We start from the raw sequence: 113108 nt of genomic DNA on the forward strand, positions 1-113108 counted from the left end.
CAGCAGCATCCCGGCGACGCCGGACCAGCTCGCCGGCCGGTAGCCGATCGCGGTGGCCCCGGCCACTGTGACCGCCATCTGGAGGACGACGGCGATCAGCGCGGCGACGGCCGGGCCGACGAGGAACGGTGTCGTGGTGCCGTGGGCGAGCCGGAGGCGGTCGAGGTATCCGCTGGTGAGGTCGCCCAGCACCAGCGTGCCGGCGGCGCCCGCGCCGGTGGCGACGCCGGTGAGCAGGATCAGCGGCAGCAGGAACGCGATGAAGCTCGTCCCGTCCAGGTAGGTGCTGCCGACGGAGTCGAGCTGCCCGGCGTAGACGAGCAGGAAGAACAGGGACTGGGCGACCGGGGCGACCAGCAGCGCGGGCGTCCGGAGCACGGCGCGCGTGGAGCGTCTGATCGCCGCGAGGACGACGGGGGCCGGTGAGCGGCGGGGCGGGGTGACTGCGAGCGGGAGCACGGATCCGGGCCTTTCGGGGTGCGGTGGGGTCACGCCTCAGCGGGCGGCGAGGGCGACGAAGACGTCGTCGAGGGAGGGCTCGGCGAGGTGCAGCCGGGTGATGTCGGCGGCGGCGTCGCCGGCCTCGGTCAGGGCCTTCGCCAGGGCACGCGGGTCGTCGGGCACGCTGAGGCGTACCCGGTCCGGCCGGTCGGGATCGGCGCGGAATCCGGCCTCGGACGCGGCGGCGAACGCGGTGGCGGCGGCGGCGCCGGAGAGGTCGAGCGTGAGCGTACGGGCGCCGACGCGTTGCTTGAGCACCGCCGGTGGGCCCTGGGCGACCACCCGGCCGTCCCGGAGCACCGCGATCTCGGTGGCGAGCACGTCCGCCTCGTGCAGGTCCTGGGTCGAGAGGAGCAGCGACGTGCCGGCCTGGTTGAGGCGGGTCAGCTCGGTCCAGAAGTCGATGCGCGCGAGCGGGTCCAGGCCGGTGGTCGGCTCGTCCAGGATCACCACGGCGGGCTCGGCGACGAGCGCCACGGCCAGGTCGAGCTTGCGGCGGGTGCCGCCGGAGAGCTTGGCCACCCGGGTCGAGCGGTGCTCGCCCAGGCCGAACAGGCCGATGAGTTCCCGGGTGCGGCGCGCCCGCTCACGGCGGCCGAGCCCGAGCGCCACGCCGTGGAAGTCGAGCACCTCCGTCGGTGAGGCCAGCGGGTCCAGGGCGTTCGACTGCGGCGCGAGGCCGATCAGGCGCCGGGCGTCCCGGGCCTGCGTGACGGTGTCGAACCCGCCGACGCGTACCGAACCGGACGTCGGAGTGCGCAGCGTCGCGACGATCTCCAGCAGCGTGGACTTGCCGGCGCCGTTGTGGCCGAGCACGACGAAGCGGCTGCCGGGCGCGACGGTGAGGTCGAGCGCGCGCAGGGCGTCCCGGGTCCCGTAGGTCTTGGTCAGGGCGGAGGCGAGCACGAGCGGGGTCATGCCGCCACCCTACCGACCGGTCGGTAGGGGAGCCAAATCCGGTTGTCGACCCACCCGCCCGCCGCTAGCGTCACGGCATGTTCGCCACCGAGCGCGTCCGTCTGCGCCCGCCCACCCCCGACGACGCGCCGGACCTGTTCCGCCTGAACGCCGATCCGGAACTGCACCTGGTCACCGACGACGGGCCGTTCCTGCCGCACCACGTCGGCCACGTCCGGGCCCGGCTGGAGAAACGCGCCGCCGAGCAGCCGGCGCTCGACGCCGCGGTGTCGCTGCTGGCCGAGACCGTCGCCGACGGCACGTTCCTCGGCACCGGCGTGCTGTGGGGCATCAACACCTTCAACGGGTACGCCCACCTCGGCATCACCCTGCTCCCCGAGGCGCGCGGTCAGGGCTACGGCACCGAGGTGATCCGGCTGCTCTGCCGGTACGGCTTCCGCAACCGCAACCTGCGGCGCCTGGAGATCGAGACGCTCGCCGGCAACACGGCCATGCGGCGTACCGCCGAGAGATGCGGGTTCGTCCACGAGGGCACCCAGCGGGACCGCGAGTACGACGGCGACGGCTACACCGACCTGGTGCTCTACGGCCTGCTGCGGCGCGACTGGACGCCGTAGCCGCAGTGGTGCCGCCCCGGCGCTGGCCGAGGCGGCACGGTCCTGCGCTCAGCCGGTGCGGTAGAACCGTTGCGCACCCGGGTGCAACGGGATCGGGCGGGTCGCCGCGGCGCTGGACCGGTTGAAGTTCGCCGCCTCCGGGTGCACCTGGATCAGCTCCCCCTGCCAGGTGAACAGCACCCGGGTCAGGTCGTACGCGAGTTGCTCCGGCATGTCCGCCGCCACCAGGATCACGTTCGCCACCGTGATGGTCGGCGTCGGCGCGGGGGTGCCGTAGACCTCCTTCGGCAGCGTCGCGGTCGTGTAGACCGCGCCGAAGCGGGCGCTCAGCGGCTCGATCAGTTCGTCGATCGGCAGCAGCCGGAACGTGCCGGGCGCGGAGGACAGCAGGTCCTTGACGCCAGGTGTGGGCAGACCGCCGGAGAAGAACATGGCGTCCAGGCCCTTGGCCCGCATCTGCTTCACCGTTTCCGGCAGCGACAGGTTGAGCCGTTGGATGTCCCGGTTCGGGTCGATGCCGGCGGCGGTGAGCAGGCGCCCCGCGATGATGTCGGTGCCGGACTTCGGCGAACCGGTGGAGATGCGCTTGCCGCGCAGGTCGGCGAAGCTGCGGATCTTGCCGTCGGCGCGGACGATCACGTGCGTGTAGTTGCTGTAGACCCGCGCCAGCGCGCGCACCGCCTGCGGCTGCTTGTCGAACGCCCCACGCCCGTCCACCGCGTCCGCCGCCGTGTCGGCCAGGCTGAACGCGATCTCCATGTCCCCGCTCGCCACCCGGGTGATGTTCTCCACCGAGGCGCCGGTCGGCTCCGCCCGCGCCTCGTACCCGGGCAGGTGACGGGTGATCAGGTCGGCGTACCCGCCGCCGAGCTGGTAGTAGACGCCTGTGGTGTTGCCGGTGGCCAGGAAGATCCGCCCACCGTGCCACGCCTCCGGGGCCGGGTCCTCGGCCGCGCAGCCGGCCACCAGCACCGCCGTCATCAGCGCGGCGGTCAGCCGCACCGCGCGGCCGGTCACCGGCGGACCGCCGGTTCCAGCGCCTCCGCCACCCGCTGCACCAGCGTCGCCGTCTCGTAACCGATCTGGCCCAGGTCGCAGCCGGGCGCGGCGAGCACGCCGAGCAGCGCCCGTTCACCCACCGCCATCACCAGCATCACCCCGCCGTCCATGTCGACGATCTGCTGGCGCACCCGGCCGGCGGACATCAGCCGGGCCGCGCCAACGGTCAGGCTCGCCAGCCCGCTGATCACCGCCGAGAGCTGGTCGACCTGGTCCGGGGCGAGGTCCGGCGAAGACGCCAGCCGCAGCCCGTCCTCGGAGACCGCGAGCGCGTGCGAGACGTCCGGCACCTGCTCGGCGAAGTTCGCCAGCAGCCAGTCCAGGCCGGCGGAGGACGGTGAGGTCATGGTCTTCTCCCGGTGGGTGTGGTGTTCGGGGCACGGCGGGTCGCGCTGGCCACCCCCTCGGCGAGGGCGGACAGCCGGGCACGTACCACTTCGGGGTCGAGCAGGTCGACGGCCGGCGGCGGTGCGGTGGCGTCCGGCATCGGCTCGGGCAGGTGGCCGCCCACCTGCCGCCGGGGCAGCCCGGCGGCGGTGGTCGGGACGGGCGTCGGCGGCCCGCTCACCGGCCGGATCCGGGCCGTGCTCGGCGCCAGCAACGCGCCTCCCGGCGTGCGGACGGCGGCGACGCCGCGCACCGGGCCGACGGGTGTGGCGCTGGTGACGAGGCTGCGGCTGCCGGCCGCCGACCGCGCCGCGGGCCCGGACTTGAACCATGCCGCGGCGCGCGGTCGCCGCTCGACCATCGGCCGCGACGCCACCGACTCGACCCGGGTCAGCGCCGACTCCGGTACGTCGACCTGCGCCACCGTTCCGGTGCCGGGGTTGTGCAACTGCACCCGGATGCCGTGCCGGGCAGCCAGGTGGGCCACCACGTGCAGGCCCATGCTGCCCGCCGCGGCGCTGGAGAGCGTGGCCGGCGCGGCCAGCCGCTCGTTGATCTCGGCCAGCCGGCCCTCGCTGACACCGATGCCCTGGTCGTGGACGCGCAGCACCAGCCCGTCAACGGTGCGCCGGCCGTCGACGAGTACCCGGGCTGCGGGCGGCGAGTAGACGGTGGCGTTCTCCAGCAGCTCGGCCAGGAGGTGCACCAGGTTGCCGGCCGCCGCGCCGTGCACCGCGGCGGTCGGCACGTCGATCTCCACCCGCGGGTAGTCCTCGATCTCGGAGGCCGCCGCCCGTACCACGTCCTCCAGCAGCAACGCGCCCTCGTGCCCCCGGCCGGGCTCACCACCGGCGAGCACCAGCAGGTTCTCCCCGTTGCGACGCAACCGGGCGGCGAGGTGGTCCAGCGCGAACAGCCGGGCCAGCGCGTCCGGGTCGGTCTCCTCGCGCTCGAAGTCGTCGAGCAGCCGCAGCTGCCGGGTGATGAGCGTCCGGATGCGCCGGGCCAGCGCCTCCGCCATCCGGGTCACGTCCAGCCGCAACTCGGCCTGCTGGCCGGCCAGCCGCAACGCGGCCCGGTTCACCGTGTCGAACGCCTCGGCGACCTGCGCCACCTCGTCCCGGCCCCGCCTGATCCCGTCGGTCATCCGGGTTGCCGCACCCTCCGCCGGGGTGCCCTCGCCCGCCGCGATCGCGGTGATCCGTTCCGGCAGCTCCCGGTTCGCCATGGTGAGCGCGGCCACCCGCAGCCGGCGCAACCGGCGGCTGGTACGGACCGCCAGCAACACGGCGGTGACCAGCGATCCGAGCGCGACGGTGCTCGTCGCACCGGCGGTCAGCACCGCGCGCAGCCGGGCCGCCGCGGCCAGGTCCGCCGCGTCCCGGTCCAGCCCGTCGGACAGGTCCCGGCCGAGCAGGTTGTACCGGCGGATCGCGCCGCTCTGCGCCACGTACCAGGCGTCGCCGTCGATCTCCACCGTGCCCGGCGCGCCGTCGAGGTCGAGGACGGCGTCCCGCATCCGGCGGGCCGTGGTCACGTCGGCGCCATCGACCAAGCGGTACCAGGCGGTTCTCGACGAGTCGGAGGCGATCCGCAGGAACTCGGCCTGCCGCTGCTCCCGGGCACCCCGCAGCCGGCCCAGCCGGGCCAGTTCGCCACTTTGCAGTCCACCGCGGACGAACACCGCCCGCAGCAGGTCGCGCTCCAGCGAGGACAGATGCTCCTGGGCGGCCACCGCTGCCACCTCACGGGCCTGGTTGGCCAGGTCGGCGTCGCGGAGCTGGCTCGGCAGCGCGTCCGCGACCGCGAGCAGGGACTCCACGAGCGACACGTACGCCGGGTCGGCGTCCTCGCCGGCTACCGCCTGCTCCCGGGTGGGGGCGAGCTTGTCCAGGCGCCGGCTGGCGTCGTTGAGCACGGGTGCCAGGTCGGGGGCGGCCCGGCGCGCGTCACCCTGCGCCGCGCGGTAGCGCTCCACAGCCGTGTCCACCCGGCGACGCTGCGCGTCCACGAGCGGGCGGCCCGACGTACCACCGCGCTGGCGCAACGCGGCCGTCTCGCCCAGTTCGCGTTCCAGCTCGTGCACCAGACGTACGGTCGCGGTGGCGGTGCCGGCGAGCACTCGGGCCCGGTCGGCGTCGGTGGACGCGTCGAGCGCGGCGTCGGTCTGCGCCGCGCCCAGCACGACCAGGCCGGCGGTGGCCACCAGGATCGGGGTCAGCAGTTGGACGCGGACCGAGCGGAGGCGTCCGGTGCGGTCCGCGGAGCGGTGATGCCGGCGTACGCGAGCCGGGTGGGGCAGCGGCACGGGGGTCTCCGGGTCGGGTCGGTGGGCCGGGCCCGGACGCGCGTCCGGGCCCGGCCCGTTCGGGTCAGCTCGCGCCGAGGTCGCTCAGCGCCCGCTCCGCGCCGCGGTGCAGCGGCACCGGGTCGGTCTTGCGGGCGTTGCCCAGCTCGATGCCCTTCGCCGCCGGGTTCGCCTGGGCCAGAGCGTCCTTCTTCTCGAAGACCGTCCGGGTGATCGCGCAGGCCACGTCGGCGTCCAGGTTGTCCCGCACCAGCAGCACGTTCGGCACCACGATGGTGGGCACGTCGGCCGGGGTCCGGTAGATGTCCTTGCCGATGGTGCCCGCCTGGTAGGCCGGGTTCAGCTCCGCCATCTTCGGCAGCAGCGGGCTGATGTCGACGAACTTCACCTTGTCGCCGGACGTGGTGAACAGGTCGGTCACCCCGCCGGTCGGCACGCCGCCGGACCAGAAGAAGCCGTCGATGCTGCCGTCCTTCATGCCGTCGACGGTCTTGGTGAGGTCCAGCCGCTGCGCCTGGATGTCCTTGGCCGGGTCCAGCCCGGCGGCGGTGAGCAGCCGGTTGGCGATGACCTCGGTGCCGGACTTGGGCGAGCCGGTGGAGATCTTCTTGCCCTTCATGTCGGCCACCGACGTGATACCCGCGTCGGCGCGGACCACCACCTGCGTGTAGTTGTCGTAGATCCGGGCCAGTGCCTTGACCGGCTGCGGTGCGGTGAAGCTCCCCTTGCCCTGCACCGCGTTGACGGCGGTGTCGAACAGCGAGAACGCCACGTCGTACTGGCCGGCGACGAGCTGCTCGACGTTCTGCACCGAGGCGCCGGTCTCGGCGGCCGTCCCGGTGAGCTTGCCGTCGGTGGTCTTGCTCAGCTCACCGGCGAGCGCGTTGCCGACCACGTAGTAGACGCCGGTGGCGTTGCCGGTGGCGATGCCGACCCGGGTGTCCTTGATGACCTTGCAGCTGACCTCGCGGGCCGCGTCGTCCTTCGCCGCGCCGTCCTGACGGCCCCCGCAGCCGGCGGCACCGGCGGCGACCAGGACAAGTGCCCCGACGCCCGCCACTATCCTCGCGTCGATCCGTCCCACTCTCTCTCCTCCCCAAGGTCCACGGATTCTTCGACCGCCGGGCGGCCGGGGTGTCCGGCGGCGCCACGTCGGACGTACACGCCCGCGACCGCGAGCGCGGCGAGTGCCGCGCCGATCGCCATGGGCAGCGGTTCCAGCCAGAGCAGCACCAGTCCGGCGATCGCGCCGACGATCCGCTCCGGCACGCCGGCCGGGCCCACACCCGGGAGCCAGCCGCCGGCCGCGACCGCCAGCACGGCCACGCCCAACGCCGACACCAGGCCGGCCGTCACGATCCGCCCGGCGCCGCCGATGCCGAGCAGGCCGAGGCCGGTCGGCGTGATCACGAAGGCCAGCGGGATCAGGTACGCCGGCAGCGCGTACCGCAGGGTCTGCCACATGGTCGGCACCAACCGGCCGCCGGTGACCGCGGCGGCGGCGACAGCTGCGAGCGCGGTCGGCGGCGAGACCTCGGACAGCACCGCGAAGTAGAAGACGAACATGGCCGCGGCGGGCGCCTCGACGCCCAGGTTCAGCAGCGCCGGACCGATGATCACCCAGCCGATGACGAAGGAGGCGGTGACCGGCACCGCGAGGCCGAGCAGGCTGAGCGCGACCGCGGCGAGCACGGCGGTCAGCGCCAGCACCACCGCCGGCTCCGAGCTGACGGCCTGCGCGCCGTCGATCAGCAGCGCGGCGGCCTGCGGCCCGAGGCCGGTCTTCGTGGTGGTGGCGGTGATGATGCCGGCCGCGGCGCAGACGGCGGTCACCGCGAGCACCCCACGTACGCCGTCGCGCAGCGCCTCGATCAGCCGGGCCGGGGTGAGCCGGTGCCGCCGGTCCAGGAAGGACAGGACCGCGGCGAGCGCGGTGGCGATGACCACCGCCCGCATCGCGGACGCGCCGAGCGCCAGCACCAGGATGATCACGAGAAGCGAGAGGAAGTGGTAGCCGAAGCGGGCCAGCAGGCGCCAGGCCGAGCCGGTGTCGATGACCACCGGCCGGACCCCGGAGCGCCGGGCGTCGATCTCGACGGAGAGCAGGATGCCCAGGTAGTAGAGGATCGTCGGCACCGTCGCCCAGCCGAGCACCTGGAGGTAGGACACGCCCAGGTACTCGGCGATGATGAACGCGGCGGCGCCGAGCGTCGGCGGGGACAGGATCGCTCCCACACCGGCGGCGGCGAGCATGCCGCCCGCGCGTTCGGCCGGGTAGCCGGCGCGCCGCAGGATCGGCCAGGTCACCGCGCCGATGCTGACGGTGGTGGCGGCGCCGGAGCCGGAGACCGTGCCGAGCAGGAAGCCCGAGGCGACGGCGGTGCGGCCGGCGGCCGTACGGGAACGGCGGAACGCGGCGGCGGACAGCTCCACGAAGAACCGGCCCGCCCCGGAGAGGTTGAGCACCGCGCCGTAGATGGTGAACAGCACGATGTAGGAGGCGGCCACGTCGAGCGGGGTGCCGTAGAAGCCGCTGTCGGAGTTGTAGAACGCGTCGACGAGCTGCCCGAAGTCGAGCCCCGCGTGCGCCACCGGCCAGGCCTGCGGCAGCAGGCCGCCGTAGTAGCCGTACCCGAGGAACAGCACGCACACCGCGGGCAGGATCCATCCGGTGGTGCGCCGGCACGCCTCGAGCAGCAGGAGCAGCAGCCCGGTGCCGAACGCCACGTCCAGCGGATCCAGCAGCCCCTGCCGGTCGAGGAAGGCGTCGTACCCGCCGCCACCGGCGCCGATCGTGACCGGCAGTACCGGGTAGAGGCAGACGACGAGCGCCGTGACGGCCAGCAGCCAGTCCACCGGCGTCGGTCCGTGCCGGTCGTCAGTGTCGGCTGCGGTCCGCCGCAGCCGCACCCCCGAGGGGTACGCGAGGAACACCATCGGCAGGACGCCGGCCAGGAAGAAGATGAGGTAGTACTTGCTGCCCTGGGCCAGCGGGAAGAACACCTGCCAGAGCGTCAGCAGACCGACCGCGACGGTGACGCCGGTGAAGAGGAGGCCGACCGGTCCGGCGAGCACCCGGCCCGGCTTCTCGTCCTCGAACCGGGCGGCGAGTTCGCGGGTGTCCGGGTGCGATCCGTCCGGGGCGTGCTCCGGGCTCTCGTCCGCGGTGTCGCGGTCCGCGTCGCCGCGGGTGTGGTGGTGTCCGGCGTGGCTGTGGTGGTGCGTCTCGCCCGGCCCGTCGTCGGCCCATTCGGGGCCGCCGACGTTGCCCTCGTCCGGCGGCAGTGACACCACCTCGGCGTCCACGTCGGACCCCGGTCGTCCGCCGGACGGCGGCCGGGGTTTCGGGGGAGTGGCGTCGGAGGGGCGAACGGGCGGCACGATCGGGCACGATACGCGAATAGCGCGCACGGTGGGAACATTGCCGATCATGATTGCAATGAGTGACGGAATGGAGCGTCGCTCACTCGTGGCACGTATTTCTTGAAACAGTTTCGCGATGCCGGGAGGGGGTCTCTCGCGGCCTACTTCCCGCATGGTTTACAACGATGAAGAATGGGCGTGTCCCGGGATGCTTGCCGTCACGCAACGTGTCCACTGAGGTGGGTGTGTCGTCCGCGTTGACGCGCGCGGACAACGTCTGTCGCAGCGGGGCGCGCCGGTTCGCGCGCGCTCGCGCCCGGCGTACCCGCCCGGACGGGAAATGCGCGGAGTGCGTCTTCTCCGCTCCGCGTTTCCGCGAGCGCCGTCCTTTCTGCCGAGGTGGCGGCATCGGAAGACAGATCACGCGCCCCGTCGGTGCCCCCCGACCGCGCCGCCCCGTACGCCGCGCCCCATTGGCGCGCCGGCCGGCGGACGGACGGTGACCGACCCTTCGTGGGTGGAACGCCATGGGTGCTTCCGGCCCCGTTTCACACCCGTGACGTTCCACTCGTCGTGACCGTCGTCGAGATGGCGGCGACGGGTGGTCGCGGCGGAGCGACGGCTCGCCGAGATCTCGGGCGGGGTGCGGTGGGGCGCCGGTGAGAGGGTGCCTCCCGCCGCCTTTGCTCTGCATCCATCGGCGCACACGGTGACGGAGCGTGTCCGCCGCGCGGGTGGCTGCAGAGCAAAGGCGGCGAGGGAGTGAAAGCGCCGACGGGGAAGAGGGCGGCGGAGAGCGGGCAGGCGGCGGCCGGGTGGCCGGGTGGCCGGTTTGCGGGTGCGGTGGTTACCGCTGCCCTCGTCAGGGCATGTCGTGCGGGACGACATGACGACGAGGAGGTGCCATGGCCGCCCGCGACGACGCCCACGACGTCCACGACGACGCCCGCGACGCGCGCGACGTCCCCGCTGCGCGCGACGACGCCCGCGCCGGGCAGGACCGGTCCGGCGGGCGCGAGCACGTGGGGCCGGTGGGGCCGGACGACGGACCGGACAGCCCGGCCGACCTGTCGGCGACGGGCTGGATGGCGACCCTCAAGCGGACCGTCCGGGAGTTCCAGGACGACAGCCTCACCGACTGGGCCGCCGCGCTCACCTACTACGGCGTGCTCTCCATCTTCCCGGGCGTCCTGGTGCTGATCTCGCTGCTCGGCCTGCTCGGCGACCGGGCCACCGAGGGGGTACGGGACACCGTCGGGCAGGCGGTGCCGGAGGAGAACATCCGCCGCGTCATCGAGACCGCGATCGACCAGGCCGGCCAGTCCGGCGGCCTGGCGAGCATCGCGGCGATCGTCGGTCTGGCGGCGGCGTTCTGGTCGGCCTCCGGCTACATCGCCGCGTTCATGCGCGCCTCGAACAGCATCTACGACGTGCCGGAGGGACGGCCGATCTGGAAGACGCTGCCGGTACGCCTCGGCGTGACCGCGGTGATCGGCGTGATGCTGCTGATCAGCGCCGTGATCGTGGTGTTCACCGGCGGGCTGGCCGAGCAGGCCGGAAACGCGATCGGGCTCGGCGGGACCGCCGTGACGGTCTGGAACATCGCCAAGTGGCCGGTGCTGCTGGTGCTGGTGAGCCTGATGTTCGCGATCCTCTACTGGGCCTCGCCGAACGCCCGGCACGGCGGCTTCCGCTGGGTCAGCCCCGGTGGCGTGCTCGCGGTGGTGCTCTGGCTGGTGGTGTCCGGGCTGTTCGCGCTCTACGTCAGCAACTTCGGCTCGTACAACAAGACGTACGGCGCGGTGGCCGGCGTGATCATCTTCCTGGTGTGGCTCTGGCTGAGCAATGTGGCGATCCTGCTCGGCGCGGAGTTCGACGCCGAGTTGGAGCGCAGCCGCGCCATCGCGGCCGGGCACCCGGTCGACGAGGAGCCCTACGTCGAGCTGCGCGACGACCGCAAGCTGCGCAAGAAGGGCCGCGCGCCCTCCCGGTGACCCGACATCGCGCCGCCCCGCCCGGAAGTGACCCGGGCGGGGCGGCGCGTTTTCATGATCCGGATCTTGCTTTTGTTCGTATGGACAAAAGTTTGCATCGGACGTGCCGAAGCTATGGACATGCGGCCCGGAAGGCTCCTACTGTGTCGGACACAACACCCATCCGATGCGGAGGTGACTGCCGGTGCGGACGGCCGACCCCCTGCACGTACGGCTCCTGCGGCTGCTCCGGGACGAGGGCGCGGTGTCCCGCGCCGAACTCGGCGACCGGCTCCAGATGCCCCGCCCGCGCCTGCTCGCCGAGCTGGAACGCCTCGTCTCCCTCGGATACGTGGCGGAGGCCGGGCTGGCCGCCTCCCGGGGCGGGCGGCGCTCCACCCTCGTCGAGCTGAGCCCGCACCTGCGGTTCGCCGCCGTCGACCTGGGCGCCAGCTCGATCGACGTGGAGGTGGTGAACGGCCGGCTGGAGACGGTGGCCGCCTACACCGAGGCCGCCGACATCCGCTCCGGGCCGAAGGTGACCCTCCAGCGGGTGAACGAGCTGCTGCACAAGGCCAAGGTGGACGGCGCGTACGAGCGGCTCGACGCGGTCGGCATCGGCGTACCGGGCCCGGTGAGCTTCCGCGACGGCGTGCCGGTCTCCCCGCCGATCATGCCCGGGTGGGACCGGTTCCCGGTCCGCGAGCTGCTCACCCGCGAACACGGCTGCCCGGCGGTGGTCGACAACGATGTCAACATCATGGCGATCGGGGAACGGCACGGCGGCGTGGCCCACTCGGTCGACGACTTCCTGTTCATCAAGATCGGTACCGGCATCGGCTGCGGCATCTACCTGCACGGCGAGGTCTACCGGGGCACCGACGGCTGCGCCGGGGACATCGGCCACATCCAGGTCGACCCGAACGGTCCGATGTGTTCCTGCGGCAACCTCGGCTGCCTGGAAGCGGTGTTCAGCGGCGCCGCGCTGGCCCGCGAGGCGACTGTGGCGGCCCGCACCGAGGTGGCCCCGGCGCTGGCCGAGCGGCTGGCCGCCCGGGGCGTGGTGACCGCGCTGGACGTGGCGCAGGGGGCGATCGAGGGGGACGTCACCTGCATCCAGCTCATCCGCGACGGCGGCCGGCGGGTCGGCAGTGTCCTGGCCGGGCTGGTCAGCTTCACCAACCCGTCGATGATCGTCATCGGCGGCGGGCTCGCCCAGCTCGGCCACATCCTGCTCGCCGAGATCCGCAGCGTGGTCTACCGCCGCTCGCTGCCGCTGGCCACCGGCAACCTGCCCGTCGTCCTGTCCGAGCTGGGCCCGCGCGCCGGCGTCGCCGGCGCGGCGGTGCTGGCCAGCGACCTCGCGTTCGGAGAAGCAGCGTGAGCGCGAGGAGTGAGCCGGTCCTGCGAGCCCCGCAGTCGCGAACGAAAGGCGGTGCAGCATGAGCGACACCGGCACGCCACTGGTCGAGGCGCCCGCCGACGCCGTCGCGGGCGAGGTGGTCCTGCGCCTCACCGACGTGGTCAAGACGTTCCCGGGGGTACGCGCGCTCGACGGCGTCCAGCTGGAGGTACGGGCCGGTGAGGTGCACTGCCTGCTGGGACAGAACGGCGCCGGCAAGTCCACCCTGATCAAGGTGCTGGCCGGGGTGCACCGGCCGGACTCCGGCGAGGTCCTGTGGCGGGGCGAGCCGGCGTCGTTCGCCAACCCGCAGGCCGCCATGCGCGCCGGCATCGCCACCATCTACCAGGAACTCGACCTGGTCGACGACCTGTCGGTGGCGGAGAACGCGTTCCTCGGCCACGAGCCGCGCCGGTTCGGCTTCGTCCGGCGGGGGCACATGGCCCGGCGTACCCGGCAGATCCTGGCCCGGCTCGGCCACCCGGAGATCCCGCCCGGCCGCCTGGTGCGGCACCTGCCCGCCGCGGGCAAGCAGATCGTCAGCATGGCCCGGGCGCTGTCCCACGAGGCCCGGCTGATCATCATGGACGAACCGAGCGCGGTGCTGGCCCACGACGAGGTGGCGAACCTGTTCCGGATCATCCGGGAACTCACCGCGCAGGGCATCGCGGTCATCTACATCTCGCACCGGCTGGAGGAGATCCGCGAGATCGGCGACCGGGTCACCGTACTCAAGGACGGCCGGACCACGGCGGCGAGCCTGCCGGCCCGCGAGACGCCGACCCGCGATCTGGTCGCCCGGATGACCGGGCGGACCATCGAGTACGTCTTCCCGCAGCGTCCGGCCGACCACGGGGGCGGTGCGGAACTGCTGCGGGTGGACGGGCTGACCCGGCACGGCGAGTTCGCCGACGTCTCGCTCGGGGTCCGGGCCGGCGAGATCGTCGGCATCGCCGGGCTGGTCGGTTCCGGCCGTTCGGAGCTGCTGGAGACCATCTTCGGCGCGCGCCGGGCGCAGGCCGGGACGGTCCGGGTCGACGGCCGCGTGTTGCGTCCGGGCAGCGTGGGCGCCGCGGTACGGGCCGGGATGGGCATGGCGCCGGAGGAGCGCAAGAGTCAGGCGCTGCTGCTCGGCGAACCGATCTACCGCAACGTCACGCTCGCCACGTTCAGCAGGTACGCCCGCCTCGGGTTCACCGACGCCGGACGGGAACGCGCCGAGGCCGACCGGATCGCGGCGTCGCTGGAGTTGCGGCCCCGGGACGTACGCCGGCCGGTGCGCACGCTCTCCGGCGGCAACCAGCAGAAGGTGGTGGTCGGGCGGTGGCTGCTCGGGGACACCCGGCTGCTGTTGCTCGACGAGCCGACCCGGGGCGTGGACGTGGGCGCCCGGGCCGAGCTGTACCAGGTGATCCGTGACCTGGCCGCCCGCGGCGTCGGGGTGCTGCTGGTCTCCAGCGAGGTGCCCGAGGTGCTGGGCCTGGCCGACCGGGTGCTGGTGATGCGGGAGGGCCGGGTGGTCCGCGAGGCCCCGGCCGGCGAACTGGACGAGAACACCGTGCTCGACCTCGTCATGGCGGGGTCCCTCATGGAAGGCGCACCGGCATGAGCGAAGCCACTGACACCTCGCTGCCCGCGCAGTCGCCGCCGGTGGAACGGGCGGAGACCGCCAAGGTCGACGCGCCGGCGCGGCTCTCCTGGTGGCGCGGCGACGGCGGGGAGGGCGTCAAGCGCAACCTCGGCCTGCTCGCCACGCTCGTCGTCCTGGTGGTCATCGGCATCCTGACCCGCCCCGACCTCTACGGTGACGCGAACTGGGTGTGGGGCAACACGCTCACCATCCTCAAGCTCGCCTCGGTGGTCGGCGTGGTCACCGTCGGTATGACCTTCGTGATCATCGGCGGCGGCATCGACCTGTCGGTCGGCGCGATCGTGGCGCTGGCGGGGGTCTGGTGCACCACAGTGGCCACGCAGAGCTACGGCGCGGGCGGCATGATCTTCACCGCGCTCACCGTCGGGCTCGCCGTCGGCGTGGTGAACGGGCTGCTCGTCTCGTACGGACGGCTGGTGCCGTTCATCGCCACGCTCGCCATGCTCGTCGCCGCCCGGGGGCTGGCGGCGGAGATCTCCGACAAGCAGACCCAGGTGTCCGGCAACACGTTCATCAACGGCATCGCCAGCACGAACGTGCTCGGCATCCCGCTGCTCGTGTACATCCTGGTGGCGGTGGTGGCGGCCGGCTGGGTGCTGTTGAACCGCACCACGTTCGGCCGCCGTACGGTGGCGGTCGGCGGCAACCCCGAGGCGGCCCGGCTCGCCGGCATCAACGTCCGCCGGCACACGGTGCTCCTCTACGCGCTCTCCGGCCTGTGCTGCGGCATCGCCGCGGTCATGCTGACCGCGCAGGCCACCTCCGCGCAGGCGGCGATGGCCAACCTCTACGAGCTGGACGCGATCGCCGCCGCGATCATCGGCGGCACGCTGCTCAGCGGCGGGCGGGGCACGATCATCGGTTCCCTGCTCGGGGTGATCATCTTCTCCACGATCACCAACCTGTTCGCCATCAACAACCTGTCCGCCGAGGCCCAGAACATGGTCAAGGGCGGCATCATCGTCGCCGCCGTCCTGGTCCAGCAGGTGCAGTTCGGCAGCCTGACCCAGTTCCTCGCCCGCAACCGGGCCACCACCACCTGATCCCATTCGCACACCCCCGGCCGCCGTCGCACCGACAGTGGTCCGGCCCGCCACACCCGAAACCACCCCACCACCTCATCCCAGGAGGCGTCATGAGAACACCGCGCCATGACCTGTCCCGCCGCCGGCTGCTCTTCGGCGGGGCCGCCGTCTCCGCCGGGGTGCTGCTCGCCGGCTGCACCAGCAACGAGCAGAGCCCGACCGAGGCGCAGACCAAGGCGGCCGGTTCCGGCGCCAACACCGAGCCGGGAAAGAAGGTGACCATCGGCTTCTCCGCCCCGGCTGCCGACCACGGCTGGATCGCTGCCATCACCAACAACGCCAAGGCGCAGGCCGGGGCGTACCAGGACGTGGAGCTGAAGTCGGTCGAGGCCGGCGCGGACGCGGCGGCCCAGCGGGCGGCGCTGTCCACGCTGATCTCGCAGAAGCCCGACGTGATCGTGCTGCTGCCGCACGACGGCAAGGAACTCAACGCGTTCGGCCTGGAGGCGATGAAGGCCGGCATCCCGGTGGTGAACCTGGACCGCGCCTTCCCGGACGCGCGCGCCTACCGGTGCCAGATCAAGGGCGACAACTACGGCATGGGGGTGGCCGCCGCCACCTACATCGCCGAGCAGCTCAAGGCCAAGGGCGTGAGCAACCCGGTGATCGGCGAGATCCCCGGCATCGAGTCGCTGGAGCTGACCCAGGAACGCTCGAAGGGGTTCGCCGACACGCTCGCCTCGTACGGGTTCAAGGTCGCCAACCGGCGGCCGGCGGAGTTCACCGTCGACTCCGGCCAGCAGGCCGCGACCGGCCTGTTCCAGGCACTGCCGAAGATCGACGCGGTCTGGAACCACGACGACGACCAGGGCATCGGCGTGCTCGCGGCGGTCAACCAGGCCAACCGCAAGGAATTCATCATGGTCGGCGGCGCCGGCTCCAAGAAGGCCATGGAGGACATCGCCGCCGACAACACGGTCCTCAAGGCCACAGTCACCTACAGCCCGTCGATGGCCTCCTCGGCCATCTCCCTGGCCCGCCTGATCGGCCAGGGCAAGGGCATGTCCGACCTGGTCGAACTCCAGGTACCGAAGGAGATCGTCCTCGCCTCCGAGACAATCACCAAGGAGAACGCGAGCGACTACCTGAAGCTCGGGTTCTGACACACGGGGGGAGACCCACCTTGTCCAGTCACGACAGCATCCTGCGGGTCGGCATGGTCGGCTACGCGTTCATGGGCGCCGCGCACTCCCAGGCGTGGCGCACCGTGAACCGGGTGTTCGACCTGCCGGCGCGGGTGCGGATGACGCTCGTCTGCGGCCGCGACGAACCGAAGGTGGCCGAGGCCGCCGACCGGCTCGGCTGGGACGGCTACACCACCGACTGGCGGCGGCTCGTCGAGTCCGACGAGATCGACGTGGTCGACATCTGCACGCCGGGGGACAGCCACCGCGAGATAGCCCTCGCCGCGCTCGCCGCGGGCAAGCACGTGCTGTGCGAGAAGCCGCTGGCGAACAGCGTCGCCGAGGCCCGGGAGATGACCGAGGCCGCGGCCCGGGCCCGGGCGTCCGGGGTACGCGCGATGTGCGGCTTCAACTACCGGCGGGTGCCCGCTGTCGCCCTGATGCGGCAGCTGGTGGCCGAGGGGCGGATCGGCGAGATCCGGCACGTGCGGGCGACCTACCTCCAGGACTGGATCGTCGACCCGCAGTTCCCGCTGGTGTGGCGGTTGCAGAAGGACAGGGCGGGCTCCGGCGCGCTCGGTGACATCGGCGCGCACATCATCGACCTGACCCAGTACGTCGCCGGTCAGCTCATCACCGGGGTCAGCGCGCTGACGGAGACGTTCGTGCGCCAGCGGCCACTGGTCGCCGGGTCGAGCGGCCTGGCCGCGCAGGCCGACGGCAACGGCAGCGCCATGGGGGAGGTGACGGTGGACGACGCGGCGGTGTTCGTGGCCCGGCTCGACGGGGGAGCGCTGGCCACGTACGAGGCGACCCGCTTCGCCACCGGCCGCAAGAACGCCCTGCGGGTCGAGATCAACGGCTCGCGCGGCAGTGTCGTGTTCGACTTGGAACGCCTCAACGAGCTGGAGTTCCTGGACGCCACCCGGCCCGCCGCCGAACAGGGCTTCAGCCGGATCCTGGTGACCGAGCCGGACCACCCGTACCTGGGTGCGTGGTGGCCGCCCGGCCACATCATCGGCTACGAGCACTCCTTCACCCACCAGGCGCGCGACTTCGTGGAGGCGGTCGCCACCGGCGCCGACCCGGCCCCGTCGTTCGCCGACGCGTTGCAGGTCCAGCTCGTGCTCGACGCGGTGACCCGCTCGGCCGAGCGGGCCGCCTGGACGGAGGTGGAGCCAGCGCTGGCCGAAGCTTCCGCCTGACCCGAGGCGGGCCAGGCCCGCCCGACACTCACCGGCGCCGGCCGGCGAGGGCCCGCCCGCGGTTGCGCCCCGCGGCGGGGACGAGGCCGGCTCCGGGGAGCGTGCCGCCGGTGTCCGCCGGCACGACCAGCACGGCCCTCCGGTGCGGCCGGACCGGGATTCCCCGGCCGCACCGGTGGACCGGCCTTACCTGGGGAGGTAGCGCGAATGCGTACGGGTGTCTGGCTGGTGGGTGCGCGCGGCTCGGTCGCCACCACCGCCGTGGTCGGCGGGCTGGCCCTGCGGGCCGGGCTCACCGCGCCGACCGGCTGCGTGACCGAGCTGCCCGCCCTGCGCGGGCCCGCCCTGCCGGGCTTCGCCGATCTCGTCTTCGGCGGCCACGACGTGGTCGCCGCCCCGCTTACCAAACGCGCCGAGGCGCTCGCCGCCGCCGGGGTGCTGCCCGCCCGGCTGGCCGACGCCGTGGCGCCCGACCTGGCCGCCGTCGAGGCGTCGCTGCGGCCCGCACCCACCGACGGCGACCAGGGCGAGCGGATCGCCGCCGTGGTACGCGACCTGACTGAGTTCCGCACCCGGCACGGGCTGAACCGGGTGGTGATGGTCAACGTCGCCGCCACCGAACCGGCGACCGCCCCGCATCCGGCCCACAGCGACCCGGCCGCGCTGCGGGACGCGCTGACCGGCCCGGCCGACGTGCTGCCGCCCAGCTCCGCGTACGCGTACGCGGCGTTCACCGCGGGCTGCCCGTACGTGGACTTCACCCCGTCGACTGGTGCCCGGCTGCCGGCCCTGGCCGCGCTGGCCGCCGAACGCGGACTGCCGTACGCCGGGCACGACGGCAAGACCGGCGAGACACTGCTCAAGTCGGTGCTCGCGCCGATGTTCGCGATGCGCCACCTGGCCGTGCGCTCCTGGTCCGGCACGAACCTGCTCGGCGGCGGCGACGGCGCCACGCTCGCCGACCCGGCCGCCAACGCCGCGAAGGTGGGCAGCAAACAGCGGGTGCTCGCCGAGACGCTCGGCTACCTGCCGCAGGGCCACACCCGGATCGAGTACGTCGAGGAACTCGGCGACTTCAAGACCGCCTGGGACCTGGTCACGTTCGCCGGTTTTCTCGGCACCGGCATGCGGATGGAGTTCACCTGGCACGGCTGCGACTCCGCGCTGGCCGCGCCGCTCGTGCTGGACCTGGCCCGGCTCACCGCCGCCGCCCACGCGGCCGGGCGCGAGGGCCCGCTGACCGAGCTGGCGTTCTTCTTCAAGGATCCGCTCGGCACGACCGGCCACGCCCTCGGCGACCAGTGGACGGTGCTGCGGGACTTCGTCGCCGACCTGCACGCCCGGGTGACGCCGTGACCCGCCTGGCCGACCTGGCCGAACTGGTCCGTGCGCCCGCCGCGCTCTCCGTACCGGGGGATGTGCTCTCCGGCGCGGCGGCCGCCGGTGCGCTCGGCCCGCGCACACCGGCCCTGGCCGGCGCGTCGGTGCTGCTCTACTGGGCCGGGATGGCCGCCAACGACTGGGCGGACCGGCGGCTGGACGCGGTCGAGCGGCCGGAGCGGCCGATCCCGTCCGGCCGGGTGCGCCCGTCCGTCGCGCTCGGCGTCGCGTCCGGCCTGACCGCAGCCGGCCTCGCCGTCGCCACCGCCGCCGGGGGCCGCCGGGCGGCCGCCGTCGCGCTCCCGCTCGCCGCCACGATCTGGGGGTACGACCTGCGCGCGAAGAACACCGCCGCCGGGCCCGCGGTGATGGCCGCCTGCCGAGGGCTGGACGTGCTGCTCGGCGCGTCCGGCGGCCGGGTGGTCCGGGCGCTGCCCGCCGCGCTCACCGTCGCGGCGCACACCTGGACCGTGACCGCGCTGTCCCGCCGCGAGGTGACCGGCGCGGATCGGCGGCTGCCCGGCCTCACGCTGGCCGGCACCGCGCTGATCGCGCTCGCCACCCCGGCCCGGCCCACCGTGTTGAGCGGGGCCCCCTCCTCCACCGGATGCGTCAAGAGGGGGCCCTTCCTTCGGCTCGGTGAGTTCGTGCCTGCCGTCCTCGCGGCCGGATACGTCGCCCGTTACGGCCGGGCCCAGGCGCGGGTGCTCGCCGACCCGTCACCGGGCCGGGTACGCGCCGCCGTCGGGGCCGGGATCACCGGGCTGCCCGCGTTGCAGGGCGCGCTGACCGCCCGCGCCGGGGCGCGGCTGCTCGGCCTCGCCGTGGCCGGGGCCGCTCCGCTCGGCCGCCGCCTGGCCCGACTGATCTCGCCGACATGACCGCTCTCCCCGACGTGACTGCCGAACCGTTGTCCGGCCCGGGCGCGCTGCGCTTCGGGTACGGCACCAACGGCTTCGCCAACCACCGGCTCGGTGACGCGTTGGCGGTCCTCGCCGACCTCGGGTACGTGGGCGTCGCGCTCACCCTCGACCACGACCACCTGGACCCGTTCGCCCCCGGGCTGATCCGCCGGGTCGCCGCCGTGCGTCGCCGGCTGGACGCGCTCGGGCTCGCCGTGGTGATCGAGACCGGCGCCCGCTACCTGCTGGACCCGTGGCACAAGCACGCGCCGACGCTGCTGCACGACGACCCCGCGCGCCGGGTGGAGTTCCTGCGCCGGGCCGTGCGGATCGGCGCCGACCTGGGCGCGGAGGCGGTCTCCTTCTGGGCCGGCGTACGCCCGCCCGGCGTACCGCCAGACGTCGCCGCCGACCGCCTGGTCGCGGGCTGCGCGACCGTCTGCGACGAGGCGGCGGAGGTGGACGTGCCGCTGGGCTTCGAGCCGGAGCCGGGCATGCTCGTCGAGGACATCGCCGGGTGGCGGCGCCTGCGCGCGGCGCTCGGCGAACCGCCCGGCTTCGGCATCACGCTCGACATCGGACACTGCCGCTGCCTGGAGCCGCTGCCGGTGCCGCGGTGCGTGGCGGCGGTCGCCGAGCACCTGGTCAACGTGCAGATCGACGACATGCGCCGGGGCGTGCACGAGCACCTCGAGTTCGGCACCGGCGAGATCGACTTCCCGCCGGTGCTGCGCGCCCTGGCCGACGCCGGCTACCGCGGCCTGGTGGCGGTCGAGCTGCCCCGCCACTCGCACGCCGCGCCGGCCGTCGCCGCCCGCTCACTGGACTTCCTGCGCGCCGCCGCCTCGCGCGGCGAGGGGCGGTGACCCACCACCTTTCCACCCGTAGAGGGGAGACGGCATGACACCCGACCGACTGCGCGCCGCGCTGCGGGGCGTACCCGATCCGCAGTGGCTGGACGCGGCGCTGCGCCGCGTCGCCACCGAGCCCACGGCCGTCGGGCGGTTCTTCGCCACCGCGGCCCGGCGGTGCGGTCGCGGGCCGCTGCCCGACCCACCGGGCTGGACGGCCGACGAGGCGGCCCGGGCGCTGCTGCTGACCGCGCTGCCGCACGGCCACGCCGCCGCCGCGGAGACGCTCTACCGGCAGGGCGACGCCGCCGAGAAGCGGGCGGTGCTGCGCGCGCTGCCGCTGCTGCCGATCGGCGCGGAGTGCGTGCCGCTGCTGCACGACGCGATCCGCACCAACGACACCCGGCTGGTAGCCGCCGCGCTCGGCCCGTACGCCCGGCACCTGGAACAGGCGACCTGGCGGCAGGCGGTGCTCAAGTGCGTGTTCACCGGCGTGCCGCTCGCCGTGGTCGACGGCCTGCCGGAGCGGGCCGACGGCGAGCTGGCCCGGATGCTCGCCGCGTACGCCGCCGAGCGCCAGGCCGCCGGCCGGACCATGCCCGCCGACGCGACCGACCTGCTGCGCCGGCTGACCATCCCCACCACGGAGGCGTGACATGCGCATCTTCGACCCGCACATCCACATGACGTCCCGCACCACCGACGACTACGAGCGGATGGCCGCCGCCGGGGTCCGCGCGGTGGTCGAGCCGGCGTTCTGGCTGGGCCAGCCGCGCACGAGCGTGGACAGCTTTGTGGACTACTTCGACTCGCTGATCGGGTGGGAGCCGTTCCGGGCTGGCCAGTTCGGGGTCCGGCACCACGCCACTGTGGCGCTGAACCCGAAGGAGGCGAACGACCCGCGCTGCCGGCCGGTGCTCGACCTGCTGCCCCGCTACCTGGACAAGGACGGCGTGGTGGCGGTCGGCGAGATCGGCTACGACGCGATGACGCCGGCCGAGGACGCCGCGCTGGCCGGTCAGCTCGCCCTGGCGGTCGCGCACGACCTGCCGGCGCTGGTGCACACACCGCACCGGGACAAGGCGCGCGGCGTGGAGCGCACCCTCGCCGTGGTCGCCGAGTCCGGCATCGCGCCCGGCCGGGTGCTGATCGACCACCTCAACGAGGTCACAGTCGAGCTGGTCCGGGACACCGGCTGCTGGCTGGGCTTCTCCATCTACCCGGAGACGAAGATGTCGCCGCCGCGCATGGTGGAGCTGCTGAAGCGGTACGGCACCGAGCGGATGCTGGTGAACTCGGCGGCCGACTGGGGCCGCTCGGATCCGCTGCTGACCCGGGCCACCGGGGAGGCGATGCTGCTGGCCGGGTTCGACGCCGACGACGTGGACCGGGTGCTGTGGCGCAACCCGGTCGAGTTCTACGGCCAGTCCGGCCGGCTCGACCTGACCGACCTGGAGGCCGCCGCGCCCACCTTCGCCGGCAACTCGATCGCGCGTGGGGGGCAGTGATGCGGCTGCGACACACCGACGGCACCACCGTCCACCTCGGCTACTGCACGAACGTGCACCCGGCCGAGGACCTCCCCGGCATCGTCGCGCAACTCGACACGTACGCGGTGGCGGTGCGCCGGGCACTCGACGCCGACCGGCTCGGGCTCGGCCTCTGGCTGGCCGCGCCGGTGGCCGCCGCGCTCGCCGCCGACCCGTCGGCCCGCCGCCGGCTGCGGCACGAGCTGACCGTACGCGGGCTGGAGGTGGTCACGCTCAACGGTTTCCCGTACGCCGCGTTCCAGGCCCCGGTGGTCAAGGGTGCGGTGTACCACCCGGACTGGACCACGCCGCAGCGGTCGGCGTACACGCTGGACCTGGCCCGGGTGCTGGCCGACCTGCTGCCCGACGACGCCGCCCGCGGTTCGGTCTCGACGCTGCCGCTGGCCTGGCGCACCCCGTGGGACGCCGGGCGGACGGCCACCGCCCGGCGCCGGCTGGACGCGCTGGCCGACGGACTGGCCGCAGTGCAGCGGGAGACCGGCCGGGTGATCCGGGTCGGCTTCGAGCCGGAACCCGGCTGCCTGGTCGAGTCGACGGGACAAGCATGTGAGGTATTCTCAGACATGGATACCGACCGGCTCGGGATCTGCCTGGACCTCGCACACCTGGCGTGCGCCTGGGAGCAGCCGGCCGATGCCCTGGCCGGGCTGCGTGCCGCCGGTCTCCCCGTGGTCAAGGTCCAGGTGTCCGCCGCCGTCGAGGCGCCGGACCCGGCGGGCGCGAGCGCGGCGCTGCGCCGGTTCGTCGAACCGAGGTTCCTGCACCAGACCCGGGCGGCCGGGTGCGCCGGCGCCACCGACCCGGCCGACCCGGCGTACGCGGCCGACGACCTCGACGCCGCGCTCGACGCGCGGCTACCAGGGGCGTGGCGGGTGCACTACCACGTGCCGTTGCACGCCCCGCCCGAGCCGCCGCTGCGCTCGACGGTGCCGGTGCTGCGTGAGGCGCTCGCCGCGTTGTTCGCCGGCCCGGTCGCCGGCTGCGACCACCTCGACGTCGAGACGTACACCTGGGGGGTGCTGCCGGAGGCGCGGCGGCCGCGCGGCGACGCGGAGCTGGCCGCCGGCATCGCCGCCGAGCTGGCGTTCGCCCGCGACGAGCTGACCGCGCTCGGGCTGGCCGACGGCGGCGCGCAGGGCGCTCCGGGCCTGCGAGCGGCGGAAGGCGTGCCCTCGTGAGCCGGCGGCTGGTGGTGCTCGACGTGGTCGGGCTGACGCCGCGGCTGCTGGCGCACATGCCCCGGCTGCGCGCGGTGGCCGACGCCGGGTTCGCGGCCGAACTGGGCACCGTGCTGCCGGCGGTGACCTGCTCGGCGCAGTCCACGTTCCTCACCGGCGAGCTGCCCTCCGGGCACGGCGTGGTGGGCAACGGCTGGTACTTCCGCGACCTGGGCGAGGTGCTGCTCTGGCGGCAGCACCACGCGCTCGTGGGCGGCGAGAAGGTGTGGCAGGCGGCCCGCCGCGTCGAGCCGGGCTACCGGGTCGCCAACGTCTGCTGGTGGTACGCGATGGGCGCGGACGTGGACTGGACGGTCACGCCACGGCCGGTCTACCACGCCGACGGCCGCAAGGAGCCGGACTGCTGGACCGACCCGCCCGAGCTGCGGGACACGCTCACCGACGCGCTCGGCACGTTCCCGCTGTTCAGCTACTGGGGGCCGGGCGCCGGGCTGCCGTCCTCGGCCTGGATCAGCCGGGCGGCGCAGCGCATCCTCGCCGACCACGCCCCCGACCTGACCCTGGTCTACCTGCCGCACCTCGACTACGACCTGCAACGCTTCGGCCCGTCCGACCCGCGGGCCGCCGCCGCGGCGGCCGAACTGGACACCGTGCTCGCTCCGCTGCTGGACGCCGCGGCCGAGCAGCGAGCTACGGTGGTGGCGTTGTCCGAGTACGGCATCACCGACGTGTCCCGCCCGGTGGACGTGAACCGGATGCTGCGCGCCGAAGGGCTGTTGCGGGTCTACACCCAGGCCGGGATGGAGTACCTCGACCCGTGGACGTCACGGGCGTTCGCGGTGGCCGACCACCAGGTGGCGCACGTCTACGTCAAGGATCCGGCGGACGTGCCGGCGGTGGCGAAGCTCTGCGCGTCGCTGCCGGGCGTGGCCGAGGTGCTCGACGCCGCCGGGCAGGCCGGGTACGGGCTGGATCACCCCCGCTCGGGCGAGCTGGTGCTGGTGGCCGAGCCGGACGCCTGGTTCACGTACTACTACTGGCTCGACGACGCGCGGGCGCCCGACTTCGCCCGGCTGGTGGAGATCCACCGCAAGCCCGGCTACGACCCGGCGGAGCTGTTCTTCGACCCGGCCGCGCCGGGTGCGGCGAAGCGCCGCGCGGCGGTGGCGCTGGCCCGCAAGAAGCTCGGGCTGCGCTACCTGATGTCCGTGGTGGGGCTGGACGCGGGCGCGCGGGCGGTACGTGGTTCCCACGGGCGCCTGCCCGCCGACCCGGCGGACGGCCCGGTGCTGATCTGCTCCGACCGGGCCGCGATCCGGCCCCGGGTGGAGGCCACCGATGTGAAGGCGTTGCTGCTCGAACTCGCCGGGCTGGCCAGGGAGGCACCATGACCGTAACCGTCGCACCGACCGATCCGGCCCTGCTGCGGGGCCGCTTCGACGCCGCGCTAGCCGCGTTCCTGGACGCGAGAGAGCCGGATCGGCCGGACGACGGTACGGGGGCCGTCCATACCGCTGTGCGCTGGTTCGTCCTGGCCGGCGGTAAGCGGATGCGGCCGTTGTTCTGTTACTGGGGCTGGCGGGGGTTCGGTGGCCCGGACGGCTCGCCGATCGTGACCGCCGCCGCCTCGCTGGAGCTGTTCCACGCGTTCGCGCTGATCCACGACGACATCGTGGACCGCAGCGACCGCCGCCGGGGCGCGCCGACGCTGCACCGGTTCTTCGCAGACCTGCACACCTGCTCCGGCCGGCCGGGCGACGCCACGGCGTACGGGCGGCAGGCGGCGCTGCTCTGCGGTGACCTCTGTGCCACCTGGTCGGCGCAGATGTTCCACGGGTGCGGGCTGCCGCCCGAGCGGCTGCACCGGGGGCACGTGCTGCTGGCCCGGATGCGCTCGGAGGTGATCGCGGGGGAGTACCTGGACGTGGTCGGGGCGGCCGGGGACGGCTCGGTGGCGGGCGCACTCACCGTGGTACGGCTGAAGACGGCCCGCTACACCGTGACCCGTCCGGTGCAGATCGGCGCCGCGCTCGCCGGCGCGGCGCCGGAGGAGGTGGCGGCGCTGGCCGGGTTCGGCGATCCGCTCGGGGACGCGTTCCAGCTCCGTGACGACCTGCTCGGCGTCTTCGGCGACCCGGCGGTGACCGGCAAGTCCAACCTGGACGACCTGCGGGAGGGCAAGCCGACGGTGCTGCTGGCGCTGGCCCGGGCGTCCGCCTCCCCGGCCGGCGCGGCCCGGCTGGAGAAGCTGGTCGGCGATCGTGAACTCGATCAGGCGGGTGCCGCCGAGGTGCGGGGCATCGTCGAGGAGTCCGGCGCCCGGGATGCGGTGGAGCGGATGATCCGTACCCGGGCCGAGGCGTCGGTGCTCGCGCTGGAGGCGCTGCCGCTGGCGGAGCCGGCGCGGCGGGTGCTGGCCGGGCTCGTGGAGCGGGCGGTCGACCGCCACGAGTGACACCTACTTTTGTCGCTGAGCGCCGAAAGTGAAAGCCGATCGATCAGAAGCTATGGACACGCTGATCGAAAGGTCTTAATGTCGTGCACAGCACAACGCTGTTTCGTCGAGGTGACCGCCCCCGCACCGCCCGCCTCGGCGAGGCGCAGCATCCCCCGCTCGGCATCCGGCGCGACGCGCGCCCGGTCCTGGCTGCGCGCGTCAGGAAGGACAGCACAGCATGTCCAGCCACCACCACCCCCGTGCCCGACGACCGTTCGCCGCTGCCGCAGCGCTGCTGCTCGCGGCCACCGCCAGCGCCGTCACCGCGGCCGCGGCGCCCGTCCCGGCGTCCGCCCACCCGATCCCGGCGAGCGACTTCCAGCAGGTCGAACTCGCCCGCGGTGTCGCCGAGACCGGCGAACCGATGTCGCTCGCGGTGCTGCCGGACCGGTCGGTCCTGCACACCGCCCGCAACGGCACGCTGCGCCGCACCGACGCGGCCGGCGCCACCACTGTCATCGGCACGCTGCCGGTCTACACCCACGACGAGGAAGGGCTCCAGGGCGTCGGCGTCGACCCCGGCTTCGCCTCGAACCGGCACATCTACCTCTACTACGCGCCGCCGCTGTCCACCCCGGCCGGGGACGCGCCCGCCACCGGCACCGACTTCTCCGCCTGGCAGGGCGTCAACCGGCTCTCCCGGTTCACGCTCAACGCCGACTTCACGCTCAACCAGGCCAGCAAGGTCGACGTGCTCGACGTACCGGCGGACCGGGGGCTGTGCTGCCACGTCGGCGGCGACATCGACTTCGACGCCGCCGGCAACCTCTACCTGTCCACCGGTGACGACACCAACCCGTTCGACTCCGCCGGTTACGCGCCGATCGACGAGCGCGCCAACCGCAACCCCGGGTACGACGCCCAGCGCAGCGCCGGCAACACCAACGACCTGCGGGGCAAGATCCTGCGGATCAAGGTGAACGCCAACGGCACGTACTCCATCCCGGCCGGCAACCTCTTCGCGCCCGGCACCGCGCGGACCCGTCCGGAGATCTACGCGATGGGTTTCCGCAACCCGTTCCGGATCAGCGTCGACAAAGCCACCGGCGTCGTCTACGTGGGCGACTACGGGCCGGACGCCGGCACCACCACGGCCCGCGGCCCGTCCGGGCAGGTCGAGTTCAACCGGGTCACCGGGCCCGGCAACTACGGCTGGCCGTACTGCACCGGCACCAATACGGCGGCCGAGACGTACGCCGAATGGGACTTCGCCACCGGCACCGCCGGACCGAAGTACAACTGCACCGGCGGTCCGACGAACAACTCCTTCCGCAACACCGGCCTGGCCACGCTGCCGGCGGCGAAGCCGTCCTGGATCCGCTACGCCGGTGACGCCGGCAGCCCGCCCGAGTTCGGCGGCGGCTCCGAGTCGCCGATGGGCGGCCCGGTCTACCGGTACGACGCGGCGAACCCGTCCACCACGAAGTTCCCGCAGTCCTTCGACGGGCAGTTCTTCGCCACCGAGTTCGGCCGGGGCTGGATCAAGCCGATCCACGTCAACGCCGACGGCTCACCCGGCACCATCGACACGTTCGGCTGGACCGGCAAGCAGGTGATGGACTCCGCGTTCGGCCCGGACGGCGCCTACTACGTGCTCGACTACGGCACCGGCTACTTCAACGGCGACGCCAACTCGGCGCTGTACCGCTTCGACTACCTCGGCGGCGCCAACCGCGCCCCGGTGGCCCGCGCCGCCGCCGACCGGACCTCCGGCGCCGCGCCGCTCGCTGTGGCGTTCTCCTCGGCCGGCTCGTCCGACCCCGAGGGCGGCGCGCTCACGTACGCCTGGACGTTCGGCGACGGCGGCACCTCCACCGCGGCGAACCCCTCGCACACCTACACCGCGAACGGCAGGTACACCGCCACGCTCACCGTCCGCGACCCGCAGGGCGCCACCGGCACCGCGAGCGTGACTGTCACCGTCGGCAACACCGCGCCCACAGTGGTCATCGAGACGCCCGGCAACGGCAAGCTGTTCTCCTTCGGCGACACCGTGCCGTTCCGGATCACCGTCACCGACCCGGAGGACGCCACGATCGACTGCACGAAGGTCAAGATGACCTACGTGCTCGGCCACGACCAGCACGGCCACCAGATCACCTCGGCGACCGGCTGCACCGGCTCGATCGCCGTACCCGTCGACGGTGAGCACGACGACGCGGCGAACATCTTCGCCGTCTTCGACGCCGAGTACACCGACTCCGGCGGCCTCACCACGCACACCCAGCACACGCTCCAGCCCCGGCACCGGCAGGCCGAGCACTTCAGGACCTCGTCCGGGATCAACACGTTCGACAAGGCCACCGCCGAGGGCGGCAAGACCGTCGGCGACATCCAGAACGGGGACTGGATCGCGTTCCAGCCGTACCTGCTCGCCGACGCCACCGGGTTCACCGCGCGGGTCTCGTCCGCCGGGGCCGGCGGCACGCTGCAGGTGCGGGCCGGTTCGGCCACCGGCACCGTGCTCGGCTCGGCCACCGTCCCGGTCACCGGCGCCTGGGACACGTTCACCACAGTCACCGGCACGATCGCCAATCCGCCGGCCGGCACCACCACGCTCTACCTGACGTTCGCCGGGGGCAGCGGGGCGCTCTACGACCTGGACGCGTTCACGCTCACCACCTCGGCCGTCCGGACCGGCCCGGTCAAGGGCCTGGCCGGCAAGTGCCTGGACGTGCGCAACGCGGCGACCGCGGACGGCACCCAGATCCAGCTCTACACCTGCAACGGCACGACGGCGCAGTCGTGGACCGTGACCCCGAACGCCACGGTGAAGGCGCTCGGCAAGTGCCTGGACGTCTCCGGCGGCGCCACCGCCGACGGCACGAAGATCCAGCTGTACGCGTGCAACGGCACGGGTGCGCAGAACTGGTCGGCGCAGGCCGACGGGACGCTGCGCAACCCTCAGTCCGGCAAGTGCCTGGACGTGTCCGGCAACAACTCGGCCGACGGCACGGCGGTGCACCTGTGGACCTGCACGGGTGCCGCGAACCAGCGCTGGACCCTGCCCTGAGGATGAAGGAGAACCAGATGAAACTCCTGCGTACCGCACTGGGGGCGGTGACCGCCGTCCTCGCCACCATCGCCTGCACGGCGCCCGCGGGTCCGGCCACCGCGGCCGACGCCCCCTACGACGTGCTCGTCTTCTCCAAGACCGCCGGTTTCCGCCACGACTCCATCGCCACCGGCGTGCAGGCGGTACGGGAACTGGGCGCGGCGAACAGCTTCACCGTCACCGCGACCGAGGACGCCGCCCAGTTCACCACCGCCAACCTGGCCCGTTTCGAGGCGGTGATCTTCCTCAACACCACGGGCGACGTCCTCAACGCCAGCCAGCAGTCGGCGTTCGAGGCGTACATCGGCGCCGGCGGCGGGTACGTCGGCGTCCACTCCGCCGCCGACACCGAGTACGACTGGCCGTTCTACGGCAACCTGGTCGGCGCCTGGTTCGCCTCCCACCCGGCCATCCAGCCGGCCACCGTCAAGGTGGAGGACCGGGCGCACGCCGCGACCGCGCACCTGCCCCAGCAGTGGAACCGCACCGACGAGTGGTACGACTACCGCACCAACGCCCGCTCCACCGCGCACGTGCTCGCCAGCCTCGACGAGTCCTCGTACTCCGGGGGTTCGATGGGCGGCGACCACCCGCACGCCTGGTGCAAGACGTACAGCGGCGGCCGGTCCTTCTACACCGGCGGCGGCCACACCCAGGCGTCGTACGCCGACGCGGCGTTCCGCAACCACCTGCTCGGCGGCATCCGCTACGCGGCCGGGCGCACGAAGGCCGACTGCCGGCCGGAGACCGGCTACACCGCGCTCTACAACGGCGGCACCACCGGCTGGTCCCAGGCCGGGCCGGGCAGCTTCACCAACGCCGACGCCACGCTCACCTCGGTCGGCGGCATGGGCCTGTACTGGTACAGCGCGAAGCAGTTCACCAACTACTCGCTGAAGCTGGACTGGCGGCTGGCCGGTGACGACAACTCGGGCGTGTTCGTCGGCTTCCCGCCGTCGAGCGACCCGAACTCGGCGGTCGACAACGGCTACGAGGTGCAGATCGACCCCACCGACTCCGCCGACCGGACCACCGGCGCGATCTACGGCTTCAAGTCCGCCGACCTGGCGGCCCGGGACGCGGCGCTCAACCCGGCGGGGGAGTGGAACACCTACGAGATCCTGGTCGAGGGGGAACGACTCCAGGTGTTCCTCAACGGCGTCCGGATCAACGACTTCACCAACACCGACCCGGTCCGGTCGCTCGCCGGGCACGTCGGCATCCAGAACCACGGCACCGGCGACGACGTGTCGTTCCGCAACATCCGGATCAAGGAACTCGGCGGCACGCCGCCGCCGACCGGCAACACCACCGTCCAGGCCGAGGCGTTCGGATCGGCCAGCGGCGTCAGCGCGTACCCCAAGGCCGGCGCCAACGGCGGCCAGACCCTGGGGTACGTGGACCCGGGCGACTGGGCCGCGTATCCGGGGCTGGACCTGACCGGTGTGACGTCGCTGCGCGCCCGGGTGGTCTCCGGCGGCCCGGGTGGCACGCTCCAGGTGCGGACCGGCTCGCCGACCGGGCCGGTGCTCGGCCAGGTGGCGGTGCCGAACACCGGCAGCTGGACCACGTTCGCCGACGTGAGCACCGCGCTCACCGGCGTGCCGTCCGGTACACAGACCGTGCACCTGACGTTCACCGGCAGCGGCTCCGGGCTGTTCGACGTCGACGACTTCACACTCGTCCGCGGCACCGCGAGCGGCGGCACCGGCCCGATCAAGGGCCTGGCCGGCAAGTGCCTGGACGTGCGCAACGGGTCGTCGGCCGACGGGACGCAGATCCAGCTCTACACCTGCAACGGCTCGACGGCGCAGGCGTGGACGGTGACGCCGAACGGGCCGGTGAAGGCGCTGGGCAAGTGCCTCGACGTGTCGGGCGGTGGCAACGCCAACGGCACGAAGATCCAGCTGTACGCGTGCAACGGCACGGGTGCGCAGAACTGGTCGGCGCAGGCCGACGGGACGGTACGCAACCCGCAGTCCGGCAAGTGCCTGGACGTGTCCGGCAACAACTCGGCCGACGGCACGGCGGTGCACCTGTGGACCTGCACGGGTGCGGCGAACCAGCGCTGGACCCTGCCCTGACGGAGGCCATAGAGTGGAGGCGGCGACCGCGAGGTGGCCGGTGACCCGGCGGGAGGCGCAACCCGTCCGGGAGCAGACGCTCCGGCGTCCACCGGTGCCCACGCGACCGCCGCCTCCGGTCGTCCTCGCCCCGGTCCGTGACGGAATCCCCCATCACCACAGGGGAGAAGGACAATGGCGCGACCCATCACGCTCTTCACCGGCCAGTGGGCCGATCTGCCGTTCGACGAGGTCTGCCGGCTCGCCGCCGAGTGGGGCTACGACGGGCTGGAGATCGCCTGCTGGGGCGACCACTTCGAGGTGGACAAGGCGCTCGCCGACGACTCGTACGTGGAGCGCAAGCGGGCCACTCTGGCCAAGCACAACCTCCAGGTGTTCGCCATCTCCAACCACCTGGTCGGCCAGGCGGTCTGCGACCACCCGATCGACGAGCGCCACCAGGACATCCTGCCGGCCCGGATCTGGGGCGACGGCGAGCCGGAGGGGGTGCGGCAGCGAGCCGCCGAGGAGATCAAGGACACCGCACGGGCGGCGGCGAAGCTCGGCGTCCGTACCGTCGTCGGCTTCACCGGTTCGTCGATCTGGCACACGGTGGCCATGTTCCCGCCGGTGCCGCCGGCCATGATCGAGCGCGGCTACCAGGACTTCGCCGACAGGTGGAACCCGATCCTGGACGTCTTCGACGAGGTGGGCGTGCGGTTCGCGCACGAGGTGCACCCCAGCGAGATCGCGTACGACTACTGGACCACCAAGCGCACGCTGGAGGCAATCGGGCACCGGGAGGCGTTCGGGCTCAACTGGGACCCGTCGCACTTCGTCTGGCAGGAACTGGACCCGGTGAACTTCATCTTCGACTTCGCCGACCGGATCTACCACGTGGACTGCAAGGACGCGAAGGTCCGTACCGGCGACGGGCGGCGCGGCCGGCTCTCCTCCCACCTGCCGTGGGCCGACCTGCGGCGCGGCTGGGACTTCGTCTCCACCGGGCACGGCGACGTGCCGTGGGAGGACTGCTTCCGGGCGCTGAACGCGATCGGCTACGACGGCCCGATCTCGGTCGAGTGGGAGGACGCCGGCATGGACCGCCTGGTCGGCGCGCCGGAGGCACTCCAGTTCGTCCGCCGCCTGGCCTTCGACGCCCCGTCAGCCGCCTTCGACGCCGCCTTCAGCAGCCGCGACTGACCCCTCACCTCACCCCACCCCACCCCGCCCCCGCCCTCCTCGCCCCCGCGATCTTGCAGTTGCGGCCCTGCCAAAACGGGTGTAACCGACATCCCGTGGGCCGCAAGTGCAAGATCGACGGCGTGGAGGGTGGGGTGGGGCGGCGCGGGGGTGGGGGCTAGCGGGCGGCGTAGGTCTGGGTGCTGACCAGGTGGGCCGCGCCTATCAGGCCGGCGGTGTCGCCGAGGTCGGACAGGACGATCGGCATGCTGCCGGTGGCCAGCGGCGTGGACCGCCGGTAGACCACGCCCCGGATCTCCGCGAGCAGCACCGGCCCGATCCCGGCCGGCGCACCGCCGATGATCACGATGGCCGGGTTGACGAAGCTGACCAGCCCGACCAGCACCCGCCCGAGCCGGCGGGCGGCGTCGCGCACGAGCGTCTGCGCCGCCGGGTCGCCCTCGGTGGCCGCCGCCGCCACGTCGGCCACCGACAGCGTCCCGGCCGCCGCCAGCCGGTCCGCCAGCGCCGTCGAGCGCCCGGCCCGCGCGGCGCTCACCGCCTCCCGCACCAGTGCGACATCCCCGCAGTACGCCTCGACACACCCGTTGTTGCCGCAGCCGCAGAGCGGCCCGTCCTCGGTGAGCTGGAAGTGGCCGATGTCGCCCGCCCCGCTGGCCGCGCCCCGGTACAGCGCGCCGGCGAGCACCAGCCCGCAGCCGATCGCCTCACCCAGCTTGACGTAGAGGAAGTCGTCGAACGGGCGCCCGGTGCCCGCGTGCCGTTCGCCGAGGGCCATCGCGTTGGCGTCGTTGTCCACCTGCACCGGGCAGCCCAGTTCGGCGGCGAGCGTGTCGCGTACCGGGTAGCGGTGCCAGCCGGGCAGGGCCGGCGCGGAGACCGGCGTGCCGTCGCGGACCTCGACCGGCGCGGGCAGCGCGACGCCGACGCCGGTGAGCGACGCCAGTCCCGCCTCGACGCGCAGCTTGCCGAGCAGTTCGACGACGCGGCCGACCACCACGTCCGGGCCGAGCCGGACGTCCACCGGCTCGTCGTGGCGGGCGAGCGGGTTCAGCTCACCGTCGGTGAGCGCGACCCGCAGCACGCCGTCGCCGACGAGCACCGCACCGAACCGGACCTGCGCGCCGATGCGCAGCAGCGACGAGCGGCGTCCGCCCCGGGACGCGGCCGGACCGGCGGTCTCCACCAGGCCGAGCGCGGTCAGCCGGTCCACCTCGGCGGCGAACCGGGCCCGAGGCAGGCCGAGGAGGTCGGCCAGTTCGACCCGGGAGCGTGGGCCGTCGTCGCGCAGCAGGCGCAGCAGTCGCGCCTGATCCGCCGTCTCCGGTCCGACCATCGGCATGTGGTCACCTCCCCACGGAGAATGTGCCACACCGCCGCCCGCGCACACGGGAGCGGGCCGGTCACCCGGAGGTGACCGGCCCGCTGTCCGCTTACGTCAGAGCGTGTTGCCGGTGCTGGACGGCTTGGTGCTCGTGCCGGTGGTGGTCGAGCCGGACGCGCTGGTCGAGCCCGTCCCGTTGGCGCTGCGGCTGCCGACCGCGGCCGGCGTACCGGCGAACGGCTTGTCGGCGTCGGTCATGCCCGGCTTGCCGCCGTTGGTGGCGAGCTTCTCACCGAGCTTGGTCTGCCCCAGCTTGTCCTTGCCCTCCGAGTAGAGCCGGTTCGCCTGGGCCTGCGCGACCCCGGCCGCCTCCTGGACGGTCGGGTGGTCGAGCACCTTGCGCCCGCGGACCACCAGCTCCTCGTACTTCTCCCGGCCGGCACGGGCGCCCAGGACGAATCCCGCAGCCAGCCCGCCAAGAAACATGATCTTTCCGCGCATGGCGGCTCCTTCCGTACCTGACGCTCTCGCCGGTTTCCCGCCAGCTTGGCGGAACGACCGTCTCGCGCCTGCGTTCTCTGTCGACGGCTAACTACCCATCCTGCTCTCCGCTCATGCCTCCCTGTGCCGAGATGACGATTTGTCCGGAATTCTGGCGCGTCCGCCGGTCGGGTCCGGTCCCGGCAACCCCCTGGCGCACCACCCCCCGATGTCCTGTACTCTTGTCCCCGTCGCACGGAGCGGAGAGATCCGAACCGAGCGGTGCACGGTCCCCTGTAGCTCAATTGGCAGAGCAGCCGGCTGTTAACCGGCAGGTTATTGGTTCGAGTCCAATCGGGGGAGCTTCGCTCCACGTCACGCCCGTCGGTAGATCCGGCGGGCGTTCGTCGTTCCTGCCTCCCCTCGCGCGTGCCCGGCTGCCCGGTTTCCGCCCGCGAGTCCTCGTTCGCCGGGCAGGATGGTCGGCGTCGACCTAGACTCCCGCTGCGTCGATTGATGCGTCGATTCGAGGACGGTGGAGATGGCCGCAGGACGCAGCCGCTGGACCGCGACGCTGATCGCGGTGGCGGTGGTGCTCGGCTGGCTGATCGTCGGCGGCATCGCCGGCCCGTACTCCGGCAAGCTCGGCGAGGTCTCCACCAACGACAACGCCTCCTTCCTGCCGGCCGACGCCGAGGCCACCCGGGCGCAGGACCTCGCCGCCGGATTCGTCGACCGGGAGACCACCCCGGCACTCGTGGTCTACGAACGCCCCGGCGGCCTCACCCCGGCCGACCAGCAGCGCATCCAGGCCGACGCGGCCCGCTTCGCGGAGGTGCCGGGCGTGGTCGGCCCGCTGCCGCCGCCGATCGTCAGCCAGGACAAGCAGGCCGCCCAGGTGATCGTGCCGATCGACAGCGCCGAGGGCGAACAGATCCGGTCCGTTGTGGAACGCCTGCGCGACATCGCCGGCCCGGACCGCGACGGGCTCACCGTCGACGTGGCCGGACCCGCCGGGCTGCTCGGCGACCTGATCGAGGTGTTCAGCGCGATCGACGGGCCGCTGCTGCTGGTCACGCTCACAGTGGTGCTCGTCATCCTGCTCGTCGTCTACCGCAGCCCGGTGCTGTGGATCTTCCCGCTGCTGGCCGCCGGGATGTCGTACTCGCTCGCCGCCGTCTTCGTCTACCTGCTCGCCGACCACGACATCGTCAAGCTCAACGGGCAGGCGCAGGGCATCCTCACCGTGCTCGTCTTCGGCGCCGGCACCGACTACGCGCTGCTGCTCATCGCCCGCTACCGGGAGGAACTGCACCGGCACGAGCGGCCCTGGGACGCGATGCGGACCGCCTGGAAGGGCGCCGCCCCGGCCATCGTCGCCTCGGGCGCCACAGTCATCGTCAGCCTGCTCTGCCTGCTGCTGTCCAGCCTCAACTCCAACCGCGCGCTCGGCCCGGTCAGCGCCGTCGGCATCGCCGCCACGCTGCTGGTGATGCTCACGTTCCTGCCCGCGCTGCTGGTCCTCGGCGGCCGCTGGGCGTTCTGGCCCCGGCGACCCCGGTACGACCAGGCCGACCCGCGCGCCGAGCACGGCATCTGGGCGCGGATCGCCGGTTTCGTGGCGCGCCGCGCGCGTACCGTCTGGGTCGTCACCGCCGTCGCGCTCGCCGCCCTCGCGATCGGGGTGACCCAGCTCGGCGCCACCACCCTCGGTCAGTCCCAGCTGTTCACCCAGCGCACCGACTCGGTGGCCGGGCAGGAGGTCATCGACAGGCACTTCCCGGCCGGCACCGGCAGCCCCGCCACCGTCTTCACCACCCAGGACACCGCGCGGCAGGTCGCCCAGGTGGCGCAGGGCGTACCGGGAGTCGCCTCGGTGCTGCCGCTCGGCGAGCGGGGCGAGAACGCGCCGCCCGACCCGGACGCGCCCCCGAAGGTGGTCGACGGGCGGGTGCAGCTCAACGTCACGCTCGCCGACGCGCCGGACAGCAACGGCGCCGAACGCACCATCCGCGAACTGCGCGAGGCGGTGCACCGGGTACCCGGCGCCGACGCCGTGGTCGGCGGGTTCACCGCGATCAACGTCGACACCGCCGACGCCTCGGTACGCGACCGCGACGTCATCATCCCGGTGGTGCTGCTCGTCATCGCGGTCATCCTGGCCCTGCTGCTGCGCGCCCTCGTCGCCCCGGTGCTGCTGATCGCCACGGTGGTGCTGTCGTTCCTGGCCACGCTGGGCCTGTGCGCGCTGCTGTTCCGGTACGTCTTCGACTTCCCCGGCGTCGACCAGTCCTTCCCGCTGTTCGCGTTCGTCTTCCTGGTCGCGCTCGGCATCGACTACAACATCTTCCTGATGAGCCGGGTCCGCGAGGAGTCGGTACGCCGCGGCACCCGCGCCGGTGTGCTCGCCGGACTGGCCGTCACCGGCGGCGTGATCACCTCCGCCGGCATCGTGCTCGCCGCCACGTTCTCCGCGCTCTCCGTCCTGCCGCTCGTGGTGCTCGTCGAGCTGGGCGTGGCGGTAGCCGTCGGCGTCCTCCTCGACACCATCGTGGTCCGCTCGCTGCTGGTGCCCGCGCTCGCGTACGACATCGGGCCGAAGGTCTGGTGGCCGGGCCGCTTGTCGCGGTCGCACCGCGAGGGCGACCGGGCCGGGGCGGGGGTGGACCGTGCCTGACACGGACGTGGTGGTCGTCGGCGGCGGCCTGGCCGGTCTCGCCGCCGCCCGGCGGCTGCACCGCGCGGGCGTGCCGTGGCGGCTGCTGGAAGCGGGCGACCGGCTCGGCGGGCGGGTCGCCACCGACCGGGTCGACGGGTTCCTGCTGGACCGCGGCTTCCAGGTGCTCAACGCCGCGTACCCGCGACTCACCGGCCTGGTCGACGTCGGCGCGCTCGGGATGGGCTGGTTCACGCCCGGCGTGCTGGTACGCCGTGGCGACCGGCTGGAACGCCTGGTCAACCCGCTGCGCGAACCGACCGGCGCGCCCGGCACGCTCACCGCCGGCATCGGATCACTGACCGACCGGTTGCGGTTCGCCGCGCTCGCCGCCGGCTACGCGACGGTGCCGGTCGGGCGGCTGCTCGGCACACCCGAGACCACCGCCGAGACGGCGCTGCGAAGGGCCGGGCTCTCCGACGCGATCATCGAGGAACTGCTGCGGCCGTTCCTGTCCGGCGTGCTGCTCGACCGCGAGCTGGCCACCTCCAGCCACGTCCTCGCGGTCATCATGCGCTCCTTCGCCCGGGGCCGGATCGGCCTGCCGGCGGACGGCATGGCGGCGCTGCCCCGGGCGCTCGCCGCGCCGCTTCCCGCCGAGCTGATCGAGCTGAACAGCCCGGTCACCGAGGTCGCGCCCGGCCGGGTCCGCACCCCGTCCGGCGAGATCACCGCCCGCGCCGTCGTGGTCGCCGCCGACCCGCCGGCGGCGGCCACGCTGCTGCCAGGGCTGCCGCGGGTACGCATGCACGCGTACACCACCTACTACCACCGCTCCGGCACGGCGCCACTGGACGAGCCGATCCTGCTGCTCGACGGCGACCGGCGCGAGCTCGTCGCCAACACGGTGGTGGTGAGCCGGGCCGCGCCCACGTACGCCCCCGACGGCCAGCATTTGGTCGCCACCTCGGTGGTCGGCCCGCAGGCACCGCCCGAACCGGTGATCCGGCGCGAACTGGACCGCCTCTACGGCCGCTCCACCGCCGACTGGACCCACCTCACCACCGTCGCCGTGCCGGAGGCGCTCCCGGCCGCACCGCCACCACAGGGCCGGCTGCGCAAACCGGTGGCGCTCGGCGACGGCCTGTACGTAGCAGGCGACCACCGGGACAGCCCGTCCATCCAGGGAGCGCTCGCCAGCGGGTGGCGGACGGCCGGCGCGGTCCTCGCGCAGTTGCGGCGAGCGTGAGCGATTGGTCGACGGGTTGCGCGTTGTTATCCTCGCGTAGCCCATCGTGCTGTCGCGGCCGTGTTTCCGCCCGGTAGGTGGTGGTCCGCGCAGCGATCGGCGGGTTACGATCCGGCGCGGTCACGGGGCGGTAGCTCAGCCGGTTAGAGCAGGGGACTCATAATCCCTCGGTCGCGGGTTCGAACCCCGCCCGCCCCACCACATGTTTTCCCTGGTTAGCCACTTCGTCCTCGAACAGGTGCGCTTACACGTCCAACGTCATGGCCGCCGAAGCGTGCCCGAGCATCCGTATCTGCCGACGGGTGGCGGGCTTGGGAATCGTTTGTGTCAGGGGACCGATGGAGGCCAGCGATGCCTGCGCCATTCCTCCCAAGTCGCGAATCCTGCCGGCGGGCAATCGACAGGTTCACTGCCGTCGAGTTCCCCTTCGGTCGGGATGCTGATGATGGCAGCCCACCTGGCGAGTTCCTCGTCGGACATGTGCCACGTCGTGTGCGGCTCTTCGGCTTGGCGCTGGTCGAGTCGCCTCCGTTGCTCGGCCGGTGGGAGTTCGAAGTAGCGCATCTCCACCGCCGCGCCGAGGTCGGCAGCTGCCTGCCTTAGCGCGGAGCGCTCATCTCGACCCCAGAGGCCGAAGTCGATGACGACGTTGATGCCGAGATTGAGGGCGCGCAGCCCAATCTCGATGAGCCGTCCTTCGATCACGTCCGAGGCCGACGGCGGGTTCGCGAGGCCGTACAGGGCCTTTACCCACTCGTCCTTCGTGAGGCGAAGAGCCTGCTCCTCGGCTTCTATGCGCCGCGCTTCTGTGGTCTTCCCGGTGCCTGGCAGTCCTACCGTCAGGAACAGAGTCGGTCGTGTCGTCATCGTTTCCCCATCTGAACGGTCGCGCCATCATCGCTGACGCTCGCTCATGCCGCGACCAGCGCGTAGGTGTCGCCGATCAGTTGGCGGACGGGTGTCGCGCATCAGCCGACGGAAGACATGGCCCGTGCGGTCTGCGTTGCCGAATTCCGCTCTGTCAGATCAAGGCGGCCCGCGAGCGGGCCCGCGCCGACCGGCCACGCTGACGGACGACAAGAGCTTGAAGACCTCGCGGCTCCGCCCCGAACCCCGGCCCGCCTCAGAGATCCGCCACCATCGTCGGGCGACGGCAGACGGCAGGACGGGGCATGATGCTCGGATGACATTGGCCGAGATCTGGCCCGTGCACCGTCTGCGGGTGACGACGTCCGTGCTTGAGCTGGCTGTGCCGGGTGAGGACGAGCTTGCTGAACTGGCGATCCATGCGGCAGCCGGCATCTACGATCCGCAGAACCGCTTTCTGGCGCGTTCGCCAGTAGCGGGATGGGAGTCCGGACCGTCTCCCCAGGCAGAGTGGTCGTTCTTGCGGTACTACTGGGCGTCCCTGGCGGACTGGCGGCCGAGCAGATGGAACCTGGTCATGGCTGTGAAGGTCGATGGCGCGTGCGTCGGGGTGCAGGAGATCGGCGCGCAGGATTTCGGGATCACGAAGACCGTTTCGACGGGGTCATGGATCGCGCGGCGGTTCCAGCGGCGTGGTTATGGCAAGGAGATGCGGCGCGCCATCCTGCACCTTGCGTTCGCCGGGCTGGGAGCGGATCGCGCCGAGTCCGCCGCCTGGTCCACCAACGCGCCGTCGCTGGGAGTCTCGTGGTCGCTTGGCTATCAGTCGAACGGCACCACTATTCGGACCTTCGACGGTGCCCGTCAGGAGCAGATCAACCTGGTGCTCGACCGCGAGCGGTGGGAGAGCCACCGTGACGACATCGCGATCCATGGACTCAGCGACGAGGTGCTTGAGCTGATGGACGTCAAGCGGGACGCGTCCCGGTGATGGCCGCTGCCATGATCAGGACGTCATCGCGGTGCGACGCCGGGGCGCGACCACTGCGCGGTGGGGCGGCCGTCGAGACGCCACGGGTGCCCGTTGACCCGCGGCCAGCCTTCAGGCGAGTTCTCCCAGTTCTCCTGCCGGCCGTACACCGTGAGGTCCAGGGCGTGGTAGGTGGTCATCAACGCCTCAACGCCCCGCCCGGTGGTCCAGTAGGTCTCGTAGACCTTGTCCCCGTCGCGCAGGTAGCACGCGATGAACCCGAAGTGACGACCGTCGGCCAGAGCCGGGTCGGAGTGCTTCGCCGAATACCAGGGGAACCGGTAGTCCATGAACTCCGCGAACGGGGCACTTTCGTCGTAGGGACCCTCGCAGAACACGGCATAGGTGACGTCCCGAGCGTGCAGGTAGTCCAGCGTCTGCATGTGACAGGTCGAGAAGGTGCACCCCTCACACTGATGCTCGTACGGATTGCCGTCGTGCCACATGTGGAAGTAGGCGATGAGCATCCGGCGGCCCTCGAACACTTCCACCAGCGGGATGTCCCCGCCAGGGCCCCGCACTGTCACCGCCGGCATCAAGGTCATCGGCAGCTGACGACGAGCGGCTGCGATCGCGTCTCCTTCGCGGGTATGGGCCTTCTCCCGTACGAGCAGTTCGTCGCGCTTGCGCAGCCAGGTCTCCCGGTCGACGACCGGGGGCGCGGCGGCGTCGGACGTGGGGGTTGTCGTCATGGCTGTCTCCTTCGTGGAGGGGGATCGGTCACAGGTACAGACGACCGAGTCGGCGATTGTCATCGGTGACCGATGACGGATGGGGTCCGCGGTCGTCAGTACGGTTGTGAGCACCACTCAGTCCCGGGGAAATCACATGTCCGACTCGCCTGACGAGCAGGCAGTCTGGCTGCAGCGCGCCTTCGACGAGCACCGGCGTGAACTGCACGTCCACTGCTACCGCCTCGCCGGGAACGTCACCGACGCGGACGACCTGGTGCAGGAGACCTTCCTGCGTGCCTGGCGGGCTCGCGACCGCTTCGAGGGTCGGGCGTCAGCGCGCACCTGGTTCTACCGGATCGCCACGAACATCTTCCTGGACAGCCGCAAGGCGGCCGGTCACCGGACGGTTCCCTACGGTGATGCGCTGGAGTGGTCCACCGAGCTCGGTCCCTATCCCGACGCCCTGCTGGCCGACGATCCACAGACCGGCCTCGCCGCCCGGGAGACCGTCGAGCTGGCCGTGATCGCCGCGCTCATGTACCTGCCGCCGCGGCAGCGGGCGGCCTTCGTGCTGCGCGACGTCTACGGCTGGACGCCGCAGGAGATCGCGACCTCGCTCGGCACCCCCGTAGCGGCCGTCAACAGCCTCCTCCAGCGGGCCCGCCACACCCTCCGGCGGCGCGCTCCGTCGGACCCGAAGGACTGGCGCCGCCCGCAGCTCACCAGGGAGGACGAAGCGATCCTGCGCCGCTACGCCAGCGCGAAGGACCCGGAGACGATCCGGGCACTGCTCGCCGAGGACGTACGGATCACGATGCCGCCCGAGCCGCCGGTCGTCGGGATCGACGCGGCCGCGGAGTTCCTCGGCCGACCGCTCGACTGGCGTACGTTTCCCACCTCGGCCAACGGGCGCCCGGCGCTGATCAACTATCTCCGTCGGCCCGGCAGCCCGCACTACGAGGCGTTGGTCGTCGACGTACTCCGGATCGAGAACGGAAAGATCGTCGAGAGCAACGCCTTCATCGGTGCCCGTCACGTCACCGCTTTCAGCATGCCCGCCACGCTCGAGCCCTAGGTGAGTAAGCCTCAAGCCATGTTGCCGAGGGAGGGATATCGAGCGGCGTTTCCTCTGGCGAGCGTTCCTAGGAACTCGGCGGGTCGGTTCCGTCGCAAGGGACACCGATGCCCAGCTGCACCTGCGCCGTCTGCCCCCGCGACCGAATGGTGAGCGGTAGGCAGGTTGGCCGCGCAACCCAGGTGCCGCCGACGAAGGCCAGCCACCGAGGTTGGTCATCGACAGGTGCGCAGGCGCGCACATGGGCGCTCACGGCCGGCACCACTGACGAGCCCCATCCGAGGCGCGCCCTGTCCTCCCAGCCGGAAGCCACCCGAAGGTCAACCACCGCGCCGCCGCGTACGACCAGCCCCCATTTGGCGAACAGCCGGGCTGCCGGATCCGACTGCCCCGATTCCTCTGCTTGAAGCACCGGCCGGGCGGGCACCGCAACGTCCTCTCCCACGAGCCGATAAGCCGCCGGCGGTTCCTTGATCACATCGACAGACACGGTACACGGCTCCTGCCTGGCGCTCACGTCAAGCGACGGGGACGCGCTGAGGTCAGTGCCCGGAGACGCAGTTGGCGCGGGTGGGCCGGCCTCGCCCCGGGAGGAGTCGCTTGAGGACGTGCAGGCTGCCGACGTCACCATCAGGCAGACGCTGAGCGGCCACCACACCATACGGCTGGTCCTGTGCACGCGCGTCACCTCCTGAACGGCGAGGCCATCGACGGTAAGGGCGCGACTCGTGAAGTGTCACCGTATCGAAAGGCGGGACGCCTTCGATGCCGTCATCGGTGATCTGTCTGCACTCATGGTCGGCAGCGGTCCGCGTCCGGTCCGCAGGAGGTCGGCGGGCGGGCGGGGAGTGGTGGGAGACGTCGAGAGGCGTTTCCACTGCCAGGAGCCCGCCGCCCACCACGCGAAACGCGCTACTCAGCCGAGCTACCAGTACCTGCCGCAGGTCGGCTCGAGCTTGTCGACCGCGCTCTCCAGGTCGCCGGTGTCGCTCGCGACCTTCACGAGCCCTTCCGCATTCGAGAGCTTGGGCTTGATCGAGCGGACCTGGACGTCCTTCAGGCCGGCGGCCACGGCGAGCGCCCTGAAGTTGCTCCGCAGGGTGCGATCCGCCTGTTCGCCGGCCACCCGGTTCGCCACCGCACCGAGGTTGATCAGCCGGGTGGACGCCTCCGCCCGGGCATTGACGAGCTCGGCCTCTACCGTCGAACTCGCGGCGACCCCGCCCAGGGTGATCAGACCGGCGATGGCCTTCTCCAACGAGCCCTTGACGGCGGTGCAGGCCGCCTTGTTGCTGGTGGCGGCCACTTGCGTGGTCTTCCTGGTCGTGGGCGCCGCCGCGGGGGCTCCCGAGGACCGGGGAGTTCCGGAGGGCCGCGCGGTCCCCGAGGGCCGGGCGGTCGGGGAGGACTCGGGTGTGCGGCTCGGCGTGGCCGTCGGCGCCGTGGGCGTTGCGATGGGTGGCTCCGTAGCGGTACTCGCCGCCACGGCAGTGGGCGTGCTCGGCATCTCGTCGACGCGGCCACACGCCGAGGCGGTGAGCAGCGTCGCAGCAACCGCCACGCAGAGCCCGAACCGTCGTACCGTCACGTCGTATCCCATCTCGCGGATCTTGCGGAAGCGTGACGATACATGTCAGACGCACTGTCGACCATCGTCGACCGCCTCGGACTGCCGCTGATGGTGAAGCGGGCGGTGCGGGGGATGCCGAGACCCTCGATCGATTCACCACCGATCGGCTGATCGGACCTCGAGCGTCTCGGGCGCGAAGGGTCCTGTGGGATGCCTGTCAGCTCGGCAGAAGGTGCGCGGTGGGTCGAATCAGTGATCGGGCAGGGCGTACCAGCGGCCGGCCTGCACCTCTCGCAGCTCGCCCAGCTCGACCAGGTGTCAACGCCGGCTGAACTTTGACCCCTCTGTTCCGGCCGAATGTTGACCCCCTCGCTGGTTGTTGATGTTCAGTCGTTGGTCTTGGTGGCTGCGGGGACGCGGCCGAGGTCGCGGTCTTTGAGGCGGTAGCTGTCGCCCTTCATCGAGATGACCTCGGCGTGGTGGACGAGGCGGTCGATCATGGCCGCGGCGACGACATCGTCGCCGAACACTTCGCCCCAGCGGCCGAAGGGCTTGTTGCTGGTGACGATCAGCGAGGCTCGTTCGTAGCGGTTGGAGACGAGCTGGAAGAACAGGTTCGCGGCTTCGGCTTCGAAGGGGATGTAGCCGACCTCGTCGACGATCAGCAGCGGGATCCGGCCGAGCTTGACCAGCTCGTCCTGCAGCCGGCCGGCATGGTGGGCATCAGCCAGGCGAGACACCCACTGGGCGGCGGTGGCGAACGCGACCCGATGCCCGGCCTGGCAGGCCCGGATCCCGAGGCCGATGGACAGGTGGGTTTTGCCGGTGCCGGGCGGGCCCAGGAAGACGACGTTCTCTCGGCCGGTGATGAAGTCGAGGGTTCCCAGATGGGCGATGGTCTCCCGCTTCAACGACCGTTGGTGGTCGAAGTCGAACTCCTCCAGGCTCTTGCGGGCCGGGAACCTGGCTGCCCGAATGCGTCCTTCTCCGCCGTGGGCTTCGCGGGCGGCGACCTCGCGTTGCAGGCAGGCGGCGAGGAACTCCTCATGCGTCCACGACTCTGCCCGGGCCCGCTCCGCCAGGCGCTCCACCGACGCGGCCAGGGACGGCGCCTTCAGGGCACGGGTGAGGAACGCGATCTCGGATGCGACGTTGCGGCTGGTCTTGGCGGCCATCACGCAGCCACCTCGTCCAGGCCGAACATCCGGTCGTAGTCGCTCAACGGCCGGCGTTCAACTTGGGCGTCGACGGCGGCCGTCGGGGTGCGTTGGGCGGCGATGCGCAGATCGGCGGCGGCTTGCCGGTGTGCGAGGTCGGTGATGCTCTGATGCTTGGCCCAGCAACGGTCGTGCCGGGCCACCGGTCGGCCGTCGCAGAGCACCGTCACGTGGTCGCAGTCGGCGGTGACCTCGACCCGCCGGCCGACCACTGACGGGTGCACCGAGTAGTCGTTGCCGTCCAAGCGGACGTAGTGATCGCGGGGCAGCCGGGTGGCCTGCCGCCACCCGACCACCGGCGCGACCGGCGGCAGCGGCAGCATCACCTGCCGGTCGGCGTCCCACCGCTCCGCCGGGCGGCAGCCCAGCATCCGGTGCTGGCGGTTGTTCGCCCGCACCAACCACTCGGTGAGCTGAGCGTTGAAGTCGCCGGGTGAGGCGAAGCGACGACCGGGCAGGAACGACGTCTCCAGATAGCCGTTAGCCCGCTCCACCAAGCCCTTCGATTCCGGGTCCGCCGGCCGGCACTGGATCACCTTGATGCCGAGGGTGCCGCGGAAGGCGTTCATCGCCTCGGTCAGCTGAGGCCGACCGGCCCGCCACTGCCCGACGGCGGACTCGTTGTCCCACACCAACGCCTTGGGCACCCGCCCCCAGCCGGAGATCAGCGTCCAGTGTCCGACCAGCAGGTCCGGCGACTGCCGCGACGGGATCATCACCGCAGACAGCCACCGCGAATACCCCGACACCATCACCAGCACCGGCGGCCGACCGACCTGCCCGAAGCCCAACGGCACGTCCGCCGGCGGGAACCACAGATCACACTGCGCCAGCTCACCCGGCAGATACTCCGTCCGCTGGGCCGGATCCGGCCGGCGGAACAACGGCCGCAGCTGCTGCACCCGATCAGAGAACACCGTCTTGCCGCGAGTCCACCCGACCCGCTCCATGATCACCGTCGTCGGCATGTCCGGGAACTCCGCCAACAACGCCCTGATCTGCGGCTCGACCGCGTCCACGATCGAGCCCTTCGCCGCCCGCTGATAGCGGGGCGGCTCATGACTGGCCAAGGCCTTGCGCACCGTGTTCCGCGAGACCCCCAGCCGACGGCAGATGGCCTTGATCGCCATCCGCTCCGCCCGGTGCAACCGACGGATCTCCGCCCAGTCCTCCACGCTCAGCACCTCCCGATGCTTCCGGAAGGGGTCAAAATTCAGCCGGAACCACGGGGTCAGTTTTCAGGCGGAGCCGACACCAGGTTGACACATGCCGTACGCAACTCCTCGACCGAGGGGCGTGCTCCCGAACTCCGGTCCAGGAAGCGCGTGATCCGCCAGACGTCGAATGCCTCAACACCGCCGACCTGGTCGATGTCGACCTCCTGGTCGTGCTGATCGGTCATCCGGCAGCCGGCGCCATGAACCGAGTACTCGATACCAGTGCTCGCCATGCCCTCCCGAGGCATCCTTCGTGAATGCCTCACTGCCGCCATCAGATCCGAGACGCATCCGAGATCCGCGTAGGCGTCGAACAAACGCGACCGAATGTACGTCAGGGCGGCGGCGTAGCCTCGAACTGCTTCGATCGCTGACTCGGCGCGCTCGTCCACCTGATGAGTATCCCCGTCTGCGAGGTCGCAGCCAGCGAGCGGGCACGGGCGCGGGGGCTCTGGGCGCCACCCCCGGCGGGCGCGCATCTTCCTCACTCACGCTTGCTTCGGCATGCTTACCGGGTGGAAAATCCGCACGCCTCGACACCGCTTCCTCTGCACCTGTACTGCAGGCTCGACGTCCTGGTCACCGACATCGAGGCACTAACCGATCGCGCAGTCGCCGAGCTGCGAGATGCGGATGTGGACTGGCAGACGGAAGACGACGACCTCGAATCGGCGGTCGCAGAGCTGCACGGCAGCATCTCCGCGTCGCTCGGGGCTGTGGTGGACATCAGCCGCCTGATCGACGGCGTCCCCGGAGTCGAGTTCCGAGGCGGCTGGTGCCGGGCCGAACCTGGCTCGCCACGAGACATAGCCGCTCCAGAAAGCCCGGTAATCTTCGTGTTGATCTAGGGTGATGCGGTGACCGCCAAGCCCGTGACGACAGTGCTGTTCGACTTCGCCTGGACTCTGTTCGCCAGGAACTCGGAGCGCTGGGTGGGCAACGCGGCGGCATCGATCGACCGGGCATTGGCTGCCGGCGAGGCGCACCGTATTGCCGGCGACTTCGCGGAACTGTTGCGGGAGACGGCCACGGATCCGGCCCACATCGCCCGAGATCTGGATCCGCGAGTCTGGGATCGGGCGATCCTCGCCGTGCTGAAACAGATTCCCGGGGTGGACCAGGCGCTGGCATCGATGTTGCACGAAACACACGCCGAGGCGATCGAGCCGTACGCCGACACCGTCGCCACCCTGTCCGCATTGCGTGACAGCGGTGTTCGCGTCGGTGTCGTCAGCAACGTCGGCTGGGACATCCGCACATGCTTCGCGCGGCACGGACTCGACGGCTGTGTCGATGCGTTCGTACTGTCCTACGAGGTCGGCTTCGTCAAACCGGACCCTCGGATCTGGGGTGCCGCCCTCGAAGCCCTCCATGCCGCACCGGGCCAGACCCTGATGGTCGGTGATCATCCTGCCGGTGACGGCGGATCGGTTTCTGCCGGTATACCAGCGCTGATCCTGCCGATGGTGGATTCGCCCGCGCGGAAACGCGGCTTCGAACACGTGCTCAGGCTTGCCCAGGTTCCGTCCTGACCGGTCGCCGGCAATCACGGGAAGCTCCTTCGATCACCGTCGTCGTCCATTGTCATCTCGGTAGGGGCTTTCGCTGCGCGTCGCTTCGCGCCAACCCGAGGGTGGGTGCAGTCGATGACGCTTTTTCGGCGCTCATTGCGTGGCCGCGACCTGGACGACGCTGCTGCCGCTGGACGTGGCGTTGCCCCCGTCGATCACTGAGGTGACCAGGTCGTAGAAGCCCGGCTCGGCGTCGGGGCCGATCACGATTGTGCTGACGGGGCGTTCGCCGGGAGCGCCCGCCGGCCGGACCGCCGCGGCCGTGAAGGTGACCAGCCCTGGGACTGCCGAGGCGGCCTTGAGGTCGTCCACGGTGCCGTACGGGCCCGTCAGATGTGCGGTCAACTCGACCTGCGACGAGGTGGAGCCCGGCTCGACCGTCCACCGCACGGTCAGGGTCTGGCCCGGGTGGTAGGGCTTGTCGACGTCCAGGTCCGCACAGCAGGTGTATGCCGGCGGCGGCACCGTCTCGGACGGTTCGGCGCCGCAGGCAGCCAGCAACGGCACGACGAGGCAGCTGAGGAGGCGCCGGCGTGGCGAGTTCATGCGCAGGATCGTAGGCGGGGTCCACCGCTGTCAGGGGGGCGGCGGACAGATGTACCGCGGCCTATGGTTGCCGCGTGAACAGACGCCTGTGGGTGGTGTCGGCGCTGGCCGGGACCGCGCTGCTCGCCGTACCGGTGACCGTTGTCGGCGTCCACGTGACCCACCCTCGGAACGAGGACGGCTACCTGGCGCACCTCAAGCAGTACGGCGACCGGCAGAACGACAGGCCGCTGGCGGTGTTGCCGCCGACTGCGGACCTGGTCGCCGAGGGCGACGCGGCGTGCGACTGGTTGCGCGAACAACCGTACGCGCTGTGGCGGCACGATCCGGAGTACCGCGAGCTTGTCGTCTACGAGCGCTACGTCCGGCAGGTCGAGAGCCACCTGCCGGCCTGGGGCGACGAGCTGCCCGACCGGCGATCGGTGACGGGAGCCGCGTGGACCCACCTGTGCCCGGCCGAGTGGGAACTGCGCCAGCCCCGCCGCAACCCCTTCGCCCCCAAGCCGGACTGAACGCGCGGCCCGTCGTACCCGGTGCCCTCGCAGCATCGACGAAGAATCCGCGCGCGACGGGAGGTCAACGCCCGCGGTTGGCGGCCATCCAGGCGGTGGCGAAGTCGACCAGTGTGCGCTGGCGCATCAGCCGGGCCGTTGCGGTGCCGACCCGGCCGGTTGTCGTGGCGCCTGTCGCCTCGAAGTCGGCGCCCACCTGGTCGAAATCGTCCTCGTCGGTGACGACGTCGGTCCACGTGGTCCACCGGCTCGTGCCGTCCGGCAGCCGTACCGCCGAGCCCGTCACCGCCCGCGGCGCCGCCGCCTGCCGCCATTCCGCCAGGTGCAGCGAGGTGTTGGAGCTGTGGCCGCAGCCGAGCAGCAGCACCTTGCCGTCGAGCCGGTACACCGCACCCAGCGGGGAGTGCTCGCCCAGCGCGTCGTCGAGGCGGTGTCCGTCCACGACGTCGGGGGCGTGCGCGCCGATCGCGGCGAACGACACCTGCGGATGATCGCTGCGGCGGCCGCCGGGCCAGGTGCGTACCGTCTCGGCGACGGCGCCCATCCACCGGCTCGGCGTGCGCGCCGGGTCGAAGCCGGGCGTCTGCTCGCGGATGACCGGCCACCACGCCTCGGGTACGGGCGGATCCCGCCACCCGGCCGGGTCCGTGTTGTCCGGGGTGTGCGTCGGCACGACGAGGGTGCCTTCCCGTCCGAGCGTCTCGAGCAGCGCCCACACCACCGCCTCGGTGCCGCCGGCGACGAAACCAAGACTCCGGTACGACGAGTGCAGCAGCAGGACGTCACCCCGGGCGACGCCGAGCGCGCGCAGGTCGTACGCGAACGAGTTGACGGTGTGCGGTGCGGCCTGGTCCACGCGGCGCAGTGTAGGCAGGGCTGAGCCTGGACCGTGGACGGTGCCGGGCCCGCCCCGACGGCGGCGGGACCGGCCCGCCCCGCGCATTCGTCGGCGGGCAGTTCACATGGGTACGCCCGGCCGATCAGAGCCCGGCCCTACCGGAATCCGGCGTCACGTCCACGGCGGGGGATGCCGGCTCACGTAGTCGTGGGCGCGGGGGAGCGGATCGTCCCAGTACTCGTGCGGCATGCGGTGATGCTGGGCCCGGCAGAAGGTGGCGAGGTCGTCGACGATCGCGATCCGGTCCAGTGGACGCCGTTCGAACTCCCGGTTGGCCGCGAGCAGATCCGCCTCCGGGTTCCAGCCGGCGTGGTCGAACGCCCGGTCCGCCCAGGTCGCGTACACGTGGAAGACCTGGCGCTCGCCCGCGAACCGCAACCCCGCGATGCCGATCGGCCGGTCGGGGTAGGTGTCCCGGCACGCCCAGGCCAGGATGTGGCAGGCCCCGGCGGCGAAGAACGGCTGGTCGGCGCGTTCCCAGGCGAGTCGCTGGTCGGCCCGTTCCCGCGGCGTACGCCGGAAGACCCCCGCTGCCGTCACTGCCACCGGCGCACCCTAGCCGAGCGGCCATGCGACGCGTGGACCCGCGCATGTGCCGATCCGAACCGGATTGACACGCGGGGTGGTCCGCGGGGGAGAGTCGGGCATGCGCTTCCCGGTGTCCACACCGCCCGCCGTTCCCGCCGGCACGCTCACCACCGGCCCGCAACCGACGTTGCCCGCCGAGGGCGGCCTGGTCCTGCGCCCCTGGGCGGACGGGGACGCGCCCGCCGTCCTGGCCGCGTACCAGGATCCGGAGATCCGCCGCTGGCACACCCGCCGGCCCGCGTCGCCGGAGCAGGTCCTCCAGTGGATCGCCCACCTCCGTCGTTCGTGGCAGGAGGAGACGGGCGCGAGCTGGGCGGTGACCCGGGGCGACGAGGTGGTGGGCCGCATGGCGCTGGGCGGCTTCAACCTCGACGACGGCGAGGCCGGCTGCGCGTACTGGGTGGTTCCGGCCGCCCGTGGCGCGGGCGTGGCCTCCCGCGCGTTGCGGGCGGTGAGCGCGTGGGCGCTCGGCGAAGGGCGGCTGCACCGGCTCTGGCTCGACCACTCGACCGGCAACGTCGCGTCGTGCCGGGTGGCGGTCAAGGCCGGGTTCCGGCTGGAGGGCACCAAGCGCAGCGCTGCGGTGCACGACGACGGGCGGCACGACATGCACCTGCACGCCCGCGTCCGCGGGGACGCCTGACCGGCCTCACGACTGGGCGGCGGCCACCTCCCGGATGCGCCGCAGCGCCTCCTCCCGGTCCATCCCGGTCGCCTGGAGGATGTCGCTGGCCGCGGTCCGGACCTGCCCCACGATCACCGTGCCGGACAGCCCGGTCCCGGCCAGCTCCGCGCGCGTCGCCGCCGCCACCGCACGCAACGCGTGGCGGCGGGCGTCCTCCGGGCCCTGGTCCGCGAGAACCTCCTCCTGTACGGCGTGCACCGCCGCGCCGAGTGCCTCCACCGCGTCCGGCAGGCTCTCCGGTATCGGCTCCCCGTCCTCGATCAGCACGACGGCCCGGCGTGCCAGTACGCGGGTGTTCCAGACCGCCTGGTCCACGTCCGGCGCGCTGAGCTGGTAGTGCCGGACGGAACGCCGCCTCGGCCAGCGCGCCGGGGCGAGGTCGACTGTTTCCTTCGCGCCGCCGAAGACGTCCCAGAACCGGCCCAGGTCCGCGCCGATCGCCTGCGACCGGCTCAGCGACCGGTCGGCCAGGTCGTGGTCGCGTCGCCGTAGCGCGGCGGCGGTCGCGGCGAGCTGGTCGGCGAGTTGCCGCAGCGTCGGCGCGGCCACCCGCCGCACGACCCGCAGCGGGTTGATCGGCACCAGCAGCAGCGTCACCACCAGTCCCACGCCGCCGCCGATCAGCGCGTCGACGAAGCGGGGGAACTCCAGTGTGTGCCGGGAGGAGGAGAGCGCGCCGAGCAGCACCGCCGTACCGCTGGCGTTGCCCACGATCCCGCCCCGCGTACTCAGTGCCAGCGCGACCAGGACGGACGCCGCGACGATCACGCCGGTCTGCCACACCCCGGCGCCGACGGCGCCGATCAGCAGGTCCGACACGACGATGCCGAGCGTCACCCCGGCGAGCAGTTCGACGGTGTTGGAGAGGCGCCGTCCGAAGGACGACGTGATAACCGCGACCGCGGCCGCCGGGGCGAAGATCGGGCTCGGCATGCCGGTGAGCCAGCGCGCGACGGCCCAGGCCAGCGCCGCCGCCAGTCCGGCCTGCACGGCGAGTACGGACTTGATCCGCAGCTGCTGCATCCGGTCCCGCCCGGCGGCCCGGCCGCGCTCGGTCACGCGCTCCCATGCCTCGTCGAACCGTTCCGCGTCCAGGCCGGCGCGCCGCGACGACCCCCGCCGGCCGCCGCGCCCCTCCCGCTGCCCGGTCACCGCCGGCGGCTACCCGCAAAAACCGCCGCCAATCCCGGCGTCCGCCGAGCTCAGCCGCCCGGTTCGAGGTACGCGGCCAGGTGCGCCAGCGAGGACGCGATGCCCTCCTCGTGCACCGCCTGGTCGATGCCCGGAGGTACGCCGGTGGCGGTGACTGTCACCTCGGTGCCGTCGCCGGCCGCCGCGAGGCGCCAGGTCATGGTCATGGTGCCCGCGTACGCCGGGTCGTCGGCCTGGAACACGGCGGTCTGCACCACCCGGTGCGCCGGTACGAGTTCGGCGAACCCGACGTCGACCACGTCGGTGGCGTCCGAGGTCTTGCCCGGGTTGCCGGTCGCGTCGAGGTAGGTGAGCACCATCCGGAACCCGCCGCCCGGACGCGGATCCCAGCGCTCGATTCGCCCGCGCATCCCGTCCGGCGGCAGCCACGCCTCCAGGGCCGCCCGGTGCACGAGCGCGTCGTAGACGGCCGCCGGCGCGGCGGCGATCGTCCTGCTGCCCCGATCGACCCTGCTCACCCCCCAACCCTAAGCGCCTCCCACCGCTCGCCGGTCCGGCCCGACGCCGATCTTGGAGTTGTGGCGGTTGACAAATGCCACCGAGTTGGGCGATTCAGGCACCACAACTCCAAGATCGGCGGGGGAGCGGGAGGGAGGCGCGGCCGGTACGCTGCCGCGAATGCCGGTACTGCCGCACCCCGACGCCCCTGCCGACTCGCTGCTGGTCGGTGACGACGACACTCCGCTGGCCCGGATGCGGCTGCGGGACGACGACGGCACGGCGGTCGCGGCCGACGTCCGGCCGCTGCCCGGGGCGCCGCTGACCCGGCTCGTCGGGCAGGTGCGGCGCGACCTGGCCGGGCACCGGCTGGAGACGCCGGACGAGGCGCTCGCGTCGGCACTGGTGGCCGACGGGCTGACGCTGGACCGGGCCGCCACGGACATGCGGCACGACCTGACCGACGTACCCGAAGCGGTGACCCTGCCGGACGGCTGGTCGCTCGGTGCCCCCGGCTGGGACGACGACCTCGCCGCGGGGCTGGACGCGGCGTACGGCCCGGACCACCCGGACGGCCGCTGGCAGCCCAGCGACACCGAGGAGGTGCGGGCGATGTTCGACACCGGCGAACCGGTGCCGCCGCTGGTGCCCGCCTCGGCCCGGCTGATCGACCCGGACGGCCGCAGCGCCGGGCACGTGCTGTGCGCCGGACCGGTGCCGTGGACCGACGACGACTGCGTCTGGATCCTCAACCTGGGCGTCGCGCCCCGCGCGCAGCGGCGCGGGTTCGGCCGGGCGCTGCTGGTGCACGCGTTGCGCGGCGCGCGCGAGGCAGGGCTACCGTCCGTCGGCCTGTCGGTGGTCGACGGCAACCCGGCCCGCCGGATGTACGACGCGGCCGGCTTCCGCGTCCGCACCCGGGTGCTCACCGTCCGGATCCCCGACGCTTAGAACCCTTGCCGGCGGCGGCGCGCGGCCGACCTTCAGGCGCCGGTGAGCAGGGGGCGGTGCTCGGACCAGAGCCAGCGCAGGTAGTCGCGCAGCCGTTCCGGGGTGGCGATCCACCCCTGGCCGGGATAGCGGAGCAGCCGGCTGACCTCGCCGGCCACCAGGTCGTACCCGGCCGCGCCGGTCTCCGGCACCGGGGCGTCCGGTGCGATCGCCACGGGCAGCGGAACCATCGGGATCCGCAGGCCGGCGTCGTCGCAGGCCCGCAGCACGGTGAGATAGACCCGGACCAGGTGGTACGGCGAGACGACGAGCGCGACGCTGCCGACGCCCAGCGCCCGTACCTCCTCCACGACCCAGGTGGCCTGCCGGCCGGTGCCGGTGACCGGCTCGGCCTGGAGCACGACCCCGTCGGTCCGGCGCAGACCGAGCCCGCGCAACCGGTCCAGCGTGAGCGGGCGATACGTCCGCTCGGCCGAGTCGGTGTTCGCCACCAGCAGGTGCCGCAGCGCCGGGCCCGTCTCCCAGGCGCGGATCGCGTCGGTGAGGCGCCAGTCCTCGCCCTGGCCGGTGGGCACCACGAGCGCGTCCACCCGCTCGGCGGCGCGGTGGGGGAGCGTGAGGACCATCGTGACCGCCTCCAGCACCGCCAGGAGCCGCTCGGCCGGGACGTCCGCGAACGCCTCCGCCGCCACGAGCCGTGGCAGGGGGCGGGACACACTCGTCACGCCCGCGATCTTGCCACGGCGCGGCGGACGGGGATGGAGAGTGGCGCGGTGCGGACGGGGATTCTCGGGCCGCACACCGCCGTGTGCGCGGCGGCGAAATCGAGTACGCGTGCTCATTCGGCCGCCCCGCCGGCCGGGCAGGATCGAAGGCGTGACAACGAGACGTACGCTGCTCGGCGGCCTGATCCTGGCGCTGGCCACGGCCGGCGCCTGGGTGGCCTGGCTGAGCTGGGAGTCCGGCTGGACCGTGGACCCGCGGACCGGCGACATGAGCGGGCCGTACGCGGTCTGGCAGGTCGCCGCCGCGGTGCTGACCCTGGGCGCGCTGGCCGCCGTCGCCGGCTGGTGGCTGAACATCTGGCTGGTGGCAACGGTGATGACAGTGGCGTTCACCGTCCCGTGGGCGGTGCACGCCGCCTCGACCGACGACACCGGCCTGTGGGCGGTCGGTGCGGCGCTGGTGGCGATCGGCACCACCATCGGAACGACGCTGGTCGGCGGCGCCGCCGGCTGGCTCCGCCGCCGGACCGGGTGACGGGGTTGGATGCCGCGGCTACGCGGCCTGCTGCCATAGGATGGCGTCATGAGCGCTGAGGCAGTCGGCATGCACATGCCCGCCGTCGTGACGCTCGACGACGTGGCGACGATGAATGCCGCCGACCCGAACGGCCACCGCTACGAGACCAGCCCCGAGGGGGTTCTGTCGGTCATGCCGCCGCCCGACTCCGAGCACGCCATCATCGCGAGCCGGATCTTCGCCTGGCTGATCATGGCGGGCTGGCCCGCTGAGCAGGTGCTTCAGGCCGTCGGTGTGCGGGTGCCGGGGCCCAGCGGCGACGGTGGCCGGATCCCCGACATCACGGTTTGGCGGAAGCCGCCCAGCCGTCGCGTCTGGTCCGCCGTGGCCGACCTGGTGCTGGTGGTCGAGATCGTCTCGCCCGGTTCGGAGACCATGGACTCGGTGACGAAGGCCCGGGAGTACGCCTCGGCCGGCATCCCGCGTTACTGGGTCGTGGAGCGGGACGGCGCGCAGACCGTCACGCTCCACGAGCTCGCCGGCGACGGCCGGTACGCCGAGCACGCCCGGATGCCGCTCGCCTGGCTGCTGCAGACCGCACCCGCTGACCACCTCGACGGGTAGGGCGGCCGTACCGTCAGTCGCGGTTCAGGCGTTCGGCGTACGCGTCGCGCAGCTCCGCCCAGCCGAAGTCCTTCGCCTCCGCGCCCCGGATCGGGCCGACCGGGTCGCCGTCGAGCAGATGCGCGGCGACGTCGAGGCAGATGTGCCAGCCGGCGGCAGTCATCGCGGCGAGGTCGGGACCGCCGACCCGGTGCCGCAGCGTGAGCGTGGTGCCGTCGCCGTTCGTGGTCAGCTCCCAGCGGAGCAGGTCGTCGCCCCAGGTGTACTCCAGCAGGTGCGGCCGGTCGGCGCGCAGCACCCGGGCCGGCGCCGGGTATCTCTGGTCGCCGTCGACGGTGCTGAGTACTGCGTCGCCAGGGCGGCCCAGGTCACGGTCGGCCAGGAACGGCGCCCACCCGGCGAGCTGATCCGGGTCGGTGAGCGCGGCCCACACCTTCTCCGGCGGGTGCCGCAGGTCGCGGACGAAGACCAGTTCGTTGTCGGGTGCCAGCTCGACCCGGGCGAGCGGGCCGGGACGGAACGTGTCGCGGTCCATCTGTCACTCCTGACTGTCGAGATGGCGTTCCAGGGCGTCGAGGTGCGCGGTCCACATCGACCGGTACGGCCCGAGCCAGTCGTCGACGGCTCGTAGCGGCGTGGTGTCGACCCGGTAGATGCGCCGCTGCGCGGCCGTACGGCAGGTGACCAGTCCGGCCTCGCGTAGCACCCGCAGGTGCTTGGAGACCGCCGGCTGGCTCATGCCCAGCGCGTCCACCAGTTCGCCGACGCTGCTCTCCGCCCGGCGCAGCCGGTCCAGGATGCGGCGCCGGGAAGGCTCGGCCAGGACGGTGAAGGCGTCGACGCTCACCGCTTCAATATGCCTCATCGGTTATATGCCTGGCAAGGAATGACAGGTCGCGCTGCCCCGGCCCGGGCGGCTCCATATGCTCGGGGGATGGAACTGCGGATCTTCACCGAGCCCCAGCAGGGCGCCACATACGACCAGCTCCTCGCCGTGGCCCGCCGCGCGGAGGAGACCGGCTTCGCCGCGTTCTTCCGCTCCGACCACTACCTGAAGATGGGTTCGGTGAGCGGCGATCCCGGCCCGACCGACGCCTGGACCACGCTCGCCGGGCTGGCCCGCGACACCACCCGGATCCGGCTCGGCACGCTGATGACCGCCGCCACGTTCCGGCTACCCGGCCCGCTGGCGATCACTGTGGCGCAGGTCGACCAGATGAGCGGCGGACGGGTCGAGCTGGGCATCGGCACCGGCTGGTACGCCGAGGAGCACTCCGCGTACGGCATCCCGTTCCCGCCGCTGGGGGAGCGGTTCGACCGGCTGGAGGAACAGCTCGCCGTCATCACCGGGCTCTGGTCCACCCCGGAGGGCGCCACGTTCGACTACCCCGGCACGTACTACCCGGTCAGCGACTCGCCCGCGCTGCCCAAGCCGGTGCAGCGCCCCCGCCCGCCGATCCTGCTCGGCGGCATGGGCCCGAAGCGCACGCCCCGCCTGGCCGCCCGGTACGCCGACGAGTTCAACCTGCCGTTCGTCTCGGTCGAGGACACCGTCACGCAGTTCGGGCGGGTCCGCGACGCCTGCGCCGCGATCGACCGCGATCCGTCCACGATGACCTGGTCCAACGCGCTCGTGCTCTGCTGCGGCCGCAACGAGGCCGAGGTGGCCCGGCGTGCCGAGGCGATCGGACGCGACCCGGACGAGCTGCGCGCCAACGGCGCCGCCGGCACGCCCGCCGAGGTGGTCGAGACGCTCGGCCGGTACGCCGAGGCGGGCAGCTCCCGGGCCTACCTCCAGGTGCTCGACCTGACCGACCTGGACCACCTGGAGCTGGTAGCCGCCGAGGTGATGCCCCAGCTCTGACCCGCCGCCCGTCCCGCCGCCCGGCCCCGTCGAGATCTTGGTAAGAAACGGCCCCCATAGGGGCACTTTCTTACCAAGATCTACACCGGTCCCACCTCGCGGAACAACAATCTCGCGGTGCGGGAGGCGCCCTCCCGCACCACCCCACAAACCCGCGATCTTGCAGTTGCGGCCCTTTCGGTGCCGGATTTACGGCTCTTGTCGGGGCAGTAACTGCATGATCAACGGTGCGGGCGCCCCCGCGGAAGCTGTACCCGTTCGCCGGGCCATCCTCGGCGGTACGCGTGAGCGGCGGACGGGTCAGCTCGCTGTGGCGCGGCGGACCGTGTCCAGGCGGCCGTCGCGGTCGCTGTCCAGGAGCGTCACGTCGGGCACGCCGTCGCCGTCCAGGTCGACCTGCACCACGTCGGCCACGCCGTCGCCGTCGAGGTCGGTCACCACCTCGACGGAACCGTCCAGGTGCCGGGTCACGATCGACCTGGCCGTCCCCTGGCGCGGCGGCGGCCCCGGGTGGGGCACCGGAGCCGGCTCGGGCTCGGGCGTGGGCCCCGGCACCGGCGCGGTCGCCACGGGCGTCACCCCCACACCGGCGGGTCCCACACCGACTGGCGGCATCTCCGCAGCGTCGGGGTCCACGCCGGTCGGGTCGATTTCCTCCTCCGACGGGTACACGTCGCCGCGGAGGCTCGGGTCGCGGTAGCTGCTCATTCCGCCAGGATTCCCGCCGAGTGGCCGGGGCAACCCTGTCGGCGCATGATGGCGGATGATGCAGCGCATGACGGAGACCAACTGGGCCGGAAACGTCAGCTGGTCGGCGCGTACCCGATCGCGGCCGACCTCGACCGACCAACTGCGGCGGCTGGTCGCGGAGGCCGACCTGGTCCGGGCCGTCGGCACCGGCCACTCGTTCAACCGGCTCGGCGACACCACTGGTACCCAGATCGCGCTCGACGGCCTGCCGCCCGCCGTCGCGCTCGACCCGGACCGCGGCGCCGTCACCGTCGCGGCCGGCGTCCGCTACGGCGACCTGGCCACCGCGCTGCAGGCTCAGGGGTACGCGCTGGCGAACCTCGCGTCGCTGCCGCACATCTCGGTGGCCGGCTCGGTCGCCACCGCCACCCACGGATCCGGCGCGCGGAACCGCAACCTGGCTGCCGCCGTCGCCGGGCTGGAACTGGTCACGGCCGACGGCGACCTGATCACCGTCGACCGAAGCGACCCGCGCTTCGCCGGGCTGGTGGTCAACCTGGGCGCGCTGGGCGTGGTCACCCGGCTGACGCTCGACGTGGTGCCCACGTACGCGGTGCGCCAGCACGTGCGCCTCGGCCTGCCCCGCGCCGCGCTGGACGAGGCGCTGGACGCCGCGTACAGCGTCAGCGTCTTCACCTCGTGGCGCTCCGAGCGCTTCGACCAGGTGTGGGTGAAGCAGGACGCCGACGAGGCCTTGCCGCCCGCCGACTGGCTGGACACGGTGGCCGCCGACTCGCCCCGGCACCCGGTGCCCGGCATGTCGCCGGAGCACTGCACCGCTCAGCTCGGTGAGCCGGGGCCGTGGCACGAGCGGCTGCCGCACTTCCGGCTCGGCTTCACCCCGAGCAGCGGCGACGAGTTGCAGTCCGAGTGGCACGTGGCCCGCGACGACGCGACGGCGGCGCTCGCCGCGCTCGATCCGGTCGCCGACCGGATCGCCGCCGCGCTCCAGATCTGCGAGCTGCGGACGATCGCCGCCGACGAGCTGTGGTTGAGCCCGAACTTCCGGCGCGACTCGCTGGCGCTGCACTTCACCTGGATCGGTGACCCGGTGGCTGTCGCGCCGGTGCTGGCCGAGGTGGAGGAGCGGCTCGCCCCGTTCGCGCCGCGCCCGCACTGGGGCAAGCTGTTCGAGCGCGATCCCGCCGCCGCGTACCCCCGGCACACCGACTTCGCCGCGCTGCTGCGCGAGTTCGACCCGAAGGGAAAGTTCCGCACCGCCGAGATGGACCGCTACTTCCCCCGGGATTGACGGCGCTGGCTGGGCATGCGCTCCCGGCCCTCGCTTCGCTCGGTGCGGTCGCTCATGCGGGTCACCGCCCGGCCGGCATCTGCTGGCGCAGGCTGCCGCGCTGCACCGCGCGGCTGATGTCGCTGGGCGAGACGATGCCGACCAGTTGGTCGCCGACCACCACGAGCGCCCGGCCGTCGGTGCACTCGTTGAGCCGTGGGAGCAGGTCGGTCAGCTGCTCCTCGGGGCGGGCGAGCACCAGTTCGTCGGCCCGGCAGGACACCTCAGCCAGCGTGGTTGCCGCGCGGCGGTCCGCCGCGATGCCGCGTACCCGATCGAGCGTGACCAGACCGACCGGCCTGCCGTCGACGGTCAGTGGGAGCGCCGAGTGCCGGTACGCGAAGAGGTAGTGGTCGACGAAGTCGGCCACGGTGAGGTCGCCGGACGCGGTCTGCGGCTGGGGCGTCATCACGTCGCCGACCCGGACGCCGCGCAGCGCGTCGCCCATCCGGGCGGCGCGTTCCTCCTGGCCGGCGGCGCCGAGCAGGAACCAGCCGATCAGCGCCAGCCAGAGCCCGCCGAACCCGGCGCCGGTGAAGAACCGCCACAGCCCCAGCCCGATCAGCACCACGCCGAGCACCCAGCCCGCGCGGGCCGCCACCACCGACGCCTTGGTCCGGTCGCCGGTGAACTTCCAGACCGCCGCGCGCAGCAGCCGCCCGCCGTCCAGCGGGGCGGCCGGCAGCACGTTGAAGATCGCCAGCAGCACGTTGATGCCCGCGAGCCAGGCCAGCGCGCCGAGCAGCAGCCCGTGCCCGCCCGCGGTGGCGACGGCCACCGCGATCGCCGCGAACACCACGCCGATGATCAGGCTGACCAGCGGCCCGACCCCGGCGATCCGCAGCTCGGCGCCCGGGTCCTTCGCCTCGCCCTTCAGCTCGGCGACGCCGCCGAACAGCCAGAGCGTGATGCCCTCGACCTCGATGCCGTTGCGCTTGGCGACTACCGCGTGCGCCACCTCGTGGGCGAGCAGACCGAGGAAGAAGACCACGGCGGCGGCCAGGCCGGCCGCGACGTAGGCGACGGGCGAGTGACCGGGGTACGAGGCGGGGAACAGGCTCGCCGACAGCGCCCACGCGATCAGCACGAAGATGACCAGGACACTCCAGTTGACGCCGACCGGTACGCCGGCGATCCGACCCAGACGGAAACTCGCCCTCATGTTTCCGTCATACCCGGCACACCCACCCGCACACCAGAACCTGCCGCACGGCGTGCCGGACCTGCGGTGAGTGCAGAGCCAGGAGGGTCGGGGCGCCAGGGGCGGCGCGCTCGATTGATCAACTTTGATGGGAGAACTAGCCTTGCGTAGATGAGGAGTGTTCGCGGCGTAGCCGTCTGGGCGTTGTTGGTCTTCTTGGGAGGGCTTGCGCTGCTGCTCTCCCCGCCCCTGATCGACTACGCCTTCGATCCGAGTACCGACTGGGAGCGCTTGGCGAATATCGGCCAAGCCTACGGCTCGGTCTCCATGCTTCTGTCCGCGCTGGCTCTCGTGGGTGTGGTCGCCACCACCATCAGTCAAAACAGGCAGGCCCGCATCGCATTGGAATACGCGCAACGTGACCAGCACGCCTTGTTGCTCAAGATGGCCATAGACGATGCCGTGCTGATGGAGTGCTGGGGGTCGCTGACCCAGGACCCTGCCCCTGAACGGCGAAGGCAGCGGGCCTACATCAATCTGATCCTCAACTTCTGGGCCGCGACCTGGCAACTGGGCGGGATGCCTGAGAGCCAGTTGCGAGGTCTGCTGGCGGCTGACATCTTCGCCACCGAGATCGGCTTGAGGTTCTGGGAGCAGGCGCGGCTTACGCGAAAGGTCGTGCACGCGGGGGCGCAGCCAGCAGCGTTCGACCGGATCGTGGAAGACGAGTACCTGCGCGCCCTTGCGAAGCTACGAAGCGCGGAGGCTTCGGGCATCGGATCGTAGGGCAGGGTGCGCAGGCGATGCCTGCCGCGTTCAGTTCCGGAACGTCTCGTACTTGACGCTCGCGACGAAGGTCGACCAGGCTGCCGGGTCGAAGGCGAGGATGGGACCGCGCGGGTCCTTGCTGTCGCGTAGCCCGACCACGCCGGGCAGGTTGTCGGCGACCTCGACGCAGTCGCCGGAACCGTTGCTACGGGTGCTCTTGCGCCAGGTCATCGTCGCCTGGTTGGCCTCTTCCACCCGCGCCGTCCTCTCATAGCTCGTCGATCGCCCCCAGGATGAGGTCGCGCGACTCCCGGGCGCCGGCCGCCGTGGCGACCAGGTGCTCGAAGACGCGGCTGTACTCCCTCACCTGTTGGCCTTCGAGATAGAGGCTACCCGCGCGGGTCTCGACGTAGACGACCCCCGGAGCGGCCGGCTCGGGGAAGGTCAGCACGCTGAAGGCGCTGCCCATCGACCCGTACTCGCCCGCGCCGAAGGTCAGGATCTGGATGGTGCGGCCGGGCCGGTCCGCCTCCTCGGCCAGTCGCCGCAACTGCGCTGCGAACAGCTCCGCGCCGCCGACCGGCCGCCGTAGCGCTGCCTCGTCCAGCACCACCCAGAGTTTCGGCGGAGTCTCGGTGTCCTGACGGCGCATGCGCAACTCGACCCGCCGGTCCACCTCGTCGGTCGGGGCGTCCGGGTGCTCGGCGCGGATGACCGCGCGGGCATAGTCGGCGGTCTGGAGTAGACCCGGAACCAGTTGCGGCTGGAAGGCGCGGATCTCGGCCGCCTCGGCCTCCAGCCCGACGTAGACCTCGAACCAGTCCGGCAGCACGTCGTCGTACGCCTGCCACCAGCCGCGCTTGCGGGCATCGCGGGCGACCTGGACGAGTGCGTCCACCTCGTCGCCCTCCACCCCGTACAGCTCGAGAAGTCCACGGGCGACCGGCGGCATGACGGACACCTGGGCGTTCTCGATGCGGCTGATCGCCGACTTCGAGATACCCACCTCCTTGGCGGCCTGGTCGGCGGTCATGCCGGTCTGCTCACGGAGGCGACGGAGGGCAGCGGCCAGGCGTCGACGTCGGACGGTCGGGCTTCCAGTCATGCCGGTCAGTGTGGCGGAAGCGGACGAGCTTCGCAATGACATCATCCCGAATCGGGAGTTGCGCAAAGGGGGCGGTCCACTGCACGATGAGTGAGTGGCCGGATCGGCTGGGTCATCGGGTGTCGACCTGGGCCACGCGTTGTGCCCTGCTGACGTACTGCTGGTCGAAGGCTGCGGTGGCAGGTGCCGGGGTGGGTCCGCCGGTGCGGGGCGGGCCGGTGGGCCTGCCCTTCCACGGTTCGATCTCGACGGTGAGGGGCAGGTCCTGTCATGCGCGTCTTCCTCCGGCGTGTCCGGCGTCGTCGGCGATCGGTCCTCGGATCGACCTGCTACCGCTCGTCCGCCTACCAACCCCTGCGCCCGTGGCAGGTCCGTGAGCGGAGCTTCCGGACGACCCAACTGGGCCGGCGCGGGCTCGACCCGCAGGAGGTGCGGGAGTTCCTCGACCGCGTCGCCGGTGACCTGGCCGTCGTCTACGACGCGCTGGCGCAGAGCCGCCGGGAGACAGACCGGATCAAGAACGCGCTGCGCCGCTGGCAGTCGGAGCAGGCCCGGGCCCGCAACGAACGGGGGTACGACAGGTGACCGAGCGATGGGTGATCCACCTGCCGGTCGTCGTCAACGACCTGCTCTCCGCTCAGCGGCTGGCCCGGGTGGTGGCGCACTGGTCGCACGTCCTGCCACAGACCGAGCCCGGCGGCACCACTGTCTCGGCGGAGGACGACCAGAACGTTCGCCACTGGGTGTTCTGCGATCGATCATTGTCTGGTGGACAGCGGTGTCTGCTCCGGCCCGGGCACGACGGTGAGTGCTCCCGGCGGTTCCGGCCGCGATGAGAACGCCCGCTTACCGCACCGGAAGCGGAGTGTGCACGAGCCGGGGCCGACGGGCGGTCGGCGAACGGGCTCGTCCTGGACGCCTCGGCGCTGCTCGCGGCGGCCCCACCCGACCCTCGAGGGCCGGAGCCGGTCAGTCGGCCTTTCCGGCCGGGACGACCCACGTCGTCGGCTGCCCGGTGATCGCGGTGATCAGGTCGAAGTCACCGTCGTAGTGCAGAACGGTCACGCCATGCCGTTCGGCCGTCGCGGCGATCAGCAGATCGGCCATCGAGAGCGCTCGGTGGTTGCCCTTGTGCAGCGCCTGCACCTGGACGTCGATCGCACGATCCCAGATGTCGTCCGGCATGGCGAGCCAGTCGAAACCGCGGAGCAGCCATCGAGCGCGCTTCGCGTCCTTTGCTGAACGGGCGCTGTGCACCACCTCGATCTCGACCGCCCCGCAGACCGCCAGTAGACCGCGCTCGGACAACTCGTCCAGGACGTGTGCCACTGCCGGCTTCGGCCACCTGGCCAGCGCAGACTTGTCGAGGAGGTAGCGCTCCTGCGTCATGCCGCTTCGGGCTTCGACGCCTGCTGCGGGTCGGTGAGGTCCGGCAGGCCGCCGCTCTTGAGCCAGTCGGCGAACTCCCGGCGCTTCTCCCGGTTGACCACTTCCTGAAGCGCGGCGTTGACAGTGGCCTTCTTGGTGCCCGTGCCGAGGATCTCGGCGGCCTCGGCCAGGAGTTCGTCATCGACGTCAAGGATGGTTCGGGACATGTGCGCCTCCTCGTTCGAGCACTCGAACGAGGCGATGATATCAATTTTCGCTGATCTTGATATACCCGTGGGTCAGCGTCGTCGCGGCGCCTCGGCGACCACCGTCGGGGAGTACTCGTTCGCCGCCTCGACCGCCCACTCCAGCGCGTAGTCCGCCTCCTCCTCCCAGCCCGGTTCGCCGCCGACGAAGTGCGACCGGCCGGGGAACTCCCGGTAGCCGGTGAGCGCCGTCGAACTCCGGTAGAGGTTGGCGATCGAGCTGGCAAGCGACGCGGGCACCACGTGGTCCTCGCCGCCCGCGGTGATGAGCAGCGGAGCGCGGTCGCTGCGCTTCTTGTCGATCTCGGTGGCCGAGTTCGGATCCAGGTTGGCGAACGCCGCCTCGAACAGCACGTGCCCGGCGCCCGGTACGGCGTACCGCTCCCAGGCGGCGTCGGACTGCTCCTGGCTGATGGTGTTGCCGAAGGCGTACCGGAAGTCCTCCGGGGTGAACGGCACGGCGCGGTGCCGGTTGGCCGGGTTGTGCAGGATCGAGTACCCGGAACGCAGCGTGGCGGGCGGCAGCTTGAGCACGCCCCGTACCGGTGCGGGGTGCACGGCGACCACCGCGGCGCCGAGGCGGCGGTCCGCCAGCAGCTGGGCGATCAGGCCGCCGAACGAGTGGCCCATGATGATCGGCGGGCGCGGCAGGTCCCGGACGATCGCCTCGTAGTGGTCGGCGATGTCGGCGATGCGCTGCGCGGCGATCGGCGTCGGGTCGGCCCGCAGGTCCTCCACCTCGCGGTCCATGCCGGGCCAGGCGGGCGTGAGCACCTGGAAACCGCGCGCGGCGTACCGCTGCGCCCAGTGCTCCCAGCTCCGCGAGGTCATCCAGAGCCCGTGGATGAGCACTATCGTGTCGACCCGTCCCGTCGGTGCGCTCATGTCCGCCTCCCCGTTTCGCCGCTGGACGGCCCGCGCGTACCCGGACTGGGCGCCGGCAACCCTGTCTGATCGAACGGACAGGAGACGGACGGTGACCCGGATGATCGCTGTCCTGAGTCGACTGTCAGGATGACGGCATGACGGTCAGACGTGCCGACAGGGTCGCCCTGGTCACGGGTGGGAGCCGGGGGATCGGCGCCGCCGTCGCGCGCCGGCTCGCCGAGGACGGCATCCACGTCGCGTTCACCTACCGCACCGCGGAGGACAGCGCGAAGTCCGTGGTGGCCCAGATCGAGGCGTACGGCCGGACCGGCCTGGCGATCAATGCGGACAGCACCGACGCGACGGCAGTGGTGGGTGCCGTGGAGCGGACCGTCGCCGAGTTGGGGCGGTTGGACATCCTGGTCAACAACGCCGGGGTGTTCGCGGGTGGGCCGATCGAGTCGGTCAGCCTGGACGCCCTGGACCGGGCGATCGCGGTGAACGTGCGCGGGGTCTACCTCGCCACCCAGGCGGCGGTACGCCACATGGGCGCGGGTGGGCGGATCGTCAACATCGGCAGCAGCTTCGCCAGCCGTGTCCCGGCTCCCGGGGTGAGCGCGTACGCGATGACCAAGAGCGCCGTGAACGGGCTGACCCGGGCGCTCGCCCGCGAACTCGGTCCGCGTGGGATCACCGTCAACCTGATCCTGCCCGGCTCGACCGACACCGACATGAACCCGGCGGACAGCGCGGGCGCGGACGGGCAGCGGTCGCACATCGCCCTCGGCCGGTACGCGACCCCGGACGACGTGGCGGCGACTGTCAGTCACCTGGTGGGCCCCGGCGGACGGCACATCACCGGCGCGTCGATCGCGGTCGACGGCGGCGCGACGGCCTGAGCGGATCGGGTCCGACGGCTGGCTGCTGGGCTGAGCCCGGTCAGGGCAGGCGGTCGACCACCACGAAGGCGGTGCCCGGCTCGACCTCGGTCAGCAGCTGGCGCTGGGCGCTGCGGGTCAGCCGGATGCAGCCGTTCGTGACGTTCTTGCCGAGCGTGTCGTCGTTGTACCAGCTGTGCAGTCCGATGTGGGCGCCGCGCAGCCCGGTCGGCACCGCGTCCGGGTCGTCGGGGATCGCGCCGAGGGCGAAGATGTCGACACCGCCGTAGACGGCCTGCGGGGGTGGGGTGCGGCCCAGCACGAACGTGCGGCCCAGCGGGGTGAGCTGCCCGGACATGCCGAGGCTGACCGGCCAGGTGCGCATCGCGCGCCCGTCCCGGCTCCAGGTGAGGCGGTGGGTGCGCCGTTCCACCACGATCTGGTCGCGCAGCACCACTGTGGTCCAGCCGCCGGACGGCAGCCAGGCGATGGTGCGGTTGGCAGACGGCAGCAGCACCGCCGTCCAGCCGGAGCGGCGGTCGATGATCGGCACTGTCAGCCGTACGCCGCTGATGGTCGGCGCGAGGAACGCCAGCGGGCGGCCGCCCGGCGCGTCGTACGCGGCCACGTTCCGGTTCGGGCGCAGCCCTTCGCTCAGCGGGCGGGTGTCGGCCGGGTCCGGGTCGGGCGGGAAGCCACGCGGTGCCGGGTCGTAGGTGACCACGGGCAGGTCGTCCGGTGCCGGCGCGGCGGGCGGCACCGACTCCTGCGGCGACGGACTCGGCGCGGCGGTCGTAGCAGGGGGAGCGGCGGCGGGTGGCGCCGCCTGGCGCACGGGCGTGACGGTGAGCGCGCGGCCGACCAGCAGCGCGGTGACGAGCAGCAGCGGTACGGCGAGCGCGGCGATCAGCCAGCCGGGAGGCCGGCGCATGGCGAACCGGTCGAACAGCACGAAACCGACTGTAACCGACCGGAAGCCCTCGTACCCGGTACTACGGGTACGAGGGCTTCGCGGCCCGGGTGGCTCAGCTCAGCTTCGCGCCGGTGGGATCAGCTCAGCTTCGCGCCGATGTGGATGGCGATCGCGTCGTGCGCGGGAACGTTCGCGGCGAACCAGCCGGACGAGTCCACCGTGATCACCGGACCGCTGCACGAGCCGTTGCTGAACGTGCCGTGGACGACGTCGCAGTAGCGACCCGCCGGCAACCCGGTGTAGTAGGAGCGGCCGTTCACCGCGCTGCCCTCGTCGTTGATCGTCAGGTAGCCCTTGCCGGTACGGCTGAACGCGATGTGCTGGTAGCCGTTGTCGTACCAGTTGGAGACCCCGGCGCCCTCGGTGGCGTTGCGGAAGCCGACCATGTTGGCGATGACCGGCCAGCGGTGCTCGCACTCCCAGCCCGAGTAACAGGTCACGTTGGTGATCCGGTTGCTGCCGTCCGCGGGCGGACCCTGGTCCCGGCCGCTGTACGTGAAGCTCGACATCACCGCCGGCGTGCCGTACGGCCAGGCGAGCATGAACGCGTTGGCGAGCGCGTACGTGCCCCGGTCGCGGTAGGTGAGCACGCCGCCGTCGCGCTGCGTGTCGTGGTTGTCGGTGAAGACCACCGCCTTCGCGCTCGACAGGTAGCCCCAGGACTCGCCGAAGGTCTTCAGGTACGCCAGCCGCTCGTTGTTGAACATCCGGGCCAGGTCCTTGCCGTACCGGAACTCGTGCACGTCACCGTTGCCGGTGTACTCGGTCGGCTGGATCGGCTCACCGGCGCCGTAGATGACCTCCTGCACCAGGTACGCGCTGCGGTTCAGCTTGGCCTTGATCGCGGCGATGTCGGCGGCCGGCATGTGCTTGCTGCCGTCCAGGCGGAAGCCGTCGACGCCGAGTGAGAGCAGGTCGTTGAGGTACGCGGCCAGCCGGCCGCGCACGTACTCCGACTCGGTCTTGAGGTCGGCGAGGTTGACCAGCTCGCAGTTCTGCACCTCGTACCGGTCGTTGTAGTTGGCGATGTCGTTGTTGCCGTTGCGGCCGCAGTAGTGGAAGTCCGCCGAGGAGTAGGTGCCCGGGTAGTTGTAGTGGCCGTACGACGAGCCGGCCCAGCCGGTGCCGCCGTTCTCCTGGCCGGACATGTGGTTGACCACGGCGTCGACGATCACCTTGACGCCCGCGGCGTGACAGGTGTTCACCATGGACTGGAACTGCGCGCGGGTGCCCTTGCGGGACTCGATCCGGTAGCTGACCGGCTGGTACGACACCCACCACGGACTGCTGTTGACGTGTTCCTGCGGTGGGGACACCTGCACGTAGCCGTAGCCCTTCGGGCCCAGCGTGCTGGTGCATTCGGCGGCGACCGAGGTCCAGTTCCACTCGAAGAGCTGGACGATGACCTTCTTGGTGCCGGGGGTGGCGGCTGCGGCCGGGGGTGCCGCGGCGGCGACGGGGACGAGCAGGCTCGCGGCCAGACCCAGGGCGAGCGCGGCGGCACGGCATCGGCGTCGATGCATCAGGACTCCTGCGGGGTGCGGGGATGCGGGGATGCGGGGGAGTGGAGCCTGGATCAGGCCGGCTTCTTGCAACCAGCCTGAAATTTTGCGGCAAGGTTACGAGGATGTTGCAAAGTCTGTCAACGTATGGGCATCCGTCGTTGCGTCAGGCGCTACACGCGCGTCCGGGCCGGACGGTTCGAGAATCCGGCCGAGAAATTCGCCACCGGAGGTGATCCGTCCGCGCCGTCCCTCCGTACCTGAGTGGGGAGCAGGGTCGGCCGGTGGGGGCGCCGCCGCGAGACGATCGAGGAGCAGATGGCCCGGGCACAGCAGAACGAGAAGGCGACGACCGTCCGGACCACCACCACCAGCCGTGGTGCCCGGACGATGTCGAAGTCCGCGATGGTGGCGCTGACCGCCTCCGCGCTCGGCCTCGCGTGGGCCGGCGTGGAGCTGGCCGGCGCGGGCGGCGTCATGTACTCGTACGGATTCTTCTTCACCGAGTTCTTCGCCGGGGTGGTCGCCCTGGTCTCGCTCAGCATCACCGTGATGCTGGGCCTGCTGGCCACCGACCGCCTGGTGCTGCTCATCCGGCACCGCGTGCTGCTCCAGTCGGCGCACCGGGCCACCGGCGTGCTCGGCGTGGCCGGGCTGGTCTTCCACGTCATCACCAAGGTCGCGATCGGCCGGGCCGGGCCGACCGACGCGGTGGTGCCGTTCCTCAGCGGCAGCGGCCTCTACGTCGGACTGGGCACCGTCGCCGCGCTGCTGATGGTGGGCGTGCTCTGGACCGGCTTGGTCCGGGTCCGGTTCGCCGGCGTCGGTCCGAAGTGGTTCTGGCGCGGACTGCACTCGATGGCGTACGTCTCCTGGCCGTTCGCGCTGGTGCACGGCCTCAACGCCGGCCGTCCCGCCGCCGCCTGGGTGGTGCTGAGCTACCTCGCCTGCGTGCTGCTCGTGGTGATGGCGCTGCTGGTGCGCGTCTCGGTCCACCTCGGCAAGCGCAGCCGCGAGCAGCACCAGGCCGTCGCGCTCAACAAGGCGATGGCCGGCAAGGGCGAGGAACGTACCGGCGTGTTCGCCGCGCTCACCCGGAAGAAGGCCGCCGACAAGGAGGACAGCGGCGCCGGCCGGGGCCGCTGGGCCGAGGCGACGGCCACCTGGACCGCACCGGCAGGCACCGCCCGGCGGCGCGACCCGGAGCGGTTCGCCGTACCCGTGGTGCCGGAACCCGGGTCGCTGCGCGAGCCGGTCCGCGCCGCAGCCGCCCGGCGGCGCGAGGCCGAGCCGGAGGCACCCACCCGGCGCGCCCGCACCCAGGAGGCGCCCGCCCGCCGCCGTCGCCGCGACGACGACGAGCGCGTGACCCGCCGGTCCCGGACCGAGGAGCGGGTGGCCCGGCGCTCCCGGGACGACGAGGACCTGGTCGCCCGGTACTCCGCCCCGCCGGAGAGCGGCGGCCGGCACTCGGCGCCGCCGGACACCGGTGGCCGCCACTCCGCACCCCCGGACAGCCGCCGGTACGCCACCGCGGCCGAGGTGGCCCGCTACTCCGCGCCGCCGCGCGCGGCCGACGAGGCGGAGGAGCCGTGGGACAGCCCGCGCCGCTGGGAGACCCGCCCGGTCTCCGGTGAGCCGATCTCGGCCGGCCCGATCTCCGGCACCCCGCTCTCGGCCGAGCCGCTCAGCGGATCCGGCCGCCGCTACCGGGACGAGGAGGACGTGCCGGAGGAGCCGGACTACTGGCGTCCGCCGGCCCGCTACGCCGCCGACGAGGCGTTCGTGGACGACACCCCGACGCTCGTCGACCTCGCCTCCCGTCGCGCGATGCGCGCGGGCAAGGAGAGCCGGTCCGGCCGCCGCAAGCGGGCCGACGCGGACGCGGTCGACGGTGCGTACTGGGCCGGGCTGCGTGGTGAGGCCCGGTGACGCGCGCGACGATCCCACCGGTCGCCTGTGTCGGCGAGCCCCGGCTGACCGCCGGGTTCGCCGAGTTCGGCCGGCTCGACCTGCTGGCCCACGAGGAGGTGCACGGCCCGATCGGTCCGATGGAGCCGGCCGCGCTGCTGCGGCTCGCCGAAGCCATCGACCTCAAGGGCAAGGGCGGCGCGGGTTTCCCGTTCGCCCGCAAGCTGCGCGCCGTGCTGGAGTCCTGCGAGCGGCAGGACCTCTCCGCCGTGGTCGTCGTCAACGCCACCGAGGGGGAGCCGGCGAGCTGGAAGGACAAGGTGCTGCTCACCCGCGCCCCGCACCTCATCCTGGACGGCGCCGCGCTCGCCGCGTTCGCGCTCGACGCCGAGGAGATCGTGATCGGGGTGGCCGACGACGACGTGGGCCGGCCCTCGCTGACCGAGGCGTTGCAGGAACGTCGGATGCCGGTGCCGACCACCATCGTCACGGTGCCGCACCGGTTCATCTCCGGCGAGGGCGGCGCGCTCGTCAACGGCATCAACGGACTGCCGCACATCCCGCCCGGCACGAAGAAGCGCTCCAGCGACTCCGGTGTCGGCGGGCTGCCCACGCTGCTGTCGAACGCCGAGACGTACGCCCAGCTCGCCGTCGCCGCCCGGATCGGCCCGTACGAGTACGCCGCCCTCGGCACCGACGACGAGCCGGGCACCGTGCTGCTCACCGTCACCGGGTCGGCGAAGCGCCCCGCCGTGGTGGAGTGCGCCGCCGGCACCCCGCTGCGCGAGATCCTCGACCTGTGCGAGGTGCCGCCCGGCCCGGGCATCCTGATGGGCGGCTACCACGGCAAGTGGATCACCGCGGCGGCCGCCGAGCGGGCCGAGGTGTCCCGCAAGGGGCTCACCGCCGTGGGCGGCACGCTCGGCGCCGGCATCATCGTGCCGCTCGGCGCCGACACCTGCCCGCTCGGCGAGGCCGCCCAGGTGGTGCGGTACCTCGCGGGCGAGTCCGCCGGGCAGTGCGGCCCGTGCAAGATGGGCCTGCCCGACCTGGCCCGCTCGGTCGACCTCGCGGTCTCCGGCAGCGCCCCGGTCGAACTGGTCCGCGCCGCGGCCGGCGACGTCAAGGGACGCGGCGCGTGCAGCCACCCGGACGGCACCGCCCGGTTCGCGCTGTCCGCCATGGAGGTGTTCGCCGACGACCTGCGGCTGCACGCCACCGGCGAGGGCTGCGGCAAGCGGGTCAAGGGCATGATGGGCCTGCCCGGCGCACCGGACGCCAACCCGCAGAAGCTCACCCTGGACTGGTCCCGCTGCGACGGGCACGGGCTCTGCGCGCACGTCGTGCCGGACTTCATCCGCCTCGACGGCAACGGCTACCCGGCGTTCCCGCCCACCCCGGTGCCGACGTGGCTGCGCGAGGGCGCGCTCAAGGCGGTAAAGGTCTGTCCCGAACTCGCGCTCCGCCTCGTTCGGGCCGAGTAGAACCAGGAGACGCCGATGCGTACCGCCGTGACCGCCGCCGCCGTCCTGGGCGTCGTGCTCGCCGCCGCGACCGGCTGCGCCGCCGGACCCGGGCCCGGTGCCCGGACCGAAGCGGTCGCCCCGGCGTCCCCGGCCTCCGCGTCCCCGTCCGGGTCAGCAGCCGGGCCGTCGTCCGCGCCACCGGCCCCGGTGCCGGCCGCGCTGTCGTTCACCGGCAAGACCCTCGACGGTACGGCGTTCGACGCCGCCACCCTGGCCGGGCGGCCGGTCGTGCTCTGGTTCTGGGCGCCCTGGTGCGCCACCTGCGCCAGCCAGGCGTGGACGGTGGCCGAGATCGCCCCCACCTACCGCGACACCGTCCCGATCGTCGGCGTCGCCGGGCTCGGTGAGCAGAAGGCCATGACGTCGTTCGTCACCGAGTTCGACCTGGGCGGCACGACGCAGATCGACGACCGGGCGGGTGCGCTGTGGCGCCGGTTCAAGGTGGTCGAGCAGAGCACATTCGTCGTCCTGGACCGCACCGGCCGGGTCGTCCACCAGGGATTCCTGGACGGCGAGGCGCTGACCCGGCAGGTCGAGACGCTGGCCCGGGGATGACCGGCGCGCTGCTACTTGCCCTGACCGCGGGCATGCTCGGCGCGGTCAACCCGTGCGGCTTCGCGATGCTGCCCGCGTACCTGTCGTTGCTGGTGGCCGGCCCCGACGGCGGGCGCGGCACGGTCGGCCGCGCGCTCACCGCGACGGCCGGGCTCACTCTCGGGTACGTGCTGGTGTTCGGCGCGTTCGGGCTGGCCCTGGCACCGGCGGCGGACTGGCTGCGGCCCCGGCTGCCGTGGCTCACCGTGACGCTCGGCGTGCTGCTGGCGCTGGCCGGATGCTGGCTGCTCGCCGGCCGGCGGCTGCCCGCGCCGCGCCCGTTGCGCGTCGCGCCCCGGCTCACCCGTACCTGGCCGTCCATGGTGCTGTTCGGTGCGGCGTACGCGCTCACGTCACTGACCTGCGCGATCGCGCCGTTCCTGGCGATCGTGGTGACCAGCCTGCGAGCCGGCTCACCGGTGCGCGGGCTGGCGCTGTTCGGGGCGTACGCGCTGGGGATGGCGCTCGTGGTCGGCGTGGCCGCGCTCGCCGTGGCGCTGCTGCGCGGCCGGATCGTGGCGCGGCTGCGCGGCGCGGGCGCGTGGGTGCCCCGGCTGAGCGGCCTGGTGCTGCTGGTCGCGGGCGGATACGTCGCCTGGTACGGCTGGTACGAGGTACGCCTCGCCCAGGGCCGCTACGACGCCTTCACCGACCCGGTCATCCGCACCGCCGCCCGAGCCCAGCAGAGCCTGGTCGGCGCCGTCGACACCGCAGGCCCCGCCGTCCTCGCCGCCCTCTTGGCGCTGCTGCTCCTGGCCCTCCTCACCCGCCCCCGCTCCCGCCCCCGCCCTCGCTCCCGCCCCCGCTCCCGCTCCCGCGATCTTGCAGTTGGTGCCCGGGCGGAAGGGGTGAAGCGGACTTCTCGCGGGCCGGAAGTGCAAGATCGCGGGGGAGAGGCGGGGACGGTGGGAGCGGCGGAAGCGGCGGCGGGGGAGCGGGTCAGCGCGGGGTGAGGCGGTCGGTGCCGAGCTTGTCGCGGAGGACCTCGGGGACCACCACCGAGCCGTCGGGTTGCTGGTGCTGCTCCAGGATCGCCGGGAACAGGCGGCTGGTGGCCAGCGCGGAACCGTTGAGCGTGTGCACGAAGCGGGTCTGCTTCGCGCCCGGCTCGCGGTAGCGGATGGCTGCCCGGCGGGCCTGGTAGTCGCCGGCCCAGGAGACCGACGACACCTCCTTGTACTTGCCGGTGCTCGGCATCCACACCTCGACGTCGAGCGTCTTCTTCATCGACGCGCTCGCGTCACCGGCGGCGAGCAGGCTGGTCTGGAAGTGCAGACCGAGCTTGCCGACCAGGCCCTCGACGTGCCCGACCATCGCCTCCAGCGCCTCGCCCGCCTGCTCTGGCAGCGTGAACTGGAAGATCTCCACCTTGTTGAACTGGTGGCCGCGTACGGTGCCGCGCTCGTCGGAGTGCGAACCGGCCGCCTCCCGCCGGTAGCACGGCGTGTACGCGAACGCCTTCAACGGCAGCTTCGGCGTCTCCAGGATCTCGTCCTGGTACGCGCCGAGGATCGCCGTCTCCGCCGTCGGCAGCAGGAACTGGCCGCGTGAGGACGACTGCTTGTCGATGTGGTAGACGTCGTCGTGGAACTTCGGGAACTGCCCGGCGGCGAAACCGGCGCTCTCCAGCAGCAGGTGCGGCGGGAGCAGGAACTCGTACCCGGCCTGGATGTTCTGCTCGATCAGCCAGTTCACCAGCGCCCACTCCAGCCGGGCGCCCAGACCGGTGTACATCCAGAAGCCCGAGCCGCCGAGCTTCACGCCCCGCTCGTGGTCGACCAGGCCGAGCGCGCGGTTCAGCTCCACGTGGTCGCGTACCTTCTCGATGGCCGGTGCCTCGCCGAACGTGCGCACCACCCGGTTGGCCTCCTTGCCCCCGGCGACCACGTCGTCGGCGGGCAGGTTCGGCAGCTCGCTCATCGCCGAGCGGAGCCGGGACTGCACCTCGTCGAGCTGGGACTCCAGCTCCGCGAGCTGCTTGCGCTCGGCCTCCGGGGCGACCGGCTGCGGCGTGCCGCCGGACCGTTTCGCCTCCGCGTACGCGCGCGCCTCGGCCTTGCGGCGCTGCCGCTCGGCATCGATCTCCGTGATCAGGGCGCGCCGTTCCTGGTCGAGCCGCTGGATGTCGTCCAGCGCCCGGGTGACCTCGGCGGGATCCAGACGCTTCGCCAGCGCGGTCGCCACCGCCTCGCGATCCTTCCGGATCAACTCCATGTCGAGCATGCTGCTCGTACGCCTCCGTCCAGGCAGTCAGGTGGGACCCACAGATGCTACCGTCGCGCCCCCGCCGCTCCGGCCCGGCCCGCGTAGCCCGCCGCCGGGATGCCCTTTCTGGTGACGGTGCGTGGTGGTGGTGCCGTCGGTCAGCCGCGCTCACGTTCCGTGATGGTCGTCCGGTGCCCGCACCGCCCCACTGTGGTTCATCACCTCGCTGACCTGGTCAATCTCGCGAGACCGTTTCCCGGCCGACATGTCCCTCCGGCGACTTTGCTCTGCAGCCACCCACGCGGCGTTCGACGGAGCGTCAGCGGTGCGCGGATGGCTGCAGAGCAAAGTCCGCGAGGGGTGACGCACCGGGGAGGGCGGTGGTGTCACGTACGGTGACGAAAGTCCGTCGCGGCGGCGGGGCCGGGACCGGCCCGCGAAAAGGTCAGAGGCGTACCGGCATCAGGACCGAGAAGGCGTGCGCGTCGTCGGGCCGCCGCACGGCCAGCGGGGCGATCGGGCCGTCCAGCTCCAGCACGAGCTGGCCGTCACCGGACCCCAGCGCGTCCAGCAGGTACTCCCGGTTCACCGCCACCCGAAGCGCACCCGTGCCGCCCGCCCCGCCCGCGCCAACCACGCCGTCGCCGTCGGCGTCGACCACGGCGTTCGGGTCGACCAGGCGCAGCTCGCCCCGGCCGTCCAGGCCGAGCGCCACCACCTCGTGTGCGACACCCTCGTGCGTGCGGTGGCAGACCGCGACGCCGTCGGCGGTGAGCGCCGCCCGCAGCGCCGCGCCGTCGAACGGGATCCGGTACGCGGGTACGTCGCCGAGCTGCGCCCGCAGCAACCGCCGGTAGTCAGGGAAGTCGTACGGCAGCGGCACCGCGGTGAGCGGCCGGCCCGCCACCGTGACAGTCACCCAGTCGGTCGCGACGACGACCTCGGCGTCAACCGCACCGTCGGCGTCCAGCAGCGCCCGCAGCTCGTCGACAGCGGCGACCGGCAGCAGCGCGCTCACCGGCGGGCCGTCGACGGTGCCGGCGACCCGGGCCACGGCGAGCCGGTGCCGGTCGGTGGCGACCAGCCGGACACCGTCCGGCTCGACCTCCACGAGCACACCGGACAGGACCGGCAGGCCGGGGTCGGCGCCGACGGCGAAGCGTACGGCGTCCACGGCGGCGGCGAGATCGGTGCGGGACAGGACGAGGCGGGTGGTCACGATGGTCTCCTCCGGGTCGATCAGGCTACGGATCCGGGAGAGTTCGCGACGCGCGTCGGTCAGGCCGTCCTCGAGGCGGCGCAGATGCGCGTCCAGCAGCCGGTGCACCTCGACCGGCCGGTGCCGGTGCCGAAGCGCCTCGGCGATGCCGGCCAGCGGCATCCCCACCCGGCGCAGCCCGGCCACCAGGCGGGCCGGGCCCACCTGCTCCTCGGTGTACCAGCGGTAGCCGGTCACCGGGTCCACCCGGGCCGGGGCCAGTACGCCGGAACGGTCGTAGAACCGCAGGGCGCTGACCGTCAGCCCGCTGGCCCGGGCCAGCTCGCCGATGCTGCGAAGCTCGCTCTCCACGGCCGTCATCCTGTGACCTCAAGCGGGTCGAGGGTCAACCTCACGCCGGCAGCGTGCGGAACGTGATGCCGGCGCGTACCAGCCGGTCCAGCAGCGCGTCACCCATCGCCGCGACCGGCGTGACCTGACCGGCGGTCTCCGGCAGCTCGTCGAAGGCCAGGCAGAGCGCCGACTCGGCGAGCATCTTGGCCGTCTCGTCGTAACCCGGGTCGCCGCCGGCCACCTCGGTCACCACCCGCCGGCCGCCGCCGGTGCCCACGAACCGCACCCGGAACCACGACTTGGCCCGCTGCTCGGCGGTCGGCCCCTGCCCGGAGGCGAGCCGCCCGAGCAGCCAGCGCCGCGTCGGCGCCACCTTCACCAGCCCCACCACACCGGCCAGCCCGACGCCCGCGACCAGCACCGTGGGCAGCCGCTTCATCGCCGCGAAGTGCCGGTAGCGGAAGTCCGGGCCGTACTCCGGGCGGGCCGCCGCGGACCGGCGGACCACCTGCGGGTCGATGGTGGGCAGCGGCACCGCCCACTGGCCGAACTCGCGTACCCGGCCGACCTTGCCCGGCACCGCGCGGACCCGGCGTCCGTCCGGGCCGGGCTCCATCGCCCGGCGGGCCCGCGCCGCGCGGCTCATCTCACCGGTACGGGAGAACGCGGTGAGCGCCGAATGGTACGTCCCGGCGGAGAAGCGGCCACCGGCCCGCACGTAGCCGTCCACAGCGATCGGCCCGTCGGCCGGCAGTTGCTTGACCGTGTACCAGACGCCCAGGTCGTGCGGGATCGAGTCGAAGCCGCAGGCGTGCACCAGGCGTGCCCCGGTGCGTACCGCCTCGGCGTGGTGCCGCACGTACATCCGGTCCACGAACTCCGGCTCGCCGGTGATGTCGAGGTAGTCGGTGCCGGCGGCGGCGCAGGCGGCCACCAGCGGCTCGCCGTGGTGCACGTACGGGCCGACTGTCGTGGCCACCACCCGGGCGCTCTCCGCCACCGCGCGCAGCGACGCCGTGTCGGTCACGTCGGCGGTGAGCAGCGGAAGCTCGGCCAGGGCCGGGTCGATCGCGGCCAGCCGGTCCCGCACCGCTGCGAGCTTGCCCGGGTTGCGGCCGGCGAGTGCCCAGCGCAGCCGGTCCGGCGCGTGCCGGGCCAGGTATTCGGCGGTCAGCCCGCCGGTGAAGCCGGTGGCGCCGAACAGGACGAGGTCGTACGGACGGTCTGCGCGCATCCGCCGAGTGTGCCACCGACGGCGCTCACCTTCACGGCGTGAAGACCACCCGGACGCAGCCGTCGGCCCGATCCCGGAACAACGCGTACCCCTCGGCGCCGCGCTCCAGCGGCATCCGATGGGTGGCCAGGTGCTCGGTGACCAGCTCGTCGCGGGCCATCCGCTCGAGCAGCGCCGGGATCGCGTCCCCGCCCCGGCGCCGCGCGGCGCGGACGGCGAGTCCCTTGTCCGCGAGCGCGCCGAGCGGGAACCGGTCCACGAAGCCGGGCCGGGCGTCGAGCACCACCACCACGCCGCCCTTGCGGCAGGCGTGCACCGCCTCGCGCAGCGCCGACCCGGCGTCCGGCTCGGCCACCGGCCACCGGCCCGGCGCGGCCGGCACCCCGGAGGCGTCGACGCACACGTCCGGCCCCCGGCCGCCGCTGCGCTCGCGCAGCTCGGCGAGCACGTCCACGTACCTGTGGTTGAGCGCCTCCACACCGTCGTGCCCGGTGACCATCCGCAGCCGGTCGTCCCGGTCGTCGACCACCACCACCCGGTCCGCGCCCCGGGCCACCGCCGCGTCGGCGGTGAGCTGACCGACAGCGCCCGCACCCCACACCGCCACCACGTCGCCGGGGGCGACCTCGCCCAGCTCGGCGCCGTACCAGCCGGCCGGCGCGGCGTCGGCGGCGAACACCGCCCGGTCGTCGCTCACCGACTCCGGTACGGCGAAGGCGCCCACGTCGGCGTACGGAACCCGCACGTACTCGGCGTGACCACCGGCGAACCCACCCAGCCGCGCCGGGCGGCCGTAACCGCCGGCGGACGGCTGCCCCCACTCCGGCTCGGCAGTCACGCCGCTCGTGCCGTTGTCGCAGCAGGCCGGCAGCCCTTGCCGGCAGAACCAGCACGCCCCGCAGGCCACCGCCGCGCCCACCACCACCCGGTCGGCGACCCGATGCCGGCGTACGTCCGGGCCGACCTCGACCACGTCGCCGAGGAACTCGCGTCCGAGCACCTCCCCGGCGGACGCCTCGGGTACCCGCCCGCCCAGGAGCGGCAGGTCCGCGCCGCAGGTCGTGCTCCGCCGGACCCGGACGATCATGTCCTGGGCGTTGCGCAGCTCCGGGTCCGGGACGCGGCGCACCTCCACGAGACCGGCACCGGCCCAGCACAGCGCCCTCACGGCACGGCCCCCGGCCGGTCCAGCGGCGACGGGTCGGCCGCCAGCACCTCGCCGGTCTCCAGGAGCTGCTTGGTCTGCCGCAGCACGTGGCGCAGGAACCGGCCCGGGTCGTCGCCGACCAGGTGCGCGGCGAACCCCGGCAGCGTGCACTCCCCGCCCAGCGGGCGAACCGCCAGTTCGGTGCCGCGCCCGCCGGGCGCCGGACGGGCCCACACCTCGACCGCGCCGTCGAGGCGGCGCAGCGGCTCGGGCCACCGTCCGGCCGGGAGCACCTGCTCGGGCGCCGCGGCCACCGTCACCACCTGCCACCGGCCCGGCCGCGGATCGGTGGCGGTGCGCCGTGCCCGGTGGCGCGCCAGCATCCGCGCGCCCGCCGGAGCGAGCACCCGCGCGCCGGCCAGCGCCAGCGCGCCGGCCGCGAGCCGTCTGCTCCGCACCACCTGACCTCCCGCCGTCCCCGGGCGCCGGCCCGTCCCGGCCTGCCCCGCGTGCCTACAGGGTGCGCGGCGCCCGGGTGAGCGGGGTTCGCCCGGAAGGGGTGAACCGGCGCGGTGCGGGTAACCGCTGCCCGCACCGACGGGGGGAGGGACGCATGCCGGAGGAGGCAGACCAGGTCGTCACCGCACGCAGCGGCACCAGCGACATCACCGGTACGCCCGATCTGCTCACCACCGGCCTCGATTCACCCGATGTCGCCGGTGGTGCGCCGTCCGGTGGCCCGCCGCTGCTGGCGTCCCGGTTGACGCCGCCCGCGCCACCCGAGCCGGTCCTGTTGCGTCCCCGGCTGCTGGACCGGCTGGAACAGGGCGCGTCCGGGCCGGTGACGCTCGTCTGCGCGCCGGCCGGCTGGGGCAAGACGACGCTGCTGTCGACCTGGGCGCAGGGGGAGCGGGACGGGCCCGCAGCGTCCTGGGTGACGGTGGCCGAGGGCGAGACCGTCCGGCGGCTCTGGGGCTATCTCGCGGCGGCCCTGCGTACCGCTGCCGCCGGCGACCCGGACGACGGGCCGCCGCCGGTGCCGGACGGGCCGCCCCGGCCCGAGCAGCTCGAGACGCTCGCCGCCGCGCTCGCCGCCCGGGAACGGCACGTCCTGCTGGTCCTGGACGATTTGCACCGGGTCACCGACCCGGCCGCTCTGACCGGGCTGGAGTTCCTGCTCCGGCACACCGACGGCCGGCTACGGCTGGTGGCCGGCGCGCGCAGCGAACCACCGCTGGCGCTGCACCGCTGGCGGCTGGCCGGCGAGCTGACCGTGATCGGCGCCGACGACCTGGCGTTCACCGCCGACGAGGTGGCCGACCTGCTCGTCGCACACGGCGTGTCGGTACCCGTCCCGGCCGTGGCCCGGCTGGCCGAGCGCACCACCGGCTGGCCGGCCGGGCTGCGTTTCGCCGCGCTGGCGCTCGGCGACGGCGCCGACCCGGCGCGCGCGGTGGAACGGTTCGCCGGTGACCAGCCGGACGTCGCCGCGTACCTGCGGGACGAGGTGCTCGCCCCGCTGGAACCGGCGACCCGCGACGTCCTGCGCCGGGTGGCGGTGGCCGTCGCGGTCCATGCCGATCTGGCCGCCGCGCTGACCGGGCGGCCCGACGCCGGGCACCTGCTCGCCGAGGCGGCCCGGGAGGGCGGTTTCCTCCACCGGGACGGCGGCAGCCCGCAGTGGTACCGGCCGCACCCGCTGCTGGCCGACGTGCTCCGGGACGAGCTGGACCGGCTGCCCGCCGACGAGGTGCGCGAGCTGCACCGGCGGGCGGCCGGGTGGTACGCCGCCCACGACCGTCCCGCCGACGCGCTGCGGCACGCGCTCCTCGCCGGTGAGTGGGCCGACGCCACCGAACTGCTCGTGACCCGCTGGCCCGAGCTGGCGCCGGACGAACCGGCCGCCGTACCGGCCCCACCCGAGCCGCCCGCCGAAGCGGTCCGCCGGGATCCGGAGCTGGCGCTGGCCGCGGCCGCCGAGCGGGCGTACGCCGGGGATCGGGCCGCCGCCGACGTGCAGCTGCGGCGGGCGCTGGCCGACGCCGGCGACCTGCCCGCGCCGCGCCGCGACCGGTTCGGCCGGCTGGCCGCCGCTGTGGAGCTGAGCCTGGCCCGGCTCGACGGCGACCACGAGGAGGTACGCCGGGCCGCCGACCGCCTGCTGGCCACCATCGCGGCGGGCGAGCCCCCGAGCGGCCCGGACGCCGGCAGTGCCGTCGCCGGTGATGGCGGCGATCCGCGTGCCGGGACGGCCGAGCGGGACGACGTGCGCGCGGTGGCCGGTGCCGCGCACGGGCTGGCCGCGCTGGCCGAGGGGGAGCTGTCCACCGCCGGGGACCGGTTCGGCGCCGCGCGGGAGGCGGCGCGGCGGGCCGGGCGGCCGCGTACCGAACTGCTCTGCGTCAGCCGCTCGGCGCTGCTGGAGGCGGCCCGGGGCGCGTTGCGGGCCGCCGAGGAGCTGGCCCGGGAGGCGCTGGCGATGCCGCCGTGCCAGGGCTGGTCGTCCCGGTCCGACTGCGGCTACGCGTACCTGGCGCTGGCGCTCGTGGACTGGCAGCGGGACCGGCCGGCGGAGGCCACGGCCCACCTGGCGCTCGCCGGGCCAGCCGGCGCGGAACCGGGTGGCGCGGCGATCACCGCGCTCTGCCGGGCCGGGCTGCTGGCCGACGGCGGCGACCCGGGCGGCGCGCTGCGCACGCTCGCCGAGGCGCGGACCGTCGCGCCCGGGCCGGATTTGGGCGAGTGGCTCACCGCCGAGGAGGCGCACCTACGCGCCGTCGTCGGTGACGTCGACGGCGCGCGGGCGCTGCTCGACGCGGCCGGCGACGGGCCGGCACCGGCGCTGGCCGCCGCGCGACTGCGGCTGCGCGCCGGTGACGCCCACGCGGCCGGGCGGACGCTGCCCGACTGGACCGCGCCCGGCGCGGCGGACTGGCCGCTGCCGGTGCGGTTGGGCGCCGGGCTGCTCGACGCGGCACTCGCCGATGCCTCCGGTGACGCCCGGCGGGCCGGCCGGCTGCTGGAGGAGGTGCTGGCACTCGCCGAGCCGGACGGCTTCCGGCGCGTCTTCACCCGGGCCGACCCGGGGGTACGGGACCTGCTCGCCGCGCGCCTGGACTCCGGCACCGCGTACTGGGCCACGGTGAGCGAGCTGGTCCGGGGCGTGGACGCGCAACCGGTGGCCACGGCCGGCGACGGTCCGGCCCGGGTGCTCGACGAGCAGCTCACCGAGCGGGAGCTGACCATCCTGCGCTACCTGCAGAGCATCCTGTCCAACGTGGAGATCGCGGCCGAGCTGTCGCTGTCGGTCAACACGGTGAAGACGCACGTGCGCAACATCTACCGCAAGCTCGACGCGACCCGCCGGCGGGACGCCGTCCGGCGGGCGCGCGAGCTGCGATTGATCTGACCGTCAGCCCTCGTCGGCGGCGGCGTCGACCACGGCGAGCAGTTCGGCCAGGTCGTAGCCGCCGTCGTGGCGGACGTCGTTGACGAACAACGTCGGGGTGCCGTTGACGCCGCTGCGGATGCCGCCGACGAAGTCCTGCCGGACTCGGTCGGCGTACTCCTGCCGGCCGACCTCACCGGCGATCTCCTCCGGCGACAGGCCGATCTGCTCGACGCCCAGCGACAGGTGCACCGGGTCGAGCTGGTCCTGGTGCTGGTAGAGCCAGTCGTACATCTCCCAGAACCGGCCCCGCGCCGCGGCGGCCTCGGCGGTCTCCGCGGCGCTCTCCGCGTACGGGTGGACGTTGGTGATCGGGAAGTGCCGGTACGCCAGCCGCACCACCTCGGCCCGCTGGCGCAGCACCTCGGCCAGGTTCGGGTACGCGGCGCCGCAGAACCGGCACTGGAAGTCGCCGTACTCGACGATCGTGACCGGCGCGTCCACCGGCCCGCGGACGTGGTCGCGTTCGGTCACCGGGATCCGCAGCCGCGCGGTGGTGACCTGAAGTGGCGTGGTCATCGGGCACTCACCCGCCGATCCGCGTCCAGCTGTTCGAGCGCGTCGAGGATGCCGTCCACACCCGGGTTCACCTCGGGCGGGGACAGGTGACTCCAGGCCACCCGGCCGTCCGGGTCGACGACCACCAGTGCCCGGTCCGACTGCCCGCGCGGCGCGTACGCCCCGTACCGGCGCGACACCTCGCCCTTGGGCTCGAAGTCGGCGAGCAGCGGGAAGCGGATGCCCCGGCTCTCCGCGAACGCCCGGTGCGAGTCGACGCTGTCCACCGAGATGCCCAGCAGCACCGCGTCGTACCGCTCCAGCTCGGGCAGGGCGGCCTGGTACAGGGTCATCTGCTCGCCGCAGACCGGTGACCAGTCCGCCGGGTAGAACGCCAGCACCACGGGACGGCCCCGGAACTGCCCGGGGCCCGTCTCGCGCCCGTCCGGCGCCGCCGGCAGCGTGAACCGGGGCGCGTCCTGGCCCGGTGTGATCAGCCCGTTCGGATCACTCATGCCTCCCACCATGGCCCCGGCCCGGGTGAGGCGGGCTCACCCGGGCGGGGTGGTTCCGTTCAGCGCACGACGAGGTGGTTGTGCACCTCCCGGATGCCGGGGGCGTTCCACACCACCCGCTCGATCTCCTCGCGTTCGACGGCCGAGTGGACCTGCCCGTCCAGCAGCACCGTGTCGCCGTGCACCCGCACGTCGACCTCCTCGGCCTCGGTGGCGCGGTTGCGGGCCAGCGCGTCCACGATCCGCTCGGCCAGGTCACGGCCGTCCGGGTGCACCGCGGGGCGCACGGCGATGCCGTTGCTCACCCCGCACACGCCGGTGAGGCGCGCGACCGACCGTTCGGCGGCCCGCCGCTGGTACTCCCACTCGACCTCGCCGTGCAGCGTGACCCAGCCGTCGGCCACCGTCACCTGCAACGCCTCGATCGGCACGAAAGCGTCCCACTCCAGCGCCCGTACGGCCGCGACGGCGATCTCCGGATCCTCCCGCCCGGCCGCGGTGTCGATCCGGACGGCGAGGTCGTTGGCGACGGCGCGGACCCGGAAGACGCGGTGCGCGGCCCGCTCGGCGGCCCACTTCTTGGCGTAGCTGTCCACCCGGCCGGTGAGCGTCACCACGCCCTCGGTGACGGTCACCCCGATCTCGTCCGGGCCGACCCGCGGCTCCCAGGTCAGCTCGTCGAGCACGGCGGACTGGATGTCCCGGTCGGTACGGGTGATCGTGTCGGTGGCCATCCGGCTCTCCCTCCCGTCGATCGCGGCGCGGGCGCCTGGTCCCGCACCCGCGATCCTGCGCGCGTCCCGGGTGAGCGGCCCTCACCCGGCCGGGGTGAGGCAGCACGACGGCCGCCCCCGGGAGTCCCGGGAGCGGCCGTCGTCGGGTCGTACGGGTGGGTCAGCCGTCCAGGCCGGCCGGAGAGTTCGGCCGGTCCACGTCCACGAACTCGATCTCGTCCGCGGCACGGTCCCGGCTGCCGGCGGCGCGTGCCGCGGTGCCGGCGGCCCAGCCGATCGCCGCGCCCGCCAGCGCCGCCGCGATCAGCAGCGTCCACGGCAGCGCGGGCCGGCGGCCGGCGAGCGCGTCGAAGGCGAGGGAGGCCCGGCGGCGTGCCTCCTCGGCGGCGGAGCCGACCAGGTCGGTGGCGTCGTCGGCCAGGCCGGAGGAACTGCGGCGGGCGGTCCGGGTGGCGTCGCGCACGCTGTCACCGGCGGAACCGACGGCGGAGAGCAGGTTCTGCCACGCCTGGTCGGCGACCCGCTCGGCCTTGCCCCGGCGGTCCAGCAGGTTGGATCCGAACATCGTTCTACCTCCTCGGGTGCCGAAGGCCGGCGGCCACTTCGGACTCCGGTGTCCATCCGGCGGGGTTCACTGTCTCGGGCAGTGCCCCACGGGCGGGCGCGGCAAACCAGGCGGGCGTCACGGGCGGCCCGGAACAGCGAACGGGACGAACCACTCGAACGCGCCGGGACCGGTGCCGACGGGACGTGCGTGCGCCCGCTACCCTGGTCGGCGGATCGGCGGGCCCGCCCGGTCGCACGGTTGGCCGCGACCCGCCAAACAGGGGAAACTGGAACCCGGAGGTCCGGATTGGGTACGCCCAGGTGTGCCCAGTTCGCGAATTGCTCATCCCGGGGGGTGGCGACCGGGCCGTTGGAGGAATACTCTCGGTCGCGGCCCGCGTACTGATGAGGCGCCCGTCATGGGCGAGTGGAGGTGCTCGCGTGAGCCTGTCGATCGTGAAGTCGGTGCGGCCGGGTGGTGTCGTCCAGATCGCGCCCCGTGGGGAGATCGACGTCGACACCGCGTACGAGGTGCGGGAAGCGATCGCCGAGGTGCTCGCGAAGGGCCGTCCCTCGCGAATCGAGCTGAACATGCGGCTCGTCACGTTCATCGACTCGGTCGGCATCAGCGCCATGGTCGCGGGCTTCCAGACCTGCGAGGTCAGCGGCGTCAAGCTCGTGGTCACCGAGCCGAGCCGGTTCGTGCACCGGCAGCTCTGGGTGACCGGCCTGCTCGGCCTGTTCGGCGCGCCCGAGCCGTGGTTCGCCGACGACACCCCCGAGGTGCTGCCCGGCGCCTGAGCGCCGTTCACACCCCCTGCTGCCAGGGGACCTTCTACCCGTTGCCAGTCCGGCGTCGGTACGGGACGATCGTCGCGACGCACGACGGCGAGGGGGCCCGCTTGCAGAGCAGCGACAGCTTCAGCTACACCGTGCAGGCCCGGTGCACCCGGGCCGAAGCGGTGGCGCTACTGGGTGACCTGAGTCGCCAGGGCGAGCTGCATCCGCTGATCGTCCGGGTCCGGAAGCTGCCGGCCCGGCCGGGCGCGCTGGCCAGCTACGCGATCACCGACCGGCTGCAACTCGGCCCGATGCACTTCCCGGTCACGTACCAGGCGGACGTGCTGATCGCCGGCGAGGACGAGGTCGTCACCGTGGCGCGTCAGCAACCCGCGACGACGGTCCGCAACCACACCCGCCTGCGCGACGAGCCGGACGGCACGGTACGCATCGACGTGGAGATCACGCTCACCGCACCGGCACCGCTGTTCGGGTACGCGTTCCGCCAGGCCCGGGCGGCTCACCTGGGCCTGGCGGCGCGTCTCGGGGCGACCCTGGAGGGGCGGCCGGCCTGATCCGGCCGCCCCTTCCGGGCGCGCTCAGTACACCGACAGGTGCACGTGGTTGGTGTGGTCGCTGGACGGGTCGCCGTTGCCGCCGCTGTACGACTTCCACCCGCTGCTGGGCAGCCAGATCTGCTTGAACCAGATCACGTAGAGCACGGCGAGCGGGTCGGCGTTGCGCACGAAGTACGCGGCGAGGTTGTTGCCGTACGTCCGGTCACCGCCGCTGGCCACGCCGCCGAAGCCGTTCTTCTGCGCGGCGAAGTCGCAGGCCCGCCCCTTCGGGTGCTCACCCGAGCCGCTGGGCCGGTGGCACGAGACGTACCGGGTGAAGCCCGCCGCCTTTGCCTGTTGCAGCGCGTGCAGTGTGCGCGGGGTGATGCAACCGTTCGCCGGGGTCGGGTCGTTGACGCTGCACGACTCCGACGGCCAGGAGCCGTCCGAGTTGCGCGGCGCCGGCTTCGCGTTCTTGTTGGAGGTGCCCTGGACGCTGCCGCCGCCGCTGGTGCTGCTGCGCGAGGCGCGGTCGTTGGCGACCTCCAGGGCGCGCTCGGCCTGCTCCTTGCGCTTGCCCATCACCGCGACCTGCTTGCGCTGCTCGCGGATCTCCCCGTCGAGCTGGGCACGGGTGCGGGTGGCCTCGTCCCGGGTGGTGATCAGGTCGCGCAGCGTACGGTCCTCGTGCGCGGCGACCTGCTCCAGCGCTGCGGCCCGGTCCATGAAGCCCTCCGGGCTGCTGCTGCCGAGCAGCGCCCCGGCGGTGCCCAGGCGGCCGTTGCGGTACGCCACCGCGGCGATCTCGCCGACCTTGGCGTCGCGGACGGCCAGCTCGGCGCCGACGGTCTTGAGCTGGTCGTTCAGTTGCTTCTGGCGGGTCACCGACCGGTTCAGCGCGGCTTTCGCCTCCAGCCAGCCCTTGCTGGCCGCGTCGAGCTGGGCGCGCAGTTCCGGCGTGCCGCCCTCGTCGTCGCCGCCGGGTGCGGCGGCGAGCAGGCCGGTCGCCGGCGCCGCGGAGGCGGGGGAGACCGGAACGGTCGCGACGCCGAGGGCCAGCGTCGCGACGAGCAGGGCCGCCAACCGGGCGGCCGTCCGTCGTACAGGTGCCACTGGGGGCATTCACACGTCCTTCCGTCAACGCCGACCGGGTTAGCTGACGGGTTCGGGACGGAAGATCCCTACCGCTGACGCGGATGCACCCCACGTACGTGGTTCCCCGGCTCGCCCCTGCGGACGATTAGGCGACGGCCGCCCCACCGGGGCCGGTGGCGCCCGCGGGTGCGGCCGCGACCGAGACTACCGGCGCTGCCCGGGCACGGCTCCGTCGAGCAATGCCACTAGGCGGGGCAAAACCGGCATAAGACTACAGCAGTCACAGTGATTTAAGTCTGTCCTAATCACCACTCGGTCTTTCCGCACACTCCGGCTGACGCTCCGGGCTCGACCTGCAACGTGGCGTGATCGATGGAGAAGTCCTCGTGCAGGGCGGCCCGGGCGGCGGCCAGCACCCCGGCCGGGTCCACGCCCGGGTCGGTGGTCAGGTGCGCCGAGGCCACCTCCATGCCCGAGGTGAGCGTCCAGACGTGCAGGTCGTGCACCTCGGCCACACCCGGCACGGCGGCCAGCCGGTCGTGCACGGCGGTGACCTGGAGGTGTTCCGGCGCGGCCTGCACCAGGATGCGGACCGCGGCCCGGCCGAGCCGCCAGGTGCGCGGCAGGATGAACACGCCGATGCCGACGGCGACGAGCGGGTCGGCCCACCACCAGTCGGTGACCGTGATGATCAACGCGGCGGCGATCACGCCGAGCGAGCCGAGCAGGTCGCCGAGCACCTCCAGGTACGCCCCGCGCAGGTTGATGCTCTCCTTCGACCCGGCGCGCAGCAGTGCGAACGCGACGATGTTGGCGAGCAGGCCGAGCACCGCCACCACGAGCATCGGGCCGGCCAGCACCTCCGGCGGCTCGCCGAACCGGCGTACCGCCTCGATGAGGACGTAGACCGCGACGGCGCCGAGCAGTACGGCGTTGGCGAGGGCGGCGAGCACCTCCAGCCGGTAGAGCCCGAACGTGCGCTGCGGGTCGGTGCCGGCGCGGCGGGTGGCGGAGATCGCGGCGAGCGCCATGCCGATGCCGAGGACGTCGGTGAACATGTGCCCGGCGTCGGAGAGCAGCGCGAGCGATCCGGTCGTGAAGGCGGCCACCGCCTCGACCACCATGAGGGCGGCGAGCAGCGCGAAGGCGGCCCAGAGGCGGCCCCGGTGGCGGTGTGCCGCGTTGGCCACCGCGCCGCTGTGGTCATGACCTGCGCCCACGCCAACACCTTCCCTGCCCCGTACCGGCCAGGCTCAATGTATGTTCACATCGCTATGTATGCAAGTGAACTGTGGGTGGCGCCGACGCGGCCACTCACCCCACCGGATCGAGCGTGGTGAGGCGCTGGGTGGCGCGGGACAGCGCGACGTAGAGCGTGCGTACGCCCGAGCCCGGGTCGGCCCGGATCTCGCTCGGCGCCACCAGCACCACGCCGTCGTACTCCATGCCCTTGGCCTGGAGGCTGGTCACCACCTGGAGGCGGCCCGTGCCGAGCGCGCCCAGCCAGCCGGCCACCTCGTCCCGGCGGGGCACCGGCGTGATCACACCGACGGTGCCCTCCACCTGCGCGAGCAGCGCCTCGGCCGCCTCGACCGTGGCCGCCGGCAGGTCGGCGGCGGGCACCGTACGCTCCACCGGCGGCACGCCCGTGGACCGCACCGCGTCGGGCAGCGGCAGATCCGGGTAAAGGCGGCGGATCTCCGCCGCCGCCACCGCGAAGATCTCCGCCGAGTTGCGGTAGTTGGTGGTCAACTCGTAGCGGTGCCGCTTGCGCCGCCCCAGCGCCTGGTCGCGGGCACGGTCCAGCTCCTGCGGATCGCCCGTCCAGGCCGTCTGCGCCGGGTCACCGACCACCGTCCAGGACGCCAGCCGGCCGCGCCGGCCGATCATCCGCCACTGCATCGGCGAGACGTCCTGCGACTCGTCGACCACCACGTGCGCGTAGTCGCGGTAGTCGGCCGGACGCTCCCGCGCCGCCGCGCGGGCGGCACGCTGCCGGTCGGCGTACGTGCTCAGCTCGCGCACGCCACCGGCGAGCTGGTACGGATCGCGCTTGGGCCGGGCCCGCTGCACCGGCTTGCCGAGCAGCGCGTCCAGCTCGTCCAGCAGCGCGATGTCGGCCACCGTCAGCCCCTCGGTGCCGAGGCTCCGGTACGCGTCGGCGAGCAGCCGGATCTCCGCCGAGGAGAGGACGCCCCCGGCGTAGCGGCGCAGCCGGTCCGGGCGTGCCAGCCAGTCCAGCACGTGCCGTGGGTGCAGCCGGGGCCACCACGCCTTGAGGAACTCCCGGAACTCCGGCCGCTCGATGATCTCGTCCTCGAACGCGGGCTGCTCCGGCAGCCGGCCCACCCGCAGCGTGCGGGCCTGGGCGTAGAGCGCGGCCAGGACGGCGTCGAACGCCGCCCGGCGTACCTCGTTGCGGCGCGCCCCACGGGCGAGCGTCCGGTCCCGGATCGCGTCCAGCGCGGGGCGTTCCAGGCGCAGCAGCTCACCCCGGTACAGCAGGCGCAACTCGGCCGGGGAGTCCGGCACCGCGTCGCGGACCGCGCGTTCCAGCACCCGGCGCATCCGCAGCGATCCCTTCACCGCCGCCACGTCCGGCGGGTCGGTGCGGGACGCGGACAGGCCGGGGAACAGCGAGCCGAGCGAGCGCAGCGTGGCGGTCTCCTCGCCGAGCGAGGGCAGCACCGAGGCGATGTACTCGACGAACACGCCGGACGGGCCGACCACCAGGATGCCGCCGCCGGCGTACCGGGCCCGGTCGGAGTAGAGCAGGTACGCGGCCCGGTGCAGCGCCACCGCCGTCTTGCCGGTGCCCGGGCCGCCGGAGACGATCGTGACGCCGTTGCCGGGGGAGCGGATCGCCTCGTCCTGCTCGCGCTGGATGGTGGCGACGATGTCCCGCATGCCACGGCCGGTGGCCCGGGACAGCGTGGCCAGCAGCGCCCCGTCACCGACCACCGCCATGTCCGGCGGCGCGGCCTCCGGGTCCAGCAGGTCGTCCTCGATCCGGGTGACCTTCTCCGAGGCGGACTGGATCGTGCGCCGGCGCACCACGCCGCGCGGCTCGGCGGGCGTCGCCTGGTAGAACGCGGCGGCGGCGGGCGCCCGCCAGTCCACCACCAGCGTCTCCGCGTCCACGCCCCGCACACCGAGGCGGCCGACGTGCAGCACCTGACCGGTCCGCAGGTCCAGCCGGCCGAACACCAGGCCCTCGTGCTCGGCGTCCAGCACGTGCCGGCGCTGGGCGGCGTGGAAGACCATCGCGTCCCGCTCGACCAGCGCGCCGAAGTTCCCGACCCGGGCCAGCCGGTAGCCCTCCCGCTCGGCGTCGGCCGCGGACCGGCGCAGTTCGGCCAGCCGGGCGTACACCCGGTCGAGGTGACGCTGCTCGGCGGCGATCTCCCGGTCCAGCGTGGTCTGGTCGGTCAACGCGGATGCTCCTGTGTTCGGAGGGCACGGCGGGCTGAATGAGGGTACGGGCCGCCGGCAACCGGCACATCGGGGCATGCCGCGCACGTGGCGTACGTCTGCCCCGCTCGCGGGCGGGAGACGCTCAGAGGCGGGTCGCCGGGCGGTCGGCCAGCACCCGGTCCAGCACGCCGGCGAGGGCCGCGTTCACCTCGTCGGGGCGCTCCATCATCAGCATGTGCCCGGCACCCGGGCAGACGGTCAGCTCCGTGGTGGGCAGCGCCGCCGCGATGGACTCGGCGCACGGCGGCGGGGTGAGCCGGTCCCGGTCCCCGACCAGCGCGGCGGCCGGCAGCACGCCGAGCGCGGCCAGCGTCTCCAGCCGGTGCTGGGCGCCGATCGAGGCGCGGAAACCACCGATCGAGCGCAGCGTGGCCCGGGCCACCGCCGAGGTGACCAGCCGGATGTCCGCCGGGTCGCAGCGGTCGCCGAACAGCATCCAGCGGATGCTCGGGCGCAGGGCGCGCAGCAGCGCGTGCGGGGGCCGCCAGCCGCCGCAGCGGGCCAGCACCCCGGCGCCGGTGGTCTCGGCCAGGCGGATCAGCCGGGTGATCCGAGGGGAGAGGCCGTACGCGGTGTGGGTGTGCCCCTCGGCGGTGGTGGAGACGAAGACCAGCCCGGCGGTCCGGGCGGCGAACCGGTCGGGGTGGCGGTGGGCGTACTCCATCACGGTCATGCCGCCCATCGAGTGCCCGACCAGGACGACCGGCCCGGACGGGACGATCTCGTCGACCACCGCCGCCAGGTCGTCACCGAGCTGGGCGAGGGTGGCGTCGCGCAGCGCCAGGCAGCTCGACCGGCCGTGGCCGCGCGCGTCGTAGGTGACCACCCGGACCCGGCCGCCGAAGCGTTCCCGCAGCTCGGCGACCTGGCGGTGCCAGCTGCGCCCGTCCAGCGTCCAGCCGTGCAGCAGGACCGCGGTGACCTCGGCGTCGACCGGCCCGGTGACGGTGACGTGCAGGCGTACGTCGTCGGGGAGCCGCAGTTCCAGGTCCGGCATCGTCCACCTCCCGGGCCCACCGGTGTGTGTCCACCGGATGACCCGGCGGTGACACCGGCGTTACCCGCCATGAGACCACGGCAACCGGCCCGGAGAGAAGATTCCCGTCCGGGCCCGCGGCGTCGGATCGGTGACCAGGCTGGGAGGCATGCCGTCCACCAGTCCGCGCGCCGCGCTGGCCGAGCTGCTCGCCGGGAACCGCCGCTTCGTCAGCGGCCAGCCGGTGCACGGGCACGACGTCACCGCCGCCGCGGCGGTGGCCTCCGGCGACCAGCAGCCGTACGCGGTCGTGCTGGGCTGTATCGACTCCCGCGTGCCGTTGGAGGCGATCTTCGACCAGACGTTCGGTTCGATCTGCGTCATCCGTACCGGCGGGCACGTGCTGGACCGGGCCGTGCGGGGCTCGATCGAGTACGTGGTGGAGCAGCTCGGCGTACGCCTGGTGATGGTGCTGGGCCACGAACGCTGCGGCGCGGTCGGCTCCACCGTCGAGGCGCTGCGCACCGGGCGGCGGCCCGGCGGGGACCTGGCGTACGTGGTGGACCGGATCGCCCCGGCGGTCACCGACGTCGGGGTGGACGACCCGGACGCGCACCCGCTGGCGATCCGCCGCCACGTCCGGCGCACGGTGGCCGCGTTGCGCGCCGACGACCGGCTGGCCGGGGCGGTGGAGGCCGGCGAACTGGCGGTGGAGGGCGCGCTCTACGACCTGGCCACGGGCGAGGTCACGCTGCTGCCGCGGGAGCAGACGCGAAACCGCCCGCCGGGGTGATCCCGGCGGGCGGTCGCGGTGGTGCGGGTGAGGGCGCTCAGCCCTCGAAGACGCCGGCCTCGACCAGGCGCTTCTCGGTGGCGTCCCAGCCGTGGTCCGGGTAGGACGCGGCCAGGCCGTTGATCTCGGCGCGGATCTTGGCGGCGTGGCCGGCGGCGGCCAGCACCCGGATCTCCTCGACGAAGGCGTCGGAGTCGGTGCGCAGGTGCGCGGTCTTGCCGTTGGTCAGGTTGCGCACGTAGGCGTGCTTGCCGCCGTTGAGCGGGATCAGGTACTTGAACTCGCCCAGCACGCTGAGGGCGCCACCCTGGCCAGCCTGGCCGGCCCGGACGGACGCGCGCGCGGTCTTAGAGGTGTTGCTCGCCACGGAGGTACTCCTTGCAGACGTACGGTGGGGACGGAAGGCCGTCCGGGGGCTGTGCGGATGACGCCCGGGTGGGCGCCGGCCCGCGAAGATGTACGGCGGCACAGAGAACCGCCCAGAGAACTGTACACGACCACGACACCTGGCTGGTCGTCGCGGCGTCAGAGGGCATAACCGGGTCCACCACCCGGGTATTTCCCGCCCCCGGGGCCCGGCGAATTTTCCGATTCGCTGGCGCACCACCAGTCACACGGGTCATCATGTGTGCCAGGTACCACTCGGTACGACGAGGTCGTAGGGGAAGACGCACCTCGGCTCACCGGGAGGTCACCGTGCCAACGCGTGGCGTCGTATACGTCCACTCGACCCCGCTCGCCGTGTGCTCGCACGTCGAGTGGGCGATCGCGCGCGTCCTCGCCGCGCCGGTCAACCTGCACTGGACGGCGCAGCCCGCCGATCCGGGCGCCCGTCGCGCCGAGTGCGGCTGGACCGGCAGCCCGGGGACCGGCGCGGAGCTGGCCGCTGCCCTCCGGCAGTGGCCCATGATCCGTTTCGAGGTCACCGAGGAACCCAGTCCCGGCGTCGACGGCGAGCGCTTCATGTACGTACCGGGTCGGGGCCTGTTCCGCGCCGCGGTCGGCGCGGCCGGCGACATCCAGCTCGGCGAGGACCGGCTCCGCAGCCTGATGGCCGCCGCGCGCGGCCCGGAGGCGCTCGCGCACGCCCTGGACAAGGCGCTCGGCACCGCCTGGGACGCCGAACTGGAGCCCTACCGGTACGCCGGCGACGGTGCGCCGGTGACGCTGCTCACCCGGGTCGGGTGACGGGGGCCGAGTTGCCCCGATACGGTGGGCCGCGTGTCGATTTCCCCGCGCCGCTCCGCCGTCGCGCTCGCCGCACTGACCGCGCTGCTCGTCTCCGGGTGCTCGGACGGGCCGGACCGGCCCCGCCCCGTCCCGACGAGCCCGGCGCCGTCGTCGGCCGCGCCCGCGCCGAGTGACCAACCGGCCGCCGACCCGGCCGCCCGCGCGGCGGCGCTCGTCGGCACGTTGAGCGACGAGGACCTGGTCGGGCAGGTGCTGATGCCCTACGCGTACGGCAGCTCGGCGACCAAGGTGTCGGCCGGCTCGGCGGCCGGGAACCGGGCGCTCGCCGGGGTCGACACCCCCGCCGAGATGGTCGCGAAGTACCGGCTCGGCGGCCTGATCCTGGTCGGCTTCAGCGCCGACGACCCGACCTCCGGCAACCAGGCCACCACGAACGTCGACAACCCGAAGCAGGTCCGCGCGCTCACCGACGGGCTGCGCGCCGCCGCCGGCAAGCTGCCCGCCGGCGCCGCGCCGTTCCTGATCGGCACCGACCAGGAGTACGGCGTGGTCACCCGGATCACCGACGGGGTGACGCTGCTGCCCAGCCCGCTCGCCGCCGGCGCCGCCGGGAACCCGGCACTCACCGAGGCCGCCTGGCGGGCCGCCGGGGCCGAACTGGCCGCGATGGGCATCAACCTCGACTTCGCGCCGGTCGCCGACGTGCTCGCCACCCGCAGCACGGTGATCGGCTCCCGGTCCTTCGGCGCCGACCCGGCGACCGCGTCCCCGCAGGTGGCCGGCGCGGTACGCGGCCTGCAGGCCGAGGGCGTCGGCGCCGCCGTCAAGCACTTCCCCGGGCACGGCCTGAGCGCCGAGGACTCGCACACCGAGCTGCCCGTGATCAAGCAGTCCCGCGCCGACCTGGACCGGATCGCGTTCCCGCCGTTCCGCGCCGGCATCGGCGCCGGGGCGATGGCGGTGATGTCGGCCCACCTGGACGTCAAGGCCGTCGACCCGGGCACCGCCGCCACCTTCTCCCGCAAGCTGCTCACCGACGTGCTCCGTGGCCAGCTCGGCTTCCAGGGCGTGGTGATCACCGACGGGATGAACATGGCCCCGGCGAAGAAGTGGTCGCCGGGCGAGGCCGCCGTACGCGCGCTCAACGCCGGCAACGACCTCATCCTGATGACGCCGAACGTCACCCAGGCGTACGACGGGCTGCGCGCCGCGCTCAAGGACGGCTCACTGCCCCGCGCCCGCCTGGTCGAGGCGGTCACCCGCGTGCTGACCATGAAGTTCCGGCTGGCCGGGCGGGACACCCCGGCGCTGTCCACGCTCGACGGCGCCGCGCACCGCAAGGCCGCCGACGACCTGGCGACCGCCGCCGTGACGGTGCTGCGCGGCAAGTGCGGCGGCGCGGTGACCGGCCCGGTGAGCGTGACCTCCTCCGGCGGCCGGGAGCGCACCCGCAAACTGCTGACCGAGGCGCTCACCGCGGCCGGGGTCAAGGTCGTGCCCTCCGGCGGCACCGTGGTGCACCTGGTCGGGTACGGCGACGGCGCGAAGGACCTGCGCGCCGACGCCGCCGTGACGGTGGCGATGGACACGCCGTACGTGCTGTCCGGGGCGAAGTCCCCGACGCTGATGGCGACCTACTCGTCCACCCGCGCCTCGATGACCGGGCTCGCGGCGGTGCTCGCCGGCAAGGCCCGCCCGGCCGGTCGCTCCCCGGTGCCGGTCTCCGGCCTGCCGGCCACCACCTGCCGGACCTGACCGCCGCCGTAACTCGGGTGCGGCCCGGGCGGCCGGCTGGCAGGGTGGCGCCCATGGGAGAGGCGGCACAGGGATTCCGGTACGTCGAGCGCGGCGACGGCACGGTGGTGATCACGCATCACGGCCGGGTCGCCGGCACGCTGCGCGGCGGCCGGGCGGCGCAGTTCCTGGCCGAGGTCGGCGACGACCCGCAGCTGGCCATGGCCCGGTGGACCGGCAACTACCGGCGGGGCAACGAGCGGACCGCCCGGCTACACCCCCGCAACCGCGGCTGAGGTGTAAGGAAGGGCCCCTTTTTAACGCCTGCGGTAAAGGAAGGGCCCCTTCTTAACAGCGGCTGTTAAGAAGGGGCCCTTCCTTACATCAGGGGCGGGTGAAGACCAGCGCCACGTTGTGCCCGCCGAAGCCGAACGCGTTGTTCAGCGCCGCCGGGATCTCCATGTGACGCGCCTTGTGCGCGGCGACGTCCAGGGTGAGGCCCTCGTCCGGGTCGTCCAGGTTGATCGTCGGCGGGATCACGCCGTCCCGGATGGCCAGGATGGTGGCGATCGACTCCAGCGCGCCGGCCGCGCCGAGCAGGTGCCCGGTCATCGACTTGGTGGCGGTGAGCACCGGGTGGTCGCCGACCGCCTGTCGCAGCGCGCCGATCTCCAGCATGTCCCCGACCGGGGTGGAGGTGGCGTGCGCGTTGACGTGGACGATGTCGGTACGGGCCACGTCCGCGTCGGCGACCGCCCGGGCGATGGCGCGGATGGCGCCCTCACCCTCGGCGTGCGGCTGCACGATGTCGTACGCGTCCGAGGTGATCCCCGCGCCGGCCAGGCGCGCGTACACCCGGGCGCCCCGGGCGGCGGCGTGGTCGGCGCGCTCCAGGATCACCACGCCCGCGCCCTCACCGAGCACGAAGCCGTCGCGACCGGAGTCCCACGGCCGGGAGGCCCGCTCCGGCTCGTCGTTGCGGGTCGACATGGCCCGCATCGAGCTGAAGCCGGCGATCGGCAGCGGGTGGATGACCGCCTCGGTGCCACCGGCCACCACCACGTCGGCCCGGCCGGCGCGGATGATGTCCAGCCCCAGCGCGATCGCCTCCGCGCCGGTCGCGCAGGCGCTGGCGACGGTGTGCACGCCGGCCTTGGCGCCCAGCTCCAGCCCGACCCAGGCGGCCGGGCCGTTCGGCATGAGCATCGGGATGGTGTGCGGGGAGACGCGCCGGGGTCCGGACGCCTCCAGGATGTCGTCCTGGGCGAGCAGGGTGGTGGCGCCGCCGATGCCCGAGCCGACGCTCACCGCCAGCCGCTCCGGGTCCGGTCCGGCGTCGGTCAGACCGGCGTCGGCCCAGGCCTGCCTGGCGGCGATGATGGCGATCGCCTCCGAGCGGTCCAGCCGCCGCAGCTTCACCCGGTCCAGCACCTCGGCCGGGTCCACCGCCAGCTGGGCGGCGATCCGGACGGGCAGTTCCGCGGCCCACTCCTGGGTGAGCGCACTCACCCCGGAGCGGCCGGCGAGCATGGCGTCCCAGGTCGACGCGACGTCCCCGCCGAGCGGGGTCGTCGCGCCGAGCCCGGTGACGACGACGTCGGGGCGACTCATGATCAGGACTGCGCCTCGATGTAGCTGACGGCGTCCCCGACGGTCTTGAGGTTCTGCACCTCGTTGTCCGGGATCTTGACGCCGAACTTCTCCTCGGCCGCCACCACGACCTCGACCATGGAGAGCGAGTCGACATCGAGGTCGTCGGTGAAGGACTTCCCCTCGGCCACGTCGTCCGGGTTCACCCCGGCAACCTCTTCGAGGATCTCGGCGAGGCCGGCGGTGATCTCGTCACGGGTCATTGCGGTTGGTTCCTCTCATCGGGGGTTACCGGTGACCGGCGTCGCCGGTCACGCACCTCGGCGCGTTCGCGCCCGAGGGGGTTTCAGGGGCAGCGCACGACCTGGCCGGCGTAGGTCAGGCCGCCGCCGAAGCCGAACAGCAGCACCGGGGCGCCCGAGGGCACCTCGCGCCGCTCGACAAGCTTCGACAGGGCCAGCGGGATGCTCGCCGCCGACGTGTTGCCGGACTCGACGATGTCCTTGGCGATGATCGCGTCCGGGATGTTCAGCCGCTTGGCGATGCCGTCGATGATCCGGGCGTTGGCCTGGTGCGGCACGAACGCGGCCAGCTCCGACGGATCCACCCCGGCGCGCTCGCAGGCCTGCAGCGCGAGCGGGGCGATCGCGGTGGTGGCCCAGCGGAACACCGACTGCCCCTCCTGGGTGATGTACGGCTGCCAGCCCTCGATCCGGACCGCGTCGCTCTTCTCCGGCGCGGAACCCCAGACCACCGGCCCGATTCCGGCCGGCTCGTCGTCGGCGGTCGCGGTGACCACCGCCGCCCCGGCGCCGTCGGCGAAGATGATGCAGGTCGAGCGGTCGGTCCAGTCGGTGAAGTCGGAGAGCTTCTCCGCGCCGACGACGATCGCGTTGCGCGCCGCGCCGGCCCGGATCGCGTGGTCCACCGTGCCCAGCGCGTACGCGAAACCGGAGCAGGCGGTGTTGAGGTCGAAGGCCCCGGGCGCGTTGATGCCCAGCTTGGCCGCGACCCGGCAGGCCACGTTGGGGCTGCGGTCCACCGACGAGCAGGTGGCCACCACGACCAGATCGATGTCGGCGGCGGTGAGGCCGGAGTTGGCGAGCGCCTTGCCGGCGGCGGCGGTGGCCATGTCGGCCACCGTCTCGTCGCCGGCGATCCGCCGGGTGACGATGCCGACCCGGTCCCGGATCCACTCGTCGTTGGTGTCGACCATCTGGGCGATCTCGTCGTTCGTGACGACGCGGGAGGGCTGGTAGTGCCCCATCGCGACGATCCGGCTGCCGGCCATTTAGTGCGTTCCTCCGATGCGGACGAGGGGCTGGCCCGGTGCGACCGGGTCGTCGTGGTGTGCGAGCCACTCGACGAGCGACCCGTTGTCGTGCGCCGTCACCTCGACCGGCCCCCGGCCGGTGGCGACGTGGCCGAGGACCTGTCCGGCGCGTACCTCGGTGCCCTCGGCCGGTGCGGCCGACCGGTCGAGGCGCCCGGCGGCGAGCGAGACGACCACCCGGTACGACGGTGCGGTGGGGCGGGCGGCGGGGCCGGCGTGCCGCGCGATCAGGCGGCGCGCGGCGGGCAGGTCGGCCGGGGTGTTCAGGGTGACGATCTCGGGTGCGCCCTCGCCCTTGAGTTCCCGCTTGACCAGCCCGGCCAGGGTGCCGGCCGGCGGCAGCTCGATCACGCCGGTGACGCCCAGGTCGGCCAGCGTGCGCATGCACAGGTCCCAGCGGACCGGGGCGGTCACCTGCCGGACCAGCCGCCGGACCGTCTCCGGGCCGTGCCCGACCGGCGCGCCGTCGAGGTTGGACAGCAGGATCCGGGCCGGGGCGGCGGCGGGGACGCCGGCGGCCACCGCGGCCAGGGCGGTCTCGGCCGGAGCCATGTACGGCGTGTGGAACGCGCCCGCCACCTGGAGCCGGATGACCCGGGTCCGGGCCGGCGGCTCGGCGGCCAGCTTGTCCAGCCCGTCGATCGCCCCGGCGGCCACGATCTGACCGGCGCCGTTGCGGTTGGCCGGGTGCAGCCCGTGGGCGGTCAGCGCGGCGATCACCTCGTCCGGGTCACCGCCGAGCACGGCGGCCATCCCGGTCGGCTCGAGCGCGCAGGCGGCGGCCATCTCCCGCCCGCGTACGCCGGCGAGTGTCACGGCGGACTCGGCCGGCAGCACGCCGGCCAGCGCGGCGGCGCCCAGCTCGCCGACGCTGTGCCCGGCGACCAGCCCGACCTCGTGCATCGGCAGGTGATCGGCGGCGAGCAGCGCGGCGGCGACCAGCAGCGGCTGGGTGCGGGCGGTGTCCTTGATCTCGTCCGCGTCCGCCCGGGTGCCCAGGTGGATCAGGTCCACCCCGGCGAGGGCAGACCACCAGCGCAGACGCGCCTCGGTGCCGGGGAGGTCGAGCCATGGCGCGAGGAAGCCGGGCTTCTGCGAACCCTGTCCGGGGGAGAGTACGGCGAGCACGTGTACGACTCTGACGGATCCGGGCGTGCCGCGCTGTAACGTACGGCACCAAACCGCACTAGAACCTTTAGAGGAAACCTACAAAGATCGCTGGCGATCATCGCCGGTCGGAGACCGCCGGCACCACCGGGTCGAGCCGTCCCACTGTCAGCGCGACCTGCAACGCGAACGCGTCGCGCGGAGCGAGGGGCGAGAAACCGGTCACCTCGGCGATCCGCTTCAGCCGGTAGCGCACGGTGTTCGGGTGCACGAACAGCGCCCGGGCCGCGCTCTCCAGCGTGCCGCCGGCGGCGAAGAACGCGTCGAGCGTCTCCAGCAGCTCGCCGCCGGAGCGGGCCAGCGCCGCGTACACGTCGTGGCGCAGCCGGCGGCGGGCCTCGGTGTCACCGGCCAGCGCGCGTTCCGGGAGCAGCTCGTCGGCGGCGACGGGGCACGGCGCGGTCGGCCAGGCCGGCGCGGCCCGGAACCCGGCGAGCGCCGCGCGCGCCGACTCGGTGGCCTCGTCCAGGCTGGGCACCGCCGGGCCGACCACCACCGGACCCTCACCGAAGGCGGTACGGAGCTTCTCCGTGGCCGCCACCGGATCGGCCGCACCGCCCAGCACGATGACCAGCCGGTCGCCGTGCACGCCGCCGATCACCTCGACGCCGATCCGCCGGGCCTGCCGGTAGACGGTGTGCAGCACGGCCGCGACCTCGCCGCCGGGGGAGCGGCCCACCGCCACCGCGACCGGCGGCGCGTCCGTCCAGCCCAGCGCGGCGGCCCGGCTGGCCAGCACGTCCGGGGAGTCGCCGCGTAGCAGCGCGTCGACAAGCAGCGCCTGCAACCGGGCGTCCCAGGAGCCGCGGCTCTCGGCGGCCCGGGCGTACACCCGCGCGGCGGCGAACGCGATCTCCCGGGAGAAGCGCAGCACCGCCTCCCGCAGCGACTGCTCCTCGCCCGGCACGGCCAGGTCCGACACCTGCTCCTCGACCACGTCGATGGTCACCTTGATCAGCGCCACGGTCTGCTGGAGGCTGATCGAGCGGGCCAGCGCCTGCGGCGCGGCGGCGAAGACCTCGTCGGAGACCTCCTGGGTACGGTCGGTGGCGCCCCCGCCCTGGCGCAGCCACTGCACCAGGGAGCGCACGCCGGCCTGGGCGACGAGCATGACCCAGGAACGCTGGTCGGCGGGCAGCTCACGGAACCACGGCAGCGTCTCGTCCATCCGGGCCACGCTGGCGGTCGCCAGGCCGCCCGCGGCCCGTTCGATGCGCCGCAGCGTCGCCGACGTCTCCGTTCCGCCCGGTTCGCTCACCGCACCAGCGTGACACGGCGTGACCAGCGGATCCACCTCGAGGCGACGGGCCCGCGGCGGCGTGACGATCTCCACCGGTACGCGCTGACGATCTCGTCCGGCCGGGCCAGTACGGTGTCAGGGCACGCCGGGCCAGACTCCGGCCGGGCGGGCGAGGGCGACGCGTGAGGGGGCCGGGATGGCGCAGGGGGAGGCCGAGCACGGTTGCGCCCAGGGTGAGGCCTGCCGGCGGGGTCACGAGCAGCCGGCGACTGCCACGCACCCGCGCCGGCCGTGCCTGCACCATCAGGGGGAGCCGCCGGCCGGGCGGCCGCCGGAACGCGCCGAGGACGAGCCGGGCGTGCCCCGGCAGCGGTCGGCGGAGCCGGCGCACCTGGCCGACGAGCCGTCGCCGGACCAGGGCTGCCGCAGCGATCTGGCGGGCTGGGCGGGTGCCCATCGTCACGGCGCGGTACGCCCGCGCAACCGCACCACCCGCCGGGAGCGCCCGCCGCGCCGCTGGTGCTGACGCGGCGCCGGCCGGGCTGATCCGACACCGGCCGGGATCGGGCGGGGTGCGGGCCGGGCTCAGCGGGTGCGGCGGCGGACCAGCAGCGCGATGCCGGCCAGCCCGGCGGTGATCACCAGTACGACACCCACGTTGAGCAGCAGCAGCCGCTGGAGTTCGCCGAGCGCGGTGTCGATGTTCTGCACCGGGTCGAGCGCCTCCTCCGGAAGCACCCGCTCGCCGCCGCCGATGCCGCCGGCGAGCGTGTCGAACTGCGCCGGCATCGGCACGCCGACCGAGCGCAGCGTCTCGGGCATGTTGAGCCGCCCGAAGAACCAGCCGGCCCGGCTGCTGCTCAGGTCCGGCTGCTTGCCCGGCCGGTAGATCCGCGGACCGCCCTTGGCCAGGGGGAACAGGTCGTAGGTGCGCTGCGGGCCGGCGGCGGTGAGCACCACCACCGTGTACTTCGGACCGAGGTCCTTGGCGGCCGGGCCGCGCAGCTGGCCGGTCGCGCCGAGCCACCTGACCTGGTCGACCACCAGGTTGACCTCGTTCGGCCTGGTGTCGGACCGCAGCTTCAGCGGGCCGTCGAGCCGCTCGCCGCTGATGTCCACGCCGGCCGGGACGGCCGGCTTGGGCTTGGGCGCGGCCTGTGCCGCCGTCGTGCCGGCCAGGGCCAGCGCGCACGCCAGCGCCGCCACGCTCCCGGTCACGGTGACCAGCAGCCGTCTCACCCTACGGATCATCGCCGCCTCCTCGCCCCGTTCGATGGCTGGCTTCCGCTGCAGGTCACACTGGACCGGTGCCCACCACAAAGACTCCGCAAAACGGCGTCCGGTTGCAGCTGGTGGAAGAGTATTTGGAACTATCTGCGAGCTGAGACCGACCAACGAACGGTCGATGATCATCGGCCGGATCCTACCCGGACGGAGGAAACCATGGGGGGCAGGGTCGCCCGTGTGGCGCGTACCTGGGTGGTGGTGCTCGGGATGGTGGCGGCGTTCGCGCTGCTCCCGGCCGCGCCGGCCGCCGCGCACAATTCGCTGACCGGCAGTGACCCGCGCGACGGGGCCCGGCTGGCCGCCGCCCCGGAGCGGATCGAGCTGCGGTTCCTCGCCACGCCGAAGGAGGCCACCACCGAGGTCACCGTCACCGGCCCGGACAACGTGGCCGCGACCGGCGGCGCGCCGGCCTTCTCCGGCAAGCGCGTCACCGTGCCGTTCCGGCCGGGCGCGGCCGGGCTCTACATCGTCACCTACCGGCTGGCGTCCGACGACGGCCATCCGGTCAAGGGGGAGATCCGGTTCACACTGACCACCGGCACCCCGGCCGAATCGCCGTCGGCGAGCACGCCGCCCACCAGCGCCGCCCCGACCGCCGCGCCCACCAGCGCCGCGCCGAGCCCGACCCCGACCCCGACCGCCGCCGAGGCGGACGACGACGGGGGTACGGGCTGGCTGTGGGCGGCCGGCGCGGTGGTGGTGCTGGCCGCGCTGGGCGGCGGGCTGCTGCTGCGCCGCCGGGCCGCCCGCCGCTGACTCCCCGCCCGCTGACGCCGGCCGGTCGGCCTGGGTCGGCTCGCGGGCGACACTCCCCGTGACGCGCCCGGGCGGGTGACTCAGACCAGGCGTACGCGAGCGGCGCGCAGCCGGGTCAGCGTACGGTCGCGGCCGAGCACCTCCAGCGACTCGAACAGCGGCAGGCCGACGGTGCGTCCGGTGACCGCGACGCGTACCGGCGCCTGCGCCTTGCCCAGCTTCAGCCCGCGCTCGGCGCCGACCGCCTCCAGCGTGGCCTTCAGCGACTCGGCGTCCCAGGACTCCAGCGCCTCGAACGCGACGATCGCCGCGTCCAGCAGCTCGGCGGCGCCCTCCTTCATCGCCTTGGCCCAGGCCGCCTCGTCGATCAGCGGGTCGGCCAGGAACAGGAAGTCGACGTTCGGCACGATCTCGCTGAGCACCGCGATCCGGGTCTGGGCGAGCGCTGCAACCGCGGCGAACGCGGCCGGGTCGAACTCGTCGGGCTGCCACGGCGGCGGGGCGATGGTGTCGGTGCCGATGAGCCACGGCCGGCACGCCTCGACGAAGTCCGCCACCGGCAGCGCCCGGATGTAGTCGCCGTTGAACGCGCGCAGCTTCTTCTCGTCGAAGAACGCCGGGGACGGGTTGACCTCGTCCAGCCGGAACTCCTCCTCGATGACCGACCAGGGCACGATCTCCCGGTCGCCCGAGGGCGCCCAGCCCAGCAGCATCAGGTAGTTGCGCATCGCGTCGGCGAGGTAGCCCTCGTCCCGGTACGCCTCGAGCGCGACCTTGTCCCGCCGCTTGGACAGCTTCTGCCGCTTCTCGTTCACCACCACCGGCACGTGCGCCCAGATCGGCGGCTTGACGCCGAGCGCGTCCCACAGCAGCTGCTGCTTCGGGGTGTTCGGCAGGTGCTCCTCGGCCCGGATCACGTGGGTGATCCCCATCGACATGTCGTCGACCACGTTCGCCAGCAGGAACACCGGCGAGCCGTCGCCCCGGGCGATGACGAAGTCCTCGATCAGCTTGTTCTCGAACGTCGGCTCGCCGCGGACCAGGTCGACCACCACGGTCTCGCCCTCGTCCGGCGTACGGAAGCGCAGTGCCCGGCCCTCGCCCGGTCCCAGGCCGCGGTCGCGGCAGAAGCCGTCGTAGCCGCGCTGCTGCGGGCCGGTACGCGCCTGCACGTCCTCGCGGGTGCAGTCGCAGTAGTAGGCCCGGCCGCCCTCGTACAGCCGCTGCGCGGCGGCCCGGTGCTCGCCCGCGTACGAGGACTGGAAGTACGGGCCCTCGTAGCTGCCCCGGGCGATGCCGATCCAGTCGAGCGCGGACAGGATGCCCTCGGTCCACTCGGGCCGGTTACGTGCCGCGTCGGTGTCCTCGATGCGCAGCACGAACACCCCGCCCTGCTGCTTGGCGAAGATCCAGTTCTGCAGCGCCGAACGGGCGCCGCCGACGTGGAACATACCGGTCGGGGAAGGGGCGAAGCGTACACGTACCGTCACGCCCCCCAGCCTACGGCGGACCGCGAGAGGTTTCCGGCAGGGGGCCGGGTCAGGGCACCGACTTGATCTTCACGACCAGGGCGCTGCCGAGCAGGGTGACCGCCGCGGTGACCGCGTACAGCGTCGGGTAGCCGCCGAGGTGCACGACGATCGGCGCGGACAGCGCCGGACCGAGCACCTGCGGCGCCGAGTTGGCAATGTTGATCACGCCGAGGTCCTTGGCCCGGTCGGTGGCGGCGGGCAGCACCTGCGTGATCAGCGCGGCGTCCACCGACAGGTAGACGCCGTACCCGGCGCCGAGCAGCAGCGCCGCGACGATCGCCATCGGCCAGATGGGCGCCACCGCCAGCAGCGTCGCCGCCACCGCCATGATCAGCCCGGAGGCGATCACGAAGACCTTGCGCCGGCCGGAGCGGTCGGACATGCGCCCGGCGGTCACGGCGGTCAGCATCATGCCGACCGTGTAGAGCAGGATCAGGATCAGCAGCGAGCCCTCGGGGTCGGCCACCCGTACCCCGTCGGTGAGGAAGTAGAGCAGGTAGAGCGTGCCGAGCGCGTTGCCGGTCTGCACCAGGAACCGGGTGAACCAGGCCCAGGCGAAGTCGGGGTGCCGGCGCGGGCTGATCCACATGGAGGTGAACAGCGAGCGCAGCCGCAGCGGCGACCGGTGCTCCCGGGGCAGGTGGTCGTCCTGGGTCAGCAGCGCGAACGGCAGCGACAGCAGCAGCACGGCGAGCGCGATCGCCGCGTACCCGGCGGCGTTGCCGGTGACCACGGCGGTCACCAGCACCGCGCCGAGCACCAGGCCCAGCGCCTGCGGGATGCCCACCCAGCCGGACACGCCGCCGCGCTGCGCCACCGGCACCCGGTCCGGGATCGCGGCGGTGAGGCTGGCCAGCATCGCGTTGAAGCAGACCTGCGCGGCGACCCAGGCCACCGCCACCCCGGCGATCGTGTTCTGCCGGGCCAGCAGCACCAGGGCGAGCGCGCCGATCACCGCGCCGAGTGCGGTCCAGACGTGCCGGCGGCCGAAGTGGCGGTTGGCCAGCCGCAGCGAGGTGCGGTCGGACAGCGCCCCGGCGAGCGGGTTCGCCAGCACCGCGGCGAGCGCCCCGATGCCGGTGACCACCGCCAGCATGGCCTCCTTGTCGGCCGGCGCGATCCGTTCCACCTGCTGCGGCAGCAGCACCTGGATCGGGGTGAAGAACGCCATCCAGACGCCCAGGTTGGCCGCGAAGATCAGCGCGATCCAGCCGCGCCGCACCGGCACGGTCGGCTCCGCGAGCGCCGCCGGCAGCGACGCCGGCGTCGGGTTCATCGTGGTCATCGCCGGACCAGATCCCGAAACCAGGTGTACGACGACTTCGGCGTCCGCCGCTGCGTTGCGAAGTCGACGTGCACCAGGCCGAACCGCTTGGTGAAGCCCTCGGCCCACTCCCAGTTGTCCAGCAGCGACCAGACGAAGTACCCGGTCACCGGCACGCCCTCGGCCACCGCCTGGTGCACCGCGCGCACGTGTCCGTCCAGGTACGCGATCCGCTGCGGGTCGTGCACCCGGCCGTCGGCGTCCGGCGCGTCGTCGTACGCGCAGCCGCTCTCGGTGACCTGGATCGGCGGCAGCGCATCGCCGTACCGCTGGTGCAGCTGGAGCAGCAGTTCCCGCAGCCCGTCCGGGGCCACCGGCCAGTCGAACGCGGTACGCGGGTAGCCGTCGAGCGGCACGATCTCGAACGGCAGCGGCGAGTCCGCCTCCGGCGCCCGGATGCCGGTCGGGTTGTAGTAGTTGACGCCCAGCACGTCGATCGGGGCGGCGATGACGTCCAGGTCGCCGTCGCGTACCACGCCCGGGTCGGGGCCGAGCGCGTCCGGATAGCCGCGTCCGAGCAGCGGATCGGTGAACAGGAGGTTGTGCAGCGCGTCGTACGCCGCGGCGGCGGCCCGGTCCGCGTCGGTGTCGCCGGCCAGGCGTACCGGGGAGTAGTTGTTGGCGATCGCCACCGGGGACGTGCTGCGGGCGCGCAGCGCGGCGACCGCGAGACCGTGCCCGAGGAGCTGGTGGTGGGCCACCGGGAAGGCGTCGAACAGCAGCGTCCGGCCGGGTGCGTGCTCGCCCACGCCGTGGCCGAGGCTCATGTGGATGAACGGTTCGTTGAGCGTGATCCAGAGCTTCACCCGGTCCCCGAGGCGGGCCGCGGTCAGGTCGGCGTACTCGGCGAAGCGGGCGGCCGTGTCCCGGTTCAGCCAGCCGCCCGCGTCCTCCAGCGCCTGCGGCAGGTCCCAGTGGAACAGCGTGGCGACCGGGTCCACGCCGGCGGCGAGCAGGCCGTCCACCAGCCGGTCGTAGAAGTCCAGCCCGGCGGCGTTGGCCGGGCCGGTGCCGGCCGGCTGGATCCGGGGCCAGGCGATGGAGAACCGGTACGCGGACACCCCCAGCCCGGCCAGTAGCGCGGTGTCCTCGGCGTACCGGTGGTAGTGGTCGCACGCCTCGTCGCCGGTGCTGCCGTCGGCGATCCGGCCCGGGGTGTGGGCAAAGGTGTCCCAGATGGACGGACCGCGCCCGTCCACCGAGGTCGCTCCCTCGATCTGGTACGCGGAGGTGGAGACCCCCCAGCGGAAGCCGGCGGGGAACTCGGGCATCGGCGCGGTCGTCAAGTCACCCTCCAGGAACGTGAAGCGTGCTCGCGACTCTAGGGCCCTGCGGACCGCCGCGCCATAGGCCGAGATGACTGGATGGCGCAAGGGGGTTCGGCGTGTCTTGGCCGAACCCGTCCGCTTAAGTCCGATTTACACATAGAGTGCCGAATATCGCGGATGTGATTTAAGTGGGGGAAAGATACTCATGATCCTCGTGGAACGAAGCGCACACGTGGCGGCGCCGGTGGATGTGGTCTGGGACGTCGTGCAGCGCGCCGAGCAGCTGCCGGCCTGGCTGGCGGGAGTCCGCGCGGCCGAGGTCCTGTCCGGGGAGGGATTCGGGCGGCGGCAGCTGGTCCAGGCCGGACGCGGCGCCGCGCACGAGGCCGAGGTGATCGCCTTCCAGGAGCCGACCCTGATCGGCTGGCGCGAACGCGCGAAGGGTGCCGGCGCCCGTGCCGAGGCGCGCACCGAGATCTACGTCCAGCTGACCCCGGACGAGGAGGAGGGCGGCACCGTCGTACGCCTGATCGTCGTGCGGTGGCCCGCCGGACCCGTCAAGGCGGCCCTGCTCCGGCTCGGCCTGCGCCGGGTCGGCGCCGACCTGGAGGACTCGCTGGCCCGGCTGACCGACCTGGCCGCCGTCGGCTGACCGAGCCCGTCCCGGCGTCGCCCGCGATGGTGACGGCCCGGCGTTCCCGCCAGGGACGCCGGGCCGTCGTCGCATCGGGGGACGAGAAGGGCCCGGCGCGCCTGGCGTCGGGCCCTTCTCGCGTGACGGGTACTAGCTGTCGCCGCCGGTCTCGCCGACCGGGGCGGCGTTGACGTCGTCCAGCGCGTACTTGCGGGCGGCGTCGGCCGGCACGTGGGCCGGCACCACGCCGCGCAGCGCGAGCTGGCGCAGCGTGGCCACCGCCACCGACTCGGCGTCCACGTGGAAGTGACGGCGCAGCGCGTGCCGGGTGTCCGACATGCCGAAGCCGTCGGTGCCGAGCGAGGTGTAGTCGCCGGGTACCCAGCGGGCGATCAGGTCCGGTACCGCGCGCATCCAGTCGCTCACAGCGACCTTCGGCCCGTCGGCGTCGGCCAGCTTCCGCGCGATGTACGGCACCCGCGGCTCCTCGCCCGGGTTGAGCAGGTTGTGCTCCTCGCACTCCACCGCGTCACGGCGCAGCTCGGTCCAGGACGTCACCGACCACACGTCGGCGGCCACGCCCCAGTCCTCGGCGAGCAGCTGCTGGGCCTTGAGCGCCCACTGCATGCCGGTGCCGGAGGCCAGGATGTTCGCCTTCGGCGCGTCGTCGCCGACCTGCGGCGCGGGGGAGTAGCGGTGGATGCCCTTGACGATGCCCTCGACGTCCACCCCCTCCGGCTCGGCCGGCTGGAAGATCGGCTCGTTGTAGACGGTGAGGTAGTAGAAGATGTTCTCCTGCGCCTCGCCGTACATCCGGTGCAGGCCGTTCTCCACGATGTGCGCCAGCTCGAAGGCGAACGCCGCGTCGTAGGAGACCACCGCCGGGTTGGTGGCGGCGAGCAGCAGCGAGTGGCCGTCCTCGTGCTGGAGGCCCTCACCGTTGAGCGTGGTCCGGCCGGCGGTCGCGCCGAGCACGAAGCCCCGCGCCATCTGGTCCGCCGCCGCCCAGAACCCGTCGCCGGTGCGCTGGAAGCCGAACATCGAGTAGAAGATGTACAGCGGGATCATCGGCTCGCCGTGGGTGGCGTACGCCGTACCGGCGGCGGTGAACGAGGCGACCGACCCGGCCTCGTTGATGCCCTCGTGCAGGATCTGGCCGGTGGTCGACTCCTTGTAGGACAGGAACAGGTCCCGGTCCACGGCGGTGTAGCGCTGACCGTGCGGCGAATAGATCTTCTGCGTCGGGAACAGCGAGTCCATACCGAAGGTACGGGCCTCGTCCGGGATGATCGGCACCCAGCGCTTGCCGAACTCCTTGTCCTTCATGATGTCCTTGAGCAGGCGGACGAACGCCATCGTGGTGGCGACCTTCTGCTTGCCCGAGCCGCGCTTGACGTCGGAGAACCGCTCGGTGCCCGGGATGGCCAGCGTCTTGCGCGCGGTACTGCGCGTGGGCAGGTAGCCGCCGAGCTGCTGACGCCGGTCCTTCAGGTACGTGATCTCGTCCGACTTCTCGCCCGGGGTGTAGTACGGCGGGAGGTACGGGTTCTCCTCCAGCTGCTTGTCCGGGATGTCCAGGTAGAGGCGGTCGCGGAAGAGCTTCAGGTCCTCCAGCGTCAGCTTCTTCATCTGGTGCGTGGCGTTACGGCCCTCGAAGTGCGAGCCGAGCGTCCAGCCCTTGATCGTCTTGGCGAGGATCACCGTCGGCTGGCCGGTGTGCTCCATCGCCGCCTTGTAGGCCGCGTAGAGCTTGCGGTAGTCGTGGCCACCCCGCTTGAGGTTCCAGATCTCGTCGTCGGACAGGTGCTCGACCATCTTGCGGGTCCGCGGGTCGCGGCCGAAGAAGTGCTCCCGCACGTACGCCCCGGACTCCGCCTTGTAGGTCTGGTAGTCACCGTCGGGCGTGGTGTTCATGAGGTTGACCAGCGCGCCGTCGGTGTCCGCGGCGAGCAGCGGGTCCCACTCCCGGCCCCAGACGACCTTGATGACGTTCCAGCCGGCACCCCGGAAGAACGCCTCCAGCTCCTGCATGACCTTGCCGTTGCCGCGGACCGGTCCGTCCAGGCGCTGGAGGTTGCAGTTGATCACGAAGGTGAGGTTGTCCAGCTCCTCGCGGGCGGCCACGCCGATCGCGCCGAGCGACTCGACCTCGTCCATCTCACCGTCGCCGAGGAACGCCCAGACGTGCTGCTGGGAGGTGTCCTTGATGCCGCGGTGCTGCAGGTAGCGGTTGAACCGCGCCTGGTAGATGGCGTTCAGCGGCCCGAGGCCCATGGAGACGGTGGGGAACTCCCAGAAGTCCGGCATCAGCCGCGGGTGCGGGTACGACGGCAGCCCGCCACCGGGGTGCGACAGCTCCTGCCGGAACCCGTCGAGCTGGTTCTCGCTGAGCCGGCCCTCCAGGAACGCCCGCGCGTACATGCCGGGGGAGGCGTGACCCTGGTAGAAGATCTGGTCCCCGCCGCCGGGGTGGTTCTTGCCCCGGAAGAAGTGGTTGAAGCCCACCTCGTAGAGGGACGCCGAGCTGGCGAACGTGGAGATGTGCCCACCGACGCCGATCTCCGGGCGCTGTGCCCGGTGCACCAGCATCGCGGCGTTCCACCTGATGTACGCCCGCAGCCGCCGCTCGACGTGCTCGTCACCCGGGAACCACGGTTCGCGCTCCGGCGGGATCGTGTTGATGTAGTCGGTGGTGGTCAGGGATGGCACCCCGACCTGCCGCTCGCGGGCCCGCTCCAGCAGGCGCAGCATGACGTACCGGGCTCGCTTTGTCCCGCGCTCGTCGATGACACCGTCGAGTGACTCGACCCATTCGCTGGTTTCTTCAGGGTCGATGTCCGGAAGCTGGCTCGGCAGACCAGCGGTGATCACCGGGCGCTTGCGTTCCGTAGCCACAGGCGTTCCCTCGGTTTCGTGTGGGATAGGTCTCTAGCGCCATCCTGCCCCCTGGTGGCGCGTGTCGTCACCTCTCCCGCCCCCAGACGCGACGCTGAACACAGGTACCCATCAGTAACTTTGCGCGATCACCGGATGCGCTATCGGCGGGCGCGGCAGGGAACCGGGCGCTGCGGCAGAATGCGCCGTATGCGCAGTGAGGTGATCACCGTCCGGACCGGCTCCCGCCCGACCGTCCGGGACATCACGAGCGAGGCCGAGCGCTTCGTCTCCGGGGCCGGCGACGGGCTGCTGCACGTCTTCGTCCCGCACGCCACCGCCGGGCTGGCGATCATCGAGACCGGCGCCGGGTCCGACGACGACCTGCTGCGGGCGCTCGACGACCTGCTCCCCACCGACGACAGGTGGCGGCACCGGCACGGCTCACCCGGGCACGGCCGCGACCACGTGCTGCCGGCGTTCGTGCCGCCGTACGCGACGCTGCCGGTGCTCGGCGGGCGGCTGCAGCTCGGCACCTGGCAGTCGATCTGCCTGGTCGACACCAACGGCGACAACCCCGACCGCCAGGTGCGCTTCTCGTTCCTGGCCGGCTGACGCGCGGACGACCGGGCGGGGCTTTCCGCCGAACAGCGCTCCATGATCGGCAATCGGTTGCAGGAGGTGCCTGACCGTTCGGCTGATCGAAGATCGACTTCGTCCTAACATGAACGGATGGCGCATTCCACCGCTCCCACCGCCGGCGACCGGGCCGGCCTCGCCGGGGAGACCGTGCGCCGGATCCTGCGCATCGCCGCCGCGATGCGGCACCACCAGGACGAGGGGATCGCCGCGCTGGGGCTCACCCCGGCGGCGGCCCGCGCGCTGCACGAGCTGGACCCGGACCGCCCCCTTCCCGCACGCGACCTCGCCGAGCAACTCGGCTGCGACAGGTCCAACGTCACCGGCCTGGCCGACCGGCTCGAGCAGGCCGGACTGGTGGAACGACGGACCGACCCGGCCGACCGGCGGCAGAAGACGCTGGTGGTCACCGGACGCGGCCGGGAGGTCCGCGACCGGGTCGGGCAGGTCATGTCGGACTCCCGACTCCTCGACGGCCTGAGCACCGCCGAGCTGGCCGCGCTGCGTGAGCTGGTGTTCAAGGTCTCCGACGGCGGCTGCCCGGAGGGCTGCGGCGACGTCTGAGCCACGCCGGGCGGAACGTGTCCGACTGGGCGCGGCGGGCCCGAGTCGGTAATGCTTTCCGACGTGACCACCCCGCACGATCTCGACGACCGGCTCCGAGCCGAACTGGCCGCGCTCGGTGCGCCCGACCAGCGGCGCGACCTGGGCGAACCGCTGCCCGACGGCGGGCCGTTGACCGGTGCGCAGGCGCTCGCCCTGTTCGACGCGCAACTCACCAGCCGGCTGCTCGACCTGGCCGGGCTCTGGCTGCATGGGTTCGGTGAGGGGTACCACACGATCGAGTCGGCGGGCCACGAGGGCAACGCCGCGGTGGCCGCCGCGCTGCGGCCGACCGACCCGGCGCTGCTGCACGCCCGCTCCGGTGCGTTCTACTGCCTGCGCGCCGCCCAGGCCGCCGGCGCCTTCCCGCCCGCCCCGTCGTCGCCCTCCGGCACCCTGTCCGACGCCGCGTCGCCCCCCGCCGCCACACCCGACACCGCCCGCACCGGCGCGTCCGGCGCGCCCTCCGACGCCCGGCCCGACGAGGCGAACCCCGCATCCACCGCGCCGCACCCCATCCCGGCCTCCGGCGTGCCGCTCACTGCCACGGCCTCCGACACCTCACCCGTCGAGCCGATCCGCGCATTCAGCGCACCGCACACCGCCCCAGATTTCGACGCCGCACCCGCCGACCCGGCCCACGCCTCCAGCGCGCCGCTCGCCGTCCCGGCTTCCGGCGCCCCATCCGCCGACCCGGCCCACGCCTCCAGCGCACCGCTCACCGCCCCGATCACCGGCGCCGCACCCGCCGAGCAGGCCCGCGCCTCCACCGCGCCGCACACTGCCCCGGCCTCCGGCGCCTCGTCCGCCGAGCCTGCGTCACGCCCCGCCCCGGCCGTCGACGCCTCATCCGCCGAGGCTGCCCCGCGCACCGCCCTGGCCCAGCCGGACACCGCTCCCGGCGCGCCGGCCCAGCCCGACGCGGATAGCAACCCGTCAGCCACTCCCACCCCCCGGGACCCGGGGAGATCTTGGAGCGAAAGTGCCCCTATGGGGGCCGTTTCGTACCAAGATCTCGAGCGGGCGGGCGTGCGGGACGACGTCGCGCGCAGCGATGGCGGGGGCGGCGGGGAGGCGGGCAGGCTTCCGTCGGGAGCGGCGATCGCCGTGGACGCGGACGGGGACGCGACTGTCGTCGTACCCGATCTGCCGCAGCCCGCGCCCGACGACGCGTTCGCGGCGGCGGCGCGCGACGTGCTGCGCGGCATCGTCGCGTCCGCGGAGGAACCGGCCGCCGGCGGCCGGGCGAAGGTCTTCGGTCGCGCCGACCTGGCGGTGGTGCCGACCGCGGCGACCGCCGGTGCGCACCTGCCGCGCGCGGTCGGCCTGGGGCTGGCCCTGGAGCGGCTGCGCCGGGGCGCGCGGTCCGCGGACGGCGACGCCGAGGCGGCCGCCTGGCCCGCCGACGCCGTGGTGCTCTGCTCCTTCGACGACGGCGCTGTCGACCACGCCGCGGTCACCGCCGCGCTCAACACGACCGGCTGGTACGACCACACCGGCCTGCGCCTCCCGGTGCTGTTCGTGTGCGAGGACAGCGGTCGCGCCGCCGAGGGGTGGGTGGCCGCCACGCTGCGGTCCCGGCCCGGCATCCGGTACTTCGCGGCCGACGGCACGGACGTGGTCGCCGGCTACCGCGTCGCGGCGGAGGCGGCGGCCTGGGTACGCCGGCACCGCCGGCCGGCCGTGCTGCACCTGGGCGCGGTCCGGCTGATGGGGCCGGGTGACGGCGACGCGGCCCGCGACCCCCTGCTGGCCACCGCGCGGCTGCTGGTGACCTCCGGGTACGCCAGTGGCGAGGAACTGCTGGCCCGGTACGACGAGCGGGGCTGGCAGCTGCGCCGCGTCGCCGAGGAGGTGCTGGACGAGCCGAAGCTCGGGTCCCCGGTCGAGATCGTGCGGGAACTGGCGCCGCGCCGCCCGGTCCGGGTGTCCCGCGCGGTGGCCGAGGCGGCGGCGCGGGCGGCCGGGCCGGGCGCCGGGGCGCGGGCGGAGGCGTTCGGCGGCAAGCCGCCGGAGCTGACCGGCCCGCTGACGCTGGCACAGAGCATCACCGCCGCGCTCGCCGACGGCATGCTCGACCACCCCGGGACGGTGGTATTCGGGCACGAGGTGGCCGCCCGGGGCGGGGCGCACGGGGTGACCGACGGGCTGCGGGACCGGTTCGGGGCGGCGCGCGTGTTCGACACGCTGCCGGACGAGACCTCGATCCTCGGACTCGGGCTGGGCGCCGGACTGGCCGGGCTGCTGCCGGTGCCCGAGATCCGCCACCTTACGTCGCTGCACGGCGCCGAGGACCAGCTCCGCGGCGAGGCGGCAACCATGCGCTTCCTCTCCCAGGGCGCGTTCCGCAATCCGATGGTGGTGCGGGTGGCCGGCCTGGCGATCCCGGACGGGCTCGGCGGGTACGACCGCAACGACAACTCGCTCGGGGCGCTGCGGGACGTACCGGGGCTCGTGGTGGCCGTGCCGGCCCGGCCGGACGACGCCGCGCCGATGCTGCGTACCTGTCTCGCGGCGGCCCGGGTGGACGGCAGTGTCTGCGTCCTCGTGGAGCCGGTTGCGCTCTACCACGTCCGCGACCTGTACACCGAGGGTGACGAGGAGTGGACCGCCGAGTACGCCGAGCCGGGTGCCTGGGCGGACCGTCACGTGCCGATCGGGCGGGCCCGGGTGTACGGGA

Annotated in this window: 108 protein-coding genes, 2 tRNA genes and 1 riboswitch (2 of these 111 only partly in view); of the genes, 54 read left to right on the forward strand and 56 right to left on the reverse strand. The window is 73.2% G+C overall.

Features of this window, described 5'->3' with window-relative positions:
* Together O7607_RS19465 and O7607_RS19470 are read right to left on the reverse strand one after the other, a co-directional pair.
* Positions 1-459 carry the 5' portion of an ABC transporter permease gene (locus O7607_RS19465; protein ID WP_269704624.1) on the reverse strand. 333 nt of this gene lie to the left of the window's left edge, so the window shows 459 of its 792 coding nt (coding positions 1-459); the start codon lies at positions 457-459; the stop codon falls past the left edge of the window.
* 36 nt (positions 460-495) lie between these two features.
* Positions 496-1419 carry an ABC transporter ATP-binding protein gene (locus O7607_RS19470; RefSeq protein ID WP_269704625.1) on the reverse strand — a complete coding sequence of 308 codons (924 nt, stop codon included), beginning with the start codon at positions 1417-1419 and terminating at the stop codon, positions 496-498.
* A 77-nt stretch (positions 1420-1496) separates the two neighbouring features.
* Here O7607_RS19470 and O7607_RS19475 point away from each other — a divergent pair, with 77 nt between their 5' ends.
* Positions 1497-2036, forward strand: a complete 540-nt coding sequence (locus O7607_RS19475) for a GNAT family N-acetyltransferase (RefSeq protein WP_269704626.1) — start codon at positions 1497-1499, stop codon at positions 2034-2036.
* A gap of 48 nt (positions 2037-2084) precedes the next feature.
* On the opposite strand, the gene O7607_RS19480 is transcribed toward O7607_RS19475, so the two are convergent.
* The 5 genes from O7607_RS19480 to O7607_RS19500 form a co-directional block, all read right to left on the reverse strand.
* Complete coding sequence (locus O7607_RS19480; protein ID WP_269704627.1) at positions 2085-3053, reverse strand: TAXI family TRAP transporter solute-binding subunit; 969 nt, start codon at positions 3051-3053, stop codon at positions 2085-2087.
* Entirely contained in the window at positions 3050-3442 is a 393-nt protein-coding gene (locus tag O7607_RS19485; protein WP_091421601.1) for a roadblock/LC7 domain-containing protein, read from the reverse strand. The genes O7607_RS19480 and O7607_RS19485 overlap by 4 nt, the downstream gene beginning before the upstream one ends.
* Entirely contained in the window at positions 3439-5790 is a 2352-nt protein-coding gene (locus tag O7607_RS19490) for a sensor histidine kinase (RefSeq protein ID WP_269704628.1), read from the reverse strand. The genes O7607_RS19485 and O7607_RS19490 overlap by 4 nt, the downstream gene beginning before the upstream one ends.
* 64 nt (positions 5791-5854) lie before the next feature.
* The gene (locus O7607_RS19495) at positions 5855-6874 is read right to left on the reverse strand and encodes a TAXI family TRAP transporter solute-binding subunit (RefSeq protein ID WP_269704629.1); all 1020 of its coding nucleotides are present in this window, start codon (positions 6872-6874) and stop codon (positions 5855-5857) included.
* Positions 6850-9096 carry a TRAP transporter permease gene (locus O7607_RS19500; RefSeq protein ID WP_269704630.1) on the reverse strand — a complete coding sequence of 749 codons (2247 nt, stop codon included), beginning with the start codon at positions 9094-9096 and terminating at the stop codon, positions 6850-6852. The genes O7607_RS19495 and O7607_RS19500 overlap by 25 nt, the downstream gene beginning before the upstream one ends.
* A 962-nt stretch (positions 9097-10058) precedes the next feature.
* On the opposite strand from O7607_RS19500, the gene O7607_RS19505 reads away from it, so the two are divergent.
* From O7607_RS19505 to O7607_RS19585, 17 genes are all read left to right on the forward strand, one after another.
* Entirely contained in the window at positions 10059-11147 is a 1089-nt protein-coding gene (locus tag O7607_RS19505) for a YihY/virulence factor BrkB family protein (protein WP_269704631.1), read from the forward strand.
* A 184-nt stretch (positions 11148-11331) separates the two neighbouring features.
* Positions 11332-12510 carry an ROK family protein gene (locus O7607_RS19510; RefSeq protein ID WP_269704632.1) on the forward strand — a complete coding sequence of 393 codons (1179 nt, stop codon included), beginning with the start codon at positions 11332-11334 and terminating at the stop codon, positions 12508-12510.
* Between the two features lie 58 nt (positions 12511-12568).
* Positions 12569-14137, forward strand: coding sequence for a sugar ABC transporter ATP-binding protein (locus tag O7607_RS19515; RefSeq protein ID WP_269704633.1), 1569 nt, complete (start codon positions 12569-12571; stop codon positions 14135-14137).
* Positions 14134-15222, forward strand: a complete 1089-nt coding sequence (locus tag O7607_RS19520) for an ABC transporter permease (RefSeq protein ID WP_269704634.1) — start codon at positions 14134-14136, stop codon at positions 15220-15222. Before O7607_RS19515 ends, O7607_RS19520 begins: the two co-directional genes overlap by 4 nt.
* Positions 15223-15314: 92 nt before the next feature.
* Positions 15315-16367, forward strand: coding sequence for a substrate-binding domain-containing protein (locus O7607_RS19525; protein ID WP_073831219.1), 1053 nt, complete (start codon positions 15315-15317; stop codon positions 16365-16367).
* A 53-nt stretch (positions 16368-16420) separates the two neighbouring features.
* Entirely contained in the window at positions 16421-17593 is a 1173-nt protein-coding gene (locus O7607_RS19530; protein ID WP_433496187.1) for a Gfo/Idh/MocA family protein, read from the forward strand.
* A 207-nt stretch (positions 17594-17800) separates the two neighbouring features.
* Positions 17801-18949: an inositol-3-phosphate synthase gene (locus O7607_RS19535; protein ID WP_269704636.1), complete on the forward strand. Its 1149-nt coding sequence runs from the start codon at positions 17801-17803 to the stop codon at positions 18947-18949.
* On the forward strand, positions 18946-19854 hold the full coding sequence (locus O7607_RS19540; protein WP_269704637.1) for an SCO3242 family prenyltransferase: 909 nt from the start codon (positions 18946-18948) through the stop codon (positions 19852-19854). The genes O7607_RS19535 and O7607_RS19540 overlap by 4 nt, the downstream gene beginning before the upstream one ends.
* Positions 19851-20741: a sugar phosphate isomerase/epimerase family protein gene (locus tag O7607_RS19545; protein WP_269704638.1), complete on the forward strand. Its 891-nt coding sequence runs from the start codon at positions 19851-19853 to the stop codon at positions 20739-20741. Before O7607_RS19540 ends, O7607_RS19545 begins: the two co-directional genes overlap by 4 nt.
* A 34-nt stretch (positions 20742-20775) precedes the next feature.
* Complete coding sequence (locus tag O7607_RS19550; protein WP_269704639.1) at positions 20776-21381, forward strand: EboA domain-containing protein; 606 nt, start codon at positions 20776-20778, stop codon at positions 21379-21381.
* A 1-nt stretch (position 21382) separates the two neighbouring features.
* Positions 21383-22234, forward strand: a complete 852-nt coding sequence (locus tag O7607_RS19555) for a TatD family hydrolase (RefSeq protein ID WP_269704640.1) — start codon at positions 21383-21385, stop codon at positions 22232-22234.
* Positions 22234-23454, forward strand: a complete 1221-nt coding sequence (gene eboE, locus O7607_RS19560; RefSeq protein WP_269704641.1) for a metabolite traffic protein EboE — start codon at positions 22234-22236, stop codon at positions 23452-23454. The genes O7607_RS19555 and eboE overlap by 1 nt, the downstream gene beginning before the upstream one ends.
* A complete protein-coding gene (locus O7607_RS19565; RefSeq protein ID WP_269704642.1) occupies positions 23451-24845 on the forward strand; it encodes an alkaline phosphatase family protein in 1395 nt (464 codons plus the stop codon). The genes eboE and O7607_RS19565 overlap by 4 nt, the downstream gene beginning before the upstream one ends.
* Positions 24842-25909 (forward strand): polyprenyl synthetase family protein, encoded by a 1068-nt coding sequence (locus O7607_RS19570; RefSeq protein ID WP_269704643.1) that lies wholly within the window; start codon positions 24842-24844, stop codon positions 25907-25909. Before O7607_RS19565 ends, O7607_RS19570 begins: the two co-directional genes overlap by 4 nt.
* Before the next feature lie 220 nt (positions 25910-26129).
* On the forward strand, positions 26130-28964 hold the full coding sequence (locus O7607_RS19575) for an RICIN domain-containing protein (protein WP_269704644.1): 2835 nt from the start codon (positions 26130-26132) through the stop codon (positions 28962-28964).
* 17 nt (positions 28965-28981) lie between these two features.
* A complete protein-coding gene (locus tag O7607_RS19580; RefSeq protein WP_269704645.1) occupies positions 28982-31090 on the forward strand; it encodes a ThuA domain-containing protein in 2109 nt (702 codons plus the stop codon).
* Positions 31091-31264: 174 nt separating this feature from the next.
* Positions 31265-32272: a sugar phosphate isomerase/epimerase family protein gene (locus O7607_RS19585; protein ID WP_043329109.1), complete on the forward strand. Its 1008-nt coding sequence runs from the start codon at positions 31265-31267 to the stop codon at positions 32270-32272.
* A gap of 157 nt (positions 32273-32429) precedes the next feature.
* Here the strand turns inward: O7607_RS19585 and O7607_RS19590 are convergent, their stop codons facing one another.
* Both O7607_RS19590 and O7607_RS19595 read right to left on the reverse strand, forming a co-directional pair.
* Positions 32430-33614 (reverse strand): ROK family transcriptional regulator, encoded by a 1185-nt coding sequence (locus tag O7607_RS19590; protein ID WP_269704646.1) that lies wholly within the window; start codon positions 33612-33614, stop codon positions 32430-32432.
* Between the two features lie 96 nt (positions 33615-33710).
* Positions 33711-34097 carry a hypothetical protein gene (locus O7607_RS19595; RefSeq protein ID WP_135241524.1) on the reverse strand — a complete coding sequence of 129 codons (387 nt, stop codon included), beginning with the start codon at positions 34095-34097 and terminating at the stop codon, positions 33711-33713.
* Positions 34098-34366: 269 nt separating this feature from the next.
* On the opposite strand from O7607_RS19595, the gene O7607_RS19600 reads away from it, so the two are divergent.
* The 4 genes from O7607_RS19600 (at position 34367) to O7607_RS19615 (ending at position 38182) form a co-directional block, all read left to right on the forward strand.
* Positions 34367-34439: transfer RNA gene (locus O7607_RS19600), tRNA-Asn, on the forward strand.
* A gap of 178 nt (positions 34440-34617) precedes the next feature.
* Positions 34618-36753, forward strand: coding sequence for an MMPL family transporter (locus tag O7607_RS19605; RefSeq protein ID WP_269704647.1), 2136 nt, complete (start codon positions 34618-34620; stop codon positions 36751-36753).
* Positions 36746-37981 (forward strand): FAD-dependent oxidoreductase, encoded by a 1236-nt coding sequence (locus O7607_RS19610; protein WP_269704648.1) that lies wholly within the window; start codon positions 36746-36748, stop codon positions 37979-37981. Before O7607_RS19605 ends, O7607_RS19610 begins: the two co-directional genes overlap by 8 nt.
* Before the next feature lie 124 nt (positions 37982-38105).
* Positions 38106-38182, forward strand: a tRNA-Ile gene (locus O7607_RS19615).
* Between the two features lie 126 nt (positions 38183-38308).
* Here the strand turns inward: O7607_RS19615 and O7607_RS19620 are convergent.
* The gene (locus O7607_RS19620; RefSeq protein WP_269704649.1) at positions 38309-38848 is read right to left on the reverse strand and encodes an AAA family ATPase; all 540 of its coding nucleotides are present in this window, start codon (positions 38846-38848) and stop codon (positions 38309-38311) included.
* 316 nt (positions 38849-39164) lie between these two features.
* On the opposite strand from O7607_RS19620, the gene O7607_RS19625 reads away from it, so the two are divergent.
* Entirely contained in the window at positions 39165-39839 is a 675-nt protein-coding gene (locus tag O7607_RS19625) for a GNAT family N-acetyltransferase (protein WP_269704650.1), read from the forward strand.
* A gap of 23 nt (positions 39840-39862) precedes the next feature.
* On the opposite strand, the gene O7607_RS19630 is transcribed toward O7607_RS19625, so the two are convergent.
* Positions 39863-40570: a DUF899 family protein gene (locus tag O7607_RS19630; protein ID WP_269704651.1), complete on the reverse strand. Its 708-nt coding sequence runs from the start codon at positions 40568-40570 to the stop codon at positions 39863-39865.
* 136 nt (positions 40571-40706) lie between these two features.
* On the opposite strand from O7607_RS19630, the gene O7607_RS19635 reads away from it, so the two are divergent.
* Positions 40707-41627 (forward strand): RNA polymerase subunit sigma-70, encoded by a 921-nt coding sequence (locus tag O7607_RS19635; RefSeq protein ID WP_269704652.1) that lies wholly within the window; start codon positions 40707-40709, stop codon positions 41625-41627.
* 925 nt (positions 41628-42552) lie between these two features.
* Here O7607_RS19635 and O7607_RS19640 read toward each other — a convergent pair.
* From O7607_RS19640 to O7607_RS19655, 4 genes are all read right to left on the reverse strand, one after another.
* Positions 42553-42933: a hypothetical protein gene (locus O7607_RS19640; RefSeq protein WP_269704653.1), complete on the reverse strand. Its 381-nt coding sequence runs from the start codon at positions 42931-42933 to the stop codon at positions 42553-42555.
* 650 nt (positions 42934-43583) lie between these two features.
* On the reverse strand, positions 43584-44372 hold the full coding sequence (istB, locus tag O7607_RS19645) for an IS21-like element helper ATPase IstB (protein ID WP_242796383.1): 789 nt from the start codon (positions 44370-44372) through the stop codon (positions 43584-43586).
* The gene (gene istA / locus O7607_RS19650; protein ID WP_269704654.1) at positions 44372-45598 is read right to left on the reverse strand and encodes an IS21 family transposase; all 1227 of its coding nucleotides are present in this window, start codon (positions 45596-45598) and stop codon (positions 44372-44374) included. Before istA ends, istB begins: the two co-directional genes overlap by 1 nt.
* Before the next feature lie 47 nt (positions 45599-45645).
* Positions 45646-46023 (reverse strand): DUF6896 domain-containing protein, encoded by a 378-nt coding sequence (locus O7607_RS19655; protein WP_269704655.1) that lies wholly within the window; start codon positions 46021-46023, stop codon positions 45646-45648.
* Between the two features lie 123 nt (positions 46024-46146).
* On the opposite strand from O7607_RS19655, the gene O7607_RS19660 reads away from it, so the two are divergent.
* Complete coding sequence (locus O7607_RS19660; protein ID WP_269704656.1) at positions 46147-46479, forward strand: hypothetical protein; 333 nt, start codon at positions 46147-46149, stop codon at positions 46477-46479.
* Positions 46480-46488: 9 nt separating this feature from the next.
* The gene (locus tag O7607_RS19665; protein WP_269704657.1) at positions 46489-47163 is read left to right on the forward strand and encodes an HAD family hydrolase; all 675 of its coding nucleotides are present in this window, start codon (positions 46489-46491) and stop codon (positions 47161-47163) included.
* A gap of 132 nt (positions 47164-47295) precedes the next feature.
* Here the strand turns inward: O7607_RS19665 and O7607_RS19670 are convergent, their stop codons facing one another.
* Positions 47296-47748 carry a hypothetical protein gene (locus O7607_RS19670; protein WP_269704658.1) on the reverse strand — a complete coding sequence of 151 codons (453 nt, stop codon included), beginning with the start codon at positions 47746-47748 and terminating at the stop codon, positions 47296-47298.
* A gap of 74 nt (positions 47749-47822) precedes the next feature.
* Between O7607_RS19670 and O7607_RS19675 the strand changes: the two genes are divergently transcribed.
* Entirely contained in the window at positions 47823-48260 is a 438-nt protein-coding gene (locus O7607_RS19675; RefSeq protein ID WP_269704659.1) for a hypothetical protein, read from the forward strand.
* A 64-nt stretch (positions 48261-48324) separates the two neighbouring features.
* On the opposite strand, the gene O7607_RS19680 is transcribed toward O7607_RS19675, so the two are convergent.
* Both O7607_RS19680 and O7607_RS19685 read right to left on the reverse strand, forming a co-directional pair.
* Positions 48325-49116 (reverse strand): aminoglycoside N(3)-acetyltransferase, encoded by a 792-nt coding sequence (locus tag O7607_RS19680; protein ID WP_269704660.1) that lies wholly within the window; start codon positions 49114-49116, stop codon positions 48325-48327.
* A gap of 153 nt (positions 49117-49269) precedes the next feature.
* A complete protein-coding gene (locus tag O7607_RS19685) occupies positions 49270-49704 on the reverse strand; it encodes a hypothetical protein (protein WP_269704661.1) in 435 nt (144 codons plus the stop codon).
* 100 nt (positions 49705-49804) lie between these two features.
* On the opposite strand from O7607_RS19685, the gene O7607_RS19690 reads away from it, so the two are divergent.
* Positions 49805-50389 carry a GNAT family N-acetyltransferase gene (locus tag O7607_RS19690; RefSeq protein ID WP_269704662.1) on the forward strand — a complete coding sequence of 195 codons (585 nt, stop codon included), beginning with the start codon at positions 49805-49807 and terminating at the stop codon, positions 50387-50389.
* A 6-nt stretch (positions 50390-50395) separates the two neighbouring features.
* On the opposite strand, the gene O7607_RS19695 is transcribed toward O7607_RS19690, so the two are convergent.
* Both O7607_RS19695 and O7607_RS19700 read right to left on the reverse strand, forming a co-directional pair.
* Positions 50396-51583 carry an FUSC family protein gene (locus O7607_RS19695; protein ID WP_269704663.1) on the reverse strand — a complete coding sequence of 396 codons (1188 nt, stop codon included), beginning with the start codon at positions 51581-51583 and terminating at the stop codon, positions 50396-50398.
* Positions 51584-51633: 50 nt separating this feature from the next.
* A complete protein-coding gene (locus O7607_RS19700; protein WP_269704664.1) occupies positions 51634-52101 on the reverse strand; it encodes an SRPBCC family protein in 468 nt (155 codons plus the stop codon).
* 160 nt (positions 52102-52261) lie between these two features.
* On the opposite strand from O7607_RS19700, the gene O7607_RS19705 reads away from it, so the two are divergent.
* The gene (locus O7607_RS19705; RefSeq protein ID WP_269704665.1) at positions 52262-53032 is read left to right on the forward strand and encodes a GNAT family N-acetyltransferase; all 771 of its coding nucleotides are present in this window, start codon (positions 52262-52264) and stop codon (positions 53030-53032) included.
* Between the two features lie 32 nt (positions 53033-53064).
* On the opposite strand, the gene O7607_RS19710 is transcribed toward O7607_RS19705, so the two are convergent.
* Positions 53065-53757 (reverse strand): hypothetical protein, encoded by a 693-nt coding sequence (locus tag O7607_RS19710; protein ID WP_442929494.1) that lies wholly within the window; start codon positions 53755-53757, stop codon positions 53065-53067.
* Between the two features lie 151 nt (positions 53758-53908).
* On the opposite strand from O7607_RS19710, the gene O7607_RS19715 reads away from it, so the two are divergent.
* Complete coding sequence (locus tag O7607_RS19715) at positions 53909-54292, forward strand: hypothetical protein (protein ID WP_269704666.1); 384 nt, start codon at positions 53909-53911, stop codon at positions 54290-54292.
* 48 nt (positions 54293-54340) lie between these two features.
* Positions 54341-54898 carry a Uma2 family endonuclease gene (locus O7607_RS19720; RefSeq protein WP_269704667.1) on the forward strand — a complete coding sequence of 186 codons (558 nt, stop codon included), beginning with the start codon at positions 54341-54343 and terminating at the stop codon, positions 54896-54898.
* Positions 54899-54911: 13 nt separating this feature from the next.
* Here O7607_RS19720 and O7607_RS19725 read toward each other — a convergent pair whose 3' ends face one another.
* Together O7607_RS19725 and O7607_RS19730 are read right to left on the reverse strand one after the other, a co-directional pair.
* A complete protein-coding gene (locus O7607_RS19725) occupies positions 54912-55433 on the reverse strand; it encodes an SRPBCC family protein (protein ID WP_269704668.1) in 522 nt (173 codons plus the stop codon).
* A gap of 3 nt (positions 55434-55436) precedes the next feature.
* On the reverse strand, positions 55437-55745 hold the full coding sequence (locus tag O7607_RS19730; RefSeq protein ID WP_269704669.1) for an ArsR/SmtB family transcription factor: 309 nt from the start codon (positions 55743-55745) through the stop codon (positions 55437-55439).
* Positions 55746-55832: 87 nt separating this feature from the next.
* Between O7607_RS19730 and O7607_RS19735 the strand changes: the two genes are divergently transcribed.
* Positions 55833-56762: an LLM class F420-dependent oxidoreductase gene (locus tag O7607_RS19735; protein ID WP_269704670.1), complete on the forward strand. Its 930-nt coding sequence runs from the start codon at positions 55833-55835 to the stop codon at positions 56760-56762.
* A 300-nt stretch (positions 56763-57062) separates the two neighbouring features.
* Here the strand turns inward: O7607_RS19735 and O7607_RS19740 are convergent, their stop codons facing one another.
* A complete protein-coding gene (locus tag O7607_RS19740; RefSeq protein ID WP_269704671.1) occupies positions 57063-57470 on the reverse strand; it encodes a hypothetical protein in 408 nt (135 codons plus the stop codon).
* 67 nt (positions 57471-57537) lie between these two features.
* On the opposite strand from O7607_RS19740, the gene O7607_RS19745 reads away from it, so the two are divergent.
* Positions 57538-58764, forward strand: a complete 1227-nt coding sequence (locus O7607_RS19745) for an FAD-binding protein (RefSeq protein ID WP_269704672.1) — start codon at positions 57538-57540, stop codon at positions 58762-58764.
* 61 nt (positions 58765-58825) lie between these two features.
* On the opposite strand, the gene O7607_RS19750 is transcribed toward O7607_RS19745, so the two are convergent.
* Positions 58826-59965: a site-2 protease family protein gene (locus O7607_RS19750; RefSeq protein ID WP_269704673.1), complete on the reverse strand. Its 1140-nt coding sequence runs from the start codon at positions 59963-59965 to the stop codon at positions 58826-58828.
* 150 nt (positions 59966-60115) lie between these two features.
* On the opposite strand from O7607_RS19750, the gene O7607_RS19755 reads away from it, so the two are divergent.
* Positions 60116-60730, forward strand: coding sequence for a DUF6082 family protein (locus O7607_RS19755; protein WP_073831254.1), 615 nt, complete (start codon positions 60116-60118; stop codon positions 60728-60730).
* Between the two features lie 30 nt (positions 60731-60760).
* Here the strand turns inward: O7607_RS19755 and O7607_RS19760 are convergent, their stop codons facing one another.
* Positions 60761-60943 carry a DUF397 domain-containing protein gene (locus O7607_RS19760; protein ID WP_181726740.1) on the reverse strand — a complete coding sequence of 61 codons (183 nt, stop codon included), beginning with the start codon at positions 60941-60943 and terminating at the stop codon, positions 60761-60763.
* Positions 60944-60980: 37 nt separating this feature from the next.
* Positions 60981-61817, reverse strand: a complete 837-nt coding sequence (locus O7607_RS19765; RefSeq protein ID WP_269704674.1) for a helix-turn-helix domain-containing protein — start codon at positions 61815-61817, stop codon at positions 60981-60983.
* A gap of 270 nt (positions 61818-62087) precedes the next feature.
* Between O7607_RS19765 and O7607_RS19770 the strand changes: the two genes are divergently transcribed.
* On the forward strand, positions 62088-62402 hold the full coding sequence (locus O7607_RS19770) for a DivIVA domain-containing protein (protein ID WP_269704675.1): 315 nt from the start codon (positions 62088-62090) through the stop codon (positions 62400-62402).
* Positions 62399-62653, forward strand: a complete 255-nt coding sequence (locus tag O7607_RS19775) for a hypothetical protein (RefSeq protein WP_269704676.1) — start codon at positions 62399-62401, stop codon at positions 62651-62653. The genes O7607_RS19770 and O7607_RS19775 overlap by 4 nt, the downstream gene beginning before the upstream one ends.
* Before the next feature lie 133 nt (positions 62654-62786).
* Here O7607_RS19775 and O7607_RS19780 read toward each other — a convergent pair whose 3' ends face one another.
* The 3 genes from O7607_RS19780 to O7607_RS19790 all read right to left on the reverse strand — a co-directional run bounded on the left by O7607_RS19780 (position 62787) and on the right by O7607_RS19790 (position 64336).
* Positions 62787-63206: a PIN domain nuclease gene (locus O7607_RS19780; RefSeq protein ID WP_269704677.1), complete on the reverse strand. Its 420-nt coding sequence runs from the start codon at positions 63204-63206 to the stop codon at positions 62787-62789.
* A complete protein-coding gene (locus O7607_RS19785) occupies positions 63203-63412 on the reverse strand; it encodes a type II toxin-antitoxin system VapB family antitoxin (RefSeq protein WP_073831258.1) in 210 nt (69 codons plus the stop codon). The genes O7607_RS19780 and O7607_RS19785 overlap by 4 nt, the downstream gene beginning before the upstream one ends.
* A gap of 72 nt (positions 63413-63484) precedes the next feature.
* Positions 63485-64336, reverse strand: a complete 852-nt coding sequence (locus O7607_RS19790) for an alpha/beta hydrolase (RefSeq protein WP_269704678.1) — start codon at positions 64334-64336, stop codon at positions 63485-63487.
* Between the two features lie 137 nt (positions 64337-64473).
* Between O7607_RS19790 and O7607_RS19795 the strand changes: the two genes are divergently transcribed.
* Positions 64474-65217 carry an SDR family NAD(P)-dependent oxidoreductase gene (locus O7607_RS19795; RefSeq protein ID WP_269704679.1) on the forward strand — a complete coding sequence of 248 codons (744 nt, stop codon included), beginning with the start codon at positions 64474-64476 and terminating at the stop codon, positions 65215-65217.
* Positions 65218-65257: 40 nt separating this feature from the next.
* Here O7607_RS19795 and O7607_RS19800 read toward each other — a convergent pair whose 3' ends face one another.
* The gene (locus O7607_RS19800; RefSeq protein ID WP_269704680.1) at positions 65258-66148 is read right to left on the reverse strand and encodes a L,D-transpeptidase; all 891 of its coding nucleotides are present in this window, start codon (positions 66146-66148) and stop codon (positions 65258-65260) included.
* 98 nt (positions 66149-66246) lie between these two features.
* Positions 66247-67692: an alpha-amylase gene (locus tag O7607_RS19805; RefSeq protein ID WP_269704681.1), complete on the reverse strand. Its 1446-nt coding sequence runs from the start codon at positions 67690-67692 to the stop codon at positions 66247-66249.
* Between the two features lie 243 nt (positions 67693-67935).
* Between O7607_RS19805 and O7607_RS19810 the strand changes: the two genes are divergently transcribed.
* From O7607_RS19810 to O7607_RS19825, 4 genes are read left to right on the forward strand one after another with little or no spacing between them, the layout of a single operon-like run.
* Positions 67936-69603, forward strand: a complete 1668-nt coding sequence (locus O7607_RS19810) for a ferric reductase-like transmembrane domain-containing protein (protein WP_269704682.1) — start codon at positions 67936-67938, stop codon at positions 69601-69603.
* Positions 69600-71066: an NADH-quinone oxidoreductase subunit NuoF family protein gene (locus tag O7607_RS19815; RefSeq protein ID WP_269704683.1), complete on the forward strand. Its 1467-nt coding sequence runs from the start codon at positions 69600-69602 to the stop codon at positions 71064-71066. The genes O7607_RS19810 and O7607_RS19815 overlap by 4 nt, the downstream gene beginning before the upstream one ends.
* A gap of 15 nt (positions 71067-71081) precedes the next feature.
* Entirely contained in the window at positions 71082-71663 is a 582-nt protein-coding gene (locus O7607_RS19820; RefSeq protein WP_269704684.1) for a TlpA family protein disulfide reductase, read from the forward strand.
* Positions 71660-72655 carry a cytochrome c biogenesis CcdA family protein gene (locus tag O7607_RS19825; RefSeq protein ID WP_269704685.1) on the forward strand — a complete coding sequence of 332 codons (996 nt, stop codon included), beginning with the start codon at positions 71660-71662 and terminating at the stop codon, positions 72653-72655. Before O7607_RS19820 ends, O7607_RS19825 begins: the two co-directional genes overlap by 4 nt.
* Here O7607_RS19825 and serS read toward each other — a convergent pair.
* From serS to O7607_RS19850, 5 genes are all read right to left on the reverse strand, one after another.
* Positions 72642-73925, reverse strand: coding sequence for a serine--tRNA ligase (gene serS, locus O7607_RS19830; protein ID WP_269704686.1), 1284 nt, complete (start codon positions 73923-73925; stop codon positions 72642-72644). The genes O7607_RS19825 and serS overlap by 14 nt on opposite strands.
* Positions 73926-74352: 427 nt before the next feature.
* A complete protein-coding gene (locus tag O7607_RS19835; RefSeq protein ID WP_269704687.1) occupies positions 74353-75486 on the reverse strand; it encodes a DNA polymerase III subunit beta family protein in 1134 nt (377 codons plus the stop codon).
* A gap of 31 nt (positions 75487-75517) precedes the next feature.
* Positions 75518-76693: a saccharopine dehydrogenase family protein gene (locus O7607_RS19840; protein ID WP_269704688.1), complete on the reverse strand. Its 1176-nt coding sequence runs from the start codon at positions 76691-76693 to the stop codon at positions 75518-75520.
* A 31-nt stretch (positions 76694-76724) separates the two neighbouring features.
* Entirely contained in the window at positions 76725-77861 is a 1137-nt protein-coding gene (locus O7607_RS19845) for an alcohol dehydrogenase catalytic domain-containing protein (protein ID WP_269704689.1), read from the reverse strand.
* Positions 77858-78301 (reverse strand): hypothetical protein, encoded by a 444-nt coding sequence (locus O7607_RS19850; protein WP_269704690.1) that lies wholly within the window; start codon positions 78299-78301, stop codon positions 77858-77860. Before O7607_RS19850 ends, O7607_RS19845 begins: the two co-directional genes overlap by 4 nt.
* 152 nt (positions 78302-78453) lie before the next feature.
* Between O7607_RS19850 and O7607_RS19855 the strand changes: the two genes are divergently transcribed.
* Positions 78454-81249 carry a LuxR C-terminal-related transcriptional regulator gene (locus O7607_RS19855; protein WP_269704691.1) on the forward strand — a complete coding sequence of 932 codons (2796 nt, stop codon included), beginning with the start codon at positions 78454-78456 and terminating at the stop codon, positions 81247-81249.
* Between the two features lie 3 nt (positions 81250-81252).
* On the opposite strand, the gene O7607_RS19860 is transcribed toward O7607_RS19855, so the two are convergent.
* The 4 genes from O7607_RS19860 to O7607_RS19875 form a co-directional block, all read right to left on the reverse strand.
* A complete protein-coding gene (locus O7607_RS19860; RefSeq protein WP_269704692.1) occupies positions 81253-81807 on the reverse strand; it encodes a DsbA family protein in 555 nt (184 codons plus the stop codon).
* Positions 81804-82301 carry a redoxin domain-containing protein gene (locus O7607_RS19865; protein WP_269704693.1) on the reverse strand — a complete coding sequence of 166 codons (498 nt, stop codon included), beginning with the start codon at positions 82299-82301 and terminating at the stop codon, positions 81804-81806. The genes O7607_RS19860 and O7607_RS19865 overlap by 4 nt, the downstream gene beginning before the upstream one ends.
* Positions 82302-82360: 59 nt before the next feature.
* A complete protein-coding gene (locus tag O7607_RS19870; RefSeq protein ID WP_269704694.1) occupies positions 82361-83035 on the reverse strand; it encodes a BON domain-containing protein in 675 nt (224 codons plus the stop codon).
* A gap of 160 nt (positions 83036-83195) precedes the next feature.
* Positions 83196-83600 carry a hypothetical protein gene (locus tag O7607_RS19875; RefSeq protein WP_269704695.1) on the reverse strand — a complete coding sequence of 135 codons (405 nt, stop codon included), beginning with the start codon at positions 83598-83600 and terminating at the stop codon, positions 83196-83198.
* Positions 83601-84022: 422 nt separating this feature from the next.
* Here O7607_RS19875 and O7607_RS19880 point away from each other — a divergent pair, with 422 nt between their 5' ends.
* Positions 84023-84382: an STAS domain-containing protein gene (locus tag O7607_RS19880; RefSeq protein WP_013287849.1), complete on the forward strand. Its 360-nt coding sequence runs from the start codon at positions 84023-84025 to the stop codon at positions 84380-84382.
* 101 nt (positions 84383-84483) lie between these two features.
* Positions 84484-84936: an SRPBCC family protein gene (locus O7607_RS19885; RefSeq protein WP_269704696.1), complete on the forward strand. Its 453-nt coding sequence runs from the start codon at positions 84484-84486 to the stop codon at positions 84934-84936.
* 24 nt (positions 84937-84960) lie between these two features.
* Here O7607_RS19885 and O7607_RS19890 read toward each other — a convergent pair whose 3' ends face one another.
* From O7607_RS19890 to O7607_RS19905, 4 genes are all read right to left on the reverse strand, one after another.
* Positions 84961-86040, reverse strand: coding sequence for a coiled-coil domain-containing protein (locus O7607_RS19890; protein WP_269704697.1), 1080 nt, complete (start codon positions 86038-86040; stop codon positions 84961-84963).
* Between the two features lie 4 nt (positions 86041-86044).
* A riboswitch (cyclic di-AMP (ydaO/yuaA leader) is annotated at positions 86045-86175 on the reverse strand.
* 143 nt (positions 86176-86318) lie between these two features.
* On the reverse strand, positions 86319-87233 hold the full coding sequence (locus tag O7607_RS19895; RefSeq protein WP_269704698.1) for a cation diffusion facilitator family transporter: 915 nt from the start codon (positions 87231-87233) through the stop codon (positions 86319-86321).
* 94 nt (positions 87234-87327) lie between these two features.
* On the reverse strand, positions 87328-89445 hold the full coding sequence (locus O7607_RS19900) for a HelD family protein (protein WP_269704699.1): 2118 nt from the start codon (positions 89443-89445) through the stop codon (positions 87328-87330).
* Positions 89446-89569: 124 nt separating this feature from the next.
* Positions 89570-90484, reverse strand: coding sequence for an alpha/beta fold hydrolase (locus tag O7607_RS19905; RefSeq protein ID WP_269704700.1), 915 nt, complete (start codon positions 90482-90484; stop codon positions 89570-89572).
* Positions 90485-90632: 148 nt separating this feature from the next.
* Between O7607_RS19905 and O7607_RS19910 the strand changes: the two genes are divergently transcribed.
* On the forward strand, positions 90633-91256 hold the full coding sequence (locus tag O7607_RS19910) for a carbonic anhydrase (protein ID WP_269704701.1): 624 nt from the start codon (positions 90633-90635) through the stop codon (positions 91254-91256).
* 37 nt (positions 91257-91293) lie between these two features.
* Here the strand turns inward: O7607_RS19910 and O7607_RS19915 are convergent, their stop codons facing one another.
* Positions 91294-91623, reverse strand: a complete 330-nt coding sequence (locus O7607_RS19915) for a hypothetical protein (protein WP_013287842.1) — start codon at positions 91621-91623, stop codon at positions 91294-91296.
* A gap of 329 nt (positions 91624-91952) precedes the next feature.
* On the opposite strand from O7607_RS19915, the gene O7607_RS19920 reads away from it, so the two are divergent.
* The 3 genes from O7607_RS19920 to O7607_RS19930 are packed head-to-tail and all read left to right on the forward strand — an operon-like array spanning position 91953 to position 94477.
* A complete protein-coding gene (locus tag O7607_RS19920) occupies positions 91953-92444 on the forward strand; it encodes a DUF3145 domain-containing protein (protein ID WP_030503630.1) in 492 nt (163 codons plus the stop codon).
* A gap of 33 nt (positions 92445-92477) precedes the next feature.
* Entirely contained in the window at positions 92478-94202 is a 1725-nt protein-coding gene (locus O7607_RS19925) for a glycoside hydrolase family 3 protein (RefSeq protein WP_269704702.1), read from the forward strand.
* A gap of 53 nt (positions 94203-94255) precedes the next feature.
* Entirely contained in the window at positions 94256-94477 is a 222-nt protein-coding gene (locus O7607_RS19930; protein WP_269704703.1) for a hypothetical protein, read from the forward strand.
* A gap of 88 nt (positions 94478-94565) precedes the next feature.
* Here O7607_RS19930 and fabF read toward each other — a convergent pair whose 3' ends face one another.
* The 5 genes from fabF to O7607_RS19955 all read right to left on the reverse strand — a co-directional run bounded on the left by fabF (position 94566) and on the right by O7607_RS19955 (position 99604).
* Positions 94566-95792, reverse strand: a complete 1227-nt coding sequence (gene fabF, locus O7607_RS19935; protein ID WP_269704704.1) for a beta-ketoacyl-ACP synthase II — start codon at positions 95790-95792, stop codon at positions 94566-94568.
* A 2-nt stretch (positions 95793-95794) separates the two neighbouring features.
* Positions 95795-96034, reverse strand: coding sequence for an acyl carrier protein (locus O7607_RS19940; RefSeq protein ID WP_007072348.1), 240 nt, complete (start codon positions 96032-96034; stop codon positions 95795-95797).
* 83 nt (positions 96035-96117) lie between these two features.
* The gene (locus tag O7607_RS19945) at positions 96118-97062 is read right to left on the reverse strand and encodes a beta-ketoacyl-ACP synthase III (RefSeq protein ID WP_120568620.1); all 945 of its coding nucleotides are present in this window, start codon (positions 97060-97062) and stop codon (positions 96118-96120) included.
* Positions 97063-98232 carry an acyltransferase domain-containing protein gene (locus O7607_RS19950; RefSeq protein WP_269704705.1) on the reverse strand — a complete coding sequence of 390 codons (1170 nt, stop codon included), beginning with the start codon at positions 98230-98232 and terminating at the stop codon, positions 97063-97065.
* Between the two features lie 97 nt (positions 98233-98329).
* Positions 98330-99604: a PucR family transcriptional regulator gene (locus O7607_RS19955; protein WP_269704706.1), complete on the reverse strand. Its 1275-nt coding sequence runs from the start codon at positions 99602-99604 to the stop codon at positions 98330-98332.
* A 103-nt stretch (positions 99605-99707) separates the two neighbouring features.
* Between O7607_RS19955 and O7607_RS19960 the strand changes: the two genes are divergently transcribed.
* Complete coding sequence (locus O7607_RS19960) at positions 99708-100037, forward strand: hypothetical protein (protein ID WP_269704707.1); 330 nt, start codon at positions 99708-99710, stop codon at positions 100035-100037.
* Positions 100038-100096: 59 nt separating this feature from the next.
* Here the strand turns inward: O7607_RS19960 and O7607_RS19965 are convergent, their stop codons facing one another.
* Positions 100097-100762, reverse strand: coding sequence for a hypothetical protein (locus O7607_RS19965; protein ID WP_269704708.1), 666 nt, complete (start codon positions 100760-100762; stop codon positions 100097-100099).
* 192 nt (positions 100763-100954) lie between these two features.
* On the opposite strand from O7607_RS19965, the gene O7607_RS19970 reads away from it, so the two are divergent.
* Positions 100955-101554, forward strand: a complete 600-nt coding sequence (locus O7607_RS19970; RefSeq protein WP_269704709.1) for a copper resistance CopC family protein — start codon at positions 100955-100957, stop codon at positions 101552-101554.
* 80 nt (positions 101555-101634) lie between these two features.
* Here the strand turns inward: O7607_RS19970 and gltX are convergent, their stop codons facing one another.
* From gltX to O7607_RS19985, 3 genes are read right to left on the reverse strand one after another with little or no spacing between them, the layout of a single operon-like run.
* Complete coding sequence (gltX, locus tag O7607_RS19975; protein ID WP_269704710.1) at positions 101635-103044, reverse strand: glutamate--tRNA ligase; 1410 nt, start codon at positions 103042-103044, stop codon at positions 101635-101637.
* Between the two features lie 49 nt (positions 103045-103093).
* Positions 103094-104371 (reverse strand): MFS transporter, encoded by a 1278-nt coding sequence (locus O7607_RS19980; RefSeq protein WP_269704711.1) that lies wholly within the window; start codon positions 104369-104371, stop codon positions 103094-103096.
* On the reverse strand, positions 104368-105681 hold the full coding sequence (locus O7607_RS19985; RefSeq protein WP_269707033.1) for a GH1 family beta-glucosidase: 1314 nt from the start codon (positions 105679-105681) through the stop codon (positions 104368-104370). The genes O7607_RS19980 and O7607_RS19985 overlap by 4 nt, the downstream gene beginning before the upstream one ends.
* Before the next feature lie 202 nt (positions 105682-105883).
* Here O7607_RS19985 and O7607_RS19990 point away from each other — a divergent pair, with 202 nt between their 5' ends.
* Complete coding sequence (locus O7607_RS19990; protein WP_269704712.1) at positions 105884-106330, forward strand: SRPBCC family protein; 447 nt, start codon at positions 105884-105886, stop codon at positions 106328-106330.
* Between the two features lie 132 nt (positions 106331-106462).
* Here O7607_RS19990 and aceE read toward each other — a convergent pair whose 3' ends face one another.
* On the reverse strand, positions 106463-109207 hold the full coding sequence (gene aceE / locus O7607_RS19995) for a pyruvate dehydrogenase (acetyl-transferring), homodimeric type (RefSeq protein ID WP_332367313.1): 2745 nt from the start codon (positions 109205-109207) through the stop codon (positions 106463-106465).
* Between the two features lie 189 nt (positions 109208-109396).
* On the opposite strand from aceE, the gene O7607_RS20000 reads away from it, so the two are divergent.
* The 3 genes from O7607_RS20000 to O7607_RS20010 form a co-directional block, all read left to right on the forward strand.
* Entirely contained in the window at positions 109397-109801 is a 405-nt protein-coding gene (locus tag O7607_RS20000) for a secondary thiamine-phosphate synthase enzyme YjbQ (protein WP_030271630.1), read from the forward strand.
* A gap of 117 nt (positions 109802-109918) precedes the next feature.
* On the forward strand, positions 109919-110389 hold the full coding sequence (locus O7607_RS20005; RefSeq protein WP_269704713.1) for a MarR family winged helix-turn-helix transcriptional regulator: 471 nt from the start codon (positions 109919-109921) through the stop codon (positions 110387-110389).
* 768 nt (positions 110390-111157) lie between these two features.
* Positions 111158-113108, forward strand: partial view of a transketolase C-terminal domain-containing protein gene (locus O7607_RS20010; protein WP_442929533.1) — the 5' portion only. Its footprint extends 374 nt past the window's final position; 1951 of the gene's 2325 nt are visible here — the first part of the coding sequence; it begins with the start codon at positions 111158-111160; the stop codon falls past the right edge of the window.

This window comes from Micromonospora sp. WMMA1949, from assembly GCF_027460145.1.
Lineage (GTDB): Bacteria > Actinomycetota > Actinomycetes > Mycobacteriales > Micromonosporaceae > Micromonospora.

Excerpts from the sequence above, each read along its gene's own strand:
- O7607_RS19470 (WP_269704625.1), bottom strand. The coding sequence starts at position 1,419 with ATGACCCCGCTCGTGCTCGCCTCCGCCCTGACCAAGACCTACGGGACC.
- O7607_RS19475 (WP_269704626.1), top strand. The coding sequence starts at position 1,497 with ATGTTCGCCACCGAGCGCGTCCGTCTGCGCCCGCCCACCCCCGACGAC.
- O7607_RS19485 (WP_091421601.1), bottom strand. The coding sequence starts at position 3,442 with ATGACCTCACCGTCCTCCGCCGGCCTGGACTGGCTGCTGGCGAACTTC.
- O7607_RS19505 (WP_269704631.1), top strand. The coding sequence starts at position 10,059 with ATGGCCGCCCGCGACGACGCCCACGACGTCCACGACGACGCCCGCGAC.
- O7607_RS19515 (WP_269704633.1), top strand. The coding sequence starts at position 12,569 with ATGAGCGACACCGGCACGCCACTGGTCGAGGCGCCCGCCGACGCCGTC.
- O7607_RS19520 (WP_269704634.1), top strand. The coding sequence starts at position 14,134 with ATGAGCGAAGCCACTGACACCTCGCTGCCCGCGCAGTCGCCGCCGGTG.
- O7607_RS19525 (WP_073831219.1), top strand. The coding sequence starts at position 15,315 with ATGAGAACACCGCGCCATGACCTGTCCCGCCGCCGGCTGCTCTTCGGC.
- O7607_RS19530 (WP_433496187.1), top strand. The coding sequence starts at position 16,421 with ATGGTCGGCTACGCGTTCATGGGCGCCGCGCACTCCCAGGCGTGGCGC.
- O7607_RS19535 (WP_269704636.1), top strand. The coding sequence starts at position 17,801 with ATGCGTACGGGTGTCTGGCTGGTGGGTGCGCGCGGCTCGGTCGCCACC.
- O7607_RS19545 (WP_269704638.1), top strand. The coding sequence starts at position 19,851 with ATGACCGCTCTCCCCGACGTGACTGCCGAACCGTTGTCCGGCCCGGGC.
- O7607_RS19550 (WP_269704639.1), top strand. The coding sequence starts at position 20,776 with ATGACACCCGACCGACTGCGCGCCGCGCTGCGGGGCGTACCCGATCCG.
- O7607_RS19555 (WP_269704640.1), top strand. The coding sequence starts at position 21,383 with ATGCGCATCTTCGACCCGCACATCCACATGACGTCCCGCACCACCGAC.
- eboE (WP_269704641.1), top strand. The coding sequence starts at position 22,234 with ATGCGGCTGCGACACACCGACGGCACCACCGTCCACCTCGGCTACTGC.
- O7607_RS19570 (WP_269704643.1), top strand. The coding sequence starts at position 24,842 with ATGACCGTAACCGTCGCACCGACCGATCCGGCCCTGCTGCGGGGCCGC.
- O7607_RS19575 (WP_269704644.1), top strand. The coding sequence starts at position 26,130 with ATGTCCAGCCACCACCACCCCCGTGCCCGACGACCGTTCGCCGCTGCC.
- O7607_RS19580 (WP_269704645.1), top strand. The coding sequence starts at position 28,982 with ATGAAACTCCTGCGTACCGCACTGGGGGCGGTGACCGCCGTCCTCGCC.
- O7607_RS19585 (WP_043329109.1), top strand. The coding sequence starts at position 31,265 with ATGGCGCGACCCATCACGCTCTTCACCGGCCAGTGGGCCGATCTGCCG.
- O7607_RS19590 (WP_269704646.1), bottom strand. The coding sequence starts at position 33,614 with ATGCCGATGGTCGGACCGGAGACGGCGGATCAGGCGCGACTGCTGCGC.
- O7607_RS19595 (WP_135241524.1), bottom strand. The coding sequence starts at position 34,097 with ATGCGCGGAAAGATCATGTTTCTTGGCGGGCTGGCTGCGGGATTCGTC.
- O7607_RS19605 (WP_269704647.1), top strand. The coding sequence starts at position 34,618 with ATGGCCGCAGGACGCAGCCGCTGGACCGCGACGCTGATCGCGGTGGCG.
- O7607_RS19620 (WP_269704649.1), bottom strand. The coding sequence starts at position 38,848 with ATGACGACACGACCGACTCTGTTCCTGACGGTAGGACTGCCAGGCACC.
- O7607_RS19625 (WP_269704650.1), top strand. The coding sequence starts at position 39,165 with ATGACATTGGCCGAGATCTGGCCCGTGCACCGTCTGCGGGTGACGACG.
- O7607_RS19630 (WP_269704651.1), bottom strand. The coding sequence starts at position 40,570 with ATGACGACAACCCCCACGTCCGACGCCGCCGCGCCCCCGGTCGTCGAC.
- O7607_RS19635 (WP_269704652.1), top strand. The coding sequence starts at position 40,707 with ATGTCCGACTCGCCTGACGAGCAGGCAGTCTGGCTGCAGCGCGCCTTC.
- istB (WP_242796383.1), bottom strand. The coding sequence starts at position 44,372 with ATGGCCGCCAAGACCAGCCGCAACGTCGCATCCGAGATCGCGTTCCTC.
- O7607_RS19670 (WP_269704658.1), bottom strand. The coding sequence starts at position 47,748 with ATGAACTCGCCACGCCGGCGCCTCCTCAGCTGCCTCGTCGTGCCGTTG.
- O7607_RS19690 (WP_269704662.1), top strand. The coding sequence starts at position 49,805 with ATGCGCTTCCCGGTGTCCACACCGCCCGCCGTTCCCGCCGGCACGCTC.
- O7607_RS19705 (WP_269704665.1), top strand. The coding sequence starts at position 52,262 with ATGCCGGTACTGCCGCACCCCGACGCCCCTGCCGACTCGCTGCTGGTC.
- O7607_RS19720 (WP_269704667.1), top strand. The coding sequence starts at position 54,341 with ATGAGCGCTGAGGCAGTCGGCATGCACATGCCCGCCGTCGTGACGCTC.
- O7607_RS19725 (WP_269704668.1), bottom strand. The coding sequence starts at position 55,433 with ATGGACCGCGACACGTTCCGTCCCGGCCCGCTCGCCCGGGTCGAGCTG.
- O7607_RS19735 (WP_269704670.1), top strand. The coding sequence starts at position 55,833 with ATGGAACTGCGGATCTTCACCGAGCCCCAGCAGGGCGCCACATACGAC.
- O7607_RS19740 (WP_269704671.1), bottom strand. The coding sequence starts at position 57,470 with ATGAGCAGCTACCGCGACCCGAGCCTCCGCGGCGACGTGTACCCGTCG.
- O7607_RS19745 (WP_269704672.1), top strand. The coding sequence starts at position 57,538 with ATGACGGAGACCAACTGGGCCGGAAACGTCAGCTGGTCGGCGCGTACC.
- O7607_RS19750 (WP_269704673.1), bottom strand. The coding sequence starts at position 59,965 with ATGAGGGCGAGTTTCCGTCTGGGTCGGATCGCCGGCGTACCGGTCGGC.
- O7607_RS19755 (WP_073831254.1), top strand. The coding sequence starts at position 60,116 with ATGAGGAGTGTTCGCGGCGTAGCCGTCTGGGCGTTGTTGGTCTTCTTG.
- O7607_RS19760 (WP_181726740.1), bottom strand. The coding sequence starts at position 60,943 with ATGACCTGGCGCAAGAGCACCCGTAGCAACGGTTCCGGCGACTGCGTC.
- O7607_RS19765 (WP_269704674.1), bottom strand. The coding sequence starts at position 61,817 with ATGACTGGAAGCCCGACCGTCCGACGTCGACGCCTGGCCGCTGCCCTC.
- O7607_RS19770 (WP_269704675.1), top strand. The coding sequence starts at position 62,088 with ATGCGCGTCTTCCTCCGGCGTGTCCGGCGTCGTCGGCGATCGGTCCTC.
- O7607_RS19780 (WP_269704677.1), bottom strand. The coding sequence starts at position 63,206 with ATGACGCAGGAGCGCTACCTCCTCGACAAGTCTGCGCTGGCCAGGTGG.
- O7607_RS19785 (WP_073831258.1), bottom strand. The coding sequence starts at position 63,412 with ATGTCCCGAACCATCCTTGACGTCGATGACGAACTCCTGGCCGAGGCC.
- O7607_RS19790 (WP_269704678.1), bottom strand. The coding sequence starts at position 64,336 with ATGAGCGCACCGACGGGACGGGTCGACACGATAGTGCTCATCCACGGG.
- O7607_RS19795 (WP_269704679.1), top strand. The coding sequence starts at position 64,474 with ATGACGGTCAGACGTGCCGACAGGGTCGCCCTGGTCACGGGTGGGAGC.
- O7607_RS19805 (WP_269704681.1), bottom strand. The coding sequence starts at position 67,692 with ATGCATCGACGCCGATGCCGTGCCGCCGCGCTCGCCCTGGGTCTGGCC.
- O7607_RS19820 (WP_269704684.1), top strand. The coding sequence starts at position 71,082 with ATGCGTACCGCCGTGACCGCCGCCGCCGTCCTGGGCGTCGTGCTCGCC.
- O7607_RS19825 (WP_269704685.1), top strand. The coding sequence starts at position 71,660 with ATGACCGGCGCGCTGCTACTTGCCCTGACCGCGGGCATGCTCGGCGCG.
- serS (WP_269704686.1), bottom strand. The coding sequence starts at position 73,925 with ATGCTCGACATGGAGTTGATCCGGAAGGATCGCGAGGCGGTGGCGACC.
- O7607_RS19835 (WP_269704687.1), bottom strand. The coding sequence starts at position 75,486 with ATGACGGCCGTGGAGAGCGAGCTTCGCAGCATCGGCGAGCTGGCCCGG.
- O7607_RS19840 (WP_269704688.1), bottom strand. The coding sequence starts at position 76,693 with ATGCGCGCAGACCGTCCGTACGACCTCGTCCTGTTCGGCGCCACCGGC.
- O7607_RS19855 (WP_269704691.1), top strand. The coding sequence starts at position 78,454 with ATGCCGGAGGAGGCAGACCAGGTCGTCACCGCACGCAGCGGCACCAGC.
- O7607_RS19860 (WP_269704692.1), bottom strand. The coding sequence starts at position 81,807 with ATGACCACGCCACTTCAGGTCACCACCGCGCGGCTGCGGATCCCGGTG.
- O7607_RS19865 (WP_269704693.1), bottom strand. The coding sequence starts at position 82,301 with ATGAGTGATCCGAACGGGCTGATCACACCGGGCCAGGACGCGCCCCGG.
- O7607_RS19870 (WP_269704694.1), bottom strand. The coding sequence starts at position 83,035 with ATGGCCACCGACACGATCACCCGTACCGACCGGGACATCCAGTCCGCC.
- O7607_RS19875 (WP_269704695.1), bottom strand. The coding sequence starts at position 83,600 with ATGTTCGGATCCAACCTGCTGGACCGCCGGGGCAAGGCCGAGCGGGTC.
- O7607_RS19890 (WP_269704697.1), bottom strand. The coding sequence starts at position 86,040 with ATGCCCCCAGTGGCACCTGTACGACGGACGGCCGCCCGGTTGGCGGCC.
- O7607_RS19905 (WP_269704700.1), bottom strand. The coding sequence starts at position 90,484 with ATGCCGGACCTGGAACTGCGGCTCCCCGACGACGTACGCCTGCACGTC.
- O7607_RS19910 (WP_269704701.1), top strand. The coding sequence starts at position 90,633 with ATGCCGTCCACCAGTCCGCGCGCCGCGCTGGCCGAGCTGCTCGCCGGG.
- O7607_RS19930 (WP_269704703.1), top strand. The coding sequence starts at position 94,256 with ATGGGAGAGGCGGCACAGGGATTCCGGTACGTCGAGCGCGGCGACGGC.
- fabF (WP_269704704.1), bottom strand. The coding sequence starts at position 95,792 with ATGAGTCGCCCCGACGTCGTCGTCACCGGGCTCGGCGCGACGACCCCG.
- O7607_RS19940 (WP_007072348.1), bottom strand. The coding sequence starts at position 96,034 with ATGACCCGTGACGAGATCACCGCCGGCCTCGCCGAGATCCTCGAAGAG.
- O7607_RS19945 (WP_120568620.1), bottom strand. The coding sequence starts at position 97,062 with ATGGCCGGCAGCCGGATCGTCGCGATGGGGCACTACCAGCCCTCCCGC.
- O7607_RS19960 (WP_269704707.1), top strand. The coding sequence starts at position 99,708 with ATGGCGCAGGGGGAGGCCGAGCACGGTTGCGCCCAGGGTGAGGCCTGC.
- O7607_RS19965 (WP_269704708.1), bottom strand. The coding sequence starts at position 100,762 with ATGATCCGTAGGGTGAGACGGCTGCTGGTCACCGTGACCGGGAGCGTG.
- O7607_RS19970 (WP_269704709.1), top strand. The coding sequence starts at position 100,955 with ATGGGGGGCAGGGTCGCCCGTGTGGCGCGTACCTGGGTGGTGGTGCTC.
- O7607_RS19980 (WP_269704711.1), bottom strand. The coding sequence starts at position 104,371 with ATGACCACGATGAACCCGACGCCGGCGTCGCTGCCGGCGGCGCTCGCG.
- O7607_RS19985 (WP_269707033.1), bottom strand. The coding sequence starts at position 105,681 with ATGCCCGAGTTCCCCGCCGGCTTCCGCTGGGGGGTCTCCACCTCCGCG.
- O7607_RS19990 (WP_269704712.1), top strand. The coding sequence starts at position 105,884 with ATGATCCTCGTGGAACGAAGCGCACACGTGGCGGCGCCGGTGGATGTG.
- O7607_RS20000 (WP_030271630.1), top strand. The coding sequence starts at position 109,397 with ATGCGCAGTGAGGTGATCACCGTCCGGACCGGCTCCCGCCCGACCGTC.
- O7607_RS20005 (WP_269704713.1), top strand. The coding sequence starts at position 109,919 with ATGGCGCATTCCACCGCTCCCACCGCCGGCGACCGGGCCGGCCTCGCC.